108 protein-coding genes, 2 pseudogenes and 3 riboswitches (1 of these 113 running past the window's edge) are annotated in these 115,343 nt (G+C 38.7%); of the genes and pseudogenes, 87 read left to right on the top strand and 23 right to left on the bottom strand.

Annotated features, from left to right (window positions below):
• The 4 genes and pseudogenes from FC64_RS06600 to FC64_RS06615 form a co-directional block, all read left to right on the top strand.
• Positions 1-436: pseudogene (locus tag FC64_RS06600) on the top strand (hypothetical protein); the annotation flags it as partial.
• Between the two features lie 132 nt (positions 437-568).
• A complete protein-coding gene (locus FC64_RS06605; RefSeq protein WP_057907128.1) occupies positions 569-1,585 on the top strand; it encodes a hypothetical protein in 1,017 nt (338 codons plus the stop codon).
• 157 nt (positions 1,586-1,742) lie between these two features.
• Complete coding sequence (locus tag FC64_RS06610) at positions 1,743-2,729, top strand: glycosyltransferase (RefSeq protein WP_057907129.1); 987 nt, start codon at positions 1,743-1,745, stop codon at positions 2,727-2,729.
• A 99-nt stretch (positions 2,730-2,828) separates the two neighbouring features.
• Positions 2,829-3,941 carry a serine hydrolase domain-containing protein gene (locus FC64_RS06615; protein ID WP_081035662.1) on the top strand — a complete coding sequence of 371 codons (1,113 nt, stop codon included), beginning with the start codon at positions 2,829-2,831 and terminating at the stop codon, positions 3,939-3,941.
• 64 nt (positions 3,942-4,005) lie between these two features.
• Here FC64_RS06615 and FC64_RS06620 read toward each other — a convergent pair whose 3' ends face one another.
• The 3 genes from FC64_RS06620 to FC64_RS06630 are packed head-to-tail and all read right to left on the bottom strand — an operon-like array spanning position 4,006 to position 7,250.
• Positions 4,006-5,172, bottom strand: coding sequence for a hypothetical protein (locus FC64_RS06620; RefSeq protein WP_057907131.1), 1,167 nt, complete (start codon positions 5,170-5,172; stop codon positions 4,006-4,008).
• Positions 5,173-6,210 (bottom strand): sugar transferase, encoded by a 1,038-nt coding sequence (locus tag FC64_RS06625; protein ID WP_057907132.1) that lies wholly within the window; start codon positions 6,208-6,210, stop codon positions 5,173-5,175.
• Positions 6,211-6,215: 5 nt separating this feature from the next.
• Entirely contained in the window at positions 6,216-7,250 is a 1,035-nt protein-coding gene (locus FC64_RS06630) for a glycosyltransferase (RefSeq protein ID WP_057907133.1), read from the bottom strand.
• Positions 7,251-7,457: 207 nt separating this feature from the next.
• On the opposite strand from FC64_RS06630, the gene FC64_RS06635 reads away from it, so the two are divergent.
• The 5 genes from FC64_RS06635 to FC64_RS06655 all read left to right on the top strand — a co-directional run bounded on the left by FC64_RS06635 (position 7,458) and on the right by FC64_RS06655 (position 15,002).
• Positions 7,458-8,246, top strand: coding sequence for a DUF4422 domain-containing protein (locus FC64_RS06635; protein WP_057907134.1), 789 nt, complete (start codon positions 7,458-7,460; stop codon positions 8,244-8,246).
• A 24-nt stretch (positions 8,247-8,270) separates the two neighbouring features.
• A complete protein-coding gene (locus FC64_RS06640; protein ID WP_235804852.1) occupies positions 8,271-8,906 on the top strand; it encodes a sugar transferase in 636 nt (211 codons plus the stop codon).
• Between the two features lie 18 nt (positions 8,907-8,924).
• Positions 8,925-9,917: a glycosyltransferase family 2 protein gene (locus FC64_RS06645; RefSeq protein WP_057907136.1), complete on the top strand. Its 993-nt coding sequence runs from the start codon at positions 8,925-8,927 to the stop codon at positions 9,915-9,917.
• Between the two features lie 133 nt (positions 9,918-10,050).
• A complete protein-coding gene (locus FC64_RS06650) occupies positions 10,051-11,820 on the top strand; it encodes an LPXTG cell wall anchor domain-containing protein (RefSeq protein ID WP_057907137.1) in 1,770 nt (589 codons plus the stop codon).
• Between the two features lie 524 nt (positions 11,821-12,344).
• Positions 12,345-15,002, top strand: coding sequence for a YfhO family protein (locus FC64_RS06655; RefSeq protein ID WP_057907138.1), 2,658 nt, complete (start codon positions 12,345-12,347; stop codon positions 15,000-15,002).
• A gap of 35 nt (positions 15,003-15,037) precedes the next feature.
• On the opposite strand, the gene FC64_RS06660 is transcribed toward FC64_RS06655, so the two are convergent.
• The gene (locus tag FC64_RS06660; RefSeq protein ID WP_202987284.1) at positions 15,038-16,018 is read right to left on the bottom strand and encodes a stealth family protein; all 981 of its coding nucleotides are present in this window, start codon (positions 16,016-16,018) and stop codon (positions 15,038-15,040) included.
• Between the two features lie 380 nt (positions 16,019-16,398).
• Between FC64_RS06660 and FC64_RS06665 the strand changes: the two genes are divergently transcribed.
• From FC64_RS06665 to FC64_RS06690, 6 genes are all read left to right on the top strand, one after another.
• The gene (locus FC64_RS06665) at positions 16,399-17,325 is read left to right on the top strand and encodes a phosphate/phosphite/phosphonate ABC transporter substrate-binding protein (protein ID WP_057907140.1); all 927 of its coding nucleotides are present in this window, start codon (positions 16,399-16,401) and stop codon (positions 17,323-17,325) included.
• A gap of 22 nt (positions 17,326-17,347) precedes the next feature.
• Positions 17,348-18,112 carry a phosphonate ABC transporter ATP-binding protein gene (phnC, locus tag FC64_RS06670; RefSeq protein WP_057907141.1) on the top strand — a complete coding sequence of 255 codons (765 nt, stop codon included), beginning with the start codon at positions 17,348-17,350 and terminating at the stop codon, positions 18,110-18,112.
• Positions 18,105-18,893: a phosphonate ABC transporter, permease protein PhnE gene (gene phnE / locus FC64_RS06675; protein WP_057907142.1), complete on the top strand. Its 789-nt coding sequence runs from the start codon at positions 18,105-18,107 to the stop codon at positions 18,891-18,893. The genes phnC and phnE (FC64_RS06675) overlap by 8 nt, the downstream gene beginning before the upstream one ends.
• Positions 18,894-19,679 (top strand): phosphonate ABC transporter, permease protein PhnE, encoded by a 786-nt coding sequence (gene phnE / locus FC64_RS06680; RefSeq protein WP_057907143.1) that lies wholly within the window; start codon positions 18,894-18,896, stop codon positions 19,677-19,679.
• Between the two features lie 133 nt (positions 19,680-19,812).
• A complete protein-coding gene (locus FC64_RS06685) occupies positions 19,813-21,378 on the top strand; it encodes a bifunctional metallophosphatase/5'-nucleotidase (RefSeq protein WP_057907144.1) in 1,566 nt (521 codons plus the stop codon).
• Positions 21,379-21,395: 17 nt separating this feature from the next.
• Positions 21,396-23,183 carry an alpha amylase N-terminal ig-like domain-containing protein gene (locus FC64_RS06690; RefSeq protein ID WP_057907145.1) on the top strand — a complete coding sequence of 596 codons (1,788 nt, stop codon included), beginning with the start codon at positions 21,396-21,398 and terminating at the stop codon, positions 23,181-23,183.
• A gap of 58 nt (positions 23,184-23,241) precedes the next feature.
• Here FC64_RS06690 and FC64_RS06695 read toward each other — a convergent pair whose 3' ends face one another.
• A complete protein-coding gene (locus FC64_RS06695) occupies positions 23,242-24,777 on the bottom strand; it encodes a C40 family peptidase (protein WP_057907146.1) in 1,536 nt (511 codons plus the stop codon).
• 230 nt (positions 24,778-25,007) lie between these two features.
• On the opposite strand from FC64_RS06695, the gene FC64_RS06700 reads away from it, so the two are divergent.
• Positions 25,008-25,592: a uracil-DNA glycosylase family protein gene (locus FC64_RS06700; protein ID WP_057907147.1), complete on the top strand. Its 585-nt coding sequence runs from the start codon at positions 25,008-25,010 to the stop codon at positions 25,590-25,592.
• A gap of 98 nt (positions 25,593-25,690) precedes the next feature.
• Positions 25,691-26,902 carry a multidrug efflux MFS transporter gene (locus FC64_RS06705; RefSeq protein WP_057907148.1) on the top strand — a complete coding sequence of 404 codons (1,212 nt, stop codon included), beginning with the start codon at positions 25,691-25,693 and terminating at the stop codon, positions 26,900-26,902.
• Between the two features lie 28 nt (positions 26,903-26,930).
• Here the strand turns inward: FC64_RS06705 and FC64_RS06710 are convergent, their stop codons facing one another.
• The 5 genes from FC64_RS06710 to FC64_RS06730 all read right to left on the bottom strand — a co-directional run bounded on the left by FC64_RS06710 (position 26,931) and on the right by FC64_RS06730 (position 31,210).
• The gene (locus tag FC64_RS06710) at positions 26,931-27,473 is read right to left on the bottom strand and encodes a folate family ECF transporter S component (RefSeq protein WP_057907149.1); all 543 of its coding nucleotides are present in this window, start codon (positions 27,471-27,473) and stop codon (positions 26,931-26,933) included.
• Positions 27,474-27,521: 48 nt separating this feature from the next.
• Positions 27,522-27,614: riboswitch (THF riboswitch) on the bottom strand.
• 119 nt (positions 27,615-27,733) lie between these two features.
• Entirely contained in the window at positions 27,734-28,534 is an 801-nt protein-coding gene (locus tag FC64_RS06715) for a metal ABC transporter permease (protein WP_057907150.1), read from the bottom strand.
• Positions 28,534-29,196 carry a metal ABC transporter ATP-binding protein gene (locus tag FC64_RS06720; RefSeq protein WP_057907151.1) on the bottom strand — a complete coding sequence of 221 codons (663 nt, stop codon included), beginning with the start codon at positions 29,194-29,196 and terminating at the stop codon, positions 28,534-28,536. The genes FC64_RS06715 and FC64_RS06720 overlap by 1 nt, the downstream gene beginning before the upstream one ends.
• Positions 29,197-29,203: 7 nt before the next feature.
• Entirely contained in the window at positions 29,204-30,094 is an 891-nt protein-coding gene (locus tag FC64_RS06725; protein ID WP_057907152.1) for a metal ABC transporter solute-binding protein, Zn/Mn family, read from the bottom strand.
• A gap of 426 nt (positions 30,095-30,520) precedes the next feature.
• The gene (locus tag FC64_RS06730) at positions 30,521-31,210 is read right to left on the bottom strand and encodes an alpha/beta hydrolase family protein (protein WP_057907153.1); all 690 of its coding nucleotides are present in this window, start codon (positions 31,208-31,210) and stop codon (positions 30,521-30,523) included.
• 188 nt (positions 31,211-31,398) lie between these two features.
• Here FC64_RS06730 and rsmG point away from each other — a divergent pair, with 188 nt between their 5' ends.
• From rsmG to FC64_RS06835, 21 genes are all read left to right on the top strand, one after another.
• On the top strand, positions 31,399-32,124 hold the full coding sequence (gene rsmG, locus FC64_RS06735) for a 16S rRNA (guanine(527)-N(7))-methyltransferase RsmG (RefSeq protein WP_057907154.1): 726 nt from the start codon (positions 31,399-31,401) through the stop codon (positions 32,122-32,124).
• Between the two features lie 20 nt (positions 32,125-32,144).
• Positions 32,145-33,023: a nucleoid occlusion protein gene (gene noc / locus FC64_RS06740; protein WP_057907155.1), complete on the top strand. Its 879-nt coding sequence runs from the start codon at positions 32,145-32,147 to the stop codon at positions 33,021-33,023.
• Positions 33,024-33,041: 18 nt separating this feature from the next.
• A complete protein-coding gene (locus tag FC64_RS06745; RefSeq protein WP_057907156.1) occupies positions 33,042-33,809 on the top strand; it encodes a ParA family protein in 768 nt (255 codons plus the stop codon).
• Positions 33,799-34,671 carry a ParB/RepB/Spo0J family partition protein gene (locus FC64_RS06750; RefSeq protein WP_057907157.1) on the top strand — a complete coding sequence of 291 codons (873 nt, stop codon included), beginning with the start codon at positions 33,799-33,801 and terminating at the stop codon, positions 34,669-34,671. Before FC64_RS06745 ends, FC64_RS06750 begins: the two co-directional genes overlap by 11 nt.
• 30 nt (positions 34,672-34,701) lie before the next feature.
• Complete coding sequence (locus FC64_RS06755; RefSeq protein ID WP_057827013.1) at positions 34,702-34,890, top strand: DUF951 domain-containing protein; 189 nt, start codon at positions 34,702-34,704, stop codon at positions 34,888-34,890.
• A gap of 14 nt (positions 34,891-34,904) precedes the next feature.
• On the top strand, positions 34,905-36,014 hold the full coding sequence (gene ychF, locus FC64_RS06760; protein WP_057907158.1) for a redox-regulated ATPase YchF: 1,110 nt from the start codon (positions 34,905-34,907) through the stop codon (positions 36,012-36,014).
• Positions 36,015-36,051: 37 nt separating this feature from the next.
• Entirely contained in the window at positions 36,052-36,771 is a 720-nt protein-coding gene (locus FC64_RS06765; protein WP_057907159.1) for a DUF1129 family protein, read from the top strand.
• A gap of 200 nt (positions 36,772-36,971) precedes the next feature.
• The gene (locus FC64_RS06770) at positions 36,972-37,172 is read left to right on the top strand and encodes a helix-turn-helix domain-containing protein (RefSeq protein WP_057907160.1); all 201 of its coding nucleotides are present in this window, start codon (positions 36,972-36,974) and stop codon (positions 37,170-37,172) included.
• 162 nt (positions 37,173-37,334) lie between these two features.
• Positions 37,335-38,297: a ribose-phosphate diphosphokinase gene (locus FC64_RS06775; RefSeq protein WP_057907161.1), complete on the top strand. Its 963-nt coding sequence runs from the start codon at positions 37,335-37,337 to the stop codon at positions 38,295-38,297.
• A 204-nt stretch (positions 38,298-38,501) separates the two neighbouring features.
• Positions 38,502-39,098 carry a L,D-transpeptidase gene (locus tag FC64_RS06780; protein WP_420805063.1) on the top strand — a complete coding sequence of 199 codons (597 nt, stop codon included), beginning with the start codon at positions 38,502-38,504 and terminating at the stop codon, positions 39,096-39,098.
• Between the two features lie 113 nt (positions 39,099-39,211).
• Positions 39,212-40,534, top strand: coding sequence for a C1 family peptidase (locus FC64_RS06785; RefSeq protein ID WP_057907162.1), 1,323 nt, complete (start codon positions 39,212-39,214; stop codon positions 40,532-40,534).
• A 212-nt stretch (positions 40,535-40,746) separates the two neighbouring features.
• Complete coding sequence (locus FC64_RS06790) at positions 40,747-43,395, top strand: YfhO family protein (protein ID WP_057907163.1); 2,649 nt, start codon at positions 40,747-40,749, stop codon at positions 43,393-43,395.
• Between the two features lie 30 nt (positions 43,396-43,425).
• Positions 43,426-44,121 (top strand): class A sortase, encoded by a 696-nt coding sequence (locus FC64_RS06795; protein WP_057907164.1) that lies wholly within the window; start codon positions 43,426-43,428, stop codon positions 44,119-44,121.
• 241 nt (positions 44,122-44,362) lie between these two features.
• Positions 44,363-45,928 carry an LPXTG cell wall anchor domain-containing protein gene (locus FC64_RS06800; protein WP_057907165.1) on the top strand — a complete coding sequence of 522 codons (1,566 nt, stop codon included), beginning with the start codon at positions 44,363-44,365 and terminating at the stop codon, positions 45,926-45,928.
• Positions 45,929-46,022: 94 nt separating this feature from the next.
• Complete coding sequence (locus FC64_RS06805) at positions 46,023-46,349, top strand: thioredoxin family protein (protein ID WP_057907166.1); 327 nt, start codon at positions 46,023-46,025, stop codon at positions 46,347-46,349.
• A 15-nt stretch (positions 46,350-46,364) separates the two neighbouring features.
• On the top strand, positions 46,365-46,754 hold the full coding sequence (locus FC64_RS06810; protein WP_057907167.1) for a fluoride efflux transporter FluC: 390 nt from the start codon (positions 46,365-46,367) through the stop codon (positions 46,752-46,754).
• Entirely contained in the window at positions 46,754-47,113 is a 360-nt protein-coding gene (locus FC64_RS06815; protein ID WP_057907168.1) for a fluoride efflux transporter FluC, read from the top strand. Before FC64_RS06810 ends, FC64_RS06815 begins: the two co-directional genes overlap by 1 nt.
• Positions 47,114-47,172: 59 nt before the next feature.
• Positions 47,173-48,030 (top strand): DegV family protein, encoded by an 858-nt coding sequence (locus FC64_RS06820; protein WP_057907169.1) that lies wholly within the window; start codon positions 47,173-47,175, stop codon positions 48,028-48,030.
• 56 nt (positions 48,031-48,086) lie between these two features.
• Positions 48,087-48,131: riboswitch (PreQ1 riboswitch) on the top strand.
• An 11-nt stretch (positions 48,132-48,142) separates the two neighbouring features.
• Positions 48,143-48,637: a QueT transporter family protein gene (locus FC64_RS06825; protein ID WP_057907170.1), complete on the top strand. Its 495-nt coding sequence runs from the start codon at positions 48,143-48,145 to the stop codon at positions 48,635-48,637.
• Positions 48,638-48,649: 12 nt separating this feature from the next.
• Positions 48,650-48,874, top strand: coding sequence for a DUF2829 domain-containing protein (locus FC64_RS06830; protein WP_057907171.1), 225 nt, complete (start codon positions 48,650-48,652; stop codon positions 48,872-48,874).
• Complete coding sequence (locus FC64_RS06835) at positions 48,874-49,629, top strand: 3-oxoacyl-ACP reductase (protein ID WP_057907172.1); 756 nt, start codon at positions 48,874-48,876, stop codon at positions 49,627-49,629. The genes FC64_RS06830 and FC64_RS06835 overlap by 1 nt, the downstream gene beginning before the upstream one ends.
• Before the next feature lie 34 nt (positions 49,630-49,663).
• Here the strand turns inward: FC64_RS06835 and FC64_RS06840 are convergent, their stop codons facing one another.
• Positions 49,664-50,053, bottom strand: a complete 390-nt coding sequence (locus tag FC64_RS06840) for a VOC family protein (RefSeq protein ID WP_057907173.1) — start codon at positions 50,051-50,053, stop codon at positions 49,664-49,666.
• A 157-nt stretch (positions 50,054-50,210) separates the two neighbouring features.
• On the opposite strand from FC64_RS06840, the gene FC64_RS06845 reads away from it, so the two are divergent.
• Positions 50,211-51,092, top strand: coding sequence for an ROK family protein (locus FC64_RS06845; protein WP_057907174.1), 882 nt, complete (start codon positions 50,211-50,213; stop codon positions 51,090-51,092).
• 184 nt (positions 51,093-51,276) lie between these two features.
• Here the strand turns inward: FC64_RS06845 and FC64_RS06850 are convergent, their stop codons facing one another.
• Both FC64_RS06850 and FC64_RS06855 read right to left on the bottom strand, forming a co-directional pair.
• On the bottom strand, positions 51,277-53,070 hold the full coding sequence (locus FC64_RS06850) for a putative polysaccharide biosynthesis protein (protein WP_081035665.1): 1,794 nt from the start codon (positions 53,068-53,070) through the stop codon (positions 51,277-51,279).
• A 273-nt stretch (positions 53,071-53,343) separates the two neighbouring features.
• Positions 53,344-54,249, bottom strand: coding sequence for a proline-specific peptidase family protein (locus FC64_RS06855; protein WP_057907245.1), 906 nt, complete (start codon positions 54,247-54,249; stop codon positions 53,344-53,346).
• Positions 54,250-54,358: 109 nt separating this feature from the next.
• Between FC64_RS06855 and FC64_RS06860 the strand changes: the two genes are divergently transcribed.
• Complete coding sequence (locus FC64_RS06860; protein ID WP_057907175.1) at positions 54,359-55,204, top strand: DUF4097 family beta strand repeat-containing protein; 846 nt, start codon at positions 54,359-54,361, stop codon at positions 55,202-55,204.
• 34 nt (positions 55,205-55,238) lie between these two features.
• On the opposite strand, the gene FC64_RS06865 is transcribed toward FC64_RS06860, so the two are convergent.
• Complete coding sequence (locus FC64_RS06865) at positions 55,239-57,659, bottom strand: Xaa-Pro dipeptidyl-peptidase (protein WP_057907176.1); 2,421 nt, start codon at positions 57,657-57,659, stop codon at positions 55,239-55,241.
• Between the two features lie 177 nt (positions 57,660-57,836).
• On the opposite strand from FC64_RS06865, the gene FC64_RS06870 reads away from it, so the two are divergent.
• The 4 genes from FC64_RS06870 (at position 57,837) to cls (ending at position 62,873) form a co-directional block, all read left to right on the top strand.
• Complete coding sequence (locus tag FC64_RS06870) at positions 57,837-59,009, top strand: cation:proton antiporter (protein WP_057907177.1); 1,173 nt, start codon at positions 57,837-57,839, stop codon at positions 59,007-59,009.
• 119 nt (positions 59,010-59,128) lie between these two features.
• Positions 59,129-60,439: a PTS transporter subunit EIIC gene (locus FC64_RS06875; RefSeq protein ID WP_081035667.1), complete on the top strand. Its 1,311-nt coding sequence runs from the start codon at positions 59,129-59,131 to the stop codon at positions 60,437-60,439.
• 16 nt (positions 60,440-60,455) lie between these two features.
• Entirely contained in the window at positions 60,456-61,328 is an 873-nt protein-coding gene (locus tag FC64_RS06880; RefSeq protein ID WP_057907179.1) for an alpha/beta hydrolase, read from the top strand.
• A gap of 87 nt (positions 61,329-61,415) precedes the next feature.
• The gene (cls, locus tag FC64_RS06885; protein ID WP_057907180.1) at positions 61,416-62,873 is read left to right on the top strand and encodes a cardiolipin synthase; all 1,458 of its coding nucleotides are present in this window, start codon (positions 61,416-61,418) and stop codon (positions 62,871-62,873) included.
• Between the two features lie 52 nt (positions 62,874-62,925).
• Here cls and FC64_RS06890 read toward each other — a convergent pair whose 3' ends face one another.
• Positions 62,926-64,221, bottom strand: coding sequence for a nucleobase:cation symporter-2 family protein (locus FC64_RS06890; RefSeq protein WP_057907181.1), 1,296 nt, complete (start codon positions 64,219-64,221; stop codon positions 62,926-62,928).
• 2 nt (positions 64,222-64,223) lie between these two features.
• Positions 64,224-64,799: a xanthine phosphoribosyltransferase gene (locus FC64_RS06895; protein WP_057907182.1), complete on the bottom strand. Its 576-nt coding sequence runs from the start codon at positions 64,797-64,799 to the stop codon at positions 64,224-64,226.
• A 75-nt stretch (positions 64,800-64,874) separates the two neighbouring features.
• Positions 64,875-64,975, bottom strand: a riboswitch (purine riboswitch).
• A gap of 161 nt (positions 64,976-65,136) precedes the next feature.
• Here FC64_RS06895 and FC64_RS06900 point away from each other — a divergent pair.
• Positions 65,137-66,120 (top strand): GMP reductase, encoded by a 984-nt coding sequence (locus FC64_RS06900; protein ID WP_057907183.1) that lies wholly within the window; start codon positions 65,137-65,139, stop codon positions 66,118-66,120.
• Between the two features lie 135 nt (positions 66,121-66,255).
• On the opposite strand, the gene FC64_RS06905 is transcribed toward FC64_RS06900, so the two are convergent.
• Positions 66,256-66,981, bottom strand: a complete 726-nt coding sequence (locus FC64_RS06905; protein ID WP_057907184.1) for a GntR family transcriptional regulator — start codon at positions 66,979-66,981, stop codon at positions 66,256-66,258.
• A gap of 199 nt (positions 66,982-67,180) precedes the next feature.
• Between FC64_RS06905 and galE the strand changes: the two genes are divergently transcribed.
• The 7 genes from galE to FC64_RS06940 all read left to right on the top strand — a co-directional run bounded on the left by galE (position 67,181) and on the right by FC64_RS06940 (position 73,839).
• Positions 67,181-68,182: a UDP-glucose 4-epimerase GalE gene (gene galE, locus FC64_RS06910; RefSeq protein ID WP_057907185.1), complete on the top strand. Its 1,002-nt coding sequence runs from the start codon at positions 67,181-67,183 to the stop codon at positions 68,180-68,182.
• 143 nt (positions 68,183-68,325) lie between these two features.
• Positions 68,326-69,378, top strand: a complete 1,053-nt coding sequence (locus FC64_RS06915; RefSeq protein ID WP_057907186.1) for an aldose epimerase family protein — start codon at positions 68,326-68,328, stop codon at positions 69,376-69,378.
• A gap of 14 nt (positions 69,379-69,392) precedes the next feature.
• Positions 69,393-70,040 carry an HAD family hydrolase gene (locus FC64_RS06920; protein WP_057907187.1) on the top strand — a complete coding sequence of 216 codons (648 nt, stop codon included), beginning with the start codon at positions 69,393-69,395 and terminating at the stop codon, positions 70,038-70,040.
• A 98-nt stretch (positions 70,041-70,138) separates the two neighbouring features.
• Positions 70,139-71,209 (top strand): AI-2E family transporter, encoded by a 1,071-nt coding sequence (locus FC64_RS06925; RefSeq protein ID WP_057907188.1) that lies wholly within the window; start codon positions 70,139-70,141, stop codon positions 71,207-71,209.
• Positions 71,202-72,392 (top strand): MalY/PatB family protein, encoded by a 1,191-nt coding sequence (locus FC64_RS06930; protein WP_057907189.1) that lies wholly within the window; start codon positions 71,202-71,204, stop codon positions 72,390-72,392. The genes FC64_RS06925 and FC64_RS06930 overlap by 8 nt, the downstream gene beginning before the upstream one ends.
• Before the next feature lie 83 nt (positions 72,393-72,475).
• Entirely contained in the window at positions 72,476-73,162 is a 687-nt protein-coding gene (locus tag FC64_RS06935; protein ID WP_057826975.1) for a 2,3-diphosphoglycerate-dependent phosphoglycerate mutase, read from the top strand.
• 149 nt (positions 73,163-73,311) lie between these two features.
• Positions 73,312-73,839, top strand: a complete 528-nt coding sequence (locus tag FC64_RS06940) for an HdeD family acid-resistance protein (RefSeq protein ID WP_057907190.1) — start codon at positions 73,312-73,314, stop codon at positions 73,837-73,839.
• 98 nt (positions 73,840-73,937) lie between these two features.
• Here the strand turns inward: FC64_RS06940 and FC64_RS06945 are convergent, their stop codons facing one another.
• Positions 73,938-74,507 carry a TMEM175 family protein gene (locus FC64_RS06945; protein WP_057907191.1) on the bottom strand — a complete coding sequence of 190 codons (570 nt, stop codon included), beginning with the start codon at positions 74,505-74,507 and terminating at the stop codon, positions 73,938-73,940.
• A 247-nt stretch (positions 74,508-74,754) separates the two neighbouring features.
• On the opposite strand from FC64_RS06945, the gene FC64_RS06950 reads away from it, so the two are divergent.
• The 6 genes from FC64_RS06950 (at position 74,755) to FC64_RS06970 (ending at position 79,854) form a co-directional block, all read left to right on the top strand.
• Positions 74,755-75,390, top strand: a complete 636-nt coding sequence (locus FC64_RS06950) for an Lreu_0056 family protein (protein ID WP_057907192.1) — start codon at positions 74,755-74,757, stop codon at positions 75,388-75,390.
• A gap of 34 nt (positions 75,391-75,424) precedes the next feature.
• On the top strand, positions 75,425-75,592 hold the full coding sequence (locus tag FC64_RS07445) for a hypothetical protein (protein ID WP_202987285.1): 168 nt from the start codon (positions 75,425-75,427) through the stop codon (positions 75,590-75,592).
• A gap of 106 nt (positions 75,593-75,698) precedes the next feature.
• The gene (locus FC64_RS06955; RefSeq protein WP_057907193.1) at positions 75,699-77,105 is read left to right on the top strand and encodes a zinc ribbon domain-containing protein; all 1,407 of its coding nucleotides are present in this window, start codon (positions 75,699-75,701) and stop codon (positions 77,103-77,105) included.
• A 15-nt stretch (positions 77,106-77,120) separates the two neighbouring features.
• Positions 77,121-78,062, top strand: coding sequence for a zinc ribbon domain-containing protein (locus tag FC64_RS06960; RefSeq protein ID WP_057907194.1), 942 nt, complete (start codon positions 77,121-77,123; stop codon positions 78,060-78,062).
• A 199-nt stretch (positions 78,063-78,261) separates the two neighbouring features.
• Complete coding sequence (locus tag FC64_RS07560) at positions 78,262-78,771, top strand: Lreu_0056 family protein (protein ID WP_420805064.1); 510 nt, start codon at positions 78,262-78,264, stop codon at positions 78,769-78,771.
• A 144-nt stretch (positions 78,772-78,915) separates the two neighbouring features.
• The gene (locus FC64_RS06970) at positions 78,916-79,854 is read left to right on the top strand and encodes a phosphate/phosphite/phosphonate ABC transporter substrate-binding protein (protein ID WP_057907196.1); all 939 of its coding nucleotides are present in this window, start codon (positions 78,916-78,918) and stop codon (positions 79,852-79,854) included.
• A gap of 102 nt (positions 79,855-79,956) precedes the next feature.
• Here FC64_RS06970 and treC read toward each other — a convergent pair whose 3' ends face one another.
• Complete coding sequence (gene treC, locus FC64_RS06975; RefSeq protein WP_057907197.1) at positions 79,957-81,624, bottom strand: alpha,alpha-phosphotrehalase; 1,668 nt, start codon at positions 81,622-81,624, stop codon at positions 79,957-79,959.
• Between the two features lie 14 nt (positions 81,625-81,638).
• Positions 81,639-82,361 (bottom strand): trehalose operon repressor, encoded by a 723-nt coding sequence (treR, locus tag FC64_RS06980; RefSeq protein ID WP_057907198.1) that lies wholly within the window; start codon positions 82,359-82,361, stop codon positions 81,639-81,641.
• A 200-nt stretch (positions 82,362-82,561) separates the two neighbouring features.
• Between treR and FC64_RS06985 the strand changes: the two genes are divergently transcribed.
• The 6 genes from FC64_RS06985 (at position 82,562) to trpS (ending at position 90,103) form a co-directional block, all read left to right on the top strand.
• Positions 82,562-84,502, top strand: a complete 1,941-nt coding sequence (locus FC64_RS06985) for a PTS sugar transporter subunit IIABC (protein ID WP_057907199.1) — start codon at positions 82,562-82,564, stop codon at positions 84,500-84,502.
• Positions 84,503-84,719: 217 nt separating this feature from the next.
• Positions 84,720-85,673, top strand: a complete 954-nt coding sequence (gene bsh / locus FC64_RS06990; protein WP_057907200.1) for a choloylglycine hydrolase — start codon at positions 84,720-84,722, stop codon at positions 85,671-85,673.
• A 208-nt stretch (positions 85,674-85,881) separates the two neighbouring features.
• Complete coding sequence (locus FC64_RS06995) at positions 85,882-87,201, top strand: conjugated bile salt MFS transporter (protein WP_057907201.1); 1,320 nt, start codon at positions 85,882-85,884, stop codon at positions 87,199-87,201.
• 239 nt (positions 87,202-87,440) lie between these two features.
• Positions 87,441-88,109 (top strand): VIT1/CCC1 transporter family protein, encoded by a 669-nt coding sequence (locus FC64_RS07000; protein WP_057907246.1) that lies wholly within the window; start codon positions 87,441-87,443, stop codon positions 88,107-88,109.
• Positions 88,110-88,126: 17 nt separating this feature from the next.
• Entirely contained in the window at positions 88,127-88,819 is a 693-nt protein-coding gene (locus FC64_RS07005) for a VIT1/CCC1 transporter family protein (RefSeq protein ID WP_057907202.1), read from the top strand.
• A gap of 267 nt (positions 88,820-89,086) precedes the next feature.
• Positions 89,087-90,103, top strand: coding sequence for a tryptophan--tRNA ligase (trpS, locus tag FC64_RS07010; RefSeq protein WP_057907247.1), 1,017 nt, complete (start codon positions 89,087-89,089; stop codon positions 90,101-90,103).
• A gap of 35 nt (positions 90,104-90,138) precedes the next feature.
• On the opposite strand, the gene FC64_RS07015 is transcribed toward trpS, so the two are convergent.
• Positions 90,139-90,897, bottom strand: a complete 759-nt coding sequence (locus FC64_RS07015; protein ID WP_057907203.1) for a substrate-binding periplasmic protein — start codon at positions 90,895-90,897, stop codon at positions 90,139-90,141.
• Between the two features lie 79 nt (positions 90,898-90,976).
• On the opposite strand from FC64_RS07015, the gene FC64_RS07020 reads away from it, so the two are divergent.
• From FC64_RS07020 to FC64_RS07060, 9 genes and pseudogenes are all read left to right on the top strand, one after another.
• Positions 90,977-92,242 (top strand): hydroxymethylglutaryl-CoA reductase, degradative, encoded by a 1,266-nt coding sequence (locus FC64_RS07020; RefSeq protein WP_057907204.1) that lies wholly within the window; start codon positions 90,977-90,979, stop codon positions 92,240-92,242.
• On the top strand, positions 92,239-93,201 hold the full coding sequence (locus FC64_RS07025) for a hypothetical protein (RefSeq protein WP_057907205.1): 963 nt from the start codon (positions 92,239-92,241) through the stop codon (positions 93,199-93,201). The genes FC64_RS07020 and FC64_RS07025 overlap by 4 nt, the downstream gene beginning before the upstream one ends.
• Before the next feature lie 18 nt (positions 93,202-93,219).
• The gene (locus FC64_RS07030; RefSeq protein ID WP_057907206.1) at positions 93,220-93,921 is read left to right on the top strand and encodes an NAD-dependent protein deacylase; all 702 of its coding nucleotides are present in this window, start codon (positions 93,220-93,222) and stop codon (positions 93,919-93,921) included.
• A gap of 65 nt (positions 93,922-93,986) precedes the next feature.
• A pseudogene (gene metG, locus FC64_RS07035) lies at positions 93,987-96,029 on the top strand (methionine--tRNA ligase); the annotation flags it as partial.
• Positions 96,030-96,120: 91 nt separating this feature from the next.
• Positions 96,121-96,888, top strand: a complete 768-nt coding sequence (locus tag FC64_RS07040) for a TatD family hydrolase (RefSeq protein WP_057907248.1) — start codon at positions 96,121-96,123, stop codon at positions 96,886-96,888.
• A gap of 16 nt (positions 96,889-96,904) precedes the next feature.
• Complete coding sequence (rnmV, locus tag FC64_RS07045) at positions 96,905-97,480, top strand: ribonuclease M5 (protein ID WP_202987287.1); 576 nt, start codon at positions 96,905-96,907, stop codon at positions 97,478-97,480.
• Positions 97,470-98,351, top strand: a complete 882-nt coding sequence (gene rsmA / locus FC64_RS07050; RefSeq protein ID WP_057907208.1) for a 16S rRNA (adenine(1518)-N(6)/adenine(1519)-N(6))-dimethyltransferase RsmA — start codon at positions 97,470-97,472, stop codon at positions 98,349-98,351. Before rnmV ends, rsmA begins: the two co-directional genes overlap by 11 nt.
• A gap of 99 nt (positions 98,352-98,450) precedes the next feature.
• Entirely contained in the window at positions 98,451-98,702 is a 252-nt protein-coding gene (locus FC64_RS07055) for a Veg family protein (RefSeq protein WP_057907209.1), read from the top strand.
• Positions 98,703-98,801: 99 nt separating this feature from the next.
• Positions 98,802-99,650 carry an alpha/beta hydrolase gene (locus FC64_RS07060; protein WP_057907210.1) on the top strand — a complete coding sequence of 283 codons (849 nt, stop codon included), beginning with the start codon at positions 98,802-98,804 and terminating at the stop codon, positions 99,648-99,650.
• A gap of 31 nt (positions 99,651-99,681) precedes the next feature.
• On the opposite strand, the gene ispE is transcribed toward FC64_RS07060, so the two are convergent.
• Positions 99,682-100,551: a 4-(cytidine 5'-diphospho)-2-C-methyl-D-erythritol kinase gene (ispE, locus tag FC64_RS07065; protein ID WP_057907211.1), complete on the bottom strand. Its 870-nt coding sequence runs from the start codon at positions 100,549-100,551 to the stop codon at positions 99,682-99,684.
• Between the two features lie 364 nt (positions 100,552-100,915).
• Between ispE and purR the strand changes: the two genes are divergently transcribed.
• The 3 genes from purR to FC64_RS07080 all read left to right on the top strand — a co-directional run bounded on the left by purR (position 100,916) and on the right by FC64_RS07080 (position 104,330).
• Complete coding sequence (purR, locus tag FC64_RS07070) at positions 100,916-101,758, top strand: pur operon repressor (RefSeq protein WP_057907212.1); 843 nt, start codon at positions 100,916-100,918, stop codon at positions 101,756-101,758.
• 120 nt (positions 101,759-101,878) lie between these two features.
• Positions 101,879-103,285: a bifunctional UDP-N-acetylglucosamine diphosphorylase/glucosamine-1-phosphate N-acetyltransferase GlmU gene (glmU, locus tag FC64_RS07075; RefSeq protein WP_057907213.1), complete on the top strand. Its 1,407-nt coding sequence runs from the start codon at positions 101,879-101,881 to the stop codon at positions 103,283-103,285.
• Between the two features lie 70 nt (positions 103,286-103,355).
• Positions 103,356-104,330 carry a ribose-phosphate diphosphokinase gene (locus FC64_RS07080; RefSeq protein WP_057907214.1) on the top strand — a complete coding sequence of 325 codons (975 nt, stop codon included), beginning with the start codon at positions 103,356-103,358 and terminating at the stop codon, positions 104,328-104,330.
• Between the two features lie 61 nt (positions 104,331-104,391).
• Here the strand turns inward: FC64_RS07080 and FC64_RS07085 are convergent, their stop codons facing one another.
• On the bottom strand, positions 104,392-105,717 hold the full coding sequence (locus tag FC64_RS07085) for an HD domain-containing protein (RefSeq protein WP_057907250.1): 1,326 nt from the start codon (positions 105,715-105,717) through the stop codon (positions 104,392-104,394).
• Positions 105,718-105,873: 156 nt separating this feature from the next.
• Between FC64_RS07085 and FC64_RS07090 the strand changes: the two genes are divergently transcribed.
• The 11 genes from FC64_RS07090 to FC64_RS07140 form a co-directional block, all read left to right on the top strand.
• Positions 105,874-106,311 carry a YwiB family protein gene (locus FC64_RS07090; RefSeq protein WP_057907215.1) on the top strand — a complete coding sequence of 146 codons (438 nt, stop codon included), beginning with the start codon at positions 105,874-105,876 and terminating at the stop codon, positions 106,309-106,311.
• Positions 106,312-106,355: 44 nt separating this feature from the next.
• Positions 106,356-106,901 (top strand): DNA-directed RNA polymerase subunit delta, encoded by a 546-nt coding sequence (gene rpoE, locus FC64_RS07095; protein ID WP_057907216.1) that lies wholly within the window; start codon positions 106,356-106,358, stop codon positions 106,899-106,901.
• 158 nt (positions 106,902-107,059) lie between these two features.
• A complete protein-coding gene (locus tag FC64_RS07100; protein WP_057907217.1) occupies positions 107,060-108,664 on the top strand; it encodes a CTP synthase in 1,605 nt (534 codons plus the stop codon).
• A 68-nt stretch (positions 108,665-108,732) separates the two neighbouring features.
• Complete coding sequence (locus FC64_RS07105) at positions 108,733-108,951, top strand: LBP_cg2779 family protein (protein ID WP_057907218.1); 219 nt, start codon at positions 108,733-108,735, stop codon at positions 108,949-108,951.
• A gap of 96 nt (positions 108,952-109,047) precedes the next feature.
• Positions 109,048-109,875: a DNA/RNA non-specific endonuclease gene (locus tag FC64_RS07110; protein ID WP_057907219.1), complete on the top strand. Its 828-nt coding sequence runs from the start codon at positions 109,048-109,050 to the stop codon at positions 109,873-109,875.
• A gap of 124 nt (positions 109,876-109,999) precedes the next feature.
• Positions 110,000-111,274 (top strand): UDP-N-acetylglucosamine 1-carboxyvinyltransferase, encoded by a 1,275-nt coding sequence (locus FC64_RS07115; RefSeq protein WP_057907220.1) that lies wholly within the window; start codon positions 110,000-110,002, stop codon positions 111,272-111,274.
• Between the two features lie 14 nt (positions 111,275-111,288).
• A complete protein-coding gene (rho, locus tag FC64_RS07120) occupies positions 111,289-112,674 on the top strand; it encodes a transcription termination factor Rho (RefSeq protein WP_081035670.1) in 1,386 nt (461 codons plus the stop codon).
• Positions 112,675-112,789: 115 nt separating this feature from the next.
• Positions 112,790-113,041 (top strand): type B 50S ribosomal protein L31, encoded by a 252-nt coding sequence (locus tag FC64_RS07125; RefSeq protein ID WP_057826942.1) that lies wholly within the window; start codon positions 112,790-112,792, stop codon positions 113,039-113,041.
• Between the two features lie 159 nt (positions 113,042-113,200).
• A complete protein-coding gene (gene trxA / locus FC64_RS07130; protein ID WP_057907221.1) occupies positions 113,201-113,512 on the top strand; it encodes a thioredoxin in 312 nt (103 codons plus the stop codon).
• Between the two features lie 16 nt (positions 113,513-113,528).
• Complete coding sequence (gene trxB / locus FC64_RS07135) at positions 113,529-114,458, top strand: thioredoxin-disulfide reductase (protein WP_057907222.1); 930 nt, start codon at positions 113,529-113,531, stop codon at positions 114,456-114,458.
• A 194-nt stretch (positions 114,459-114,652) separates the two neighbouring features.
• Positions 114,653-115,343 carry the 5' portion of an NCS2 family permease gene (locus FC64_RS07140; RefSeq protein WP_275453068.1) on the top strand. It continues 614 nt past the right edge of the window, so 691 of the gene's 1,305 nt are visible here — the first part of the coding sequence; its start codon is at positions 114,653-114,655; its stop codon lies beyond the right edge, outside the window.

Genomic DNA, 115,343 nt, shown 5'->3' on the forward strand with positions numbered 1-115,343 from the left:
GCCAGCACAACAACCAGCTGCAAGTACAACAGCTAACAAGCCAGCACAACAACCAGTTGCAAGTACAACAGCTAACAAGCCAGCACAAACAACAGTAAGCAAACCAGTTGTAGATACAACAATGGTAAGCAAGCCGATTGAAAATAGGGCGGTAACAAGCAAGCTAGTTGTGGATACAAGAACAGTAAGCAAGCCAACAACAAAACAAACGTTGAAAAAAGCTGAATCGTCAGCTGTTAAGACAGTTGATGTAACTGGTGTAAATCAAGCTAAGAAGACAACAAACAATAGTATGCGTTCTGTTGCAAGTAAGAAGGCAAGCTTACCAGTTACAGGTGAGAGTTCAAATTCTCTGAAAGAAATTGGATTAGTAATGAGCAGTGCTGTCTTAGGACTGTTAGGTTTATTCGGCTTTGCTGATAAAAAGAAACACTAGTAAAGTTTTTGGCTAATTAAATGCTCCCTTTTAGGGAGCATTTTTTATTATAAATTTAATATGAAAGTTGTCATGGATTATATTTATGTGTAAAATTAAACTTTAGTATATTTAAGGTAATGAGGTATTTATATGAATAAAAATAATAAAGTAGATATAGTTATTCCTTGGGTTGATGGATATGATAAAAAATGGGAAAAAAAAGCTGCGCCATATATTAAAAAGGGATTAGAAAATGAAGCTTCCGAAAATAAAAATGTTGATGATCGTAGGTATCGAGACTGGGATATTTTAAAATATTCTTTTAGAAGCATTGAAAAATATTTTGGATGGGCACATAAGGTTTATTTAGTTACTGATGAACAGCAGCCTAAATGGCTAAATACGACATATTCTAAGGTAGAGATTATAGATCATAAGCAGATTATTGATCAAAAATATTTACCACTTTTTAATTCAAGTGCCATATTACTAAATCTGTATAAGATTCCCAACTTAGCTGAAAATTTTGTTTTGATGAATGATGACATGCTTTTTACAAGTCCAATCAAAAAAGATACATATTTTAAAAATGGCTTGCCAAAAGATTTTATGGTTGAAAATGCATTGACCGCATCGATTGACTTTTTTAAAAATTTATTTAATTCAATGCAATTAATTAATAGTACTTTTAATAAGAGAGAATTTATAAAGAAGAATTTTAGTAAGTATTTTTCATATCACTACGGTATTGATAATTTTAGAACCTTATTATCATTTCCATATCAATATTATACTGGCTTTCAGTCAATTCATTGCGTACAACCATATTTAAAAAGTGCGTTTGAAAAAGTTTGGGAGCTGTATCCAGAACGTCTACAACAAACGTGTACTCATAAAACTCGTGATGAGCGAGATGTAACAGAATGGCTGGTTCGTTATTACCAGCTAGCTTCAGGAGAATTTATACCAGATAAGGTTCATAAAGGGAAATACTTTAATTTAGGTGATAAGGGTGCCTTAGACGAAATTGAAGATATTTTAAAGAAAAGAAAATATTATTCAATTTGTTTAAATGACGATAATGTAACAGATTTTGAAAGTACTTTGAATAGAATCACTAAGATTTTACAAAGTGTATTTCCTCGAAAATCAAGATATGAACTTTAATATTTTTAGACTACATATGTAAACTTGTAAATTTTATCGAACTGTAGCAAAAGTCGGATAATTATATTTTATAGTTGCTATTGCTACACATAAATCATATCAACATTGCTTTATGGTAAAGTTACTATCTTGTTTATAATTACTTAAGGAGAACGTTATGGGAAAGTATTTATTAGAAGTGCATGGATGGACTAAAAATGACGGTGGATCGAAAGCAATTAATGATGTCAATTATTTTTTAAAAAAGTTAGGATTTATAAATATTCAATCTCCAAATTCGAAGGGAAAAAAAGCGCTATATTTACTGACTAAATTTCCATATGAAATAAAAAAGTTATCGGGAATTATTGTTGTTCAATTTACAGGGGGAAAATTGCAAAAAAGAATTGCAAAAGTAATAAAGAAAAATAAAAGATTAAAACTAATTTATATTATTCATGATTTGGAAGCGTTACGCTATAACTCAGATAATCATGATCCAAAATTGACGCAAGAAGAAATTGACTTAATGAAAGAGGCAGATGGGATTATTTCATTAAGTCAACCAATGACAGATTGGTTACGCAAACAAGGGGTACAGTGTAAAATTGGTAATCTTGGTATGTGGGATTATTTTACTACCAAACCTTTTGTGGACGAGAATAACTATGATTATTCAGTATGCTTTGCTGGAAATTTAAATAAGTCAGAATTTTTGAGAACATATACAGGAAATCAAAAAATAAGTTGTTATGGCACATTAAATAACGTTGAGTTGCCTCCTAATCTTATTTATAAAGGTGTATTTTCTCCAGATGACGTCTCTCAAAAAATTAAAGAAAATTTTGGTTTGATATGGGATGGAGGTAGTAGTGAAACTTGTTCTGGAAAAGCTGGTGAATATTTGAAATATAATAGTCCACATAAGACAGCGTTATATTTAAGCTCAGGCATACCCGTAATTGTATGGGAGAATGCCGCGGTAGCTGAATATGTGAAGAAATACGATTGCGGTATTTTGATAAAGAGTCTAGGTGAAATAGATATAAGGTTGAAAAGTATTGCTCAAGATCAATATTCAGAGTTAGTACATAATGCGCAACTTGTAGGAGAACAAATGCGGAGTGGTAAATTTTTAAAAGATGCTTTAGAAAATTTAATTTAATTATTATAATCTAACCATAATCCTTTTTATATTGAAATTTAAAAAAAATTAAGTATAATTATATGGGTAGTTTTTATATTAAAAAATTGAGGCAAACATGTGAAAAGTAAATTTAAGTATATTTTAATAAGTATTGTATCTATTGTGTTGATTACTGTAATGGTGGCTTTTTTAGATAAAAGCTGTATGGCCCATTATTATTTTGAAAGAATGATGGGTCATGAATATCCAAATATTAGTGGCTATCATAGAGTTACCGTTGATGAGATGAACGGTACAACTGATCGAGATAAAGAACAAAAGATAAAAAAACTGATGATGGCAAACAAAATTAATGGAATTGTATTATTTGGTGACATAGCTCAAAAGCCTAATATCGTTGAAAGTAGTCAAAATGAAGACAGTAAGATTGGCCCGAATGTTTTATATCCAATTGCCTCATTGCAAAAAGTGTATACTGGAATTGCAATTCAAAAATTAATTAATGAACATAAAGTTTGTTTATCAACAACGCTTAATAAATTTTATCCCAATATTCCATATAGTAATAAAATTACAATTGGAGATTTGCTGTCTCATCTTTCTGGAATTGATGATGGAAATCAACAGACACTAACTGTATTGAAAAATGAAAATGATACATTATCATTTATTGAAAAAAATTTAAATTCCACAGGAAAAATTGGTAAATGGAATTATTCTGATAGTGACTATGCTTTACTTGCTGGAATAATATCAAAATTGTCAGGAATGAGCTATCAAAGTTATATAAGTAAAAATATTATTATTCCATATAAGCTAAAAAATACGAAATTTTATAATCAAGTTAATAATAAAACAGATGTAATTAGCGGAAACGTGCAGAGTATGGGAAATGGATTATGTTTTGAGAATTTAAAGAAAAAAATGTCAGTTGCATTAGGAGCTGGCGGAATGTTTAGTAGCGCAATTGATTATTGGAACTTTATTAATTATTTAACAAGCAATAAAATTATTCCTTTAGGTACCATCACGTCAAGTTCGAATAAATATTATGATGGCGTTTATCTAGGAAAAGGAACTTTTCATGCGGATGGTTCGATGAATGGTTGCCAAAGTTGTTTCATTATGAGTTATGACAGCAACCAAACATTTATTTTATTTTCAAATAATATTTCGTTTAAACAGATGTTAAACATTAGAGGTAAATTAGCTGATATTTGTTTTGAATAAATAAAAGTAAGCCCTAAATCTTAGATATTGATTTTCTAAGATTTGGGGCTTATATATTTTGAAATTATTTTTTATTGAACATTCCTAGATCAGCAAATAACAACAGTGGAACGAAGTTAAACGATGCGTCTAGGTAGTGCTGATCGATTCCAGCGCTGATAAAGATGATAACGAAGGCTAATTCGATCGGTAAGTAGTTTTGATTCTTCAAGAAACGGTTATTCAACATGAAGAACAGGACGATCGAAATCAGCAACATTGGGATCCCATACATCCATAAAATTCGGAAGAACGATGCGTCAATGAAGAATCCGGCACCCCCACCAGGCTGATAGATGTATCGACCAGTGAAGCTGATTGGAAAGTGTTGGAAAAGCGTTTGTTCATGTGATAACCGGCCTGACAAAGCACTGTTGATCAGGCTCAGGATCTTATTGCTTGGGAAACAAGTAAATAAGAATCCAATCAGGTAGATCAAAAACATGTAAACCAACATTGCAATATTGACCGCTTTAATACTGATTTTCTTGAACAGTTGCTTGATCTTTGGATAAGCAACTAAGAGGATCATCAGTAACAGCGAAAGCAACAGATCGACCCGTGTTCCGGTAATCAAATAGAACCAGAAGATTACCATAATGAATGAAATATATTCTGGTAAACGCAGTTTAAACTTTTTCAAAACAGCATAGGCCAACAAGAGAGATAATCCGCGGGCAGCATAATCAGTTGGATAGGCCATTCCTAGAGCATATCGATAAACCGGCGAATACAAACTCCGCGTGGTTGAATAGTTCCAAATAACGCCGGACAATGCTAAAATCGCAGCCACGATCATAAATGTAATGTTCGTTAGCATAAAGACTTTTAAAATTTGTTCAGCTTTGACACCTTTAGCACCGATGATAAAGAAACTAAAGTAAAATACATCAACGCTCGCAGCAATGTATGACGACATATACAGGTAAAATTCCATCAAAAAGAAGATTGTCAGTTCTTGCCAATTATGTTCATCAAGAAACAGAATTTTGATGGTAACCATTAATGCGGGAATTAATTCAAGAATAAAGATGAATTCTTGCGAGAAAAACATAAACATCTGACTGTTTTTGATCATGCTTGCAACGATAAAAATCGATAGTGCAGTCAGATATAAGGTAGAAGCAATATTTGGATGAGTTTCTTTAAATTTTCTTGCTTTTGTAGCCCAATTGGTTAAAATCGAATCCATTTACATCACCTGCTTAACAATTTGATCTAATGCAGTCTTGGTGTAGAGACCTTCACGCAACCGCATTGCCATGTTGATGGCATTTTGCTTGATCGTCTTGTATTCGTCATCCGTGATTTGCGCAAGGATGTCATCAAGATCATTTAAATTGTCGATGGCTAAGCCAACATGGTTTTCTTCGATGAATTTGGCCATGGCCGCTTTCTTCCAGATAATCACAGGGATACCGGAACTTAAGTACAATGATGTCTTGTGCGGAGCATTGAATTGCAAGTAATGGCCGTATGTTCCAGAACAGGTATCAAGTTCGTCGCCGTCCCATACAAGGCCAAAGTTTTGTGTCAACTTCTTTGGCAATTCTTCAGGTGAAAGTTTGCCTTCATATTGGATGCAGGCTGGGTATTGGTCTGCCGGATTTGGTCCGTACAGTGTTAACTTAGTGTCCTTTAAGTTCAACTTGGTCAAGAATGTTGATTTTTCTAAACTGCCAGCGAAGACAACGGATTTGTTGTAATCCATATCTTGATTGATCAATTGCGGATTTTGGTAATCAAAAATTCCAAGGTTAACGATTGGAACGGTGATTCCATGTTCTTTTAACCAGTCCGTCATTGGTTGGTTATGTGCAATGATCCCGTCAGCTTGTTTCAAAAGCCGTAATTCATTGTCTGAGTAATTATCAGTATCATCGAACATCCGAATTCCCTCAATATCATGGATCACATAAACCAATTTGGCATGGGTGTACTTTTTAATGTCTTCAATTAAGTGATTCATTAAAAAGGTTGAGTACATTGGGTATTGAAAGACGATTACATCCGCGTCGTTGGCGTGCTTAAGCAACTTAGGAATGGTGACTTTACTATATTTGAGTTTTTGTAGCTTAGCTTTAAAACTGCGATCTTGTGGATGAATGATAAATGGTAAAAGGATTTCCTTAAATCCATCCTGTTTCGCAAATGTAAAAACATCATTCCGGGCTTTGCGACCACCATTCATTGTGTTGTCATCGAGGTCATTAATAATGTAGTTTTTCATTTTGATTAATTCTCCTTCAGTTCTTTAAGCGCTGTATGCATTGCCGTTTTAATGAAGTATCCTGAACGTAATTTTTCAGCAACGGCAAGGGTATTTTGTTTCATTGTCTGATAATCTTCAGCGGTCATTTGATCCAGCCGGTCATTGATTTCATTAAGACTTGCGACGGCGAATCCAACATTATTTTCAGTAATAAACTGTGCCAGTGCGGCTTCCTTCCAAATAATTACTGGAAGACCAGAGCTTAAATACAATGATGTTTTGTGCGGATTATTGTACTTAAGATAGTGACCGTAAGTTCCGTCACACGTTGTCGTGCTTGTACCATCCCAAACTAACCCGAAGTTTTGGGTTAAATAAGCCGGTAATTCGTCAGGATCAAGGCTTCCTTGATAGTTGACGTTTGGTTGGTATTGTTCAGCTGGATTTGGTCCAAAAAGAGTTAATGGGAAATCTGGATTAAATTTTGATAAAAATTCAGATTTAGCCAAATTACCTGCGAAAACAACGCTCTTGTCAAATGAATTATTCATACTCAATTGTTGCGGGTTATAGTAATCAAACAGGTTTAAGTTCACGATTTTAGCATTAACGTGCTGCTGATTTAACCAGTCAGTCATAAATTGATTATGCGAAATGATCAGGTCAGCGGCGTTTAAAATGTTCATTTCATCCCGTTGGTAACCACCATCTTGGAACATCCGGATGCTTTCAACATCGTGAATCACAATGATCAAATTAGCATGAGTATTTTTTTTAATTGCCGGAATTAACTTATTCATAATAAACGTTGAATAAATTGGATATTGAAAGACAATGTTATTAGCATCTTGAATTTTTTTAATTGCTTTTGGAATGGTAATAAAGCCATCCTTAAATTTCCGAATTTGGGCTCCAAGACTTTTATCTTCTGGATGGATCGTGATCGGAATATTAAGTTCCTTGAACCCATCTTCGGTTAAGAAACGTGTAATGTCGTTCTTAGCCTTTTGGCCCCCGTTAAGAACTGGGTCATCAATATTTACAAGATAATTATTCATTATTTGCTCCTTGATTCGAAAAAATTTTATATAGATAAGGTAATTATACGTCACAACAATGTAATGGAGCAACGCAAAATGTATTGTTATTTAAGTACATTTTAATGACAATTAATGATTAATTAATCTAAGATTAACTTTATTTTACCGGAAAAATATAATATAATACTCGGATAGTGGCTATTCTATAAGAAAGTAGGACCTTTAATGAAATCTGAAATTTATGTCGTTAGTCATAAACAGACCCGGATGCCTGAAGGAAAGATTTATTATCCGCTTCAAGTTGGAACGGCAAAGGAAACCTTTAAAGGGTATTTACGGGACAATACGGGGGATAACATTGCTGATCGTAATCAGAATTACTCAGAATTAACGGCGCAATACTGGGCTGCTCATAACCGTCAAGCAGACGTTAAAGGACTTGTTCATTACCGCCGGCTTTTCTCTGACGGTGGAAGTCACTTTTTTGCAACTGTTAATCAAAAATATAGACATGTAATGAATGAAAAACAGTTAACCAAATTGATGGACAAATATGATATGATTTTGCCAAGAAAGCGAAATTACTACATTGAAACTTCGTGGTCGCACTATGAACATATTCACCACATCAAGGATATGGAGACGACCCGGGAAGTATTGGAAGAAAAGTATCCGGATTATGTTCCGTATTTTGACAAGTGTGTTCAACGGACGTCAGCTCATATGTTTAACATGTTTATTGCTAAGTCAGCGATTTTTAATGAATACACTGATTGGTTAATGGATGTGCTTTTTGAAGTTGAAAAACGAACAGATATTACCGGATATACTTCATATGAACAGCGAATTTACGGCTTTATCAGTGAATTGCTGATGGATGTTTGGGTTGAAAAGAATGAAATTAACTATACGGAAGTTCCAGTGATGTTTATGGGTAAGCAACATTGGGTTAAGAAGATCATGTCATTTTTAATGCGGAAGATCAAAGGAAACCCTAATAAAGACGAAAAGTAGTTTTTAGTTTGTGAGGTGGCTTTTTTGTCAGTCAAAAAACAAAATAAGGCCTATTTGTTTGTAAAGAGATTACTGGATATCGTGATTTCGGTAACTGCTTTAATTTTTTTAATACCAGTGACCTTAGTAATTTTCATTATTGATCGTTTTGGCGACAATAAGGGCCCGGTATTTTACAAACAAAAACGTATTGGAAAAGACCATAAGATATTTTACATGTATAAATACCGGTCGATGATCGTTGGCGCGGAAAAGCGCCTGGAAGAAGACCCGCAACTTTATCAAAAGTACATTGAAAACGGGTATAAGCTTCCACCGGATGAAGATCCGCGAATTACTAAGTTTGGTAGCTTCTTACGAAAATCATCAATTGACGAGTTACCGCAATTCTTTAATATTTTAAAAGGCGACATGTCATTGATCGGACCCCGGCCGATTGTTGAAGCTGAGTTAAAAGAATACGGCGATCGGGTAGATAAGTTTCTTTCAGTTAAGCCTGGAGCAATGGGATACTGGCAAGCTTCCGGCAGAAGTAATATTATGTATCCGGAACGGTGTGACCTTGAGTTATACTATGTCGATCATGCATCATTATGGTTTGACATTAAGGTCTTTTTTAAGAATATTGTTGCAATTTTTAAGGCCGATGGCGCTTTTTAAAGAACATTGAGGATTAATATGGAAGAAAAGCTGAGTATAATCATTCCGGTATATAACGACGAGAAATATTTAAAACGTTGTTTGGATTCGATTATTAATTTAGATTATCAAAATTTAGAAATAATTTTAGTAGATGATGGTTCAACGGATGATTCGCTTGCTATTATGACGGATTATGCCGCCCAGGATAAGCGGGTCAAAGCAATCAGTCAGCAGAATCTAGGCGTTTCGGCTGCTCGAAATACTGGTTTGGTACAGGCGACAGGTGACTACATCATGTTTGTTGATGCGGATGACTACGTTCTTTCACCGCTTAAGATCGTGTTGAATGATGAACAAACAGCGGATCTGAACGTTTTCGGATTTGAATCTGGTAAAGAACAAAAAGTGGTGCGTGCTAAGTACTATGATGCTAATGAATCCATGCATGCTAAGACGATGATGATGGAAAATCCAACCCAATATTTGACAGCATGGGGAAAGCTTTTTAAGCATGCTTTGATCAAGAAATATAATCTGAGATTCAATACTAATCTGCGCGTTGCTGAAGATGGCAATTTTATGTTGCAATATTTGATGAAATGCGAAACGATTAAGCTTTCATTGCCGGTTGGTTACCATTATTCAAAGGATACGGAATCAGTAATGACAACCTTTGATCGGAAATCAGAGGATTACCTTGCTGCCTTAGAAGAATCTGAACGGAATTTGGAAGGGTGTCCGGCTGAAATTCAGAAAGCATTTAATATATACGTGATGATGCACTTTAACATTATCATGGTTCATGAGACATTTGCATCAGCTAATCCGGTTAAATACGGCTTGAAAATCAAGCAATTAAAACAGCTTTTAAATAAACCAATTTTTAAAGAGGCTTTGTCAGAAATTAAGACTAGTGAATGCCACGGATTACGGATGTTGCCAATTGCTTTGCTTAAAATGCACGCTTATCATTTAGCTTCTGTGCTATTTACCCTTAGAGCTAAGCAAAATGAAAGTCAAATGAAATAATCATTGAGTTGCGTATAGCAGCTCTTTTTTGTTACAACAATTTTAATTTATTAATAAATAGTTAAGATTTTAACTAGAAATAAAGCGGTCCATCCCAAAGGTATAGAATGTTTAGTTGGAGGAGGTTTGTGTTATGCAGAGTCATAATTTTATGCATAAGATTATAACAGTTTTAAGTGCATTTTTTTCATTATTTATAATTTTAGGAAATAGTACATATACTGTAAGTGCTAGTCAAGTAAGTGTTCAGGGATTAGGTGCTGCTGATGCGACGATTACCGATGTAAAAACCGGGAAAGTTGAGGCTAACACTTCACAGTTAGATAAGTTTGGGGCTTATAACGTTTCTTACAATTGGAGTATCCAAGATGGAATCACTATTAATAATGGGGATACAACTACATTTACAATTCCCAATAATGTTCAAGTAGCTCAGGATGAAACTTGCAATGTTTATGATCAAAATAAACAAATTGTTGGTACAGCGACGATCAAGGCTGGATCACATACCGGAACAATTACTTTTAATAATATATTAGGAAATAAAACTGGACGCAAAGGAACTCTTCAAGTTGGTGTTACGGGAACTTATGTAAATAATAGTGGTAATAATAATACGCCTAATAGTGGACCTGGAACGGATCAAGGAAATACAAACGGGCAAGGATCTGGCACCGGGCAAGCACCAACCATTAATAAAGTCGGGTGGTATGATAAAAATAATAGTAAATTGGCATGGTGGCAGATCGTTGCTAATATGAATAATGTAGATCTTAAAAATCCGATAATTACTGATAATATGGGAGCTGGCATGCAATTAGTTCCGGGATCGTTAACCGTTAAAGAAGGAAATTATGTAAACGGAACATTTGAAGAAGAAAAAGATATAACAAGTCAATGTAGTATCACGACAAATGGTAGTGAAATCACTGTAAAACTTCCAGCTGGTACAACTGACCAGACAATTGCTGTTGAATATCAAACCAAAATGATCAGTGATGAATCGAGTTATACTAACTCGGCTGTAATTTCGGCTGATAATGTAAGCCAAAAAATAAGCAATTCAGCTACATTACCAGGAAATATCAAAGCAACAGCAACGTATTATCAAGGGCAAATTTCAGTAAAGAAAGTCGATGCTGAAACTGGTGAAGCATTGCCTAGCGCATCGTTTACGTTATTTGGTGATCACGATCAGGCGTTAAAAACAGAAAAAACCGATGCAAACGGAGTTGCAATATTTAATAATTTAGCTAACGGGACCTACTATGTGAAAGAGACTGGGGCACCAAGTGGGTATGCAATTGATTCAAGCTATCAAAAGGTGACCCTAGATTCAAGCGTTGAGTCAACTGCAATTACAGTTAAAGACCAAAAGTTACCAGTAAGTAGTTCAAGTTCATCAACTGTTTCATCATCAAGTAGCAGTAAGTCAAGCTCAAGCGGCAAGAGTTCATCAGCTGTTTCATCATCAAGTAGCAGTAAGTCAAGCTCAAGCAGCAAGAGTTCATCAGTTGTTTCATCATCAAGCAGCAAGAGCTTAATTATTAAGAACTCATCAGTATTAAGGGCTTCAGCAAATAGTCGCAATACTGAAAGTTTAATGTCAAATTCAACTAATAAGCTAAGCAAGAATAAGGTAAATCACAGTCAAGATGCAACTATAAATAATAGTACAAACCAAAGTAGTGTAGCAGTTATTGGAAATAACAAGGACAGCAACATTCAAGGCGGTCAAACAAGTCGACACAGTGAAGGGTCAGCTGTTCAAGGTAATAAGGGTAGCAACCGCAACGGTGAAGGCTTACCACAAACTGGTGAAGCAGCCGCAACCGCAACAATCGGTTTGGGAATTGTACTAATTGCAATTTCAGGAGTAGTTGTTTTTAACAAGAAAAACTAATTTGTTGAGGTAAATAAAAAGTCTTAGAGATCGTGCTAAGACTTTTTTATTATAAAAAATTAAATGTTTTAAAATGCTCTGAGCATTAAAGGTAAATTAATTATAAGGATAAGGGTAAAGTCAAAGTTTTTTATTAAGCGTTTATAACTGTAATAACGTTCTCTTATTATGACAATTAATTTTATAAAAAACAATTCGGAAGTTTTACCGAATCATTTTTTATATCCAAAGCGGGGAAGACTCAATGGCGTTTAAGTGTGAGTTAAGTGATTGGATGTTTATTGAAATTATAGTGATTATTTTAGTAAACAGCAGCATTTAAGAATTTAATAAAAATAAAGGGGCATAATTAGTATCAATTATATTGAAATAATATATAAATAACTCAGAGTAAGGGCTTTTCAGAGGAGTGAAAGGCTAATTAAAAATTGGCAGGTATAACAGATTGTTTTATACTTAAAACGTTATGTAAATCAGGTAAGGAATAAGAATCAAAATGAAATTAGTAGAAAAGAGGTATTTCGATGAAAAAAATAAGTAAGGAAAAACGCGAAATGATTATTCGCCGAGCTTTGTACTTCGGATTACCTTTGATCATTATGGTGGTTATTTATGCAATATTGCATGTATATCCTTTTGGAAAGCTTTCATTATTAACGTATGACATGGGGGAACAATACGTTGACTTTTTTGCGTTTTATAAGGATACATTGTTGCATCATCCAAGCCAATTATTGTATTCATTTACAAATGGAATTGGTGGCGAAACATTAGGATTGTGGGCTTATTACTTATTGAGTCCATTTAACTTGATTCTATTATTCTTCCCGAAGAGCATGTTGCCGGTTGGAATAATGATAATGACGCTGATCAAATACGGTTGTGCCGGCTTAGCGCTTGGTTATTGCTTAGAAAAGATGCACTGGACAGATCAAAAATGGATTCCGGCCGCAACAGTTTGTTATGCCTTAATGGGCTGGATCCTTGCCAATGAATTTAATATCATGTGGCTTGACGTTTTAGTTCTTCTGCCGTTTATCCTATACGGAATTGAAAAGATTTTTGATGAAGATCGGTCATTTTACTATACGGTTTTTCTGGCACTAACGCTGTTTATTAACTTCTATATGGGATACATGGTCTGCATTTTTGTAGTTCTGTATTTCATTTGGACAGCCGTTCGCAAATGGCAAAACTGGAAAACGTTCGGTAAGAAAGCAGCCCGTTTTAGTATCAGTTCGCTTTTAGCGGCGGGTTCTGTTGCCTTTCTACTGTTGCCAACATATTTTGATATTACGAAGAGTAAAGGGGTTTATACCCAACAAACGATTCAATCAGTGATTGAATACCAACCATGGAAGATGCTCAGCAAGTTCATGATTGGAACGATCAATGATAACCAAATTCAAAATGGGTTTCCAAATTTATTTGTTGGTGCTTTGATTATCGGCGGTTTTATTTTGTACTTTTTAGCAAAGAAGATTCCGTGGAGAGAAAAAATCACGGCTGGGTTAGTTTGTGTCTTCATGTTCTTTGCAATGTGTTGGCAACCGCTTGATCTAGTATGGCATGCTTTCCAATATCCGGTATTTTACCCGTACCGTTTTAGTTATTTAGTAAGTACATGGATGATTTTGCTTGCTTTGCGAGGATTGGCAAAGCTTGGAAAGCCGAAAATTTATCAGCTAGTAATTACGTTTATCATTCCGGTAATTTGCTGGATCGTTATCTTTATTAACCGGAAGAAGTTCAACTTTTTAACGGTTCCAAATGCGATTGCAACTTTGATTTTCTGGATCATAATTTTTGGAATTATGACCTGGATGTTAATGGGCTGGAACAAGCAAATTAAGAAGTTTAATCTGCAGATGTTATCTTCAGGCTTAATGCTTGTTTTGATTGTGGCTGAATGCGGGATGAACGGGTATCAAACAATCAAGAATATCCCGGGCGCTAGCGAAGTTAGCTACACGAATTTTGTAGCTAACCTCGACTGTGACATTGCATGGATCAATAACCAGGATAACGGGCATACGTTTTACCGAATCGGCAAGACTTTCCAACGCAGTGAAAACGATTCGTTGAATGCGGGGTATCGCGGACTGTCAGGATTTACTTCAACGCAAAATGCAGCAGTCACAAGTTTCATGAACTCAATGGGTCAGCCGAACTACCTTGGAAAGGAAAACTACACGGAAGGAACGTTACTGACCGACTCGATCATGGGAGCTAAGTACTTCCTTGCACCAACTGACCAGTTTGGTAATTTAGCCAATAGTAATGCAGTGATACCGGCAACTTCATACCGGCCGGATATTTCGTTCTATGGTCCGGTTAAACGAATCAATGGGGTAACGATTTATCAGAATCCGTTAGCATTATCGGTCGGGTTTGCGGCAACAAAGGATGTTTTGTCATCGAAGAATAACTTCCCATCAAGTGATTTTACAGCGGATAATCAAAGTTATCTGTTGAATACGATTGCAGGAACACACCGGCAATACTTTGATAAGGTTGGCTATCATACTAAGATGACTAACTGTACATTAGATGGTGGGGCCAATGGTAATTTGATTACCACTGATCCGAATCAACCATCAACCTATGAAATTCAGCTAAAAAATGTCGGTGCTGAACCATACTATATTCAGTTAACGACTGGAATTGTTTGGAACTCGTCGATCACGATCAATGGAAATAATATGCCGGGAATGGGAAATGGCTCTCAACCAACGTTATTTAACGTTTCAGCCAACACTCCTGGACAAGACATCACGATCGATATCAATCCCAATAACGGCAAAACGATCGATTTAAACGATCTTGAGGTTTATAAATTTAACCTTTCAGCATTTGAAAAAACAATTTATTCTGTGATGAACAATCAATGGAACTTAACCAATAATGGCCGGTTGCAATTACGAGGCGACATTGATATTCCGCATAGTAAAGATGTAATGATGACTACGATTCCATTTAACAAGGGGTGGAGTGCAAAGGTTGATGGGCAAAAAGTTAAACCGCGGGAAGCCTTTGGAACGTTCTTAGCAATTCCGATGACTCCGGGACGGCACCACGTAGCCTTATCGTTCTGGCCACCGCTATTAACCCTTGGAATTATCGTAACTTTGATTACGTGGGCAATTTTAGTGCTATGCTGGCGGTATGAAAAGAAAAAATAAAAGAAGCGCTGTGATTTGAATCACAGCGTTTCTTTTTATTTTTCAAACGAAGATTTTTTATTAAATTTTTCATTTAAGATTGAGCGTAATAAATTGATATTTTGATCAAAATGATGAATATCGCGATCGTTCATACAAATCGAAAAATATTTTTCACTATTTATGGCTTTTTTTATGCCTTCGAATTGATCAATCTCAAAGTATTGATAGCGTTGTGGTGAAGATGGGAAAAAATTTCCAGTTACTAAATTATAATAACGGACGATCCATTCAGAAATATCGTGTTTTCCGCGTACACGATGTGTGATGGTTTTATGACACTCAGTTGGAAAAACATTTTCAACAACGTTTTTAAATTCAGACTTTAGATATGGCTGTACACAATGTCGATTGTAAAAGCCAGTAAAATATCGGTAAAAGCAACTTCCCAATGAACGGACAATTTGAACCCCATAATGCGGGTTGAGATATTTATTCAATAATTGTTTAAGGACTTCTCGTTTATTAAACTTACGGTTAATAAGCATTACTGTGTTCATTAAAATATATGCAAAATCCTCGTGAGGTGAAATTGGCGATTCGATTAAAAAATCGCGTGGCTGACCACTAACGAAAAAATCTTCCGGTCTGGACGGACGGGTAAATAGCATATCATCTTCAATAACCATGAAGTGTTCGCTAAGACCAGGAATTTTATAGATATTCATTAAAATCGCATTTGAATTGAATGTTGGCAAAAATTGCTTTTCGATTATTTCATGATGATCGATAACTTGAACATGTGCATTATTTATATCTAGCCAATCAGGAGTCTGATTATCCGTAACAAGAAAAATTTGATTAATCCATGGAAGATATTGGTCAATGCTCCGAAATAGGTACTTTAAAGTCCCCCAATCGCGGAACCGTTCACCATTAAAATCTTTAACTGAAAGATAGGGGGCTGCTTTTTGTTGCCATTGAGGATCTTCTCCGTTTACCCAAGGGATGACAAGATCAATTGGCCCGTTTTTCACATAAATCATCCTTTACCAAATAGTTAGTTACTCTGTACAATCCTTTTGTCCATTGTATGATACAAAATTCTAAGGCCAAAATTCAAGAGTTTTCACATTTTTTTCTTATTATGTTAAAAAGAATTTTGTATTTAAAAAAATTAATTATTGAAATAACTTTAGTACTTAAAAAATTGCTGATTTATTTTTTTGTTCGCGAATTTATAAAAAATTAATATATTGATGCAGATTAATCAGTAATTTTCTAAAAAATATAAAAGAAAAATAATCGATTTTGAATGATTTTATCAATTAAAAACGAACTATCGAAAATGGTATTGCTTTTATAATTTGTGTTCTACTATAATAAGACTGATGAATTTGAGAAAAGAGGGATTTTAATGAAGAGGATCAAGAAAGTTTTACTTTCACTTCTTGTAATTTTAGGATTAGTAACATTAACCGCCGCTTCAAGCGTTCATGCGGATAGCGATTATACTCCCAAGCATTTAACAGTGGAATTTGTTCCATCGTCAAATGCGCAAAAAATGTCTGCCCGGGTTAAACCGCTTGCCAAGTTGTTGGAACAACAATTACATATTCCAGTAACGGTTACTGTGTCAACCAACTACAATACGATCGTTGAAGCGATGGGTTCAAAGAAAGTTGATGTCGGTTTCTTACCGCCGGATGCTTACGTTCAAGCTCACAAACAATATGGGGTTAAGGTTCTTTTACAAGCTCAACGTTTTGGTTATAAAGAGCCAGATGATCAACCAACGAATCAACTTGTAAATTACTATCGTGCTCAAATCGTTGTTCGTAAAGGCAGTGGGATTAAAAATCTTAAGGATTTAAAGGGAAAGAAAATTGCAGTTCAAGACACAACTTCAAGTTCAGGATGGGTATTCCCAGTTGCTTGCATGGAAGAACATGGAATCAACATTAATAAGGATCATATCCAAACGGTTCAAGTTAAAGGTTATGACCAAGCTGTAATGTCGGTTTATAATGGCAATACAGATGCTGCCTTCATTTTCCAAGGCGCTCGGAACCTTGTAAAGAAGGACGCACCTGACGTTATGAAAAAGGTAGTTTCGATTTACACAACGCCTAAAATTCCAAATGATACGATTTCTGTTCGTGGCGATATGAGTCCCGCATTCCAGAAGAAGTTGATTAAGGCCTTCCAAAACATTGCGAAGTCAAAGAAGGGACATGCAATCATTTCAAGTGTATATCAACATGAAGGATATGTACCTGCTAAGGACAGCGACTTTAATACTGTTCGAAAATACGATAAGATCGTTCAAAAAATCAATCAATAATTGGAAAGGTTGAACATTTTTTATGGAAGAACCGTTAATTGAGATTCGAAATGTCAGCAAGGTATATGATAGTGGGACTGTTGGCCTGAAAAACATTAATTTAACAATTCAAAAAGGTGAATTTGTGGTTGTTGTTGGGTTATCCGGGGCCGGTAAGAGTACACTATTGCGAACGATTAATCGGATGCATGATGTCACAGATGGCGACATTTTGATTGAAGGGAAATCGATCATTCACTACAAGGGAAAAGAACTTCGAAAATTGCGGCGGAAAATCGGAATGATTTTCCAAAACTTTAATTTAGTAAAACGTTCATCTGTTCAACGCAATGTTTTATCTGGAAGAGTGGGTTACTATTCAACCTTCAAGTCAGTGCTGGGCTTATTTTCAAAGGAAGATAAGCAAAAAGCAGTTGATGCCTTGAAACAGGTTAAAATGGCAGATAAAATTTATTCCCGAGCTGACGAACTTTCTGGCGGTCAACAACAACGGGTCGCCATTGCACGGGCATTAATGCAGGATCCGAAAATCATGTTAGCCGACGAACCGATTGCTTCGCTTGACCCGTTAACAACAAAAGCCGTTATGGATGAGTTAAAGGAACTTAATCGGAAATTAGGAATAACAGTGATTGTTAACTTGCACTCGGTTCCGCTGGCAATGCAATATGCTGATCGAATTATTGGTTTACGGGCTGGGGAATTGGTTTACGATAAATCAATTGCAGAAGTTCAAGAAACGGACTTTGATTCAATTTATGAAGGAGCGGCAAAGGAAAATGAATGAAGTACCTAAAAGATCGTTTGCACAGCGGTTCCATCTTAAATTAGTTGTATGGTCAGTTTTATTTATTGTTCTGCTTTGCGGTTCAGCAGCATTAACCGGGGTTAACTGGGGAGAGTTTTTCAGTAATATTGGTCAATTCTTCAGTTTGATCGGTAAAATGGCGCATCCGGATTGGAAATATATTCAAATTGTTATCCAGCCGGTAATTCAAACATTGCAAATGGCAATTGTTGGAACAACGATTGGAACTTTAATTGCAGTGCCATTTTCAGTTGTCGCAGCGCGTAATTTAGTCAAAAATCCAGTGGTCCGCGGAATAATTCGCTTTATTTTAAATCTTGTTCGGACGTTACCAGATTTACTTTTAGCAGCTATTATGGTTGCAATCGTCGGAATTGGCCCGAGTGCGGGAGTCTGGACATTAGCAATTTTTTCATTCGGGATGATTTCCAAACTGTTTTACGAATCAATTGAAACAATTGACGATGGGCAACTCGAAGCTTTACGAGCAGCCGGAGCAAATTATTTTCAGATTATCGTTTTTGCCGTTTTGCCACAAGTAATTGAAAACTTTATCAGTTATTTCCTTTACACGTTTGAAATCAATGTACGAGCATCAACGGTTTTAGGATACTTAGGCGCTGGGGGGATTGGAATGCTGTTGCAGCAATCGCTAGATTCCTTTAATTATAGTCAAACGGCAATCATTATTCTTGCGACGTTAATTGTTGTTTTAATAATTGATGGGTTAAGTAATTATTTACGGGAGAAATTGGATTAAATGAGTAAAGCATCGAAAAATAAAAAGTATGGTTGGATATTCTGGGGAATCCTGATCATTGCAGTGTATGTGTGGGCAATTCTTGGAATGAATTTATCCGGGATCCAATCGTCAGCAGTTCAAGTTACAAAGTCAATTTTCAACGGAATATGTCATCCGGATTGGCATTACGTCTATAATGGCAGTGGTGAAGATTTAGTGTCGCTGATTATTCAAACTTTAGCGATTGCTTTTCTCGGAACATTTGTTTCAGCATTTTTAAGTGTCCCCTTTGCATTTTTAGCAGCCCGGTCATCAAAGCATCTTCAGGTTCGATCAAAGATTGGAAAATTTATTTTGGTATTTATCCGGACATTTCCTGAAATCGTACTTGCAATTATGTTTATTAAAGCGGTTGGCCCAGGGGCTTTTGCTGGGGTTTTAGCCGTCTCGATTCACTCGATTGGGATGCTGGGAAAACTCTTTAGCGAATCACTGGAAAACATGGATCATGGGGCCGAAGAAGCAATTTTATCTGTTGGCGGAACGAAAAGTGATGCACTTTTCTTAGCAACGTTGCCGGATATTATGCCGCAGTTCTTGTCATACACTTTGTACCGGTTTGAAATTGCAGTCCGTTCAGCTTCAATCTTAGGAATGGTTGGTGCTGGCGGAATCGGAACTCCATTGTTGTTCGCAATTCAAACTCGGACATGGAGTCGGGTCGGCATTATTCTTTTAGGAATCGTAGTGACGGTTACGGTGATTGACTGGATCTCAGGAACTTTGAGAAGAAAACTTGGTTAAAAAATAAGAGGTTGCGACTTAGTCCAGCCTCTTTATTTTGTTATTGCCGCTTTTTTTAATGTCTTTACTTTATTTTTAATGATCGAAAAGGGTAAAATTAAATTATAAGTAAAATTTGAGAAGGAGTGTCGTCATGAAAATTAAGATTGTATCAACAAGTGATGTTCACGGATATATTTATCCCACGAATTTTACAAGTCGAAATGACTATCATGGATTAGGTTACTTAAAGGCTGGCGCGGTTATTGAAAAGATTCGGCGTCAAGCGGAACAAGACGGTGATATCGTATTATACGTTGAAGATGGGGATTTTGTTGAAGGTTCGCCAATGACAGATTACGCATATCAGACTTATAATGAAAAGCACTATAACCTTGATTTGGTTAAGATGGTCAATCACCTTCAAGCAGATGTTGGAATTTTAGGAAACCATGAGTTTAATTATGGTCCAAATTATTTGAACCCAACGCTTGCAGATCGAAATTATCCAATTTTAAACGCGAACATGCAAGAAGGTCCAGATTACCATATTATCGATGCTCCTTATAAAATCATTGAAAAAAATGGAGTTAAAATCGGCGTTTTAGGATTGACAACGCAATATATTCCACATTGGGAACAACCTGACCATATTAAAGGCTGGAAATTCGAACCGGCGTTAAAGGCTGCGCAAAAGTACGTTCCCAAACTGCGAAAAAAGGCTGATATCGTTGTCGTTGCATATCACGGCGGATTTGAACGTGATTTGGCAACCGGTGAGCCTACTGAGAGTTTGACGGGCGAAAACGAAGGTTATCAATTATTAACGGAGGTTCCAGGAATCGATGCATTAGTTACTGGACACCAACACCGTCAAATTGCGGAAGTAGTTAATGGAATTCCAACGACTCAACCAGGATTCCGCGGCGAAAAAGTTGGTTGCATAACGCTTGAATTGAATGATCAGAAACAAGTCATTGGTTCAAAGGCCGAACTGATCGACACGGCCGATGCTGATGAAGAAATGTGGATGAATGCCTTGACTGCTGATTGGCGCAACGATGTTGAAGACTGGCTTGATCAAACATTGACAACGATTGACGGTGATATGAAGATTCATGATCCGATGCAAGCACGGTTACACGGGCACGCTTATCTCGATTTGGTTAATAAAGTTGAAATGGATGCTACGGGAGCTGACATTGCCGGAACTGCTTTGTTTAATGATGAGGTTACTGGATTAGGCCATGAAGTTACGATTCGCAATGTCATGAACAGTTACGTTTACCCAAATACTTTAGTTGTTGAAAAGATTACTGGAAAAGACCTTAAGGCGGCGCTGGAACGCTGTGCATCATTCTTTGAAGTTGGCAGCGACGGAAAGCTTAGCGTTTCAAAAGACTTTTCATACCCGAAGATGCAGTTATACAATTATGATTACTATTCAGGAATTGATTACACCTTTGATTTACGTCAACCGCAAGGACACCGGGTAACTGAATTAAAGTATCACGGAAAGGATGTCCAAGATACCGATGAATTAAACGTTGCAATCAACCAGTACCGAGCTGTTGGCGGTGGTGATTATCCAATGTACAGTATGGATAAAATGGTTAAGCAGGTTGAAAACGAAATGCCGCGAATGATTATTGCATACTTGCAAAAACACCCTAAAATCAAGGCAGTTCAACCAACAAATCTAAAGATTATTATGAAGTAAAAGCGAGGAATTAGTTTATGGAAAAGGCGGCAATTTATCACCGCCCGGAAAGCGAAATGGCTTACTTGGCGGGCAAAAACCAGTTTCGAATTCGACTTCGAACCAAACATGCAGATGTACACCAGGTCGAAATCATTTACGGAAGACTGGATCGCATTAAACAACAAAAGTTAGCGGCTGACCGTGAAGATATGGAAATCATCCGGCCAAACGTGGAAGCGATGCAGTGTATTTTAAAGACGGATTTGTATGACTACTGGGAAATCACAATTCCAGTTAAGGTCCGGGAACGAACCCAATATCTTTTCCATTTGATTGGCGATCATGATGGTGAACTGCTTTATGATACGGTCAATGTCCGTCCTTATATGGCTGATTTTTTGGAAAAGGCAACACCATTTAATACGCCGTATTATCAAAACATGTTTTTAATGCATTCAAATCCTGAGTGGACGAAACACACTGTATGGTATCAAATAATGCTTGATCGGTTTGCTGACGGTGACGAAAACAACGAACCGCTTGAAAAAGCGCGGTGGGATCTGGATAAATCAACGGCGACAAACTTTTATGGCGGTGATTTGCAAGGTGTGATCGATCATCTTGATTATCTTGATGAACTTGGAATCAACGGCATTAAGCTTTCACCGATCTTTGCATCATATTCTAATCAAAAAAATGATCCGGTCGATTTTTATGATTTAAGTTATATGTTTGGTTCAAAAGAGCTTTTCCGTGAATTTGTGCAAAAGGCTCATCAGCATGGAATGCGTGTAATGGTTCAATTACCGCTTGATCGAATGAGTGATATGGCACTTCAATGGCAGGATGTTCAACGTCTCGGAGCGCAATCACGATTTGCAAGTTGGTTTAAGGTGCGACAGTTTCCAGTTCAAGTTCCAGATAAAAATGAAGACCCAAATAAATATTATTTAACAGTTGATGGTAATATTCATATGCCAAAACTAAATTTACAAAGTCCAGCGGTTCAACAATATTTATTGGAAACAGCCCGGTATTGGATTGAGACTTTTGATATTGATGGTTGGGAAATTTTGAACGCTGATGAAATTGATCAAACATTTTTAAACTTGATGACTCAACAAATGCATAGTATTAAGGCTGATTTTGTTGTAATGGGACAATATCAACATTTGCCAAATGGTGATTTAGCAAAGGGATATATTGATAGTGCCAATAATGTTGACTTTTATACGATCATTCATGACTTCTTTGTTACTCATCAGTTAAGCGTTACGGAAATGATTTCGCGTATCAACGATGCATTAATGAAGAATACTGTTTATACGAATCAAACATTGATCAACGAAGTTGAAAACTTTGTAACTCCGCGGTTGATCAGTGAGTGTAATAGCGAAGAGGACTTGGCGCGGGCAATCATTGCATTTACTTTTATGCAAATTGGAATTCCATCGTTTATGTATGGTACTGAGGTTGGAGTAACTGGGGAGGACGTTCCCGCGAATCTTGCACCGATGAAATGGAAGGATGAAGAGCAATCTTCATCAATGTTACAATTTATGAAAAGTGCAATTGCCATGCGGCGGGAGTATGCAGATTTGCTAAATGAAGGTACTCTTGAATGGGGACAGTTAAGTAACAAATATCGTTATTTTACGCTCACGCGTAAATACAATGATCAAAAATTATTCTGTTTGTTTAATTTTGGATATGGTAGCGTGAAGGTCGTTATCCCGAAAAACTCAGAAATCGTTTTGAGTCAGAACTTAATGGAAGATGAAAATAAAATTGCTCAAAATGGATTTGTGATTTTAAAAGTTTAAACCCTATAAAATAGGCTGTGACTTTTGTCACAGCCTATTTTAATAATTAATTCTAATTTTATAATCGAACAGCGAATGATGGTTGGAAGTATTGTGTACTTCCAATTGAAACGCTTTGACCTGGTTCTGGAGCGGCAACGTATTTACCGTTACCAACACAGATAGCAACATGGTATGCAGACCCTTTAGAGCCCCAGAAGTATAGGTCTCCAGGTTGTGCCTGATTTACCGGAATTTGAGTTCCACAATTTTCTTGTTGTGTTGTTGTCCGCGGCAAACTTTTACCAAAGTGATTATATACATATTGAACAAACCCTGAACAATCAAAACCATTTGGTGTTGTTCCACCGTACACATAAGGAACTCCAATTAATGATTCAGCATATGAAACAACATTGCTTCCACTGCCTGTCCGTGTTGTTGAACTCTGTTGTGCTTGTGAACTTACTTGAGCAGCTTGTTGGTTATTACTGTTGTTTTGTTGTTGATTGTTGTTTTGAGCAGCTTGTTGGTTGCTAGTTGTCCGTACCTGTGGAGCAGCTTCACGCGTTTGAGGAGCTTGTTGTGAACTTGCTGAGCTTGCTTGAGCTTGTTTTGATGAAGATGAAGCAACTGCAGGATTCTTAGTTGGATTATTGACAATCAAGCTTTGACCAACTGTTAATGAGTTTCCTAAGTTCGGGTTGGCTTCACGTAATGAAGCAATCGATACACCATATTCTTGGGCGATTGCGTAAAGTGAATCCCCTGACTTAACTGTAGCAGTTGTGTGGTTAGCAGCGATTACGGCTTGCTTTGAACTGCTTTGTGAGCTAACAGATGAAGCTGGAGCTGCAGAGCTAACAGCAGATGAAGCGACTGAAGTTTGTGAGCTTGAGCTGCTTACAACTGTTTGTTGTGAAGAACTACTTGAACTTACTGAAGTTGAAGTAGAACTTGAAGTTGGAGCTTGTGAGCTTGAAACAGTTGTTGCTGAAGAACTTGTAACTGCAGGAGCAACCTTAGAAGTTGCAACTGAACTTGTTGCAGGTTGTGCTTGAGTTGCAGAGCTAACAGATGAAACAACTGGAGCTGCTTTTTGAGTTGATGAAGTAACTGAAGCCTTTGCAACTGGTGCTTGTTGTTGAACCGGTTGAGCAACTGTCTTAGCTGGGACGGGTGTTGCAGCCTTAGCCGGTTGTGCAATAGCTTGCCCATCAACATTTAATGTTTGACCAGCATAGACTAAGCTTGATGTTAAACCATTTAATTGTTTTAAGTGGTCAACGCTTGTATTGAATTTTTGAGCGATTGCCCAAAGAGAATCTCCAGATTGAACAGTGTATGTATGTGTGTTGTTCTTTGGAGTTTGTGTGTCCTTATTTGGAATTTTTAAATCTTGGCCAACATAAATCATATTGGTATTTTGATCAATGTGGTTTAATTGTTCAATTGATTTAATTGAAACTCCAAACTTTTGAGATAAATTCCATACAGTGTCGTTTTTGATGACATGGTGAACAGAGTCAGCATTAACTGCAGTTGCAGCTGAAACTAGGAATAAGCCAGCAGCACCTACCGTTCCTGCGACGAGTTTCTTTGCTGTTTTTTTCAAAAAATTTCACTCCTATAACTATAGACTTTAAAAATACACCCATATTGTATTTTAAAGTGCTTTACATAATGCGTCAAATTATCAAAAATACATATAAAAAAATTAATCCAATGAAAATGCTGATCTAATGCAATTTAGAGCAGTTAACATAATCTTCATAGTTTACAGTTCTGTTACATCTTTATTTTTTTACTATAATAAGGGTGATTAAGGATTTTAGGAGGAGAAAAATGGAAGATCAGTTTCAAAAGATTTTTGAAGAAATCAAAGCAGATCCAATGAATCAGGAATACACGAAAAAAGGGATTGATCCGTTATATTATGCCGATGCGGATGCCCGGATCTTAATTGTCGGTCAAGCTCCAGGAAGGGTTGCTCAAGATACCCAAATTGTATGGAATGATAAAAGCGGTGATCGGCTTCGTGATTGGATGGGAGTTAGTCACGATGAATTTTACCATTCGGGTAAGATCGCGGTTCTTCCAATGGATTTTTATTTCCCAGGCAAAGGGAAATCAGGTGACCTTCCACCACGGAAGGGATTTGCTGAAAAATGGCACCCGCGGTTGTTAGAAGCCATGCCGAATTTAAAATTAACATTATTAGTTGGAAGTTACGCAACTAAACATTATTTACACCTTAAAAGTTCAACAAAACTAACGAATGTTGTTCATAATTATCAAGATTATTTGCCACAATATTTCCCGTTGGTTCATCCTTCACCACGGAATCAATTATGGATGAGTCGTAATCCATGGTTTGAAAAAGAGGTCTTACCAGATTTAAAGCAACGAATTGATCAATTCTTGAGATAATTTTCTAAAAACTCACCTTAAAAGTTATTTTTTTTTGAAAAACGTGTATAATAGTAGACTATGAATTTACTTACAAATAGTTAGAATGAGGTGAGACTTTGAAAGCAAAAATTCCAGAATGGAAACAGAACTTGCAGGTTCTTTGGTTTGGAAACTTTATTGTTGGAATGGGATTCCAATTGATCATGCCGTTTATGTCCTTATATATTAAGACGTTAGGACATTTTAATCGGATGCAATTGAATCTTTGGAGCGGAATCGTTTTTTCAGCAACATTTTTAGTTTCATCGTGGATGGCACCGATTTGGGGAAAATTTGCTGATCGATATGGTCGGAAGAAAGTTATGTTGATTTCAGCTGCTGGAATGGAAATTATGATGGCTTCGATGGGATTAGTTGCCCATGTATGGCAGTTAGCTCTTTTGCGGTTACTTCAGGGATTCTTTGCAGGATACGTTGCAAATACTTCTGCATTGATTGCTTCTCAAGTTCCAAGTAAACACAGCGGGAAGGCGTTGAGTACTTTGTCAACCGGAACAACAGCGGGAATGCTTCTTGGACCATTATTTGGCGGAGCAATTGCCGGAACGTTTGGCTATCGAATAACTTTTTTCTTAACCGGATTGGCATATGCAACGGTATTTACGTTGACTTTATTTTTAGTTCACGAACGGAACTTTGTACCCGTTTCAAAAGAAAAGGCGCTTCCGGCTCGTAAATTATTCAAGTCACTTGAATATCCCCAAGTAATTATTGGAATGTTTATAACGACTTTGATTATTCAAGCTGGAAATAACTCGATTTCACCAGTCATTAGTTTGTATGTTCAACAATTATTGCATGGCGGACATAGTGTTGACATGGTCAGCGGGATCATTGCGGCTTTACCAGGGATTGCAACTTTATTTGCAGCCCCGTTGTTCGGAACATGGGGCGATAAAATCGGAACGCAGAAAATTTTACGTGGCGGTTTGGTCTTTGCAATGTTAGTCTACATTCCGCAAGCCTTTGTAACGAATGTCTGGCAATTAGGAATTTTACGGTTCTTAGTTGGAATTTCGGATGCAGCATTGCTCCCACAAGTTCAGACATTATTAGCGAAGTATTCGCCAAATGAATACTCAGGTCGGGTATTCAGCTATAATCAATCAGCTCAGTTTATGGGAAACATTTTTGGTCCACTGATTGGTTCAACGGTTTCAGGGGCATTTGGTTACGGCGGGGTGTTCTTATCAACGGCCCTATTGGTTTTGATTAATATTGGATGGGTTCATCACAGTACAAAAGAAATTGATGCAAAGAAAGTATAAAAAATGGTTGGCAACTGCCAACCATTTTTTATTTTGCGATTTTAGTTTTTGATACAGCTTTTAAGATTAAAAGATCAACTACTGCTTGAATAGGCCATGAGATAATTTCCTTTGGAAGTCGAACAGCCAATAAAGCAGTTAGTGTCATATGATGCGGTGAGGTCATGCTCAAAATATAAACCCAAAGCGTTGTAAAGATAACGTTTGAAATTAAGATTTGAATAAATTCGTATAAAAAAATTCGTTGCCAGGTGATTTTTTGGTGATAGAGAAATACACCGGCGATAATTCCGCTGATAAATGCCGAAAAGGTAAATCCGGGGAAGAAGACGCCGCCGGAACTGAATACGGTATTTGAAATGATATCAACTAAGACGAGAATCACTCCTCCAAGCCATGGTCCAGTAAGGTAACCAATTAATGCTGTTCCAATAAAACCAATCCCGATTTTAAAAACGGCGGGATCACCAATTGCAATTTTGTTAAGAACAATTTGAATTGCAATTAACAGTGCTGATAATGTAATGTTCCGAACATTGAGTTTCGGACTCTTCCAAGATAATTTTTTCATCAAAAAAGCCTCCCAAGGATGAGGGGGAGACATACACCAGACATGAATTTTGGTGAATGCGGATATAAATCGCCCGTTAAGGTTCTGCCAACGTTCACATTCCGTTCCATTGGCCATTTACAAAATATATCCTACCCCTGTTGTGATTTATTCTAGCACTTTGACAAATTGAATTCCATATAAATTTTTAATATAAAAAAATAATGTTCACTCATTAGTGAACACTATTACTGATTTGATGTTTGATTAATCGAATTATATTAATTGTGATGATCATCAATTTTCTGCTTTAAAATGGCACTGCCATAAATCAACGCTTCAATTACCGTGATAAAGAAACTAACGGGCCAGTTAGTTAAATAGCTTAAATATAACCCAAGCCAAATTCCGGTAATTGCAAAGATAAAAGTCAGGCCGATCATTTTCCATAATGAATGCGCATAGTACTTGGAGGCGGATGCTGGAATCGTAAGCAGAACGAAGATCAGCAATGCTCCAATAATCTGCGCCGTAATGCTGACAGTTAGCGCAAGCATTAAGAGAAAGAGAATCGAGATTAACTTGTTATACCGTTGGTTATATTCAGAACCTTGAGCGTCAAAAGAATTGAAAGCTAATTTCCGGAAAGTAAAGAAAATCAGAATCAATAAGAAGATACTCAAACAAACGAGATCACGCAGATTAGCAGCATCAATACCGACGATGCTTCCAAATAAGATGCTGGTTGCGTAGTTGGCTTGCTTGTTGGAAAGTGATAGGAAAAGAACTCCCAGGCCTAAGAAAATTCCTGAAAAAACGCTGATTGATGATTCGCGTCGACTAACTTTTTCACCGGAAAAGCCGATGAATAATGCACTGCAACAGGTAAAAAGTAACATTCCGGCCAGTGGTGAAATCCCCGCAAACACACCAAAACTTGCACCGGAAAAGCCGATTTCAGAAAGCGTGTGGGCAAAGAATGACGTTTGCCGGGCAATTACGAAAACGCCCATCACAGCACAAATTAATGCGATAAATATTCCAGCAATGAATGCATATTGCATAAAAGCATAATTAAACATTAATTTTCTCCTTTCTTCATTTTAGTCATTGTTGCAGTTTGATTTTCAAGGTGCAACTCGTTATCAGCATATGCGTTAATCAGTTCTGGATCGTGCGTGATAAAAATCACGGTAAGATCATGACTTTGCATGATCGACTTTAAAAGCTGCAAAAGAAAATGCTTGGCTGATTGATCCAAGTTCGCCGTAGCTTCATCCAAAATTAAAAGCTGCGGGTCAGCGCATAATGCTTGGGCAAGGTAGGCACGTTGTTTTTCACCGCCGGAAGCTTTTCCAAGCGGTCGCGCTTGGATGCGGGTTAATTTTGTTTCATCCAAAATTTCTCGTAAGCGTTGCTTCATGGCTTTTGAGTTCCAAGGCAAAATGCGATGCTTAAATCCTAATGCCACAAAGTCATGAATATTGAGCGGATATTCATCGTCAATATTGCGCAATTGCGGGACGTACTGAACTTTATCGTGCGGAATCGCAAATTGAGCATGAATCGTTGAGTTGCGGTTCAGATCCTGAATCAAATGTTTGATCAAGGTAGATTTGCCAACGCCGTTTTCGCCCGTAATGCATGTTAATTCATTTCGCGGAATCACAAAGTTCAGGTTCCGGAAAAGCGTTCGGTCAGGGACTTTAATATCTAAATTTTCAACTTCTAAGATTGGTTGCATATGATGACTACCTCTTTGCTTGAACGATTTTAGCGAGTTGATCTAATTCATTGCTGAACCATTCGATGTAGTTATCGTCCTTTGGCATTGTTTCGGTAACTTCTAAGACCGGAATGTTTTCTTTACGGCAAAGGTCAGCAATATTATTAACAATTTTGCTATCATCCTGTTTATTTAAAACAAAAAATGCAATTTTGTGTTCTTTAATACTGTTTTGCAAGTCACGAATATCAGTATATGACGGATCTGATCCTTCTTCGATTGCAAGGGAAAAATGGTTGTTAGTAACCTTGAAGCCCATTTTTTGGAGAGCGTAATTAAAGACCGGCTCGCTGACTGCGACGTTTGCATTATGCTTTTCGTTTTTGATTTGATCCATTTTTTGATTAAGAACGTTTAATTTCTTTTTATAAGCAGCCGCGTTCTTTTTGAAGACTGCGACGTCTTGAGGCAAAAGCCGACCGTATTGGATAGCTAATGCGTCAACATACTTTTCAATGTTATCGGGATTGTACCACAGGTGTTCGTTATCACCATCTTTGGCACCAACGACTTTTCCGATCGAAAGAATTTTCCTAGCTTGCAGTTTATTGACCCATGTATCGTATCCAACTCCGTTTTCGATTACAAGATTTGCCTTAGCAACTTTTTTTGCAGTTGCGGTTGTTGGAGTAAAATCATGGGGATCAACGTTTGGACTATTAATGATTGACGTTACGGTTCCGTGATCGCCGAGAACTTCCTGGGCGATGTTGCCGTAAAAATCGGTCGTTGCAACCACGTTGATTTTATCAGCTGATGTTTTTTTAGCAGATGATTGCTTTCCACAAGCACTTAAAGAAAACGTGAGTAAAATTGCGTTAACAGCTAATAAAAATAGTTTTGAAAATTTCTTCATTCAGTAGCTCCTTTAATGAAATTAGTAATGATTACTTTTTAGATAATAAGGGGGCAACCTAGGCGTGTCAACAGTAAAAAGTCTGTTAGATTGGGATTACGATTTAGAAATTTAATTGAATTGCTTGTTTATCAGAAAGTGAAAAACGAGGATTACGATTTAAATTTTTTTATTGAATTTTTTGTGAAGTGAAAAAAGAGTAAAAATAGCCCTCATAGGATACAGGAAGATATAAAAAAACTCTGCATTATACATCACCGTATAGTGCAGAGAAAAAAGGAGTAAGTGATGATGAATAGAACTTATACTAATGTGAGTCGAATCTAGGGGGAGATGGAAGCTCACAAAGTTCTTTCATCAATGTCTATATAGTAACGTGGCTTTGATCGAGTGTCAATCCTTTTTATAAAAAAGTCATTTTTTTATTTATAAATATTTTCGAAGCTGGCTTTCAATAGTTGTCAGCATATATGGCGTATAAAATGCACTGGTTCCGCTGGTCGTGTTTTTCAAAATAAAATCTTGAGCTTCATTTTGAAGATGATAAGTATGTATAAATCGGTCCCGGGATGATTCATCAAATGAGTCGCATTCTCCGTTATAGACAAACAATGCTGGTCGTTTATGAGCTGGAATCATAGCGGTCAATTTATCATATTTCGATGCGCCAAATAAGAATCCAGCCCGCAAACGGAGCGGAAGAACACGCGGGTCTTCAGCATTCCATTTTGGATCATTGACAGTCAAAGCAGTAATTCCACTCAGATTAGCACCGTGATTTTCGCCCCAGATGAAAACGCGGTTTGTATCAATTGAAAATTGGGCAGCGTGTAGAAGCAAAAAACGGATCGCGGATTTAATTTCACTAACTTGCTGATGCAGATCACCAGTTAGTTGGTCAGCTGACAGCATTGCAATCGTGAATCCGTGACTGCTTAGGTGGGAAAGCGGAATAATGTGAAGCTGTTCTTGACTGTCCCCAATGAAAATGATCAACGGATTAAATTTGGCAGTTGGGGGAACAAGAACGTGGACAAAATGATGCGGTAAATATTCATGATTTAAACTTAAATGCGGGAGTTGTTCAGTGGTTGGTTCGTAAAAAAATTCAGTCATTTAAATTCCTCATTTGATAAATTTCTACCATTTAAGTATAACGTAAAACAAAATGAATAAAAATTCTCAAAGAAAACAGTCAGTTTCGGAATTCACCTTGCTTTTAATGAGTAAATAAATTAAACTTATCAGTAGTGTGAAACATTGAAAAATTAAGTGTTTCACGAAGAACAGAGAAAGGAAATCCGATGACACCAGAAGAATTTAAACGGGAACTTGCACTTCGTGGAATTGTGCTTTCCGATAAGCAAATGGAACAATTTGAAGATTACTACAAGCTTCTTGTTGAAACTAATAAAGTTGTAAATTTAACAGCAATTACCGAAAAAAAAGAAGTTTATTTGAAACACTTCTATGATTCATTGATTTTAGGAATTGAAGTTCCATCTCTTCAAACAGAAGCGGTTTCGCTTTGTGATGTTGGTGCCGGTGCTGGATTTCCGTCAATTCCAATGAAGATTGCTTTTCCGCAATTAAAAGTGACGATCGTTGATTCATTAAATAAACGAATTAAGTTTCTCCAAGAGTTAACCACCCGGTTGGAACTTGATAATGTTGAGTTATGTCATGCCCGGGCAGAAGAATTCGCTGGCAAGAAGAGTAAGCATCGTGAAGACTATGATTTTGTGACCGCCCGAGCGGTTGCTCGCATGTCCGTTTTAACAGAATTGTGTCTACCACTGGTCAAAGTTGGAGGCCAATTTATTGCGCTTAAAGCCCAAAAAGCTGATCAAGAATTAGCAGCTGCTCAAAACGCGATTCAGGTTCTTGGCGGTCGACTTAAGCAAGATATTGCAACCAAATTACCAGTTACACATGATGAACGTCACTTATTAATCGTTGAAAAGGTTAAGTCAACGCCAAAGCAATATCCGCGCAAGGCGGGTACTCCTGCACGGAATCCGATTGTTTAAACAATCAAAGGAGGAAAATTATGGCATTTTTATTTTGGGGTAAGGATAAAAAGAAAGAAAAGAATGCTGAAACCGCAACTCCGGATATTGAACCGCAGCCGCGTCCAGAAGACCAGGTTGAAGAAATTGCGATTAATCAAATCATTCCGAACCGCTTTCAACCGCGGCAAATTTTTGCTCAGGAAAAGATTGATGAATTAGCGGACACGATCAAAGATCACGGCCTATTACAGCCGATTATTTTGCGTGAATATGAACCCGGAAAATATGAAATCATTGCTGGTGAACGGCGTTTTCGCGCAATTCAAACGTTAAAATGGGAAAAAGTTCCGGCAATTGTTCGAACAATGTCAGATACCGAAGCGGCTTCAATGGCAGTGATTGAAAACTTGCAACGCGAAGAGTTAACCTCGATCGAAGAGGCCGAAGCGTACCAACGGTTACTTGATTTGAACCATTTAACGCAGGCGCAGTTAGCTGAAGAACTCGGGAAAAGCCAATCGTTTATTGCCAATAAATTGCGGTTATTGAAACTAAGCCGGCCAGTTCAGCAAGCAATCTTAAACCGTAAAATTTCAGAACGGCATGGGCGGGCGTTGGTTCGATTAGATAACGAACAGCAGGCCAAGGTCTTAAAAGACATTGTGAACAATCATCTTTCAGTTAAGGAAACTGAAAAGAAAGTCAACCGAATCGTTGTTCCTCGAATGAAACCGAAAAAACGGCCTCAAATTAAAGGGATTTCTAAGGATGTCCGGCTGGCAGTCAATACGATCAAACAGTCGATCAAGATGGTTCGCGAAACGGGAATCGCCGTTCAAGTTGAAGAAGAGACCACTGATGACGTTCAAAAAATTGTAATCGAAATTCCATTAAAAAATAAAAATGAACAAAAATAGTGAAGGAGAGTGGATTAGATGGGACGCGTAATTGCACTTGCCAATCAAAAAGGCGGGGTTGGTAAAACTACAACGAGTATTAACCTTGGTGCTTGTTTAGCAAAATTAGGCCAGAAAGTATTACTGATCGATGCTGATGCTCAAGGAAACGCAACGAGCGGACTTGGAATTCGGAAAGCGGATATTAAAGCTGATGTTTATGATGTTCTGGTAAATGAAGTTCCAATGACGGACGTGATCATTCACACAAGTCGGAAGAACCTTGATATCGTTCCGGCAACGATTCAATTATCAGGTGCTGAAATTGAATTAACATCCCAGATGGCACGGGAAAAACGGTTAGCTGATGCGGTCGTGCCGATTCGGGACAGCTATGATTACATTTTGATTGATTGCCCACCTTCACTCGGAATGCTAACGATCAACGCGTTTACGGCGTGTGATACAATTTTAATTCCGGTTCAAAGCGAATACTATGCTTTGGAAGGATTGAGTCAGTTATTAAATACGATTCAACTTGTGCAAAAGCACTTCAATCCAAATTTGAAGATCGAAGGGGTTTTATTGACGATGCTGGATGCCCGGACCAACCTTGGAAATGAAGTCGTTGAAGAAGTTAAACGTTTCTTTAAAGACAAGGTCTACCGAACAATTATTCCGCGCAATGTCCGGCTTTCAGAAGCTCCAAGTCATGGAATGTCAATCATTGACTATGACCCGTCATCACGGGGAGCAAAAGAATACATGGCGTTAGCAAAGGAGGTCTTAGCAGCTCATGACAAGTAAAAATAAAAAAGGACTTGGCCGCGGAATCAATGCTTTATTTGCAGATTTTGACGAAGAAAAAGAAGCAGATGAGAAGGTTGAAGAACTTCAACTTGATGAGATTCGTCCGAATCCTTATCAACCACGGAAAAACTTTGATGAAGACAATTTAAAAGATTTATCAGATTCAATTCGAAAAAATGGGGTTTTCCAACCGATCATTGTGCGGAAGTCCAGTGTGATGGGGTACGAGATCATTGCCGGTGAACGCCGTTTTCGGGCTTCAAAACTGGCTGGAAAAGATTCAATTCCGGCAATTGTCCGCGCGATTGACGATGAACAAATGATGGAAGTTGCAGTCCTTGAAAACCTGCAACGGGAAGATTTAAATCCGCTTGAAGAGGCCGAAGCTTACAGCACATTAATGAAGAACTTGAAAATTACCCAGTCAGAGTTGTCTGAACGGTTAGGCAAGTCACGCCCGTATATTGCAAATTACTTGCGTCTTTTGGATCTACCGCGCGAAGTTAAATCGTTTGTTCAAGATGGTAAGTTGTCAATGGGACAGGCCCGGACATTATTGGCCTTGAAGGACAAGGATAAGTTGGTTGACCTTGCAAAGAAGACGATTAAGGAAAATTACACGGTTCGCCAGTTAGAACAAATCGTCACTGATATGAATGGTAAAAAGAAAGTCAAAAAAGACCGGAAAAAGAAACTTTCACCATACCTTCTTCAAAGTCAAGACCGGCTTCAAGAAAAGTTTGGGACAAAGGTTGCAATCAAAGCCAACGAAAAGACCGGCAAAGGTAAAATTGAGATCACCTATTTGTCAACGGAAGATTTCAATCGAATCTTGGATGTTTTAAACATTGAGTTGTAATCATGAATTGATTTATGAGGCGAGCTTTTAATGAAAGATTATGATTTAAACGACATTGTTGAAATGAAAAAGGCTCATCCGTGCGGAACAAACCGCTGGAAAATCATTCGGATGGGAATGGATATCAAGATCGAATGTACGGGGTGCGGACATATCGTAATGCTTCCTCGGCGCGAATTTGAGCGTAAAATGAAGAAAATTTTAGAAAAAGCTAATTAGAAAGAGTGAATGAAATGGCATTAACAGCTGGAATTGTCGGCTTGCCAAATGTTGGAAAGTCAACGTTATTTAACGCAATTACAAAAGCAGGAGCAGAAATGGCAAATTACCCGTTTGCAACAATTGACCCGAACGTAGGAATGGTTGAAGTCCCTGATAAAAGGTTAGCCCGGATTGATGAGATCATTCCTGCTAAGAAAATCGTCCATACAACCTTTGAATTTACAGATATTGCGGGAATCGTTAAGGGAGCCAGCAAGGGTGAAGGATTAGGAAACAAATTCCTTGAAAACATTCGTCAATGCGATGCAATCGTTCACGTTGTGCGGGCTTTTGATGATGACAATATTACTCACGTTTCAGGAAAAGTTGATCCAATCGATGATATTAACACGATCAACCTTGAATTGGTATTAGCTGACCTTGAATCGATCAATAAACGTTATACACGGGTTGAAAAGGTTGCTAAAACTGGTCGTGATAAGGATGCCCAAGCTGAATTTGCTGTTTTACAAAAGATTAAGCCTGTTCTTGAAGATGGCAAGCCAGTTCGTTCGATTGAATTTAATGATGATGAAAAGAAAATCGTTAAGGGCTTATTCTTATTAACTTCCAAGCCGGTTCTTTACGTTGCGAACATTGGTGAAGAAGACATGGCTGATCCAGACGGAAATAAGTACATGCCTGAAATCAAGAAATTCTTAGCTGAAAATGATCCTGGTTCAGAAGTTATTGGGGTCGCTGCCGGAACGGAAGAAGAAATTGCCGAAATGGATGACGATGAAAAAAAAGAATTTCTTGAAATGGAAGGTGTTGAAGAACCTGGTTTGAACCGGTTGATTCGGGCCTCATACAAATTGTTAGGCCTTGAAACCTTCTTTACGGCTGGTGGAAAAGAAACCCGGGCTTGGACATTCAGACACGGAATGAAAGCGCCGCAAGTTGCCGGAATCATTCACTCAGACTTTGAACGGGGCTTTATTCGCGCCGAAACTGTTTCATTTGATGACCTTGATAAGTATGGCAGCATGCAAGCCGTTAAAGAGGCTGGGAAAATGCGGCTTGAAGGAAAAGACTATGTGGTTCAAGATGGCGATATCATTGAATTCCGATTCAATGTCTAAAATAAGATTTTAAAAGTCAATTAAAGGAGGAACCGTTGTGGCAGACGAAGATATTCGGCAAAAAAATCAAAAAGCAGCTCAACATCAGGCAGAAACCCGTGAAAAAGAACGCCAAGAAAAAATGATCGAGATCAACAAGCAATTTGCGGATCTAACTAAACGGAATGCAGAGTACATGATCAAGTTAAACCGGGCGTTGAACGCTCAAGGGTATGATCCTGAAAAGAAAGCAACTGCTTTAAATGAAGTTTATAAAGAATTAAAGGTTAAACAAAAACAAGGCTATACAGCTGCGAAGTTATATGGTCCAGCTGTTAAAAAAGCGGATGATATTATCAACGGACCAAAGCGGGAGTTAGAAAACAAACCGCCGAAGTTTTGGGAATCAGCTTTAGATAACGGATTATTAATGTTCGTTATGTTCTGTGCAATGTACGGGATTTTAGGCTTGTTCTCAAAACATCAAACCGCAGATGCTGGCTGGTTGACGATTGTTTCGACTTCTGTAATTGCCGGCTTAGGATTAGCAGGATTCTACAAGGTAATGAATAACCGCCAAGCAAAGCACCGGATCTTACGAGCAATTGGTGTTTTCTTAGGCTTATTGATCGTATGGTTCGCTGCCTTTGCATTGATTGCCAAGATTCCACCGCAGATTAATCCGGCGTTTACACCGCTTGCTGATATTTTGTTTGCACTTATTGGTTTTGGTGTGCGCTATCTGTTAAAGAAGAAATTAAATATTCGTTCATTCTAGGATTCAAAGAGGTTACGATTGATGTCGTAACCTCTTTTTGAATATTATCATCAAAATTGGTACAGAAATTTTTTGCGCTAACACACCTTGATTAGATTTTTTTAATTAATCGAGGTGTGTTAGAATTAAAACTAAAGGGGAAGATAGTTTTATTAAGGAGTTCAAGATTAAATTTTAATGAAAGAATGGAGGAGTATTTTATGGAACTTGGAAAGAACTTAGAAGAAGAACGCGAAAGTTATCACTTTACCCAGAAAGAGGTTGCCGACATTTTGCACGTTTCACGGCAAACCGTTTCAAACTGGGAACGTGATGTCAGCTACCCGGATTTGGAAAGTTTGGTGTATTTAAGTGATTTATATCATATTTCAGTTGACCAACTGTTAAATCATGCAATGTAAGAACTTGATAAAACTGATTAAGGAGGTTGCACGCATGGGCAATCTCCTATTTTTAACCGCATTGTCATGGTTTCGTCATCTAAGCGTTCTTGACAAACGTCTGAAATACCATAGAATTAAGAAAGGATATAATGATTGTTGAATGCTGGAGGAAAGACATAAATGAATCAAGATAATGCCGGAATTAAACTTTTTGCCTTAAATTCGAATCTTGAATTGGCTCAAAAAATTGCCGATGATCTTGGAGTTGAGTTAAGCGATACAACTGTTCATCATTTCAGCGATGGTGAAATTCAAATCAATATCGATACAAGTGTTCGCGGATGCGATGTTTTTGTTATTCAATCAATTTCAGATCCAGTTAATGAAAACTTTATGGAATTAATGGTAATGATCGATGCATTACGGCGGGCAAGTGCCGGAACGATTAACTGTGTAATCCCGTATTACGGCTATGCCCGGGCTGATCGGAAAACACGGCCACGGGAACCGATTACAGCAAAGTTAATTGCTAACTTCTTGACGATGGCCGGTGCAGATCGGGTGGTTACCCTTGATTTACATGCTGGACAATTACAAGGATTTTTCAATATTCCGGTTGATCATCTTTTGGCAATTTATAGTCAAGCTGACTACTTCAAAAAGAACGGGCTTGATAAGGATGTAGTAGTTGTTGCTCCAGATCATAGCAGTGTGAAGTTAGCCCGGAACTTAGCAGAATGTTTGAAAGCGCCAATTGCGATTGTTGATAAACGGGATTCGAAGCGGGTTGACAAAAATACGGATGTGATCGGCGACGTCAAAGGTCATCAATGCATTATCTTTGATGATATGATTGATACAGGAGCTAAAATGGCGGACGCTGCTGCTGTCTTAAAGCAAGCCGGTGCAACGGATGTATACGGCTGTGCGACCCATGCAATTTTCTCTGGCAATGCGGTTAGTGAATTGAAAAATGCAGCTCTTAAAGAAGTTGTTGTGACTGATACGATTCAAGTGCCTGAAGAAAAGAAATTTGAACAATTAAAAATCTTATCAGTTGCGCCGATTTTTGCGAAGGCAATTTCATTGATTTACCACAATCAATCAGTTGATTCATTATTTAACAAAAACGATAATATTTAAAAAATGGGTTGAACGGAAAAAGCGAAAGTTTTACATTGCTGTTCAACCCTTTGTGTCTATTGGAGATAAAAAGAAAGCATGGAAAAACGAAGCGAATCGATCAAACGCCGGCGACAGGAGAAACTGGCAAACATTAAATTTCGAAAAATTGATATTTTAATTTTAATAATGGCGCTTCTGGGAATCTTGGGCTACCATCACTGTATGCATGTTGCTGAGCATCATCAAATCGTGATTGAACACCAGGCCAAAGCGCAGGCTGCTAAAATGGCGAAAGAAAAAACCGCAGCCGTAAAAAAGCGGGCTGCTAAATCAGTAATGCGAACGCCGATCAATTGGAAAGAATCTTCAGAAACGGTTCCATATCCCAATCTGAATAATATTAAAGATTTTTGGGTTAAGGTTGCATTATTAAAGAACCGAACGTATTTGATGTCGGGCAATAAAGTAATTTACACGATGTATTGTAGCGGTGGTCTTTTCCATAAAGATTCGAATACTGGAAAAATGGTCAGTGATACACCAACGGGAACATATCAAATTCAGCCGGAAAGGGGTCAAAGTTTCTTCAATAGTTCGTTAAATGAAGGAGCAAATTACTGGGTTTCATGGAAGGATAACGGAGTTTATCTTTTCCATACGGTTCCAACGAAAAAAGATGGAAGTTACAATGTTCCAGAAGCTGAAAAACTTGGAAAACAACCGGCTTCGCACGGATGTATTCGGCTATCAATTCCAGATGCTAAATGGATGATGCAAAATTTAAAGGTTGGAACAAAGGTTGTTGTTCAAAATGATTAGAAAAGTTGAGACGGAGGAGCTCAACTTTTTTTATTTTGACGAGTTGATATTTTGAATGCTTGTGTTAAAATACAATTAAATTAAAATTAGTTTTTGATGAAAGAAGGATCGCAATGACAACGGAACAGGACATTACATACCAAGATCTGCAAAAGTTTAATCAAGATTATGAACACACGCCCGCATCAGCGGTACTCGGCCGCGCGGTTCAAGAAAATGGCGTAATTGCAACTAGCCGCAACTACGCAGCTAAACGCGATTTGAATCGGGTATTTTCAATTGAAGTTGAAACTGGAGAAGTAACTGCTCAAAAAAAGAGTGGGCGCTGCTGGTTATTCGCAACGTTGAATACCATGCGCCATGAATTTGAAAAAGAATACCATGTCAAGGATTTTCAATTCTCACAAAACTATAATTCATTTTTTGATCGGTTGGAAAAGGCCAATCACTATCTTGAAGAAGTGATTCGGTTGGCTGATCGCCCAAATGATGACCGGGAACTCCTCGATGTTTTGAATTGGAATGATAATGATGGCGGTCAATGGGCGAACGCAGCGGCTTTGATCAATAAATACGGAGTTGTTCCGCAAAGTGTTATGCCGGAAACTTTTGCAAGTGATCAAACAAGTGATTTAAACTCATCATTGAATTTGAAACTCAGTAAGGATGCAATGCACCTTCGTGAAATGAAGGCGGCTGGAAAATTGGATGAAGAATTACGGGCATATAAGAAAGAATCACTGAGCGATATTTACCGGATGCTTGTTTATGCTTTTGGTCAACCGCCAGTTAAATTTGATTTTGAATATCGTGATCAAGATAAAAAATATCACATTGATCAGGATTTGACCCCTAAGAGTTTCTTTGAAAAATACTGTAAACGGAATTTTGATAACTATGTTTGCTTATTGGATGCGCCGGATCATGAAATGGATCAAAAGTTTGGTTTACCTAGTCAAGACTACATTTACGATGGCAAGCACATTGAATTCTTGAATGTGGGCACACAAGAACTAAAGGATGCAGTCATCGAATCATTGAAAAATGGAGAGACGGTCTGGTTTGGCTGTGACGTTTTACAAGATCTTGATCGCCAAAAAGGATACCTTTCATCTGAGTTCTTCAAACAGGGTGAATTATTTAATATTGACCTTGAATTAAGCAAGAAAGAACGGCTGATGTCACGAAACGGTGAGGTATCACATGCAATGACGTTTACAGGGGTTGACGTTGTAGATGGCAAACCAACCAAGTGGAAAGTTGAAAATTCGTGGGGGAGTAAGATCGGTGACCAAGGATACTTTGTAATGTCAGATGAATGGTTCGACAAATACGTTTATGAAGTCATTATTAACCAAAAATACATTTCAGAGCATGCTAAACAGATCAACCAGCAAGCAAAGATTGATTTGCCGGCATGGGATTCATTGAGATAGTTTGAAAAGGAAGGTTGCGGCAATTTGCCGTAACCTTCCTTTTTTAAACTGTAAGAGTAAGAATTTTTCGTTAAACAAATATTATTTTTTTAAGATTCCTAACGAGGAATAATAGAAAATCTTTAATCTATGGTACAATCATTAAATGAGTGATAGAGTTAAAAAATAAAGAATTTTATCAAATAAATAACTATTATGGGGTGAGTTTAAACGTGAGAAAAAGAGAAAAGAAATCCTCGCGTAAAATTTCAGATTCAAGCCAAAATACTCGCTTGTTGCAATTGCTTTCATTTGCATTGCCAATTTTAATTTTATTGGGGTATTTTGCTTATCGGAAAATGTTCCCGTTTGGAAATTCGTCAATTTTGACGGTTGATTTGGGACAGCAGTATGTTGATTTTTATTCGTTTTATCGGAATACATTACTGCATCACTTCAGTCAATTTTTCTATTCATTCCAAAATGCGATTGGGGGCAGCATGTGGGGAACGTGGGCATACTATCTGTTTAGTCCGTTTAACTTAGTATTGCTTTTTACGCCTGGAAAATGGATCACATTTGGAATTCTATTGATTACCGTTTTGAAAGTTGGATGCAGTGGATGGGCATTCAGCAAGCTGCTTCTTAAGGAAAAGTGGCAAAAAGGATTTCTAATTCCAGCATTTTCAATTGCATATGCCTTAAATGGTTTTGTGGTTGCAAATATTTTAAACATTATGTGGTTGGATGCATTGGTTTTCTTGCCAATAATGATCATTGGAATTGAAAATCTGATTGAACGGAAGAGTATGTGGGTCTATCCGGTATTTTTAGCAATTATTCTAATTACAAACTATTATATGGGTTATATGATCTGCATCTTTGCCGTTTTATACTTTGCATGGACATATGTCCGTAACAGTGAAAAGCTTCAAGAAAAATGGAAGACGATTGGCAGCTTTATTGGTCGGTCGCTTCTCGGTGCTGGAATGGCAGCCGTTGTCTTATTACCAACGTTCTTTAACATCATGCAGACAAAGGCACAATACAATACGAAGTCGTTCCAATGGAAATTTGATTACTCACCATGGAAGATCTTACCAAAGTTCTTGGTTGGTGGATTTAACTTTGACCAAATGCCAAAGGGAACGCCGAATATCTTTGTCGGGACTTTGGTTTTAATTGGATTTATCTGCTACTTCACATGCAAGGAAATCAAACTGAAAGAAAAAATCGCAACAATCGTTGTGAGTGCATTCTTTGTTGTTTCGCTTTGCTATCAACCCCTTGATTTGTTCTGGCATGCAATGCAATTCCCAGTATGGTACCCATACCGGTTTTCATACATTGTCTGCTTCTGGATGATTTTGATTGCGGCGCGCGGATTATTGAAGGTTACCCGGCTGTCCCGATTGCAGTTGATGCTCAGTGTTATTGTTCTAGGGGGAATCGTTGAATACAGCTTCTACAACATTAAGAAGTTTGGCTTCTTAAAAAGCACTAACATCGTGATCAGCAGTGTGATCATCGTTGGCTTCTTAGTATTGTTCTCAGTTCCAATGAAGAAATGGGTTAAGCTTGCATTGTTGACATTAACAACTGTTGAAATGGGGGCAAACGTTGCTTTGAGTTTGAATCCAATCGACTACGTCAAACAAAGTGATTTTGCCGGCTTTATTTCAAACTTAAATACTGCGCTTGATGGAATTCGGCCAGGAAAGAACGAATTTTATCGGATTGGTAAAACATTTGAACGTTCAAAGGATGATCCAATGCAATGCGATTTCTACGGAACCGATGAATTTAATTCAATGATGGATCCGAAGACTTCAAACTTTATGAATGAAATTGGGGATTCATCTGGCGATAACTACACGGGTTATAGTAACGGAACATTGTTCTCAGATTCATTCCTTGGAATTAAGTACATGTTGAATCAGACATCTGATACAAGCATCTTATCACCATATTCAACGCGGCTTGATTTAGGAAATGATAATCTGGTTAACGGAACGAATACGATCAACATTTACAAGAACCCGTATGTCTTGCCGATAGGGTTTGCTGCAAGTCCGGATATTTTGAATGTTAAGTTGCAATCTGCCCAACCAATTCAAAATCAAAATATGATCGCGGCTGGATTAGCAGGTAACAAGAAATTGAAACTCTTTAAGTCATATAAAAACTTAAGCGTTGTTTACAGCAACTTGAAAGACGAAGGAAATAATACGTATACCAAGGTTGAAGGTAATCAGGATGCAATGATTCAAATGCCGTTTACACCAAAGACCAATGATCCGTACTACTTAACGATTGGACCAGCATTTGCTAATAACGGTAACTTGAACTGTTCATTCACGATTGGTGATCAACAGTTGATTCAAACCGGCGATTTTAACTCACCAATGATTCTGAACATTACAGCTGGTGACCAAAAGAATCAAAAGCAAACCTTGACGATGACGTTGACCAATAATAGTTTACAACTTGATAGCTTTGGTTTATATCATCTTGATATGAGTAAGTACAAGTCATTGATGAATGATTTGAATGAACACCCGTTGAAGCTTGATCACTTTAGTAATACGAAGATCAGCGGGATAATCGATGTTCCAAAACATGAATTGATCATGACAACTATCCCAGCTCAAACTGGTTGGCACGTTAAAGTTGATGGCAAGACGGTCAAACCGAAGAAGGCGCTTGATGAATTCTTAGCGGTTCCTGTTAGTGCAGGAAAGCACCGAGTAACATTCACGTACCGGACACCATATTTATTCCTTGGGGCAATCGTATCCGTTGTAAGCATTGGGATTTTGATTGTTTTGAAGAGGAAAGAAAATTCAACGGTTCGGCAATCAGAATCTGAGACCACAAAATAGTAAGTGTAAAAATGGAAGGGGTAATTCAAGATGGCAGAATCAAGAAGTAAAAAACATGGGAAAGTAAGAAAAATCCTTGTAAGTATTTTAGTTGTTTTATTAGTATTATGCGGTTTAGCATTGATTTTTAATGAGCAAATCAAATCATTTGTTGTTAATCATATTTCAACGACTGCATTGAACAAGCCGATTAGTAGTTCAAAACCAAAGAAGGGGCAATTCGACTATGATGCTGTTCGCCCAGTTGACACGAAAGATGTTGCTAAGGCCGCAACATCAAATACAGCGGGCTCAATTGGAAAAATCGCAATTCCAGATGTCGGCATTCATTTGCCGGTGTTCTATGGCTTAGCTCAAAATAATTTGATGCGTGGTGCTGGAACGATGAAACAAAATGAAACGATGGGTGAAGAAGGAAACTATTGCCTTGCTGGTCACCACATGGAAGATAACAATATTTTGTTTGGACCATTAGCAAATATTGGTGTGGGCGCCAAGGTATATTTGACAGATGGAAAGAACGTTTATACTTACAAAGTTACATTGAAGAAGATCGTTAATGAAGATCAGGTTCAATGGTTAAATGATGTCCCAGGACAAAAATTATTAACATTGGTAACCTGCTCATCAGGAACCCCTGGAGTTAAGACCCGGATTATTGTTCGCGGTGAATTACAACAAGTTCAAAAGGCTGATAAGAATACGTTGAAAGTATTTGATAAATAAAAATAAACGAAAAGCTATGGTTTCAGCCATAGCTTTTTGTTTGCATCTTTTTAACGTCCAAGTTAGATTTGTGATGTTGATAATTAGAAAAGATCTTAAAGTTTAAAAAAAATATAAATAAGTATTATTAAAAATTAAACTTACGATATTAGAGGATGATTTTTGATAAAATGATAAGTACAGGTTATTAAATTCTTGATATTGATTAATTATATTAATACACGTTGTAAGGAGGATTAATTTGAAAAAACAAAATTATTTTTTATGTTCGTTAACTTTAGTTGGAATGCTTGTGGTGGGCAATTTTACATCGGCCGTAAATGCGACCACAGCTCAAAATATTCAAACAGTCAATAGTTCGTTACAAAAATCTTTAAGTCAAAGTTCAGTAAATGATAATTCATCAAATTCAAGTAATACAAATACAAATCTCACACCGCAGGAACAATTGAAAGTTGCTCAGCAAAAACTTGCGGATGCTCAGCAAAACTTGCAATCAGCCCAAACAAATTATGATAATGCAACTCAAAAAGCACGTAATTTGAGTCAACAATGGCAAGACTTGGATAATCAATTGGCCCAATTGCAAGATCAATATTATCAATTATCTGATAAAGATACCGAAGATGCTAAAAACATGTATCAACAAATTGTTAATTTACAGATGCAGATTTCGAATACTTATAAACAATATGTAGCTGCAGTTAACGATCAACAAACGGCTAAAGCGGCTCTTGATAGTGCAAAAAATGCAGTTACAAGCGCTCAACAAGCAGTTAATGAAGCCCAAGCAGCGTTGGAAAGTTCATCAAGTAAAACAAATAGTCAATTGAGTTCATCAGCAAGTAGTAAGAAGAACTCAAGTATTGAAAGTTTATCAAGTAAAACAAGTAGTCAATTGAGTTCATCAGTAAGTAGTAAGAAGAACTCAAGTATTGAAAGTTCATCAAGTAAAACAAGTAGTCAATTGAGTACATCAACAAGTAGTAAGAAAAACTCAAGTATTGAAAGTTCATCAAGTAAAACAAGCAGTCAATTGAGTTCATCGTCAAGCAGTAAGAAGAACTCAAGTATTGAAAGTTCATCAAGTAAAACAAGCAGCCAATTGAGTACATCAACAAGTAGTAAGAAGAACTCAAGTGTTGAAAGTTCATCAAGTAAAACAAGTAGTCAATTGAGTTCATCAGCAAGTAGTAAGAAGAACTCAAATGTTGAAAGTTCATCAAGTAAAACAAGCAGCCAATTGAGTACATCAACAAGTAGTAAGAAGAACTCAAGTATTGAAAGTTCATCAAGTAAAACAAGCAGTCACTTAAGTTCATCAACAAGTAGTAAGAAGAACTCAAATGTTGAAAGTTCATCAAGTAAAACAAGCAGTCACTTAAGTTCATCAGCAAGTAGTAAGAAAAACTCAAATGTTGAAAGTTCATCAAGTAAAACAAGCAGTCAATTAAGTTCATCATCAAGCAGTAAGAAGGACTCAAGTGTTGAAAGTAACTCAAGCATTGAGTCAAATAATTCAAAAAAGACGATTGCCCCAGATAAAAATATTATTGATCCAGGAAACAAAAATGTAGAATCTTCAATGAACTTGGCTAAAAGTGAAGATCCGACAGCTAAGAATTCAAACAAATCAGCATTTCGAGGACAAATAGATGCAAAGCAATCAGATGTTTCAAAAGAGAATGCTGATAACTGTAAGTTGCCGGCAACCGGTGAACAACGTGGAATTTTAACAGCAGTTGGAGCCATAATCTTAGCTGGCTTGGGAGCAATGATTCCTTTTAGAAAAAAGAGTGATAAATAATATACGATAAAAGGTCGGGATTTCCCGGCTTTTTATCTTTTTGAAAGAAGAGTAGAATAAGAGGATATGTTATAAGATTCAAGGAAGTGGAAAAATGGCAGTTACGATTACTGATCAAAACTTTGCTGACGAAACAGCGAGTGGATTAGTTTTGCTTGATTTTTGGGGCGATTGGTGTCAACCATGTAAGATGTTTGATCCGGTTCTTAGACAACTTGAAGGCCAATTTGGCAATCAAATCAAGTTTGCAAAGGTTGATGTTGGGCAATACCGAGAACTTGCAGAACAATTTGGAATTCAAAATATTCCGACTCAAATCTTATTTGTTGACGGCCAGGCCAAAGAGAAAATTACGGGATACCGTCCATTCAAACCATTTGAAGATTATCTTCGTCAAAAAATTGATCAATATCTAAACTAAAAGGAAGAATTTAAAATGAGTGATAAGGTAAAAAACTATTTGAGTGTTGCTTGCTTTGCCTTTTTCGGCGGAATCAGCAGATATTATTTAGGAAAAGTTTGGCAAAGCAGCGGAACGATCGTGGCAAATTTGGCAGGGTGTTTTTTGCTAGCCTTTTTGACGTATTATGTGATTAAGCGCGACTTGCTTGCTGGATGGTTGAATGTTGGCTTAGGGACCGGCTTTATTGGGACATTTACAACTTTTTCTTCATTTACAGTTGATTTCATGAAACTGGTAAACGCCCATCATTTGATTCATGCGATGGTTTATTTAAGTATTAGTATTCTAGGCGGCTTTTTATGTGTAACTCTAGGCTATGTTTTAGCAAGTCGGCTTGTTAAGAAGGAAAAGGGTGAATTTTAATGATTTGGATGTTAGGTTTAGCCGCGAGCATCGGGGCATGTGTTCGGTATTTTTTAACTAATTTGATCAAAAAATACGTTAAGGGCTTATTTCCATTAGCAACGTTCTTTTTAAATATTTCGGGAGCCCTTGTTTTAGGATTCGTTGTTGGAATCAAGCTCAAGACATTATCATATGCAATTCTTGGAACCGGTTTTTTAGGCGGTTACACAACCTTTTCAACGTTTAATACGGAATTGTTTGCATTGTTGGATGACCGTAACTATAAGATGGCATTGTTATACGGAATATTAAGTTATGTGGTTGGAATCAGCTTTGCATTTTTAGGGCTTATGCTTGGTCAGCATTTGATTGGTTAATATGGTAAGATAGTTAGTGATGTTTAGAATTGAAGGATTAATGAATTGGATGGTAAAAAATGAAAACTGCGATTCTGACAGACAGCGCGGCGATTATTGCTCCTCAAATCAAGCATAAATTAGCAATTAAAACGTTGTCGTTACCGTTATTGTTAAACGGCAAGCGATATTATGAAAAGTATGACTATGATCGACAACAGGTTAAGGCAACGCTTCATGAAAAAAATTCGTTTTTAATGTGCGGTCAAGTGTCAGTGACAGCGATTGATGAATTTTTGAATGAACTGATTGATAAGGGGTATACAGATGTTATCTGGGTTCACCTAGATAATGATATTAGCGGATTAGGAAATAACCTGCGGTCATACCAACAACGCCATGATCAAATCAATATTCATCTGGTTGATTCATATTCAATGGGAGTTGCAGAAGGTAATTTAGCGGTATTAGCAGCAAAACTGGTTGCTCAAGGAAAAGACTGGAATGCAATTGAACCGATTTTGAAAGAGGTTCGAAATAGTTATCGGACTGTGATGATTTTAAAGAATCTGCGGCATATTTCAACAACCGGATACGTTCGGAATGGCGTTTTTCCAATTCAGAAAACGATTTTTCGACCGCAGACGTTAATGTCCTTTAATGCTCAGGGACAACTTGAAGTTCAAAATGCTTATATGCAGCATAGCAAACTTTCACGGAAGATTCGGCGAATGATCATGCCGGCATACCAAGAAATGGCTGGCCAACTTCAAATCACAATTACTGCCATTCGAACCCGACATAATGATCAAGTGATTTCCCGTTTGATTAAAGCGATTAACCGGACGTTTCCGGCTGCTCAAATTAAATTATCTGAAATGAATCTTTCGATGATTGCTCATATTGGAACAGATGGAATCGTCATCAGTTGGGGATAAACTTTTAAATCAGGAATGGTGAATTTGTCATCACTTCTGATTTTTTTTATACTAAAATATGAGTGGTTCGCGAAAATCCCACTTAAAAAAACTAGAAAGAGGTTTGATACCTGTGAATAATCAAAAAAAACGTTCTTTAGTCAATTTAACGAAAGTCGGAATCGTTGCGGCTTTATACGCTGCATTGACTTTGGTTTTGTCGCCAATCAGTTACGGTGCAATGCAAATTCGGCTATCTGAAATTTTTAATAACCTTGCCGTTTTCAATAAGCGTTATATTTGGGCATTAACGATTGGATGTGCAATTGCCAACCTTAATTCCCCGTTAGGAATTGTTGATATTATCTTTGGCTCGCTGGGAACCTTTGTAATGACAAGTTTGAGTTACTTTTTAAGCCGGCGAGTCAAATCAACAGCAAGGAAACTGGCGATTGCGGTGGTTGTATGTACGTTGATGACGTGGACGGTTGCGCTTGAACTTCATTTTGTAAATCACCTTCCATTTTGGCCAACCTACTTGGCCGTAGCAATCGGTGAATTCATTTCAATGATAATTGGTGCAGTAATTTTTGGAATTTTAAGTAAACGAATTGATTTAACAAAGTAATGGAGGATTAAAATGACATTTGAAGAAGTCTTACCAGAATTAAAAAAAGGTAAAAAGGCCGTTCGAACAGGATGGGGCGGTTCGGAAGAATACATTTTCGTAGTTAGCAATGATACTTTAAACGGTGAATCAATTAATCCATATTTGATGATTCGGACAAAGGAAAAGCCGGCATTATCGCAATTTATGCCGACTTCATGTGATGTTTTAGCTGAAGATTGGAAGTTGGTCGACTAATGAATTTATATCCGGAATTTGAAGGGAAAATTGTTGTTATTACGGGTGTTTCATCTGGAATCGGCTTTGAACAGGCTAAAGCTTTTTTGGATGCCGGAGCGAAAGTTTTCGGTGCCGATATTCAAAATGGCGGTCAGGTATATGAATTAAATGATCACGGGAACTTTAACTTTACGAAATGTGATGTGAGTGATCCGCAAGAAATTGAAGCCTGGCTGAATCCAATTATTGAAAACAACCAAATTGACATTTTGATCAATACGGCCGGAATTCTTGACGATTATGCACCGACCTTGGAAACGACGGAAGATCAGTGGAACAAAGTTTTTGATACGAATTTGAAAAGTATTTTCAGAATTACAAACTTGATTTTGCCGCAAATGCTTGAAAATGGTCATGGAACAATCGTCAACATGGCATCAATTGCCGGAATGGTTGCAGGTGGCGGCGGGGCAGCATATACGGCTGCGAAGTTTGGAATTATCGGTTATACAAAGCAATTAGATTATGATTATGCTGCTAAAGGCATTCGAGCAAATTGTATCGCTCCCGGAGCAATCGAAACTCCAATGAATGCAAAGGACTTTGAAGAAGATGACGGTAAGATGGCCAAATGGGTTGCTGACCAAACACCTGCAAAACGGTGGGCTCAGCCAGAAGAAGTGGCTGCATTGACGATGTTCTTAGCAAGTCCGCGAGCTGACTATATTCATGGAACAGCAGTCCCAATCGATGGCGGCTGGTTAGAAAAATAAAGTGGTTGGCCTGGAATTCCCAGGGGCAACCACTTTATTTTTTATACGAGGCAATTTCAATTAAGTTATTATCTGGATCAGTAATGTAAATTGAAGTCATTTCACCTTCAGATCCCACCTTTTTTTCAGGACCTTCGATGATATTTACAAAATAACTTTTAAGATGATTCTCAACATCGCTAATATTGTCACCAACAACGATACATAAATCTGCGGAACCGACCGTTGGATGATCAGCTTTTAAATTGGTTGGTCGGTTTGCCTTTTGCAACCGAATCAACTGATGACCGCACCGTAATGTAGTGACATTTTCATTAGTCTGGTCCTCAATGACGGGCATGTCGAAAACTTCGTGATAAAACCGCGTTGCTTGCGGAATATTACTGACAGTCAAAACAATATGATCAAGACGTCGAACACGCATATGAATGCTCCTTCCTAAAACAATATTTGAACACATAGTATTATACACAATGTAGGTTCATTCGTTAAAAAGTTGACTAATAATTATGAAAGCGTTTATTTTAAAGCGCTTTTGTTTTATAATCATAAACGTGAATATATAAATAAGGAGAAAACACATGACAAAAAGATATGGTGCAATTGAAGCCGGCGGAACAAAGTTTGTTTGTGCTGTCAGCGATGAAAATTTAAACGTTTTAAAACGAATTAAGATTCCAACAACGATTCCTGCTGAAACGATGAATGAAGTTTTCAAGTTCTTTGAAGAAAACCCATGCGATGCGATTGGAATTGGTTCATTTGGCCCAATTGATGTTAATCGCAATTCAGATACATATGGTTATATTACAACAACACCGAAGGAAGGCTGGGCAAACTACGATTTTCTTGGCGAAATGAAGAAACGTTTCGATGTTCCATATGCATGGACAACGGACGTTAACGTTGCTGCATATGGTGAATTGAAACGCGGGGCTGCTAAGGGCTTAGATAGTTGCGTCTACTTAACTGTCGGAACCGGCGTTGGTGGCGGCGGTGTCGTTAATGGCAAATTGCTTGAAGGTTTCGGTCACCCTGAAATGGGGCACATGATTATGCGGCGTCACCCGGATGACAAATACGAAGGCCATTGCCCATATCACAAGGACTGCCTTGAAGGATTAACAGCTGGTCCAGCAGTTGAAGCTCGGCACCATGGGGTGAAGGCATATGAAATTCCAAAGGATGATCATGACTGGGAAATTGAAGCATATTATCTTGCTCAAGCCTGCATGGACTTAACGGTAGTTCTTTCACCCGAAATGATTATCTTTGGTGGCGGAGTTTCAAAGCAAGAACAACTTTTCCCAATGATGCGTGAATCATTCAAGAAACAAATGAACGGCTATTTGAAGACGCCTGATTTAAATAAGTACATCGTTCACTGTGCATTAGGTGACGATGCCGGAATCACTGGATGCTTACTTTTAGCACAAGAAGAAGCTGAAAAGGCAAATAAATAGTTTTAAGCCAAGTGTGACAAAATGGTAAAAACGAGCGTGATAGAAGCAGAAACACGAACGAATCGCGGACGAAGCAAAGATTCGAAAGTTTTCGAACTTCCATTATGCTCGTTTGTTTTGGAATCCGATCATGATGATATAGCAAAGAGGTTATGACCATAGGTCACAACCTCTTTTTCCTTATCTAAAAGTGTTTTCCTTTTGGTTTATTCCACCAACTAGAAACTTTCTTTTTAGCAGATTTTGTTTGTTTCCGCGGCGGAATTGGTTTTTCTAATGAAGATTTTGGTTCGTGGCTTGAATCTGTCAGAATTGACTGATCAACCAGTTGGTCGTCATTTTGAATTTCATAATCAGTTGCTGTTTCGAGAAGAATGGCTTCATCTTCGGCAGGTGAGGTATTTTCCTCAGCGGTCCCAAAGATTACTCCTAACAATCCAGTCTTCTTCAAAATTGCAAGGTATGCAAGCCCGAAACCACCGGCAAGCACTGCACAGTAAATGAATGCGGTGACCTTTGATTCTGGAACGAAGAAAATCTTGATTAACTTGTTGATGACAAATGTGATTGCCAATAAGACAACGTTGATTTTAAGAATTTTACCAGCGTAGCGTAACTGGCCTTTTTGAATATAATTGCGCCGCAACATTAAGTAAACATCTAAGGTAACCAGGCCAAAGGCAATTGAAGTTGCCAATGTCGGACCGAAGGCGCCGAAGAAGTAAATTGCAGGTGTCTGCAAGGCCAACTTTAAAATTACCCCGACACCGAATTTCTTAATCGCATAGCGTTGATAGCCCATTGATTGAACTGCAGTGAAGAAGTTCATGAAAAGGGCCAGAATAATACTGTTGATCAATGCAAACGACATTAATTGAGCACCAATTTTTTGAAAATCAAAGAAGATGCCATTGACTTCCCAGGCTAAAATCGAAAGCAAAATTGATGCTGGAATCAAACATGCTAAGTTTAATTCAATGTTTTGCGAAAGAACGGTCCCGGTTTCTTTGCGACTTTGCTTTTGCGCTAAAAGTGGCAAAGATGTTTCGGAAATAGCCGTTGTTAATGAAATCACGACCGCGGTGATTTTATTTGGGTTGGCCGAAAAATAAGTAAAGAGATCCCGCGCCGTTTTTAGCGGCATATCCATCATTCCGACGGCAATTGTTTTGAAAGTCATCTGATCGACAAATTGGAAAATCGTGATTGCCGATCCAATAACAACGAACGGAATGGCATCGTGAATAATCGCCTTGAAAATTGAAGGAATGTGATTATTGTCTGCTGGCAGACTTTGCTCGTACATTTCCTTGTATTCATTGCGTTTTTTAAATCCGTGATACGTTAAGTACAGTAAACTGAAGACTGCTCCGACAAAGGCAGCAAATGTACTATAGTTAACAGCCTTTAGAAAACTTCCATGGAAAACTTCCATGATCGCAAACGTCGTTGCAATGATAAAGATGACCCGCATAAGTTGTTCCCACAATTGAGAAATTCCATACGGTTGCATGTCCTGATTTCCTTGGAAGAATCCCCGAATCAAACTCATTGGCGGTAAAATCACCAACGCGGGAACGCAGCACCGAATCGTAACCGTTGTCGCTTGAATAGAAACAACCGGGCTGGTTGCCGCAATCCAAGGAGCGGCGACCCAGAAAATGATTCCAGAAATCAAACCCATCCCAATCATTACGATCATTCCATACTTGAAGACCCGTAAACTGTTGCGAAACTTATTTTCGCTATTGTATTCTGCAATTTGTCGGGCAATCGAAGATGGAAATCCTGATTGACTTAAAACCAGAAAAAGGGCGTATGGAGTATACGCTGAATTAAAGATTGCTTGAGCAGCATTTCGCTGTTCGAGGCTTCCCATCATCATTAACCAGGGAATTAAATAGATGATTCCGAGGACCCGTGAAAGGATACTCCCCATCATCATCCAAAAACTTCCAGATAATAATTTTTTCTTCATATTATAATTCTCTCCAATACTAATTAAACATAACAAGTTTACCACTTTTGAATTGAATTTTAAAAGGTGATTATAAGATGAGAAGGTGTGATAAAATATCAAAAACGAGCATGATAGAAGTAGAGAAGTGAACGAATCGCGTCAGCAAAGATTCACAGATTTTCGAACTTCACTAGCTTCGTGTTATAACTTATTTGTTTTGGAATCCGATTACGCTGATATAGCAAAGAGACTGCGACTTATGTCACAGCCTCTTAAAACTAATTTAGCATCCTAATCATTAAAAGTTCCGTTTTCAACGTCACTTAAGAAACGTTTTAAGTGAGCAAAGTAAACGGGAGCGTTATCGATCATGTGGTGGTGACCACCGTAAGGAGTGGTTTCTAACCGGGCGTGTGGGATATCACGAGCCATCCGTTTAGCGGACTTCAATGGCATTGTTTCGTGTTCACCGAATGTCAATAAGGTTGGCATTGTGATGTCCTTCATCCGGTCGCGAATATCCCATTCCTTTAATTTCCCAGTAACAACGAATTCATTGTTTCCTTGGAATGCGTTGTATACCGGAGTAGCCATTGTTGGAATCAAGTGGCGGATTGCCATTGGTTGCTTGCGGTCAACGTATTCCCGGTTCAAAACGTCCACGTAGCCTTGGTAGCGAGCGTTATCAAGGTCATTTTTGGCTTCGCATTCCTTCATGTAAGCAACGGCTTCAGGAGTTAATGTCTTTTCCCGAAGAGCGTTGATGTGTTCGAGGTATTCGTCAATGTTATCGACCATTGATGAAATGATCAAGCCCTTTAAGTGTTGGCCATATTTAAGGGCGTACATCATTGCTAAAGCACCGCCCCATGATTGGCCAATTAAGTAGAAGTTATCATAGTTGAGCTTTTGCCGGAGTTCTTCTAATTCTTCAAGGTAGTAATTATATGTAAGGTATTTTTCGGCGATCTTTGGATCTGAATAATCTGGTTGGTCAGAATAAAATGAACCAAGTTGATCATACATTGTAACTTCAACGCCGAGATCAGCAAGTTCTTCTCCAAAATTTTCCCAATATTCGTGGTTACCGCCAGGGCCGCCGTGGAGGCAAAGCAATTTGATGTCGCCTTGGCCTTCGGTGTGAGTCCAAATGTGATAGCCGTTATCAAGTGTAATAATGTGAGTTCCTTGACGCATGTTTTTCACCTAATTTCCTCTAAATTAGTTTAATTGTAGCACTAATTTTAGAAAATGCTCAAACTTATAGTATATTAGAAGAGGAATGATCAATGAGAGGGTGATATTTGTGTTTGATAAAAAACAATTTGCACATGTCTTTGATGTGAAAGACTTTAACCGATTAGAAATTAATCTGACCGGAGCTGATTTGGTTATCCGGCAAGCAGAGAATGCGGGTATCATTTACTATGGTGAACAAAAAGACGATGATCGATTTGAAATAAAGCAGGAAGGACATACGTTACGGATAACTGAAAAGAGCAACTTGCATATTTTGAAAAAGACATTGGCTTTCAAACTTTCAGTTGGTAAAGGTCGGTTAGAAGTTACAATCCCACAGACTGATTTTTTTAAGTTAAGTGCCGAAGTTTCAAAAGGTGACGTAGCAATTGATAACGTTAAAACGTCAACGATTAGTCTGATTGTTGGAAGTGGAGATTTAACAGTTGCCGATTCAACAATCGATAATTTGCATGTAAAAGCTCAAAGCGGAAACTTAGTAATGAAGAAAACGTTGCTCGGAAATACTAAAATTGAAAACCGGACTGGTGATATTTTGCTGGATGAATTCCAAAGTAGTGATTCGATGACGGCAACGTTTGCTGAAGGCCGGTTAAAGATGCGGGATGTTACCTTTAATGATGCTAAAATCACACTTGGTCAAGGGGATGTGCGGGTTCGTGGCTTTAAGGTCACCGGTGACTTTAACTTATCAACCAATATTGGTGATTTGTCACTGCGGCAAATTCAAACTCCAACGATTACGATTGCGGCAATCCATGGAAATGATCTTAAGAATCCAGCGAGTGTTGAAGGATTACCACAACATGAGTGCGGGCATGCTGGAGCCTCATTCTTAACAAGTGCAGGCCACTTAGATGTGAATAAAGAAATTGAAATTACGGAAGATTAAAACGCCCTGCGGTAATTTACCGCAAGGCGTTTTATTAATTTAATTCTTCATAATCAACACTTAATTCACAATTTTCAAGTTGGAGCGAGTAGGTAATGTCTTCATTACCGCGGACGGTCATTTCCATATCAGTTGAGTAAATGACTAATCCAAGTTGATGACCTTTCAGCAGGTGATAGAACATTGGTTGAATGTCCAGCTCAAATTGATAGAACATCTTCGGAACAAGTTCATCTGTTTTCCATGGATGTTTACGGTTTTGGAGGTTGATGTGTCCTTTCGTGATCATTTTCCACGGAGTCGGTTTTCCAAGCTTAAACTCTTTCAAATCATCAAAACGCCATTGATAACCGGCATCTAAAGCTTTTAAGTCAAGGGTTGCAGGGACTTCGCCGAGTCTTTTGGCGTTTCCGAAATCAACTAGCATGAAGCTTAACATGCCTTTATTAACGCTTGATGCAACGTCTAGTGTAACGTGCGGACAGCCTTGAAGGTAGATGTCGTGTTGCAGCTTTTCAGTCTTGAAAATCAACCGGTTATTATTGAGCACGTTTTTTTTATCACTTAAAAGATCGATTCGCCACTGGTTCCAGTTCTTTTTGTATTTTTCAAAGGTAGCTTGTTCAAGCTGATCGTTAAATGATTCAACTGCTGGTGCAGCTGCATGGTCAACGAGCTGTTCATTTTTAAATCCAAATTGATGTTTTTGGGGCTTTGCAGTATGCCAACCATTAAATGAATGCCAGGTACTTTCGCAACTGTTATCCTGAACGCATACATCTGGTAGAAGTTCATTGGCATGATTTTCAACCCCGTACAATTTATTGGTAAGCCAAAGGTTCATCATATCAGTAAAGTCAATTGATTGAAAATTGTTGATGTAAATGTGTTGTCCTTGGTGAAGGAAAAGTTTTTTGACGATTGGTAGTTTGTCGAGTTCACGATACAGGTTATATACGTTTCGCGGCTTAACGTTCCAATCATTTAATCCGTGAACCATTACGACGTCGCACTTAATGTTTTCAACGTCTTTAAGGTAGTTACGGGCGTCCCAAAATGAATTGTAGTCACCGGTTGCGCGGTCTTGGCCGGCAGTGATTTCAGCAAGATCACGGTTGAACTGGTCTTTGCATTTCAGGTAATCACCGGCTTGCTTTTGCCGACTGAAGCATTCTTCAGCAAGAATATCAGCATCTTCGCCTGGAAAGCCGCCAGGGGCAATCACTAATCCACCATCGCGGTAGTAGTCGTACCAGCTTGAAATCGCAGCTTCTGAAATGATGGTCTTCAAACCGTCGACGCCGGTTGTAGCCGCCGCTGTTGCCAAGGTTCCAAGGTATGATTTTCCGGTCATGGCGATGGAACCGTTACACCACCAGGTCTTGATTTCGATGTTGTCAGTTTTATTGGTAAATGCACGCCGGTTGCCTGCTAGCCATTCAATGATTGCGATGGTTGATTCCGTTTCTTCCTTTGAACCGCAAGTCCGTTCACCGTCAGAATCCATTGTCCCGATTCCAGCTGCATAAACGGCAGCGTACCCACGTGCAAGAAAGTAATCGTTTAAGGTAACGGCTTTAGCGTGCCCGAACGTTTCCTCAGCTGTTTGCGTTTCACCTCGAACTTGGCGAGCAGGCGGAAGATCAACAGCGGGTTCATGAAATTCAATGTCTTCGTATGAGTTATTGTTTGGTTGCTTATGTTTAAGCGGCACGTCAACGTTGTGCATTAATTGATCAGCTGTATGATCATTTGTCCCTTGATTATATGGACTGGCAGTATAAAGAGCCGGAACTTTTAAACCATCGTTGGTTTCGGCAGGCCGAATGATTTCGGCTTTAAGCAGGTCGCGTTTGCCGTCGTGATCAGTATCCAGAGATGATTCAACATAAACAACTTCCCGAATTAATTTGGAAGTATCAAATACGGGTTGTGTCTTTCCGTTGAAAATCAATGGCTTTTGCTCAATCGGCAAATTCCAGAACGGTTTAAAGTAGCCGTTGGCAGCTAACAAGTCAAGGTAGGTTCGGCCACCTTTTCCATGGGTACAAAGTAAGTCATACCATGCGTCGATCAAGTCGGCGGCATTGTTTAATTGATTGTGGTGGAAAAGGTGAAGTTCGTCCATTTTTTCAAATAGATGATTAATTTCAAAATCATCATTAACTTCAAAGCCCAATAACTGCATCGCAACGGTATAGAAGACTTCGAGCGTTAATTGATGATTATCAAGATAATCCTTTAAGTCTTGGTTAGAGGTTGCAAGTAACGCATGGAGCTTTTGCTCAAATGAACTTGTACTTTGAGCCTCAATAAATGCACACTGCAGAAAATGAAGATAAAGGGCATTTAATGATAATGAATACAGATTATCATCTAAAAAATTAATTTTTTGAAGTTCGTTAATTTTTTGTTGGTGGTTAACCTTAAGGTGTGCGAACTGATTAATTTTCATTGAAAATTCCTCCCATCAAAGTTTAATTTAAGTATATCAAGATTCGAGATTACATGACAAAAAAAGAAGAGCATGGTAAAATAGTAATTGAAATATTTGTTCGGAGTGGAGTTTGTCAACCGTAGGCAAACTCTTTTTTTATAGACATTCGATGCGAATCGAGAAAGGAATTTGATCGTGGAATTTTTAGGGACACTATGTTTGGTATTGATCACAACTTCATTGGCAGGTCACTTTAGCCGGCGGATCGGAGTTCCAGCAGTCATTGGGCAGCTGCTGGTTGGAATTTTAATTGGCCCGGCTGTTTTGGGATGGGTGCACAACAATGCGTTTATGCACACCTTTTCTGAAATCGGGGTTATCATTTTGATGTTTATTGCTGGCCTTGAAAGCGACTTGGGAATGCTGAAAAAGTATTTTAAACCGGCATTGGCGGTTGCATTCAGCGGCGTTGTTTTTCCCGTAGTGCTGATTTACTTTTTTGGAAAGTTGTTTCATTTTTCATTTGAGCAGGCAATTTTTTTGGGAGTTACCTTTTCAGCAACCTCGGTTAGTATTTCGGTAGAGGTTTTAAAAGAGCTAAAACGGTTGAAATCCAAGGAAGGAACAACAATTTTGGGAGCAGCTGTAATTGATGATATTATCTCAGTGATCATTTTAAGTGTGCTTGTAAGTATGTTCAGTAATGTTGCCAAAGCTCAGGGCGGCCATCATTCAAGTAACCTTTGGATGAGTTTCCTATTGGATGTGCTTTACTTTGTTGTGATTTTCTTCTTGTTTGAATGGATCGCGCCGAAGATGATGCGTTTGGGTGAACATTTAAAAGTTGTTTCGTCAGTTACGCTAATGTCGATCGTTTTGTGCTTAGGCATGGCCTGGCTTGCTGAACAGGTCGGCTTAAGCGATGTTGTGGGGGCATTCTTTGCAGGAGTCGCAATTGCCCAGACTCCATATAAAAAGGAAGTCGACTCCAATATTGAACCGATTGGCTATGCGGTCTTCATTCCGGTGTTTTTTGTCAGCATTGGGTTGAATATGACGTTTAAAGGTTTTTTTGATGACCTGATTTTTATCGTTTCGTTAACGATCTTAGCATTGATTACCAAGTGGCTTGGTTGCGGTTTGGGGGCAAAGGTTTTGGGAATGAATTACGATTCAATGAACATTATTGGATCAGGAATGGTTTCTCGTGGCGAAATGGCCCTGATTATTGCTCAAATCGGGTATGAAGCTCATTTATTGAGTTCAGAATATTACTCGGGCGTGATTTTTGTAATCATTCTGACGACCCTTGCAGCGCCGTTTATGCTTAAGGCAGCCATCAAGCGTCAAATGCGCAATGAAAAGTAAAAATGAATATTGAATGAACAACCCTTGAATTTACTGAAGATTCAATGTATTTAGTAGGTTCAAGGGCTTTTTCATTGTATAATGACCATCAGAGATACTAAAGAAATCAGGTAAGTGAAATGAAGTTATCGGAGAAGGGATACAGGTTAATTGTCAAATTGTATCAGCTCCCATTTATTTTAGTAATGCGACGAACGATGTTGATGCTCTTTCCGTTTGCGGTTTTGGGCAGTATTGCATCGGTTTTTAATGTTTCAATTTTGTCGCGAACAGGCTTTATTGGAAATATTTTCTATATTACCCAGTGGTTACCGCATGTTGCTCGAATTCGTTCAATGTTTGCAGCCTTCAGTATGATGACAGTCAAAATCTTAGCGGTTCTTGCGGCTTATCAGGCAGGAGCACATACGGCGCGACTATATCACAAAAATACTGAAATGACCGGGATGACTGGGATGTTGGCCTTCTTAATTATTGCTTTGCGTCCGGTTCAGCGACAATATGGGCCGAAAACCTTTCTTCAGTTTAATGTTAATAACAATCTGATGGGAATTCAGGGAATTTTAATTGGAATTTTGATTGGATTTATTACGGGGCAGATTTTTCGAATTTTTAATCGTAAACCGATTTCAATTCGTTCAGATGCATTTTCACGAGCTTACCGGACAATTATTCCGGTTATGATCACATTGGGAATAGCGATCATTGTTAATCAGCTGATCATTCAAATTTACAAGTACCAAATTCCAGCAGGAATCTCAAATTATTATCAAGCATTATCGTCAAAAAAGCACGGGTTAGTAATGACCATAATTTTAGGAGCGTGGTCAAGCTTCTTAGCATGGTTGGAATTAAGCGGCCCATATAATCAAACTAGTTTTAATGATGATCCGGCGGCGGTTGCAGATTTGACCTATGCTTTGAAACATCATAGTCCATGGAACGTTCCATATAAGTACACTCAAACAACGTTGTATCACAGCTTTGGAACGTTTGGTGGGGTCGGATCGACTTTAGCGCTGGTAATAGCAATTATTATTGTTGCTCGAACAAGTCGGTATCACCAGGTTGCACGGTGGGCAATATTTCCAACGTTATTTAACGCTAATCAACCAATTTTACTAGGAATTCCGGTTCTATTTAATCCAATTTTTTTGATTCCTTTTGTGGCAACGCCAGTGGTAAATATGTTGATTGCAGCATTTGCGATTCATTTTCAAATTATGCCACCAGTAACTTACCCGTCGCCGCTTGATACGCCGGGAGCTTTGTCGGCATTTATCGGGACAGGCGGGAACTTTATGGCTTTATTAGTCGGGATTTTGATTATGACATTAGATGTGTTAATTTACATTCCATTTGTCAAACTTTCCGAACAGGTGCGAAACGAAATGCAGGTTAAGAAACAGCAACAGTTAAGAATACGATAATAAGGAAGTGTAGCAAATGAGTGTACATAAGAAACGAAGTGGAATTTTCTTACTAGTTGCGGGAATTATTATGTTAGCAATGACGATTCCGTCATATTTTTGGGCTCGTAATAACATTGATGAACTCGCGCATTGGCAAAATTCTAAGCTTTCGCCGGTGATTATGATTCCTGGAAGCTCAGCTACAGTTAATCGCTTTGACGATATGGTTAAGTTGCTTAATCAAACGGACCATCAGAATCACAGTTTATTAAAGGTTAAAGTATTCAATGATGGTAAAATCAAATATTATGGCAAGATTCGCTCTGGCGATAATGAACCAATTATTGTAGTTGGTTTCCAAAATAATCATGACGGATATAGTAATATTTTGAAACAAGCAAAAATGTTTAACGAAGCATTTAAAGCGTTGCAGGAGAAATATTATTTTAACAATTATAAAGCAATTGGACATTCAAATGGCGGGTTAGTTTACACGGCTTTTTTAGAAAAATACTATAAAAATTATGACGTTCGTATGACAAGTTTGATGACGATTGGCTCGCCGTTTAATTTTGATGAAACGAATTTAAAATATAAAACACAGATGCTGTCTGACTTTATTAAGGCACGGAAGAATATTCCTAAAAGTTTGACGGTTTATTCGGTTGCGGGAACTGAAAACTATGATTCAGATGGATTAGTCCCATTGAACAGTGTGGAAGCAGAAAAGTATGTTTATCAGGGCCAAGTTAAACATTACACTGAAATTACAGTAACTGGCGTAAACGCCGAGCATTCCGATTTACCGCAAAATCGGCAAATTGTAGATCTAATTCAAAAATACATTTTGACTGCGGATGATCCAAATGTAAACGGCGGTGGCCCGAGACACCAGCCAGAAAAATAACAAAATTAAGTGCCTCTTTGGTTTATCGAATGATTTGCTTTTGGTAAAATGAAAGTAAATGATTTTTGAGAAAGGAGCGGCACTTTTTTGCATACTTTGGGGATTATAATTGGAGTTATTTGGATCATTAACTTATTGGCTGCGATTATCACGGTTTTTCATGAAAAGCGTGATATTTCGACAACGTGGGCATGGTTGCTGGTACTTCTTCTTATTCCGATTTTTGGATTTCTACTTTATTTATTTGTAGGGCGTAAAATTTCACATGATAAAATTTTCACAATTCAAAAAGAACAGGAAAAAGTTATTAATTCCCTTACGCGACGTCAAAAAGAAATGTGGCAAAAACGGGATTTAGATAAAAATAGCACTCAGCAAGAGCGGGAACTGGAACATCTATTTCTTGAATCTGAAGGCGCATTTTTAACAACCAATAATCAAACGCAGTTATTTGATGATGGGAAAATGTTCTTTGATTCGCTGTTAAAAGATATCCAGCATGCCCAGCATAGTATTCACATTGAGTTTTATACTTTTTATGCTGACCAGATCGGTCATAAAGTATTACATGCATTAGAAGATGCAGCTGAACGCGGCGTGGAAGTCCGGGTCCTCTATGATATGTGGGGCTCGGTGGGAACGAATTATAAATTTTTCAAGCGTTTGGAAGAACTTGGTGGCGAAGCGCAGGGATTTATCTCAAGTTCTGAAAAACAATTGATTACAACGCCACGATTAAACTATCATGACCATCGTAAATTAGTCATTATTGATGGGAAAGTAGGATATATTGGCGGTTTTAATATCGGTGACCAATATCTCGGCCGAATTGAAAAATATGGTTATTGGCGAGATACCCATATGCGTGTCTATGGGATGGTCACGATTCAGATGCAGGCGCGTTTTATGATGGATTGGAATACAACCTGTCGGCGAACGACGAAAAGACGGTTTGAATTTGAAAAGAAATATTTTCCAGTATTTGAGGGAAATGGGAATACTAAAATGCAGATTGTTTCATCTGGCCCAGACAGTGAACGCCATTCAATTCGCCGGGGATATCAAAAGATTATTTCAACCGCTCAGCAATATCTTTATATTCAAACGCCGTATTTGATTCCAGATGATTCAGTGATTGAATCATTGATTATTGCAGCATTGTCAGGAGTTGATGTGCGAATCATGATTCCAAGTAAACCGGATCACCCATTTGTTTACCGGGCAACGGAATACTATGCGAAGTACTTGGTAAATAATGGGGTGAAGGTTTACCGATATGATAATGGTTTTTTACATGCCAAGACGATGATTACTGATGATACGATTGCTTCGGTAGGATCAGCCAACCTTGATTTTCGTAGTTTTGAGCTGAACTTTGAATGTAATGCGTTTTGCTATGATACGGCTTTGACTCGTCAATTGAGGACGATTTACGAAAAAGACTTGAAACATTGCACGGAATTAACACCAGAATATTTTGAAAAACAATCATGGTGGCGAAAATTTAAGCAGTATTTTTCACGACTGTTATCGCCAATCTTATAATTATAAAAAATGGAATCGGATTTTTCCGATTCCATTTTTTGATTAAAGATTATTATTTATGATTTTTAAATTGAGGACGTTTCAAAATTAAATTCAATACCACAGCACATACACTGGCAATAACGATTCCATTACCAAGAAAAAGTTGAAGGGATTGTGGCAATGCTTGGAAAATAGTAGGATAAACCGCTACTCCAAGGCCAGCACCAACCGAGATGGCAACGATTAAAGTGTTACGTTCATCGGTAAAGTCAACTTTTAAAAGCATGCGAATTCCTTGGACGCTGATCATTGAAAACATCACGAGCATGGCACCGCCTAAAACAGGAGTGGGGATAATGGTTGCTAAAGCACCAACTTTCGGAAGAAGCCCCATCAACATCAGTAAACATGCTGCCCAGTAGATTGGACGTTTAGTCCGGATGCCAGAAAGTTCAAGTAACCCGACATTTTGTGAGAAGGTAGTGTATGGGAATGTATTGAAAATTCCTCCAAGAATAACGGCGAATCCTTCAGCTCGATATCCTCTTTTCAAGTCTTCTTTTTGAATGTCACGGTCAAGTAAATTTCCTAATGCAAAAAAGACACCGGTTGATTCAACCATTGAAACTAAGGCAATGATGATCATTGTCAAAGATGGGGAAAGAGCAAACCGTGGCATTCCAAAGTAAAATGGTTGAGGAATGTGGAACCACGCAGCTTGGACAACTGGTTTAAGTGAAACCATTCCCATAAATGAAGCAACAATTGTTCCGCCAATCAATCCAATCAAAACGGCAATTGATCGAATGAACCCCTTGCCCCAAAACTGAATTGCCAGAATGATCAAAATTGTAATACCACCAACTGCAATATTTGGTAGTGATCCAAAAGATTTGCTGGTGACGGTTCCACCGCCGAGATTTTGAACGGCGATAGGAATTAAAGTTAAGCCAATAACCGTGATTAAACTACCGGTTACAACTGGTGGAAAAAGTTTGCGGATTTTTGCAAATTGTCCTGCAATCAGAAAAACAAAAATTCCAGCAATAATAATCGATCCATACATTGTTCCAATTGAGTATTCGCGACCAATCATCTTTAATGGCTCAACGGCTTGAATGGCACATCCTAAAATAACTGGTAAACCGATTCCGAAATACCGGTTACGTGCAAGTTGTAGAAAAGTAGCTAGACCGCACATGAAAATGTCGATGGAGACCAAATAGGTCATCTGAGCGCTGGAAAAGTGCAGGGCAGTTCCAATCAATAATGGAACAGCAACTGCCCCAGAATACATTGCTAATAAATGTTGGATTCCTAATACAAATGCTTTTCGGTGATTAACTTCAGGTGATATTTGGTTCATAACTAATCCTCCATAAAGGTTACTTGATGATTGGCAAGGGATTTGATTCTGACTAATGATTCGAGATGGTATCCAGCCTCTCGTAATTGTTGTCCACCTTTTTGGAAAGCTTTTTCAATTACAATTCCAATCCCAGCAAGACTACAATCAGCTTGCTGACATATTTTGATTAGGCCGTTAACGGCTTCGCCGTTGGCTAGAAAATCATCAATGATTAAAACATTGTCGTTAGAATCAACAAAATTACAGTCAACAAGAATGTGATTTGTAACCTTTTTAGTGTATGAAAAAACCTCTGCATGGTAATTATGGTTATCTTGAAGTACACTTTGGAACTTACGAGCAAAGACAACGGGAACATTGAGTGCTAAACCAGTCATTAGAGCTGGTGCGATTCCAGAAGCTTCGATTGTTAAGATTTTAGTGATTTTCTGAGTTGAAAAAAGACGTTTAAATTGTTCCCCGATTCGCTTCATTAGGAAGGGATCAATTTGATGGTTAAGAAATGAGTTAACTTTTAAGATATCGTCGCTAAGGACTTTACCATCTTGAAGGATACGTTGTTTGAGTTCTTCCATAAATAAAAAAATCCTTTCATTTTGCTTGATAACGCTGGTGGTTAATCAAATTAAAAATGAACGGATTAAGGCTGATTCCGAGCATTTTAAGCTTATAGTCCGATGTTTTACGGGATCGGGTAGAAACTTGCTAACCATATCATAGCGATTATATAAGCAAAAAAATTACTTAATATTAGTTATATTACGAACAATTATTATTATGAACGATTATTTTTAATTGTCAATCATTAATGAACAATTTGACTGATAAGTATTCATTTTGTTCTTGAAAACTCATAGTAACTTCTCTATAATATCATCTGGACGTTTTAAGAAATTAAAAGGGAGAAAAGAAATGGAAACCTTTGATTATGAAGATGTACAATTAATTCCGAACAAATGTGTTTTGAAAAGTCGGAAAGAGGCAGATACCCGAATTAAATTCGGCCCGCGGGTGTTTAAGTTACCGGTCGTTCCGGCGAATATGGCAAGTGTGATCGATGAAGACCTAGCTTTATGGCTAGCCCAAAACGGGTATTTTTATGTGATGCACCGGTTTGAACCGCAAACGCGGGCAGCTTTTGTGCAACGGATACACCAGCAAGGTCAATTCGCATCGATTTCAATTGGAATCAAGGATCATGAATACCAATTAGTTGATCAATTAAAGGAAATGCATGAAGTTCCAGAATATATCACGATCGATGTTGCGCATGGGCATTCGGATTACGTAATGAAAATGATCGACTATATTAAGAAAAAATTACCGGAAAGTTTTGTGATTGTTGGTAACATTGCAACCCCGCAAGCCGTAATTGATTTGGAAAGTGCCGGTGCCGATGCCACAAAGGTGGGAATTGGCCCTGGAAAAGCATGCATTACTAAATTAAAAACCGGATTTGGAACTGGTGGCTGGCAATTAGCTGCGATTCAAGCATGCAGTGCGGTAGCCCATTGTCCAATCGTTGCAGATGGCGGTGTTCGGTATAATGGCGATATTGCCAAGTCGATTCGGTTTGGGGCTTCAATGGTAATGATTGGATCAATGTTTGCAGGACACCAGGAATCACCTGGCGAAATGATGACAATTGATGGACAAAAGTATAAGAAATACTGGGGCTCGGCATCGGCTGTTCAGAAAAACGATGTGCATAATATTGAAGGTAAACAGTTGCTTGTTCCGTATCGTGGTAAAATTAGCGATACATTACAAGCAATGCAGGAAGATTTGCAATCATCAATTTCTTATGCTGGCGGGCGTAAGCTAGAAGACTTACGTAAGGTTGATTATGTAATTGTAAAAAATTCAATTATTAATGGTGATCAATTAGGAGATTAAAATAGGATGTGTTTTAGGAACACATCCTATTTTATATTATATTTAAAACAAACAGACTACATGAAAACATTAATTATAGGACATAGGTTCAGCGGACCTTCATTTATCACGTTTGTTTTTAATGTTTTTGCTTTTTTATTGAATACTTACAAACGAATTGAACTTCATATATTCATAATGCAGCCGCATACTTGAAAACTCAAACGGTGTTCCATTATCGAGAAAGAAGATGCCTTCCATTACCCCGACTGGTTGGGTAGGGTCAAGTTTTAGCAGTTCTTGATCATGCTGATTTGATGGTTCAGCAAAAACGGACATGAATGATTTTGAAACTGACTGTTTCAATTCACGATGAACATAGTCAAAAATCGACTTTTCAAGAATACTGCTGCTTAGCTTTGGAAGCAGTTTAATCGGAATAAAGCCGGTTTCGATCATAAATGGCTGATCGTCAAAGAATCGCAATCGCTTGATCTGATAGACAAAATCTTCGCTTTCGAGGAAAAGATCGCGTTGGAGTTCAGCAGTGGGACGTATAACGTCGAAACTTAAAACTTTGACGCTTGGCTTTTCACCGTTTAATTGGAAGTTGTCTGAAATTCCAAGGTTCTTGCCGGAACCATAATTAAAAACAGATTCGTTTTTTAAATAAAGTGGATTAATAAATGTTCCCGAACCGCGTTTTTTAAAGATAATTCCATCACTGGCCATGCGGCTGAGCGCGCGTTTAATTGAGCTGCGGCTTACATCGTATTTCTCAGCAAGACTGCGTTCATCTGGTAATTTCATGTCTGGAAATTCGTTGTTAAAGATTTTCTTTTTTAAATCAGTGATAATTTGCTGGTAAATCAATTCAGCCATGGTTAAACTCCTCTTAGTATAGTGCTATTACCAGTTAAGCACATGGCTGCAAAGATGACAAGTGAAATCTGAAAAGACAAATTAATGCATGAAAAATGTAAAAAGTGTATAATCCTTTTTAGGAAAATTTATTTCAATGATGAAATGAGTTTTTAATTACATAAGAATGTTAGGAAAGAACTCTATATAGGAGGATATTATGGCATCAGTATTAGTTGTAGGTGGAGCCGGATATATCGGTTCACATATGGTCGACCGTTTAATTGAAAACGGCGAAGATACAGTTGTCGTTGATAACTTATGCACGGGTCACCGTGCAGCTGTGAGCGACAAAGCAAAATTCTATGAAGGCGATATCGCAGATAAAGACTTTATGCGGAAAGTATTCAAGGAAAATCCTGATATCGATACGGTAATTCACTTTGCTGCATACTCATTGGTTGGTGAATCAATGCACAAACCTTTGAAGTACTTTGATAACAACATTACAGGCTTGATCAAGTTGCTTGAAGTAATGAAAGAAGTTGGTGTAAAGAACTTAGTCTTCTCATCATCAGCTGCAACATATGGCATTCCAGATCACATGCCAATCAAGGAATCAGACCCACAAAACCCAATCAACCCTTACGGTGAAAGTAAGTTAATGATGGAAAAAATCATGAAGTGGGCCGACGAAGCATATGGAATCAAGTGGGTTGCATTACGTTACTTCAACGTTGCAGGTGCAAAGCCGGATGGCTCAATTGGTGAAGACCACGGCCCAGAGACACATTTAGTTCCAATTATTTTGCAAGTAGCTCAAGGCAAGCGCGATAAGTTACAAATTTATGGTGACGACTACAACACCCCAGATGGAACAAACATTCGGGATTATGTTCATCCATATGATTTGGCTGACGCTCACATCTTAGCAATGAACTACTTGCGTGACGGTAATCCGTCAGATGCATTCAACTTGGGTTCATCAACTGGATTCTCAAACTTAGAAATGTTGAAGGCTGCACGGGAAGTTACAGGAAAAGAAATTCCTGCAGAAATTGCTGGCCGGCGTGGTGGCGATCCGGACTCATTGGTTGCCGCTTCAGATAAGGCCCGCAAGATCTTAGGCTGGGAACCGAAATATGACGATGTTCACAGTCTAATTGAAACGGCATGGGCATGGCACTCAAAACATCCAAATGGCTTTGATGACAAAGATTAATTAAGACGACTTTGAACGTGAAATGGTTTGAACGCCATTTCACGTTTTTTTGTTTAAAATAATAGATGGCACCGCTTTACTCTTAATGAGGATATGAGATAATGGAAGCGTAGAACGATACTACTTAATACAGGAGATAAAAAATGGACATTTTACAACATACATTTGGACGTTATCAGAATGAAAAGGTTACGGAAATTACGTTAGTTAATGACAATGGGGTTGAAGTATCATGCCTAACAATGGGGGCAATTTGGCATCGGTTTGCAGTTCCAGAAAATGATGGTACGAAGAAAAATCTTTTGCTGAGTTTTGATGGCATTGACGATTACTATTCAAATAACCAGAACATCTGTAAGTCAATCGGCCGGGTTGCTGGTCGTATCAAAGGTGCTTCATATGATTTAGATGGCAAGCATTATCAATTACCGGCAAATGAAAATGGCAATACCCTACATGGTGGTCCTAACGGTTTTTCAACGTTAAACTGGAACTATTCAACTTCGATTTCGAAGAATGGAATCAGCGTTATTTTTCAACGAAAGATTGATGAAACCATGGACGGCTTTCCAGGCAATATTTTAGCAACAATTATTTATACATTAAATAACAATAATCGGGTCACAATTGCATACAGTGCAATGAATGGCAAAGAAGACACGCTTTTTAATCCAACATGTCACGCATACTTTAATTTAAGCGATCGGCACGATCTGACGACGCATGAAATGCAGATTAACAGTACAGGAATTCTTGATGTAAATGACCAGTTGATTCCAACCGGTGAAGTTTTGCCCATTGCGAATACGCCATATGATTTCCGCGATTTTAGTAATGTTGCCTTGGCAGTCGGCAAAGTTCATGGCCTTGATACGGCCTATGTTGTAAACGGTCCCGGTCAAGGTACGAAACCAGTTGCTATTTTACGTGACCGGGAAAGCGGCCGGCAAATTACGGTCAACTCTGATCGGAACGGCTTAGTGGTATACACTCCTGAGGAAATTGATGATCAAAACATATCATTCAGTCGCGATCATGGTGAACCGGCAAATAAAAACGAGGGAATTGCTCTTGAATGTCAAATGTTACCTGATGCAATTCATCAAGATAATTTTGGCGATATTGTTTTGCCACGGTATAGTAAACAGACATACCGGTTCTCATTTACCTATGACCGGATTAAAAATGAAGATTAATGGAGTAAATTAAAATGCAAAATTTTTTATTTGATTTTGATGGAACGATTGCCGATTCAGGAGATGCGGCTGCCCTTGCGACTCAGGCATGTTTTAAAGATTTTGATCTTGAAGTTCCCTCAGCTGAAACGGTACGGTATTACATGGGCGTTCCAATTGAAACCTTCATTCCAGAATTGGTTGAAAAACAAGGAAAGCATTATTCAGCTAAGCAATTCGAAACAATGTATGATAGCTTCCGGCGTCACTATAGTGAAATCGAACAGCAAACAACGACTTTGTTCCCACAAATGAAGGACACGCTGACCGCATTAAAAGATGCTGGCAAGCAACTCTTCATCATTTCGAGCAAGTCTTCGACCTCTTTAAAACGCAATTCGAAGGCGCTTGGAATTGCTGATTTGTTCGATGACCTGATTGGTTCTGACCAAGTTGATCATTATAAGCCAGCTCCAGATGGAATTTTGATGATAGTCGAAAAATATCACTTAGATAAAAATGTTTCAGTAATGATCGGCGATGCGAAGTATGACCTTCAAATGGGTAGGGCGGCCGGAGTAAAAACATGTGGCTGCTTGTGGGATACGTTTGACGCACAGTTATTAAAAGCCGAAAACCCAGACTTTCTTTTAGAAAAGCCAGTCGAATTATTGAATATTTAAGTTAAAGGTGTAATGAGCCAGAGGTAAAGCGTGGTTTCATTACACCTTTAATGTATAATTAAATTATTGTGAATTAACAGATAGAAAGGGAAGAGTTAATGAGTTTATGGCAACGCTTTTTGAATAATACGCGGTTACGGCGGTTTGTGATCCTGTTGTTTTTGATTGGAATTTTATTTGCATTCCACAAGATGATCAGTATTATTTTGCTGACGTTTATTTTTTCATTTTTGATCATCCGGTTGATCAACTGGATTCAAAAACGGGTCAAGATTCCGTCGCCAATGATCGTAGTTGGAGTATACCTGCTGCTGATTCTGTTATTCGTAGCGGCGGTTACGACCTATGTTCCAAAATTGATCGTTCAGTCGGAAAACATGATCCATTCGATTTTACATTTTTACAAACATTTGCCAGAAGGGGCCGGTGAGATCGCAACGTATGTTTCAGCTTACATTAAGCACAGCGACTTTAGCCAGCAGCTGAAAGGCGGAATGACGGTTATTTTTGGTTATATCAGTAAGGCCGGCTCAATGGGCTTTACGTTCGTAATGTCATTGCTACTGAGTTTCTTCTTTACGGTCGAAAAGGATACAACATTTAAATTTTCGCGCAGCTTCTTAGAAGGACCGTACTCATGGATTTTCAAAGATATTTATCACTTTGCGAAGATCTTTACTAACACATTTGGAGTTGTTTTAGAAGCGCAATTTTTAATCGCGATTGTTAACACGATTTTGACGTGCATTGGGCTGGCAATCATCGGAGTTCCGCAAATTGCCAGTTTAGCTGTAATGATTTTTGTGTTAAGCTTGATACCAGTTGCGGGAGTTATCATTTCGACGATTCCCATGTCGTTTGTTGCGTATACGGATGGCGGGTTCCGGGATGTAGTTTACGTATTGATCATGTTACTGGTTATTCATGCGATCGAAGCCTACATTTTGAATCCGAAGTTCATGTCAAGCCGCACCGAACTGCCGATTTTTTATACCTTTGTTGTGTTATTTGTTTCAGAACGGCTTTTTGGAACATGGGGCTTGATCGTCGGAATTCCGATTTTCACTTTCTTATTGAATGTGTTGGAAATCGAACCGCATCCGGGCCGGCATCAGAAATTGCATCGAAAAGTGCAACAACGGCGTAAGAAAGGTGAGAGCAATGAATAAGGAAGATTTTGTAAAACAATATGCGGTTGAACGCCAAAATACGAATTCGGTAAAATGGGATGGAATGCAAGCTAAATTTGGTGAAAGTGATCTGTTACCGATGTGGGTTGCAGATATGGAATTTAAAGCACCGGAAGCAGTCCGTAAAGCATTGCATGCTCGAATTGATGAGGGTGCATTCGGCTATTCGTTTACGCCAGATTCATACTATGATGCTTACTTTACATGGCAAAAAGAACGGTACGGAATTGAACTGCATAAGGAGTGGGTCCGTTTGAATCCTAATGTGGTGCAATCATTAAGTAACCTAGTTCAGTTACTAACGAAGCCAGGGGATGCAGTGATGGTTTTGCAACCCGTTTATTTCCCGTTTATGGATGTGATTGAAAAGAATGATCGCAAATTAGTTGTTTCAAATTTGATCGATAATCACGGCCGTTACGAACTCGATCTGGATGACATGCGGCAAAAAATGATTGATAACCAAGTCCAGCTGATGATCTTCTGCAACCCGCATAATCCGGTCGGGCGCGTATGGTCAGCCCAAGAACTTGAAGATGTATTGGAACTTTGCCGTCAGGAACAAGTGCTAGTGATCTCTGATGAAATTCACCATGATTTAATGATTGACGGTAGTCAATTTACATCAATGTTGAACATTAAAGACGGTTTTTACCGCGATAATTTGGTCGTCGTTGATTCACCTTCGAAGACTTTTAATTTGGCATCATTGTGGAACAGCCATGTGATCATTCCAAATCCGCAAATTATGATGCGCTATGACACATATCAGGAACGGATGAAGAATCCGGGCGGTTGTTTGTTAGGCCAAGTTGCTGGTGAGGCAGCATACCGGCAGGGCACCGAATGGCTTGAAGGATTGCTTGAAACAATTGCGGATAACTATCACTATGTTCGCAATGAATTGAAGAAAGAACTTCCAGAAGCTGTGATTTCACCGCTTGAAGGAACATATCTTGCATGGATTGATCTTTCCCACCTTGTCGCAGCTGAAGACTTGCAAACCGTAATTCAAGATAAGGCAAAATTGGCCGTTGATTTTGGCGACTGGTTCGGTGAAGCGGGCAAGGGCCACATTCGCTTTAACTTAGCGACGACGCCGGCAAATGTCCGCCAGGCAATGAAGCGGTTAATTCAAGCCGTTCAAGCATATCAGGAATAATTTGTTAAAGAGACTATTAATTTTTAATAATTCAGTGTAAAATACTCAATGTAATATCTTAATTCAAGAAAGAGGTTACGAATATGTCAAAATTAGTATTCATCCGTCACGGACAAAGTGAATGGAACTTAAAGAACCTTTTCACTGGTTGGACAGACGTTAACTTAAGTGAAAATGGTGTTGCAGAAGCTAAGGAAGCTGGTCGCAAACTTAAAGATGCCGGCATCCAATTAGACCAAGCATACACATCAGTTTTAAAGCGTGCTATCATGACATTGCACTATGCTTTGGAAGAATCAGATCAATTATGGATTCCAGAAGTTAAGTCATGGCGCTTAAACGAACGTCACTATGGTGACTTGCAAGGCCAAAACAAGGCAGAAGCTGCTGAAAAATTTGGTGAAGAACAAGTTCACATCTGGCGTCGTTCATATGACGTTTTACCTCCAATGTTAAGTGAAGATGATCCTCGCTCAGCTGCTCAAGATCGTCGTTACGCAAACTTGGATCCAAACGTTATCCCTGGCGGTGAAAACTTGAAAGTTACACTTGAACGTGTAATGCCATTCTGGGAAGACCATATTGCTCCAGACTTGTTAGCTGGCAAGAACGTCATCGTTGCTGCCCATGGTAACTCATTACGGGCTTTGACAAAATATCTTGAAGGTATTTCAGATGATGACATTATTAACTTGGAAATCCCAACCGGTCAACCAATCGTTTACGATTTAGACGAAAACTTGAAAGTTGTTGACAAGAAACAACTTTAATTTGAAGTTGATTAAAATGAAAGATGCGCTTCGGCGTGTCTTTTTTGTTTGGGGTAATAAATTTATTTGCCGACTAATAGCTTTGATTAGAACGTTAGGGAACAAGCGTGCTAGAATAAACATATAAGATTTTGAGAGGGAAATGAAGGATGATTAATTCAAAACGAAAATTTGATTGGTTCAGTTTGGTAATCGGAATTTTATGGATAATTCTAGGAGCTGCGGCTATTAATTCGCCAAGCACTGCCATCAGTGTGATTGCCGTTTTTGTTGGAATTGGAGCATTGGCAAAGGGAATTTACACGTTATGGCTTCGACGGGTGATCCAGATGCTGACGGGCAGCAACAGTAAGATGATGTTGTTGATTGTTTCGTCCTTGGTTGATATTATTTTAGGAATCATTTTCCTGTTCCGAATTCATTTTGGTTTTGGGATTATTGCTTACTTGTTTGCATTCTGGTTTATCTTCGATTCGATTTTGCAATTGGTGATTGACCACTTCTTTAAGGCAATGAACCGGTCGTACTTTGATATTTTGATCGTGTTAAACATTATCACGTTGATTTTAGGCGTGGTGTTGCTGTTTAATCCGATGTTATCGATTTATACCTTGATTGGCGTAGTTGCATTCTATTTGTTCTTGATTGGAATTACAAAGATTATTCAGGCGTTTTAAGAAAAAGGGTGACAAAACGTTAAAAACGAGTTTCCAGCAGCTCGTTTATTTTGGAACCCGATAAAGAAGCTGTGGCTTTTCAGTCACAGCTTCTTTTTTTACTTTAATGCTTTATCAGGGATCACCCAAATCACAACTGCTAACAGACTGATGGCAATTGTTGAAATGGGGACCATGTAACCACAGCAAATCGCTAAAATGTTGATCAGCAAGTTAAGGTGAAGTTTAAAATGATAAACCTTAAATCGAGGTAAAGTATTAAGCGCAGGATTAAAGTGAATCAAAGTTTTCATTAGTAAATAATATGATAAGTCAATACAAAGCATAATAGCCGCGTAAAACATTTCTGGATCACGTTGATTAATATTACGGGCAAGCCATGAAGAAGCAAACGGCAGAAAGGTAATGAAAAGCAGAAAGATACTATTTGCCCATGAAACTTGAGGGGTAATTTTAAGACTTTTCAATCCTGAAAAAAGCCGTCCATGATTAACCCAATACATTGAAATTAAAAGGAAACTATAAATATATGTTAAAAAGTGGTTATTGGCGCGGAAAATGTCACTGAAAAGATGACCCGCAGGTGCGTGAATATCGAGAACCATCAGTGTGATCACGATGGCAATTACTGCGTTAGTATAATCTTCAAGCCGTTCAACCTTGTTCATAATTCTACCTCCAATTTGCCTTTAATTATAATTCTATTTACTACAAATAAGGATGAAAAAGGCCGTCAAACATCATGACTAAATTAAAAAATGATGAGAATTAAAAAATTAAACATTTTTTTGAAAGCAACATTTAATCTAAAAATGTTGATGCAAAATAACGAATAAAATAAAACAAGTATTGATTTTTGAAAGCAAACCGCGTATCTTTTCTCAATGAAAATTGAAAAGAAAGAGATGTTGTTTTATGAAGAAATCAATTAAAGCGACCATTTTTGGATCAGCAGCAGTATTAATGTCAATTTCGCTTGCCGCATGCGGTAGTTCAAATACAAGCGAGTCAACGAAAAAGACAATAGCATCAAAAACAGAAAGGATTCAGTCAAAGAAGTCATCAGTCAGTTTAGCAATCAGTGCTGCTGAATCATCAGCAGTTTCAAGTAGTACGAGCTCTGAAGCTTCATCAATAAGCAGCGCTAGTTCTTCAAGTAAAGTGTCAGCTCAGAATTTGACACCACAACAACTTGGAATCTTAGTTGTTCTTAATCAAAATCCACAATTATTGCAGGCTTTGGATGCAGGGCCTAATGAATCAACAGGCTTGTGGTTTGCGTCAAGCGATGATAATGATACTAACGTGGAATTAGCTGGATTTGACGCAATTACAACACATGGAGATGGTACGGCTAATTTATACTATAAGTTAAATGGTAATAATGTGATTATTAAGAAAATGGATCCCAATTCAGGTAACTGTGTTGCCAATGAGAAACTAATGACAATTACAGTTCCGGTATCACAAATTATGCAGAACTATTCAACTCCGCAACAACAAAATCAAGTTAATAATGATGCAAATCAATTGAAGCAGGGAAATAATTAGTTAAAACATATAAAGGCTCAAAACAAATCAAAACATGGGGACATCAAATAATGGTCAAACGATGAACGTGGGAATCAGTGGAACTCAAATTTTTACGATTACAAATAATGGCAACGGGACGTCAACGCTTCAACTTGGAACTGTTACAATGAAAGTTCGTAATTCAGATCACTGGATTTTAGAGAATAATCAACAACAATAATTCGCAAAATGTGAATTAAATATGAATTTTTTTTGATTTAATTTGTAATGAATAGTACACTTTTAGATGGATATATTTAGAAAAATTATTTTAGGAGGTTCTTTTTATGGCAAAGAAGTTTTGTCCCAAATGCGGGACTGAACGCCATGGCAATGAAAAATTTTGTCGAAAATGCGGGTATCAATTTACCAATGCAACATCAACAGACAAACAAGGTGCTACTCAACCACAACGACGTAGTCAACCGGTATCCAAGCCACGTAAACCGCTGTCAAAAAAACAAAAGGCAGGAATAATTGGAATCGGAGCGGTTATTGTCATTTTAATTGCATTTTTTGTATGGGGTAATAATTATTATTCAGAAAATAATCAAATCAATCGGATTGCTCAGGACTTAGCAAGTACCAAAAAAGATGCAACGGGGATTGTGACAACGTCTGACCCTAATTTAAAAATTACCTCGGATTCGGTCAAGCCACTTCAAGAATACTTTGCAAATAATAAAGACGACTTGAATACATTGGTTACAAACGTTGCAAACGGTTCAAACTTGCATGGAATCACGCTTGTTCAAGATGGTCATTATTGGTTATTCTTTCCTAAGTATAAATTGAATGTTCCGGCAGCGTATGCAAAGGTTGAGACTAATCATGCTGGGTCAACGGTTTACGTTGATGGTAAAAATGTTGGAAAAGCAACCGGAAGTGATGGTGAATATACGAAAAATGTTGGTCCGTATTTTCCAGGGACCCACACGTTCCAAGTTAAAGCCAACGTTAACGGCCGGAATCTTCAAACCAACCAAGATGCGGATGACATTTGGGGTCAAAGCAATGATGAACAGATGATGATTACAACGGCTACCTTCAAAGTTAAGAGCATTGCCGGTGCGACGGTTCTTCTTGATGGTAAAAATGCCGGTAAACTTAACGGTGACGGTGAATTAGAATTTAAGGACTATCCAATTACCAAGGGCCTTGAATTGCAAGTTCAAGCTAATGTCAACGGCAAGACGGTTACATCCAAAAAGATGAACGTCTATGATCAAATTGAAGACGATACGAAGACGTTGTCGCCGAAATTTGCTGGATTGATTTCCGAATCTGATGCGCAATCATTGTTATCAGCGGCATTTGATCAAAGTACGGCAACCTCTGATCAAGGGGCAGATTTGTATCAAAATCAAGAAAGTAACAGCGACTTTAAACAGGTTAAACAGATGTTTGACGGTTTTAATAAAAATGATAACAATGAATCATATACCACGGATGTCACTGTCAAGAGCATCACACCGGATGGAGACGGTAAGAGTGACGTTGTATATGATGTCAAGTATTTATTTAACCGAAGCGATAATAGTCAGCTTGCTCAAGTGATGGAATATTCAGGCTGTGTTCTTGAAAAGAATCCAAATTACGAAAAAAACAATGAAGGTCAACCATACATGATCGATACGATTGGTAAAGGTAAGATGATTCAAAATAACACCATTTCAGGTGACGATAATAATTAATGAGGGTGAAAGAAAATGAAGAAATGTCCAAAGTGTGGCGCACAAATGTCGAGTGATACGAATTTTTGTACTGAATGTGGTGCAGATTTACGCAACGCTCTGGCAAGTAACGAATCAGTTCAAGCAACTGAAACATTTGAAACAAATGGAAAGGTTGAAAACCAACAACAAGCAAATCAAAATACGCAACAAACTGCTCAATCACAAACAACTCAGCAAATGCAACAGGCACAACAGCCTGCCCAAGCACAACCGGTTCGACGTTCGATCGATACCGAACAAGCTAAGCAAACAGCTGCCAGTTACTGGCAATGGTTGCTTGGTTCATGGGCTCACCCAACCAATACTGAAGCCCCAACTTCAAAGTGGTTTGGGGTAGTTTCAATTGCAATTGAAATTTTCTTGTTCTGCGCATCATTCTTTACAATGGTTCAAAAGGCAGTCGCATACCTTAATCAACAAGCAAACAACGTGTCAAATGGGCTTGCAGCGCTTTTAGGGCAACAACAAAATAATAGTAATTTCATCCACTTTAATTCATTTGGGACATCATTTGAAATCTTTATTGTATTGTTGCTTTTAGACGCTGCGGTTTTAGGCGCTGTTTATGGAATCAACTGTTGGGTATTTAGAGAAAAAGAAAGTTTCTTTGATTTCGTCAATCGGTTTGCTCACTATACAAATGTTATTTTGATCACAAACCTTTTGTTCTTCTTATTCAGTTTGATGTCAGCTTACACGATGATGGCTCTTGTATTGATCTTATCGATCTTCCTTTATGTTTTAGGAATGACAATGGTAATTGTCACCCGACAAGGAAGTCAACGTCTTGACCGCCTTTACGGTGCCATCTTTGTTGCCATCATCATCTTAATTGCACTCGGCATTCTTGTCGCAATTTGCGGGACTGCCGTTGAAATTGCATTTAAGTCATTGACTGGCGGATTAGGGAATTAGGATATAAATTGGAAATAAATGAAAAAACTTCGGCGAAGGCTGGAGTTTTTTTGGAATAGGAGAAATAATTCATGAAAAAACGATTTTAAGCTTAGGGATTATCTGTCTAAGAGTTTTAACTTTAGCCGGTTGCGGTAATCAGAATAAGGTTCCGCAAAAGACAGCCGCATTCAAGACAGAACAAAAAGTAAAGAAGGATATCGCTAATGAAAGCAGGGCTGAATCAAATACCCAAACAAGTGATACAGATTCAGTTGAAAGCAGTGTTGCAACCGCCTCGTCAACAGCAACTGCGAATAAACAAACAGCAAATGATCCGCAGGTTACACCGCAACAATTAGGAACAATGGTTGGATTTTTGCAAAGTCCTGATTGGTTCAAGGAATATTTAAAAGATGGAACTATGTATTACGGAACAAATAATCCTAAAACGGTAGTTGGTGGCAATCAGGTTAATGGCTATGACTTTATTACTGCTAACGGTGATTCTGAAAGTTATATTTATTATAAAAAGAATGGCAATATGGTAACAATAAAATGGGTTGCAAATCCAGCTGATTCGGAAATGAAATCACAAACAATTTCATATCATAATTTGCTTCAAGATTATTATCAAAATCAAGATCAGAAAGTCGAAGTTAACAATGATGCCAATCAGTTAAAGAGTTGGTCATCGATAAATCAAGCTGTGTGCCAAAGTCAAAATTAAGCATTATAATCCTCATGTTTGGTGAGGATTTTTTTATTGGTTGACGTAGTTTTGGTATGTCGAAAAAACGAACGTTAATTTAACGCTTGTCATATATATTTTGTGTTATACTTCATTACAGGAATGAGGAAGGAGTAATTATTAATGAAGGTTATTAAAAAGATAATTATGTCATTTATGGCAATTGTTTTAGCGTTATTGATTAGTGGCAACGTTCATGCATCAAATACGAATTCAAAGGAATATACGCCAAAGAAATTGGTAATTGCGTTTGATCCATCATCAAATGCAGAAACAATGGAATCAAAAGCACAACCTTTCGGAAAGCTGCTTTCAAAACAATTAGGGATTCCAGTTAAAGTTGTCGTTGCAACGAATGATAATACGATGATCGAAGGAATGGCTTCTGGGAAAGTCGACTGTGCTTTCTTACCGCCTGAAGGTTATGTTTTAGCGCATCAAAAGTATGGAGTTAAGGTGCTTTTGCAGTCGACCCGTTACGCTTACAAGGAACCAGATGATCAGATGACTCATCATTTGGTTAAGGACTTTCATGCTCAGATTTTAGTCCGGAAGGGCAGCGGTATTAAGTCGTTAAAGGATTTACGTGGTAAGAAGATTGCGGTTCAGTCTTCAACCTCAACGGCTGGTTGGATTTGGCCAGTAGTTGCTCTTTATAAACATGGAATCAATATTTATAAAGATAATATTCAAACCGTTCAAGTTAAGGGGCATGATCAGGGGGTAATGGCTGTTTATAACGGTAGCGCGGATGCCTGCTTTGTTTTCCAAGGTGCACGGAACATTGTAAAGAAGGACGCTCCAGATGTCATGCAAAAAGTTGTTCCCCTTTATACAACGCCGGCAATTCCTGACGATACCGTTTCGGTTCGCGGTAATATGAGTCCAGCATTCCAAAAGAAATTGATTAACGCGTTCCAAACGGTTGCTAAGTCAAAGCAAGGTCACAAGATTATTCAGGAAGTTTATCAACAACAAGGCTATGTGAAAGCCAATAATAGCGACTTTAATAAGGTTCGTGAATATGCCAAGATTATGCAAAAAATTGATCAAAGTAAATAGATTTAATTCGAAGAAGGCCGTTAATGGTACGATCTTTTTGATTAATTATTTATATTTGAATAAAAACAGTGTTGCAACGCAGCACTGTTTTTTTGAATTCAATTATTTAATTTTAAATGCAATTGATTGATATGGTTGTAATTGAATTGCATCTTTAAGTCGCATTTTTCGTGGCTGACCATAATTATCGATCAAAACTGCAACTTCTTTATTTTGTAGGTCAGCTGGAATGTCAACCCATGGTTCATAGCCATAGAAGTTATTCAAAACCAACAATTGTTCATCATTATTGTCAAGATAACGCCGGTAAGCGAAGACTTGCGGATGATCTTCCAGCTCGGCCTTGAAGTGACCGTCGGAAATTAACTCTTCCGTCTTTCGAAGTTTGATCAGCTGCTGATAATAATTAAAGATTTCACCGTGATCAAGTTCGGCTTGAACATTGATTCGGTCCTGATCAGTTGGTTTCAGCCATGGTTTTCCAGTTGTGAAACCGGCGTTTTGACTGTTATCCCAGTGCATGGGGACCCGCGAATTATCGCGTGCTTTGGTTTTAACGATTTCAAACGCGTCGTGGGCATTCATGCCGTTGTCCATCATTTTTTGGTAGGCGTTTAAGGCTTCGACGTCAACATAATTATGAATCGAGTAATAATGCGGATCGGTCATGCCAAGTTCTTCGCCCATGTAAATGTATGGTGTTCCCCGTAATAAGTGAATGGAAGTTGCCAGCATTTCAGCTGATTTTTCACGGTAATTGACCGGATCGCCGAACCGGTTCAGGGCCCATGGTTGATCGTGATTATTCCAGAACAGGGCTTGCCAACCATTTCCACGGTCAATTCCTGTTTGCCACTCATTTAAAATATGCTTGAGTTTCATAAAATCAAACGGGGTCTTACTCCATTTTTCGCCGTTTTTGTAATCGACCTTTAAGTGATGAAAAGCAAAGACCATTGAAAGTTCATGATCATCGGGTTTCGTGTATTCAATTGATTTTTTAATTGTTGTGGAAGACATTTCGCCGACGGTGATGGCATCAGGATCTTGACCGAAACTTTCACGATTGAGCTGCTTGATGTAGTCCTTAACGATTGGAGTATCAGTATAGAAGGCTTTTTCATGATCGATATTGCCATCAGAATCGACTAAAACTTCATCTTTTCCAGTAACATTCAGCACGTCAAAGCGGAAGCCTTTAACTCCTTTGGCGCGCCAGAAATTGACGATGTCAATAGCTTCTTGGCGGACATCCGGATTATGCCAGTCAAGATCGGCTTGAGATGGGTCGAAAAGGTGAAGATAGTATAATCCTGTATCACCGAATTTTGCCCAAGCGGGACCGCCAAATTTTGATTTCCAATTAGTGGGTAAATCGCCATTTGACTTGGCAGGCCGAATATAGAAATATTTCATGTACTTTTTATCGCCGGCTAGGGCCTTCTGGAACCATTCGTGGTCAGTTGAACAGTGATTGAAAACCATATCCAGCATCACATCGACATTGATTTCTTTTAACTTGGCAATCAATTCTTCAAAGTCAGCCATTGTTCCAAAACATGGGTCGATTTTACGGTAGTTTGCAATATCATAGCCGTTATCACGTTGCGGTGAAACGAAGAATGGATTAAACCAAATCATATCAATGTTTAATTTCGCGATGTAAGGAATCTTTTCGATAATTCCTCTTAAATCACCGATGCCATCGCCGTTACTATCATAAAAAGATTTTGGATAAATTTGATAAATAATTTTTTTCCCTAAATTCATGGAGTAATTCCCTTCTATTTTAATTTAATTTTCTGTCGCCGGGCAAAGTCGCTAAATTTAAATTTATCAGGCCGATGGTAAGATTCAGTCAATTGGAAAAGAGTCGTGTCATTTAAAAATGATAAGCTGCGAACAACAACCACAAGTTGGTCGCCGGTCAATTTCAGTTGAGCAGAAACTTCGTCATCTACCTTTTCAACGGTAATTTCTTTTGAAGCGTATGAAATATCTAATCCAAGTTCACCTTCAATATAATCATATAATGAATTTTCAGCAACTTTTGGTGGAATTTCGTCAATTGGCGGAGTCAGCAAAAAGTCACGGTCGATTACAACCGGTTCATGGTCGATCGTTCTGAGCCGTTCAACGTAAATGGATGGTTGATCGGCATCAACGCCCCGATTCACAAAATATCGCGGAATCGAATTGCAATGTTCATTTTTAAGAACCGTCGTGACCGCATGCATTCCGAGTTTCTGGTTTAGTTCTTGAAAGCTCGTGATTCCAGATACCGGAAAGGTAAATTTTTGGTAATCAAGTACGATCGATCCTTTGCCTTTGATTTTTTGAATCAGTCCCAAGTCGTTTAACTGGGAAAGGGCACCGCGAATCGTTTCACGTGAAGTTCCGTACAGATTAGTAAGCTGATGTTCACTTGGTAAGTAATCTCCTGGACAATATAATCCATGATGGATTTTTTCAGCAAGATCTTGTGCAATCATATCTTGTTTACTCATGAATGCCCTTCTTTCATTAACTTTAATTCAAATTCTATTTAAACATATAATGTATAGTCAAGCAAATTATCGTTATCAATTAACTAATTCTTTATGCTTTTGTAAGCGGTTAAAAAGACGTTGACAACTTGTCTATACAAGATATAAAATAATGACGGAATATAAAAGAAAGCACTTTCAATTATTGAGGAGGAGCTGCAATGGCAAAGAAAACAGATATTGAGATTCTTGCCCCGGCAACGGGGAAGGTCTTACCATTATGCGAAACAAAGGATGAAGTTTTTTCAGCAGGGACAATGGGCCGAGGATTTGGTCTTGAACCATCAGCTGAAGGCAAAATTGAAGTAGTTGCTCCAGTTAGTGGAACAGTTACGATGTTGGCGAAGACAAAACATGCGATTGGAATTCAAACTCCTGATGGGCTTGAAATTTTGCTTCATATGGGAATCGATACGGTCAACCTGAAAGGAATGCCCTTTACGGTTCATTGCGAACAAGGTTCAACGGTTAGAGCAGGTCAACCGATTGCAACGATGAACTTAAAAGAAATTGAAGTCCACAAATTGGCTAAAACAATTATGGTAATTGTAACGAATTCAGCGGATAAACTTGAAAGCCTTTCGTTAGCCGAAGGTGCGATTCAAGCTGGCGAACCCGCCGCGGATGCTCATTTGAAACAGATTGGTAAGAAGAAAAAAGGCAAACGGGATTATGATGCATTAGCAACGACGATTATTAAGCTCGTCGGCGGCAAGGATAATGTTAATAACCTAATTCATTGTATTACTCGGTTGCGTTTTTACTTAAAAGACGAAAGCAAAGCGGATACTGAAGCATTGAAGAATACCGATGGGGTGATCGATGTGATGAAGGCTTCAGGCCAGTATCAAGTTGTAATCGGAAATGAAGTTACTAACGTTTTTGATGCGGTAATGAAACAGTTAGGACCGTTGAATGAAGATGCAACTGCTGCTCAATCGACAAAAAATGACGGGAAGAACCCGATCAGCCGGGCCTTTGGTAATTTGATCGGTTTTATTACTGGTTCAATGAGTCCAGTAATCGGCGTTATCGCTGCATCTGGGATCATTAAAGGGATCTTGGCGTTATTGACTTTGCCTCAATTGGGGTCGATCTTAAGCGTGAAGAGTACGATGTACATGACGGTCAGTGCGATGGCAGACTCAGCCTTCTTCTTCCTGCCAATTTTAGTTGGTTATTCAGCTGCTAAACGACTCGGCAGTGATCCAATCGTTGCCGCTGTTATCGGAGGCGTTTTGACTTATCCGCAAATTATTACTTGGGGGAAAGCCTTCAAGACCATGTTTACCGTTGGCGGATTCCACTTCCAATTCTTGAATTACACGTATTCGATCTTCCCGATGATCGTTGCTGCATGGTTGGCAAAGAAGATCGGTGATTGGTTGAAAGACCATTTACCAAGCTACCTTCAAATGATCTTTAATCCGTTGATCACGATTTTGGTAGTTTCAACGATTACCTTAGTAATCACCGGTCCAATTATTCAAGGGGCTGCGAACGGAATTGCCGATTTCGTTAACTGGTTGGTTCAAGCATCAGGCTGGATCGGTGGCTTGATTATCGGTGGTTTCTATCAATTACTGGTTATTTTCGGATTGCACTGGGGCGTTGTGCCGTTGGTTGCCCAACAAATTGCCCAAACGCATCAAAGTGCTTTGAACGCAATTATTTCAGTGACAATGGTTTCACAAGGGGCGGCAGTACTAGCTGTTGCAATCAAATCCAAAAAAGACAATATGAAAGAACTTGGATTTGCAGCCGCCATTTCAGCTTTTTGTGGAGTTACTGAACCGGCAATTTACGGGATTAATTTGCGTTATAAGAAAGTTTTTGTTTCAGGATTGATTGGATCGGCGGTTGGCGGTTTGATCATTGGATTTATGCATGGAACAATGTATGGTTTTACAGGCTCATTAATTGGATTTTCATCATTTTTCAATCCAGTGCATCCAACTCAATTAACGAGTTTCTATGCTTTTCTTCTTTCAAGTATTGTAGCGATTGTTGTTTCGTTCCTTATAACGTGGTTCTGGGGATATAACGATAAAATGACAATGGGAAAAAAGGTTGCGAAAAAACAGCGTCCAGGAACTAAGTAATAAGAATTTTGATCTAATTTTTGCAACCGAAAAATTATTTTAAGAAGTCTTTGATTCAATATTTATTAGTGCCATGGGGTATAATAAAGACGTAGTTAATTTTTATTATAAGTTAACAACTAAGAATCGCGTTAAAAGTAATTTATTTAATAAAAAATAACATTGCAATTAATATAAGTTTAACGTGATACATTTTGGGTTGAAAGGATGCTTTACTATGTGTACAGGTATTAAATTTACAGATACGAATCAAAATATGTATTTCGGTCGTAATTTAGATTATGGGATTAATTTTGGAGAAAAACCGATTGTTGCTCCAATCGGATATGAAATGAATTACCGTCATTTGCCAAAACAAACTTTTTCAAAACCAATCGTAGGAATGGGATTAGACGTAAATAACTATCCGCTTCTTTTTGAAGGGAATACAAAAAGTTTATGTATGGCAGGGTTAATGTTTCCTAATAATGCATATTATAATCCTGAGGTTGTCGATGGTAAGTACAATATCACATCGTTTGAATTTATTCCATGGGTTTTAGAAAATTTTGATACTGTTAAAGAAGTTAGAGATGTAATTGCGGAAAAAGTTAATATTGTAGCTGATGCATTTAGTGAGCAACTTCAACCATCTCCACTCCATTGGTTGATTTCAGATAAAAACGACTCAATTGTTGTTGAACAAACCAAGGATGGAATGCATGTTTACGATAACGATGTTGATGTTTTGACTAACAATCCAGAATTTCCATGGCATATGCAAAACTTAAATAATTATGTTAACTTGACTCCTAATGATCATCATGAATCAACGTGGGATCAGCATCAAATTACTCCTCAAGGGGTTGGAACAGGTTCATTGGGTCTTCCGGGAGATGGAACACCGCAATCACGGTTTGTAAAAGTGGCATATTTAAATGCTAATTATCCGCAACCAACAAATGAATTAGAAGGAATGTCACGTTTATTTAATATTTTAAAGAGTGTTGCCATCCCTTATGGAAGTGTTGTAAATAATGAGGGACAAAAGGAATATACAATGTATAGTTGTTGTTATTCACAAGCAAGTGAAACTTACTATTACAATTGGTTTAATGATGTAAATATTCATCAGGTTAAACTAAATGACGAATTAACGCACGGCGATAAAATTAAGACTTTTGACAAATAAAAAATACTGAATTTTTTCAATAAGTGGCATGTTATGCAGATGGTGTGTGTCATAATCTGAAATAGCATAAATAAAAAAGGCTGATTGCTAATACTTTAGCAGAAAATCAGCCTTTTTTATTGGTCTTAATTTTTGGAAATTCAAACTAAATGTGCAATAATACTTAGTGGAGATAGTTTTAAATATTTTTATAAAGGGGATAGGTATTATGAGTGCAACAGTTGAAAATAAACCTGTAAGTAAAGGTTATAAATATTTTATGGTCTTTCTTTGCATGTTTACGCAAGCTATTCCTTATGGTATTGCTCAAAATATTCAGCCATTATTTGTTCATCCATTAGTTAATACGTTTCATTTTGGACTTGCATCATATACTTTGATTTTTACATTTGGAGCAGTTGCAGCTTCAATTACTTCACCATTTATTGGCAAAGGATTAGCTAAAATTAATTTCAAAGTAATGTATATCGTAGGGATTGCAATTTCAGCGTTAGCTTATGTTCTTTTTGGATTGAGTTCAAAGTTGCCGGAATTTTATGGGGCGGCAATTTTATGTATGATTGGTTCAACCTTCTTTTCAGGACAAGGTGTTCCATGGGTAATCAATCATTGGTTCCCAGGGAAAGGCCGTGGCACAGCTTTAGGAATTGCATTCTGCGGTGGATCAATTGGTAATATTTTCTTGCAACCATTTACACAAAACTTATTAGCAAAGTACATGGTTGGAAGTACTAAAACAGGTCACCTGAAGAGTATGGCACCGTTCTTTATTTTTGCTGCGGTTTTGTTTGTAGTTGGTTTGATTATCACTTTATTTATTCGGACTCCTAAAGATAATGAAATTGTAGCTACAAAAGCAGAATTGGAAGAAAGTAAAAAGGCAATTGCCAAGGCAAGAGCAGCTAACTTTGAAGGCTGGACATCAAAAGAAGTTATGAAGATGCCTTGGTTCTGGATTTTTAGTATTGGTTTCTTAATTATTGGGATTGGATTAGCTTCATTAAACGAAGACTATGCAGCATTTTTAGATACAAAATTAAGTTTTGGAACAGTCGGGATTATTGGAATGATGTACGGTGTTGGTTGTTTAATTGGTAATGTTACCGGAGGAATTTTGTTTGATAAACTAGGAACTGCCAAAGCAATGACATATGCCGGGATAATGTATGTATTATCCATTTTAATGATGATTTTTGTCAGTTTTCAACCATTTGGATCTCATGCAAGCGAAGTTGCAGGGATTGCGTATGCGATTTTCTGTGGTTTAGCCGTATTTAGTTATATGTCCGGTCCGGCTTTTATGGCCAAAGATTTATTTGGATCGAAAGATGAAGGAGTTATGTTAGGATTAGTTGGATTGGCATATGCAATTGGCTTTGCAATTGGTGCACCTTTATTTGGAATAATCAAAGACATGGCCAGCTTTACAGTTGCATGGTATGCGATGATTGGTTGTGTAATTGTTGGCTTTATCCTTCTAGTGTTAGCGGTTATTAAGATTAAGGCCATGCAAAAGTCAAAAGAATAATCATGATTTTAAAAGAATATTAATGGAAAGTTCCGTGACGAAAAGTAATGTTTAAGTCACGGAATTTTTTTATTAAAAACAATATTGATGCTCACTAAAAGAAATTTAACTTTTTTTAAATTAATAACATCTCTATAATGGAAGAAGGACGACTTAGTTGAAATTTAAATATACATTGTGTAAAATATAAATAATTTTTAAATTTTGAGAGAAGGATTAATGTGGAATCAAAAAACAAAATGTCATTAGCTCAACGGATTAATATTTTGCGGGCAGCAGTTATGGGAGCAAATGACGGGATTTTATCAGTTGCCGGAATCGTTATCGGAGTTGCCGGAGCCGCGACAAGCAACTTTGCGATTTTTATTTCCGGGATTGCCGGAATGTTAGCCGGAACGGTTTCGATGGCGATGGGCGAATACGTTTCGGTCAGTGCTGAAAAAGATTCGCAAAAACAAGCAATTGCAACTGAAAAGCAAGCATTAAAAGACGACTATGATGGTGAATATGATTTTGTAAGACAAAAATATTTCAAGAAGGGCATTAAACCGGAACTGGTTGAAAAGGCCGTTCATGAAATGATGGAGCGCGATCCATTGCGAACAATGGTTCGTGAACGTTATGGATTTGATGTCGATGAATTTACGAGTCCATATGCTGCCGCAATTGCATCAATGATTTCATTTCCGTTAGGATCAATTTTACCATTGTGTTCGATTTCATTTTTCCCGCATTCGATCAAGATCGTGGCAACGTTTATTGCAGTGATTATTGCATTGGCAATTACCGGTTGGGCAGCTGCTTGGCTGAACCACGCTAACAAATTTCACGGAACGGTGCGGAATGTGATCTCAGGGATCATTACGATGTTAGTAACATATGGCATTGGCCACTTATTCGCTCACTAGAAAGGAGGATTTAAACGATGGCAAAGAAGAAAAAAGATGAACAACGCTCAGCAATGGGCGAACGTTTGAATGTTTTACGGGCCGGTGTTTTGGGATCAAACGACGGAATTTTAACGGTTGTTGGTGTTCTTTTTAGTGTGGCAGTTGCTACCTCTAACCGGTTTACAATTTTTATTGCCGGATTATCTGATTTACTTGCATGTGCGTTTTCAATGGCCTCGGGTGAATATGCATCAGTAAGTACTCAACGTGATATGGAAAAAGTAACCGTTAAAGAGGAGCAAATGCTTCTCCAAAAAGATCGTGAAGGTGAATTAGCTGCTGTTCGAAAGTTTTATATGGAAAAGGGAGTTTCTGAAGAAACGGCTGAGGATATTGCTGAAGATTTATTGAATAAAAAACCTCTCGAAACAGTTGTTGATGTTAAGCATGGATTAGTTTTGAATCATTATATGAATCCGTGGAATGCTGCTTTTTCATCATTATTTTCAGCTGCTTTAGGAGGAATTTTTCCGTTAGTCGCAATGACGTTTAGTCCGGTTAAATTAATGTGGCCGATTACGATTTTAGCTGTATGTGTGTCGGTGGCGCTGACGGGATATTTAAGTGCAAAATTAGGTAATGGAACGGTAAAAGTTGCCATTCGGCGGAATTTAATTGTTGGTATTATCACGATGATTATTCACTATACTTTGGGATTAATGATTTAGACGCTTTACAGGTGTTATAATAACGTTTAAAATTAAGGTAACAATTTCAATGACCGGAATTAAGTAGTAAATTCACTAACAGAGAGGTTTCTGAGTGCTGAGAGAAACTAGAATTTTCGAAGTGGGACTGACCAGAAATTCCAATTGAATATGGGGAATAAGCGGCAGGCAAACTGCAAATTAGGTGGTACCACGGTAACAATCGTCCTATTCAGAAATGATGGGGGCGATTTTTTTGATGGTCAGGGAAAAGAAAGGAACTTTATCATGGCAGAAAAACCAGTAATTTTAACCGGTGATCGTCCAACCGGCAAACTTCACATTGGACACTATGTTGGTTCATTAAAGAACCGGGTCGAAATGCAAAATACAGGGCAATATACCCCATTCATCATGATTGCCGATCAGCAAGCTTTAACCGACAATGCACGCGATCCAGAAAAAATCCGTAAATCATTGATTGAAGTTGCGTTGGATTACCTTGCAGTTGGTTTGGATCCAGCAAAATCAACAATTTTTGTTCAATCTCAAATTCCGGCACTTTCGGAATTGAATTTGTACTACTTAAACTTAGTAACGGTTTCGCGGTTGGAACGGAATCCAACCGTCAAGGCTGAAATTCAACAAAAGAATTTTGAACGGTCGATTCCAGCTGGATTTTTTACATATCCGGTCAGCCAAGCAGCTGATATCACGGCATTTAAGGCTAGTCTTGTTCCGGTAGGTGATGATCAAGAACCAATGCTCGAACAGACGAGGGAAATTGTCCGGAGTTTTAACTCGATTTACGGCGATGTTTTGGTTGAACCAAAAGGCGTTTTCCCACCAAAGGGTTCAGGACGAATTCCGGGATTAGACGGAAATGCCAAGATGAGTAAGTCGCTAGGTAATGCAATCTACCTCTCAGACGATGCAGATACATTGCGGAAAAAGGTCATGTCAATGTACACGGATCCAAATCACATTCATGTTGAAGATCCGGGTCAAATCGAAGGCAACATGGTTTTTACCTATCTTGATATTTTTGATGATGATAAGGAAAAAGTCGCTGAATTAAAGGCTCAATATCAACACGGCGGATTAGGCGATGTGAAGATTAAACGCTACTTGAATGAAGTGCTTGAAAATGTATTAGGACCGATCCGGCAACGGCGCGAAGAATTTGCCAAGGATATTCCAGCAGTTTATGACATGCTGAAGAAAGGCAGTGAACATGCAAACGAGGTTGCCAATCAAACCCTTGAAGAAGTGCGGCATGCAATCGGTGTTGACTATTTTGGATAATAAAAATGGCATTCAGAAAATTCTGAATGTCATTTTTACTTAAACGCATAATTGTATTGATAATATTTAGCTGACAACTTCGTTAATGTCCCACTCATTCGCAAGCTATTGATGGCTTGTGAGACCTGCTTGGCAAGCTGAGCATCATTTGTAATGGCAAACAGTTGTTGGGATAAAATTTGCGGATCGGTAACTTTTTTAAACGGTGGCAGTTTTAAACTTGAATTGTTGATTTGGGCTGCTTTTTCTCGTTCGGGATGCTTATCAAGGTAAAGGTTGTATTGATATTGATTCAATAAGATTGCCTTAACTTGATTTTGATCAAGGGCATTAACTAGCTGATCAACCGTTGCAAATTTTTGCGGCTTAAGTTGAAGTTGTGTCAACATCGATTTTTGTCCGCTTTCATTTAGAATTCCAATCTTTTTATTTTGAAGGCTGGTTAATGAGCAGGATTTGGTGCTCAGCATCACGTTTTTAATATACAGGTAAGGGGGCGTTTGATAAACGTTTTTCAATCCGGCGGTTGAAAAGCCCATTGCCAGATCAAGCTGGTGGTCAGCAACGGCTTCTTTCAGCTGAGATTGCTGCCGGTACTGGCGGATTACAACTTTTCGATGAAGCTTTTGCCCAATTTGAAGCGCAAGCCGCCGGTCAAATGCACTTGAGTTGTGATTGGTGGTTTCAGTTTGGATTCCGACTTTTAAAATCGGGGCGGCTTCGATTTGTGAAAAGAGTCCGTTGATTCCAATCAAAGTCAACAACGAAACCAACAGGCGTGTAATTTTTTTCAAAATAATGCCCTCCGCGAAAACTTTTTCAAGATATTATATAATTAGTTTAACAAAGAATTAAGAACAGGGAGTAAAAAGAATGCAGGGTTTCAATAAATATTATCAAAAACCATGGCAAAAACGGTTGGCGATTTTGAAAGAAAACGGGTTTCTAGATGAAAAGGAAATCGCTCAGCTTGAAAATCAGACCGTTGACCCAATCCTTGGCGATACGATGATCGAAAATTTTGTAACGCAGTACCAGCTTCCAGAAGGCTTGGCAATGAATTATGTGATCAATGGCAAAGAATACGTTGTTCCGATGGTTACGGAAGAGCCGTCAGTTGTTGCGGCGGCCAGCAATGGCGCCCGCCTGGTTAAGTTGGGTGGCGGATTTCAAGCCAAGTCATTATCTCGCCTAATGATTGGTCAAATTGCGATTGAGAACGTAACGGCGATGGATCAGCTCGTTGAAACGATTAATCAACGACAGGATGAATTATTGGTAATTGCGAATCATGCCCATCCATCGATCGTGAAACGTGGGGGTGGTGCCCGGTGGATCCGAACCCGGATTTTGGCCGATGATATGTTGTCGCTTGATATGGCGGTTGATGTTCAAGAAGCAATGGGCGCGAACATGTTGAATACGATGCTTGAAGCGGTTGCGGATGAAATTCGGTCAACTTTGCATCAAGACATTTTGATGAGTATCTTGTCAAACTATGCAACGGAGTGTTTAGTTTCGGCTCATGTTGAGATTCCGGTTATGGTTTTAGCAAAGGAAAAGGTCGATGGGGCAACGGTGGCTGCTAAAATTGCTCAGGCAAGTCGTTTTGCACACCTTGACCCGTATCGCGCAGCAACTAATAATAAGGGAATTATGAACGGAGTTGATTCGGTTGTGGTTGCCAGTGGAAATGATTGGCGTGCTATCGAAGCGGGAGCCCATGCCTATGCAGCACGTGATGGTCAGTATCGGGGATTAAGTCAATGGCATGTTGATGATGATAAACTGATTGGTGACCTGACAATGCCAATGCCGGTTGGTTCGGTTGGCGGTTCAATTAAAATTGTGCCGTTAGTGAAGATCAATCACCATTTAATGAAAATCGAAAGTGCCGTTCAGTTAGCGCAAATCATTGTTGCTGTCGGTTTAGGCCAAAACTTAGCGGCCTTATATGCATTAGTAACTGATGGCATTCAACGCGGTCACATGCGGTTGCAATTGAAGAGTTTAGCGGCATCAGTCGGCGCAACTAAGGATGAAATTCCAATGCTCGTTAATGCCCTTGAAAAACAGCATGCCCGGGATTCACACACCGCAAAAGTTTTACTAAAAAAGATACGTGAGGGAAAAGAATGACAGAACCACAATTAAATGAAAAAGTTCAACAATTGATAAAAAAAGCAGAAGAGCTTCAACCAAATGGCATTGAGATTCAATACCATGACGAAAAATCGGGCTTTGTACGTCACGACCAGGCTCAGCACTTTTTGCGTAACGGAAAATTAGTGATCGATGTTTTAGACCAAACAGATGTGAACTACATTGTTTCGCATGAACTGTTGCACTTTATGCTGATGTTTGAAAAATTACCGCAGATCGCATTTAATTTGGAAAGCGGACAGCAAAAGCTGGATACGAAATATACTGCAACGGGAATGGAATTGTATGATATTTTAATGCATTTCTTTGTTTATAATCGTCAGCGGGAGCTTGGACTGATTGATGCACGTGTTGAAGATTTATATTTTAAGGGAATCTTAGCAGTTTTGAAACCGGAACCGCAAGATCATCAAGATGATTGGATGCTCTTACGAACGGTTAACCTACTTGATACGTTGATTTTCTTTAAAGATCAGCAAGATAATATTTTACCGAAACTGCGGGAATTGTACCCGAAGGCAACTGCGCAAGCAGAAAAATTGTATGCAATTGTGACGGCTAAACCGCTTGATTCCGCCTTCAACGTTCGGCGGGCAATTGTAAAGTTATACAAAGAATTTGATAATGCTTTGCGGAGTTATGGTTTGTATGAAATGAATTTAAACACATATGTTTCATTAACTCCCATATTAAGCGAGCGTCAGTTGCGATTGGAAGTGCGGCAATTATTTGAAATTTTCCATACTGATATGAAAGAAAATTTACATTTTCGAACTGCCTATATTGGACGAATGAAAAGTGATCAGCAAAATGTTTTTGTAATCCCTGAACCGAAAGGCAGTGAACAACAACGATCAGTTGAATTTCGACATATTTATGAAACGTCAGTTGGAAAATATTTGGATTCGATTGATGTTCCGTACTTAAAACGTTAATTAAAATGAGGCGGTTAAATGACAAAGTTGAATGATCTGATTCAAAATGCCCATCGAATTGTGTTTATGACAGGAGCAGGAGTATCAACGGCTTCGGGGATTCCTGATTATCGTTCGAAAAATGGTCTGTATTCTCATGGCCAAACACCAGAATATTTGTTGAGTCATGATTGTTTGGTAAATGAACCCAAAGTGTATTACGATTTTGTAACACATAATTTATTTTATCCTCATGCCCAACCAAACATTATTCATCAAAAAATGGCTGCATTGACTCGCAAAAGACGAGCAGCAATTATTACGCAAAATGTTGATGGCTTACACGCCCAAGCTAAGCCGGCACCGGATTCGTTAATTGAATTTCACGGTAATTTATACAGTATTGTTTGTCAAAAGTGCGGTCAAAATGTTGATTGGCATGAATATTTAAAAAACATGCATCATCAAAACTGCGGTGGTATTTTGCGCAGTCAAATTGTTCTTTATGGTGAGAAAATTGACCAGCAAAAACTTGAGCGTTCGATTCAAGTAATTCAAGCAGCGGATTTGATTATTGTTGTTGGAACTTCGTTTGTTGTTTATCCGTTTGCAGGTTTATTGCAGTATCGCCGTCCTGACGCTCAACTTGCGGCAGTCAACAAAGAAACGATTCAAGTTCCGCCGCAAACAACGATGATTGTCAACGATGCTGTGGAAGAATTCGCTCAAGTTAAGGCTTGACTATGATATACTAAAGATAATGATTTTTTGAATGAGAGGATTAAAAATTCGCATTCAAAGCGGAAAGGAAGTTGAAAATGGCTGATAAACCAACATTTTACGTAACAACACCGATTTATTATCCGTCTGGCCGGTTACATATTGGAAATGCGTATACCACAATTGCTTGTGATGTCTTGGCACGTTACAAACGACTTCAAGGATATGATGTGTTTTTCCTAACTGGAACGGATGAACACGGCTTGAAGATTGAACAAAAAGCTAAAAAAATGGGCATCACGCCGCAAGAATACGTTGACCAAATGGCTGCGGATATCAAACAGTTATGGAACAAACTTGAGATCACTAATGACAAGTTTATTCGAACAACGGATGACTATCATGAAGCAGCCGTTCAACAAATTTTTGAAAAGTTGTTGAAGCAAGGCGACATTTATAAGGGAACATATAAGGGCTGGTATTCAGTTTCGGACGAAGAATACTTTACTGAATCACAGTTGAAGGAAGTTTTCCGGGATAAAAATGGCAACATGACTGGCGGAATCGCCCCATCAGGTCATGAAGTTCAATTAGTTGAAGAAGAATGCTATTTCTTTAAAATGAGCAAATACGCTGATCGGTTAGTTCAATACTATGATGAACATCCTGAATTTATTGAACCGGCTTCACGGAAACAGGAAATGCTGAATAACTTCATTAAACCAGGGTTGGAAGACTTGGCTTTGACTCGGACCAGTTTTGATTGGGGAGTTAAGGTCCCATCAGATCCGAAGCATGTTGTTTATGTTTGGATCGATGCGCTGTGCAACTATATTACGGCTTTAGGTTATGGTTCGAAGGACGACAGTCTGTTTAAGAAGTTCTGGCCGGCTGACATTCAAATGGTCGGAAAAGAAATTGTCCGTTTCCACACAATTTACTGGCCAATTATTTTAATGGCGTTAGACTTGCCATTACCAAAACACATCGTTGGTCATGGTTGGTTAGTTATGAAAGACGGTAAGATGTCGAAGTCAAAAGGCAACGTTATTTATCCTGAAACGATCGTTGATCGCTATGGCTTGGATGCGTTACGTTACTATTTAATGAAGGCTGTTCCGTTCGGCAATGATGGTCGTTTTACTCCGGAAGACTTTGTTGAAAAGATGAACTTTGATTTGGCAAACGACCTCGGAAACTTGCTTAACCGGACGATTGCAATGATCAACAAGTATCGGGATGGTCAGATTCCAGCCCTTGAAAACGGCGTAACTCCGTTTGATAAGGATCTTGAAGAAACGGCTGCAATGGCAATTCAAGAATACTGTGACGACTTAGACAAGACGTACTTTGCTAAGGCTCTTGAAAGCTTATGGAAACTTGTTTCACGGACAAACAAGTATATTGATGAAACAGAACCATGGAAACTTGCAAAGGATGAATCAGTCGAAGCAACTGCTCAATTAGACAGCGTCTTGGCTCACTTAGCAGCCAGTTTGCGGGTAATTGCAATTCTTTTGCAACCGGTAATGACCCATGCACCGCAACAAATTTTCGAACAGTTAGGATTAGTAACTGATAAGATGGAAATCAAGAATCTTTCATACTTTGATTTGCCAGCCGGAGCAACGGTTGTGAAGAAGGGAACACCAATTTTTCCGCGACTTGATAAAGACGAAGAAATTGAATACATGCAATCAATGATGACTGCTAATGAAAAGGCAAAGGGTCGAAAGAACATGGCGGTTAATAGGGAAGATGCATTTGATCCTTCAAAAACAACGTTAAACTTAACGAAGAAGGAAATTCGGTTTGATAAGTTTGAAAAAGTCGAATTAAAGGTTTGCGAAATCAAGGCGGTTGAAAAGGTTAAAAATGCCGACAAGTTATTGAAATTCCGGTTAGATGCGGGTGATGAAGGTGACCGGCAAATTATTTCAGGAATTGCAAGTTGGTATCCTGAACCGCAAAAATTGATCGGCAAAAAAGTAATTGCAGTGACGAATTTAAAACCGCGTGAAATGCGGGGGGAACTCAGCCAAGGAATGTTGCTTTCAGCTGAATTTGGCGATCAGGTTCAACTTTTGACTGTTTCAGAAAATATTCCAAACGGTTCAATTGTTGGCTAAAATCTAAAATCGGGAGAGAAGACTGGCAAGTTGAGTTGAAACTGAAAAATGTCCAGTCTTTTTTCATAAAAGTGAAAGGAGCAGCAAAATGATTTCAATTTTCGATTCGCATACCCATATCAATTCTCAAGAATTTAATGATGATATTCCAGACGTCATTGATCGGGCAAAAGCGTTGAACGTTGATTCAATGCTTGTATTGGGCTATGACGGTGAAAGTGCTGATAAAATGGTGAAATTGATCAACCGGTACCCGAATATTTACGGGGCGGTTGGGATTCACCCGGAAGATGCAGCCAAATACGCTGATTTTGAAGAACAACTACGGGTTTACATGATCGAACCGAAAGTTAAGGCTGTTGGTGAAATCGGCTTAGACTATCATTGCGATGTTGATCATGATTTGCAAAAAGAAATCTTTAAGAAGCAGATCAAACTCGCTCATGAATTTCATTTACCAATCAGCGTTCATAACCGGGATGCATTTGAAGACACCTATGACGTGATCAAGGAAACCGATGGGACAAAGTATGGCGGCATTATGCATAGCTTTAACGGTGATGTGCAATGGGCCCAACAGTTTCTCGAATTAGGGATGGATCTATCATTTAGCGGAGTAGTAACATACGATAACGCGAAGGAAGTTCAAGAAGCTGCCAAATATGTTCCGGCTGACCGGATGTTGGTTGAAACGGATGCTCCGTATTTGACGCCGATGCCGTATCGTAACCAGCGCAATGAACCGGGAATGACCCGGTATACGGTTGAATTCTTAGCGAAACTGCGAAACGAAAACGTTGACCAGTTGGCTGCTCAAACAAGTCAGAATGCGAAGAAAGTATTGAAAATCAATGAGTAAAATGATGGAAGATAAAATGAAAATTCAAGAAGTGATCGTTGTTGAAGGCAAAGACGATACCAAACGAATTAAAATGGCGGTGAATGCCGATACGATCGAGACTCGCGGATCAGCAATCAGTGATGAAACCCTTGACCAAATTGCGGAATTGCAAGCAAAACGGGGAGTGATCGTATTTACTGATCCGGATTTCTCTGGTGAAAAAATCCGGAAGACAATTCAAGAAGCAGTCCCAGGAGTCAAACATGCCTTTTTGAAACGGAAAGATGCCGTTCCAGATCATCAAGGAAGTTTGGGCGTTGAACATGCAAGCCCTGAAGTGATCCGCGAAGCATTGAAAAATCTTTACACGGAGGTTCCAGATGCCCCAGCAATGATTTCACGTGAAACGTTGGCTGCCAAGGGCTTGATCAATGGCCCGGCAGCCAAAAAGCGCCGGGAGTTGCTGGGCGAAATTTTAAATATCGGTTATACTAACGGCAAACAACTGTATAAGCGGTTACGGTTATTTGAAATTACACCGGGCGATTTTGAAGATGCCATGCAAAAAGTTGAACGGCAAATGGAAAACGGTGATCAGCATGAAGAATAATGAAATTGAAATTGCTAATCCGACCCGAACACGGGCGATTATGGAAACATATGGGCTAAACTTTAAGAAGAGTTTAGGTCAAAATTTCTTAACGGACATTAACGTGTTGCATAACATTGTGGATGCGGCCGAAGTCAGCGAAGATGATGATGTGATCGAAGTTGGACCGGGGATTGGAGCTTTAACGGAGCAACTTGCTAAGCGGGCACATCAAGTCATGGCTTTTGAAATTGATGAAAGGTTGATTCCAGTGTTAAGGGAAACGTTATCTCTTTACGATAACATTGCCATTGTACAACAGGATATTTTAAAGGTGGACCTCGAACAGCAAATTAAAGCGCACTTTGATGGCAAGCATCATTTAAAGTTAGTTGCTAATTTGCCGTACTACATCACCACGCCGATCATCATGCATTTGTTGGAAAGTGGAATCCACTTTGATGCAATTGTGGTGATGATGCAAAAGGAAGTCGCTCAACGGTTAACGGCGGAACCTGGGACGAAAGATTACGGTTCTCTTTCGATTGCGGTTCAGTACTATACTAATGCGAAGATCGCCTTTATTGTTCCAAAGACGGTTTTTGTTCCGCAACCAAAAATCGATTCGGCAGTTGTTCGGCTGACACCGCAAAAACCGATTAAGCAACCTCAAGACGAACAAGCATTTATGCAGCTAGTGAAGGGAAGTTTTGCGCATCGGCGGAAAAGCTTGTGGAATAACCTGTTAGGAATTTATGGGAAAGATCCAGCAACTAAAGAACGATTGGAAAAGGTTCTTGCACAGGTTGGAATTGAAAAGTCGATTCGGGCTGAGCGGCTGACAATTAGTCAATTTATAGATTTATCTAATGGATTAATAGAAAATAATTAGAAATTAGAGTAATTTATTGCTTTTTGTTAAAGATTTGTGCTAAAATTGAGATTTTCTTTCGTGTGTGGTATAGTGTACGCTGACGGGAGGATGAAGCACATGCCAAGCACTTTAGCAAAAATTAAGTCGATGTTGGATAGTCATATTGGAAAGAAACTGACCGTTACGTCTCATGTTGGGCGCAAAAAGATTTTAACCTGTAAAGGTAAACTGAGTGAAACATTTCCAGCTGTTTTTGTAGTTGAACTCGACAAGGATGAAAGTGCGGTTGAGCGTGTTTCATACAGCTACACGGATGTTTTAACGCAAAATATCAAACTTGAATTTGAAAATGAAGAGGCCGAAGAATAGTTTAAATAACAATCGAAAGTGTCTATTTCATACGAATACTGCTTTCCGCGGTATAGTATGAGGTAGATACTTTTTATTTACAAGAATGAAGGAATTAAGTTGAAGAAAATCGGAAAACGAATCGGTCAGATTTTGATTGGAATCATTGTAATTGCGTTGGTTGTTCAAATGATTTTATTGGTTCCCAGTCCGCAAAAAACATTGCGGCAAGGCCAATTGCGAAACGACATTCATTATCAGAATGTACCAACGCTGCTGATCAATGGATTTGGCGGCAGTAATTACACGTATAATAAAATGATCAATTATTACCAAAAGGAAAATATTGCGCAAAAAACAATGACGATCCATGTAACACCGACTGGTTCAGTTCATGTTTCCGGGTCAGTGAAAGGGAAAAAGAATACGCTGATTCAACTTTTATTTGACTGGAACCTTACCCAAACATATAATTCGCAAACGAATTGGACGATCAAGGTTATTAAGATCTTGCATAATAAATATGGGGTTAATGAATTGAACGTGGTTGGTCATTCATGGGGCGGAACCGAATTTTTGCATGCCCTTGGACAATCGAAATGGATCCAACAAAATGTGAAGTTCAATAAGGTTATTTTGATGGGAACGCCGGTTAACGAGGGAGTTACGAATAAGGTAACGTATCCGCAAGCACTGCGGGAACATTTAACAGACGCAGAGTATCGAAAATTGAAACGGGAATACCAGGATTTAACGCCGTGTTCATCGATCAAACTTTATAACGTGATGGCTGATTACCGTGATAATACTGATACTTCAGTTCCGAATGTCCAATCTGAATTCTTAGCGACGATCTTAAATCCAAAGTGGTCATCGTGCAAGACCGTAATGTTTTATGGCATCAAACACTCTGCTTTACATCAGGATCCAAAAGTTTTAATGAAAGTGGCAAGGATGCTGTATGACTAACAAAAAAGGTTGTGTCGAAGACACAACCTTTTTAATTACAATTTTTCAAATTGAACGGACGCACAAGGTAAACTTCCTTACAAAAGCCCCGTAAACTGTTGTAAATGTGCTGGGCCCGCGACTGTTTGGTCGAGATTCCAAAAACAGTTGGCCCCGTTCCGCTCATTTGAGCTGCTTCAGCACCAAATTTGACCATTTTTTCTTTGATTCGGATGATCTCGGGATATTTTTGAATCGTAATCGGTTCAAGGGAATTTCCCATACTTGCAGTTAATTGTTTCCAGTCTTGCTGCTGAATTGCCTCAACGACACTTTCAACGTTCAGGTGCTGAATTTCACTGAAATCAATTTGTTTTAAAATGGTCGGAGTTGAAACACTGGCTTTGGGTTTGGCAACAACGAACCATAAGGAAGTCAAATCGTTTAACGGGGTGATTTTTTCGCCCTTGCCTTCAACAAGGGCGGGACAGCTGTATACGCAAAACGGAACATCAGAATCAATTTCAAGTCCGATGCGAGCAAGGTCCATTAACGATTGATTAAGGTTCCAAAGCTTATTAAGACCGCGTAACACAGCGGCGGCATCAGCCGATCCGCCACCCATTCCAGCTGAAACAGGAATGTGTTTGTCGATGGTGATCATTACTCCTTGATCGATCTGAAACTGTTCTTGAAGCTTTTTTGCTGCTTGAAATGCTAAATTTCGTTGATCTTGCGGGAGAAAACCGGTATTTGTCTGAACTTGGATCCCGTTCGAATCATCACGCGTTTCAATGTGAACATAATCCGCTAAATCGATTGCCGTCATGACCATGCGCCATTCAGGATCACCGTCAAGATGCCGGAAAAGGGCATCAAGACTAAGATTTAACTTAGCAGGTGCCTTTTCTAAAGTTTCCATGGGCTCTCCTCATTTCACCTAATAATTAATTTTTATTATATATGTTTTTCGAAAAGTTTTAAACCATAATTCATGATTTGAGAATTGTATTTTGATAATTTAATGATTAAAATAATCTTATCATAAGAATCACATCATAATAGGGTTGAATGAGAGTTTTTCCTGATTTTATCCGTAAGTAAGCGTTGACTAAATTTGAATATAATGGTAAAATAGCGTCATTCGTATTAAAAACCGAATATTTCTTCTTATACGAATAATAAAATAATATAGGGGTTAATTATTAAGATAAGGGCAAAATTACGTTAATAATTAATAGAATAAAACGTTAAATTAGGAAAATTTAAGAATGGAGGCTTTAAAAATGAAAGTACGTAGAAGTGATCGTTTGATTGATATGACAAGTTATTTCCTTAACAACCCGCATAAACTTGTATCATTAACATATTTTGCAAAGCGGTATGAATCAGCTAAGTCATCAATCAGTGAAGACTTAGCCATCATTAAGCGAACATTTAATGTACGTGGAATTGGAATCTTAGAAACGATCCCGGGAGCTGCTGGTGGTGCTCGTTTTATTCCATCAATTGGTGAAGAAGAAGCTGAACGCTTTATTTGGGAAATGGCAGCTGAACTTTCACAAGAAAACCGGTTATTGCCTGGAGGATATGTATACCTTTCAGATTTATTAGGTAAACCGGAAGTTTTGCGGCATGTTGGCCGGTTGATTGCGCGCCAATATATGGGCCGTCAAGTAGATGCCATCATGACGGTTGCCACAAAGGGTGTGCCGATTGCGCAAAGTGTTGCATATTATACAAATGCTCCATTTGTAATTGTTCGGCGTGACTCAAAGATTACTGAAGGTTCAACCGTTTCAGTTAACTATGTTTCAGGATCAAGTCAACGAATTGAAAAGATGGAATTATCAAAACGGAGTTTACGGCGCGGCTCACATGTTTTAGTTGTTGACGATTTTATGAAAGGCGGTGGTACGATCAACGGAATGAAGTCAATGATTGAAGAATTTGACTCTGAATTAGTTGGGGTAACGGTCTTTGCTGAAGGAGTCGTTGATGAAGGCAGCCGGTTGATCGAAGACTATACTTCGTTATTGAAAGTTGATAATGTCAATACATTGAATAAGACGATCCACGTAAGTGCCGGAAATTACCTTGCAAAGGTATTTGGCAAACGGACAGAGTAGGGTCAAAAGGAAGCTGGAAGGCTTCCTTTTTTCGAATGCAACAATAATTGAAGTTCATATTTTTTTAAGTTAGAATTTAAACATGAGTAAATAACTTTAATAGAGAATGAGGATAAATCAATGACAGCAAAATTTGCAATTATCTTAGCAGCGGGTCAAGGAACTCGCATGAAATCAAAGCTATATAAGGTTCTTCACCCGGTATGCGGCAAGGCCATGGTCGACCACGTGCTTTCACAAGTTGAAAAGGATAACGTTGACCAAATCGTAACGATTGTTGGTCATGGAGCAGAAAAGGTTCAAGAAACCCTTGGTGACCGGACGAAATATGCTCTTCAAGAAGAACAATTAGGAACTGGCCATGCCGTTTTGCAAGCGGAAAAGATGCTTGGCTCAAAGGATGGGATGACTTTAGTAACATGTGGCGATACCCCATTGTTTATGGCAGAAACGTTTGCTAAGCTATTTGAATATCATGAAAAGAACGGCGACGTGGCAACGGTTTTGACAGCGAAAGCCGATGATCCATTTGGTTACGGCCGTGTAATTCGTAATGCAGTTGGTGAAGTTGAAAAAATCGTTGAACAAAAAGATGCAACACCTGAAGAAGCCAAGGTTGATGAGATCAATACGGGCGTTTATGTTTTTGATAATCAAGCATTATTTAAAGCTCTTCACCAAGTCAACAATGACAATGCTCAAGGCGAATACTACTTACCAGATGTAATTGGAATCTTCCAAAATGCAGGCAAGAAGGTCGGTGCCTTTGAAATGGATGACTTTGAAGAATCAATGGGAGTTAATGATCGCATTGCCCTTGCAAAGGCGACGAAGGTAATGCAACGCCGAATCAACGAAAAACACATGCGTAACGGAGTAACAATTATTGATCCGGATAACACGTACATTGATGCTGGTGTTCAAATTGGGGCTGATACGGTTATTGAGCCTGGCGTTCAACTTAAAGGAAAGACAATTATCGGCGAAGACTGTGTGATCGGTGCCCATTCACAGATTCGGGACTGCAAGATCGAAGATGGCGTTACGGTTACTGCTTCATACCTTGAAGAATCAGTAATGCACAAGAATTCAAACATTGGACCATATAGTCATTTACGGCCATTAGCAGACATCGGTGAAAATGTTCATATCGGAAACTTTGTTGAAGTCAAGAAGGCTGAAATCGGCAAGAACACTAAGGTTGGTCACTTAACTTATGTTGGCGATGCAACTTTAGGTAAGAATATCAACGTTGGTTGCGGAACGATCTTTATCAACTACGACGGCATGAACAAGCACCACACCAATGTTGGCGACTATTCATTTATCGGAAGTGGCGCCAACTTAGTTGCTCCGCTTGAAATTGAAGACCACGCTTACGTTGCTGCCGGATCAACAATTACAAATGATGTTCCAGCTCATGCAATGGGAATTGGTCGGGGACGCCAAGTAAACAAGGAAGGATATTATGATCGTTACCCAGTTGCAGAAGCTGCAAAAAAGGCCGAAAAAGCTGATAAAGACTAAGAATTAGCTTGATTTTAAGCTGGTTAACGCATACTATATATTAGTAGAATAATCATTATTGGAGGCAATCATGGCTGAACAAAGTTATAATTCAAAGGTTAAAATTTTTGCTTTGAATTCAAACAAACCATTGGCAAAGAAAATTGCTGATGCCGTAGGAGTTCCTTTAGGTAAGACTTCAGTTGACCGTTTTAGCGATGGCGAAATTCGGATCAATATTGAAGAAAGTATTCGGGGGGATGAAATTTTCATCATCCAATCAACGTCTGCACCGGTCAATGACAATTTGATGGAATTGTTAATTATGATCGATGCCTTAAGACGGGCGAGTGCATCAACGATTAACGTTGTGATGCCATATTATGGATATGCACGGCAAGATCGGAAAGCTCGTTCACGCGAACCAATTACTGCAAAGCTGGTCGCAGATATGCTTGAAAAAGCTGGTGCAGATCGTGTAATCGTGCTTGATTTACACGCTGCTCAAATTCAAGGATTCTTTGATATTCCAGTAGATCACTTAATGGGTGCTCCATTATTGGCTGACTACTTCTTGAAGAACGGCCTTGAAAAGGATGCAGTTGTTGTTTCGCCTGATCATGGGGGTGTAACTCGGGCACGGAAGTTAGCTGAATTCTTAAAGGCTCCGATCGCAATTATTGATAAGCGGCGTCCCAAAGCCAACGTTGCCGAAATTATGAATATTATTGGTTCAGTTGATGGCAAGCGGTGCATCATTATTGATGATATGATCGATACTGCCGGGACGATCACGTTGGCATCACAAGCATTGATGGATGCAGGTGCAAAGGAAGTTTACGCATGTGCAACGCACCCTGTACTATCAGGTCCAGCAATTGAACGTCTTGATAAGTCTCCAATTAAGAAGATTATCGTAACGGATTCAATTCAACTTCCAGAAGAAAAGCAGATCGATAAGTTGACTCAAGTTTCAGTTGGTCCGCTTATCGGTGATGCAATCAAACGGATTCACGAAAACAAGCCGGTTAGTCCGTTGTTTAAGAATCGATTCCGTTCGGAATAAATTGTTAAAAATAAGCAAAGAGGCTATGGTTTTTACCATAGCCTCTTTAAATTGGTGAAATTTATTTTGGAAAAATTAGCCGATCATTATGCAAATATTTTTCAAATTGCTGATAAACAGGGGTAAAAATTTCAAGTTGATTGCCTTTAGCAAGCATTTCCCGCGGGAAGAAGAACCGTTCATCACCGGTGATTTTACCGCTGATGGCTTTGACCAGGGTGCTGACCGTTGAAAGTTCGATTAGGCTTCCGTCCGTTTGCATCAGTTCAATTTGGGTCTGTGGCTTCTTGGAACTTGGATTGTACGAATCGTATGGTAAATCAAAACTATCGTTGGTGGCTGCATAATAATACGGATCAAAACCGGCTTCAGCAATCAAATTGCGTAAGGTTGGCAACAATGAACGTGTATCGTCATTGACTTTGGCTGATTTAAGCGGTTTGCGGTTTAAGAACCGCCGGGCAAGGTCTTTGAGAATGTGATCGTCGCATTCGCTCCAAATACTGAAACAGGTATTCAAAACGCCATCATCAAGTTTTAAGTACTGTTTAAGCGAAAACTGATTATCAAAAAACGGTTTTAACGTTTCGTATGCAAAATCATGCGGCAATTGATCCATTTCATACAGGTCCTTAGCGCGTTTCAATAATGAACTTAAAATGACTTCCATTGACCGGGAAACGGGATGGAAATAAACTTGCTGGTACATTTGAAAACGGCTGACAATGTAGTCTTCAACTGCATGCATTCCACTAAAGTTAAAGGCGATCCCGCCTTGGTACGGCCGCATGACTCGCAAGATCCGGGTAAGATCAAAATTGCCGTATTTTGTCCCAGTAAAATACGAGTCGCGTAAAAGGTAATCCATCCGGTCCGCATCGATCTGGCTTGAAATCATCTGGACAACTTGCTGGTTCGGATAGGTCTTCGCAATCACACTGGCGACCTGTGCAGGAAAGTCATCGCTGACTTGGCGCAGAACATGATTGACTTCGGTTTCCGGCGAAGTGATGATCTGCTGTGTCATTTGTTCATGGTTAGTATGAAAAATATGTTCAAAAGTATGCGAGTATGCTCCATGACCAACGTCATGTAAAAGGGCGGCACATAAAGCAACGAGCCGTTCATGATCATCCCATAAACCATCATTGGAATTTTGGGTCGGATAATTGCGTTGGAAAAGGTCACAGATTTTTCGGGTGATTTCATACACCCCAACGGAATGTGAAAACCGTGAGTGTTCAGCTCCGTGGAAAGTATAACTAGTTGTGCCAAGTTGCTTGATCCGACGTAACCGTTGAAATTCCTTGGTATTGATCAGGTCAAGGATCACTTGGTGCTGAATGTAAATGTAATTATGGATCGGATCACGCAGAACCTTCTCCATTGGTAAAACTTGCGGATGCAAAACTGTGATTGGAGCCACTTCCTTTCGGTTAATGATTATCTTTATTATACCGCAACCGGTAAATTAATCGGTGGTAAAGTGAATTGCAGCTCGATATAATAGAACTAAGGATTTTTAGTAAGGAAGTGATCACAAATGACATCCCAAAATGAAATTCCGGTCAAAATTCACGTTGAGACTGTTCATCGCCAAGATGGACAAAAGGAAGAATATGCAGAAGACTTTGATGGTCGGCTAATTGAGATCGGGGAGACGGTTTATTTGCGTTATGAAGAAGAACTCCCAGAAAATGAACACGCAACGGTGACCTTTAAGATTGCAGGCGATGAGGAGGTCCAACTGACTCGGAAGCTGGAACATCAGAAGCTGCATTTGACCTTTAAACCAGGAAAACGAATTCCATCCCGATATCAAACTCCATATGGTAATATTCCAGTTGCAACCTTTGCCGGCCGAATGGAAACGGTGCTTGAGGATGATCCACGGGCCGGAAAGTTAGAGATCGATTACCGCCTTTATAATGGAGATTCTTTACTTGGCGATTATAAAATCAGATTGCAATTTACCGCGTAGTATTGTATGATGAAGAGTAAACTGCTGAAAGGACGTGTACCAAATTGGGGCTTGAAAAATTCGAAGGTATGAATAAAGATGAATTGTCAATGATCGAAGTTTCACGGGAAATTTTGCATGAAAAAGGCGAACCGATGGCGTTTGCTGATTTAACAAACGAGGTTCAAAATTTCCTTGAAAAGAGCGATGAAGAAATTCGTGAACGGTTGCCACAATTCTATACTGACTTAAATATTGATGGCAGTTTTATCTCATTGGGAGATAATATGTGGGCATTGCGCTCATGGTATCCATTTGAATCAATCGATGAAGCACTTGTCCATTCTGATGAAGCAGATGATGATCAACCACGCAAGAAGCGGAAAAAGGTTAATGCTTTCTTAGACTCAAACGATGATGACGATGTGATCGATTATGACAATGATGATCCTGAAGATGATGATTTTGCTGATGATGATGATCACCAACAAGATTTGAAGGATTACCAAAATGATTTGGATGATGTGGACGATGGCGATGACCCGCAAGATGATTTGCCAGATGGAATCGAAGGTCAACTTAACGAATTTTCAGATGACGATGATGAATAAAGGCTTGACGCTCGAATAACGATTAGGTAAAATCTTACTTGGGCGCTCGTAAAGAGCCTTTTGAACGGAGAAAGCTCCCTACCTTATATTTTTAAGGTAGGGGGCTTGTTGTTTTTTGTAATCCCCGGAAATCAATTAATTTGGAGGAATATTTCACAATGACCAAGTATATTTTTGTTACTGGTGGGGTTGTTTCCTCACTTGGAAAAGGTATTGTTGCAGCATCTTTAGGCCGTTTGCTTAAAAATCGTGGATTAAAGGTTACAATTCAAAAGTTTGATCCATACATCAACGTGGACCCTGGAACAATGAGTCCATACCAACACGGTGAAGTTTTCGTTACTGATGATGGAACAGAAACTGACTTGGACCTTGGCCATTATGAACGGTTCATTGATATCAACCTTAACAAATATTCAAACGTTACGACCGGGAAGGTATATTCAGAAGTTTTGAAAAAAGAACGGCGCGGTGACTATTTAGGAAAGACCGTTCAAGTTATTCCGCACATTACAGACATGATCAAGGAAAAAATCTTACGTGCCGGAACAGTTACTGATTCAGACGTTGTAATTACTGAAATTGGCGGAACTGTTGGGGATATTGAATCGCTTCCGTTTCTTGAAGCTTTACGGCAAATGAAGGCGGAAGTTGGAGCTGATAACGTGCTTTACATTCACACGACGCTTCTTCCGTACTTGAAGGCTGCGGGTGAAATGAAGACCAAGCCAACCCAACACAGTGTAAAGGAATTACGGAGTGTTGGGATTCAACCAAATATTTTGGTTGTTCGTTCTGAAAAGCCAATTTCACAAGAAATTCGGAATAAGATTGCAAGTTTCTGTGACGTTGATCCAGAATCTGTAATTGAATCTCTTGACGTTGATACGCTTTACCAAATTCCATTGAACTTACAAGCTCAGCACATGGATGATATTGTTTGCCGAAAATTGAAACTTGAAACCCCAGAAGCTGATATGACTGAATGGAAAGAATTAGTTGATCGGGTTCGAAACCTTAAGGGACATGTCAAGATTGCATTGGTTGGAAAGTATACTCAACTTCCAGATGCATACATCTCAGTTAATGAAGCTCTTCGGCACGCTGGTTACAAGGTAAACGCCAAGGTTGACATCGATTACTTTGATGCTGAAAACCTTGATAAGGATAACGTTGCTGAAAAACTTGGCAGCTATGACGGAATTATTGTTCCTGGCGGTTACGGTTCACGTGGAATCGAAGGAATGATCCAAGCAATTCGATATGCCCGTGAAGAAGATGTACCATTCTTAGGAGTCTGCCTTGGAATGCAAATGGCAAGTATCGAATTTGCCCGCGACGTTCTTGGAATTGAAGATGCAACGACCGGTGAAGTTAACCCTGATGCACCTCACAAGATAATTGATTTGATGGAAGCGCAAGCTGACGTTGAAGACATGGGAAATACTCAACGGTTAGGAGCATATCCATGTAAGCTTCGTCCAGGGACTGTTGCAGCTGCCGCTTATGACAACCAAGATGTAATTCAAGAACGTCACCGTCACCGTTACGAATTCAACAATGAATATCGGAATGCATTTGAAGCTCACGGCCTGGTCTTCTCAGGAACATCACCAGATAATCGCTTAGTTGAAGTTATCGAAGTTCCAGAAAATAAGTTCTTCGTTGCATCACAATACCACCCAGAATTCTTATCACGGCCACAACGTCCAGAAGGATTATATGCCGCATTCGTTAAAGCTGCTTTTGAAAATCAAAAGTAATTTTAGAAGGCGAATTGAATTAAATGTGTTATCCTTATAGTAGCAATAGATACGGAGGCGAACTAGGGATGAAAGAAAAGAAATTAGAACACCTTGCTGAAGAAATTGTAAAGTATCAAGAAAAGTATCATTTAACAGATGCTGAATTGGCACTGACAAGTCATTTTTCAGTAGAACGAATTCATGCAATCAAGGCGGGACAAGTTGAAGTTCGTCCTGAAGAATATGGAGAATTACAGGAATTGTTGGCTGATGAGGAACCAGTTACAAGTGATGATAAACAATAGAAACTGTAATTGAGAGCGAAGAGGCTGCGACAATCATGTCCAGTCTCTTTTATTGTATTTAACTAAGTTGATGGGTTTTAAAGAAAGGAAAGTAAAATGGCAAAGAGAAAACGCAAAAAGCAAAAGGTCACCCCGTCACAGGTCATTATTACGGTCTTAGCCGCAATTTTGATTGTGCTTGCTGGGGGGAGAGTTTCTGGCAAGTTGGGACGGCTTGATCTTGGAATGACGCAAAATGTCCGGGCGGGTCAAAATACTCCCAATCAAAAATTGGCATCAAGTGTATTAACAGATAGTGTTAAACAACAACTTGGAGGTTCGATTACCTATAATGGTCATGGGGCGTTCATTATCAACAATAATCAAAATGATTTGAATGCTCAAATTGCAAGTGCCCCGTACGCAACGGATGAAGTTGATAACTTAGGCCGGCCGCACATTGGCAATGCGTGGTTGAATAAGACTTGCCGGCAGTACAAAAATCGGGAGCAAACCGGGAACGGCCGCACTGATTGGAAACCAGCTGGATTCCATCAATTAAGCGGATTACCGGGAGAATATAAGCATGCTTATGACCGCGGACACTTGTTAGGGTATGCATTGGTTGGCGGGATTCGCGGTTTTAACGCTTCTGAATCAAATCCGGCAAACGTTGCGACCCAAACTGCATGGGCAAATGAAGCTCGGTCAGCTAATTCAACGGGACAAAACTATTATGAAGGCTTAGTCCGGAAAGCTCTTGATCAAAATAAGCAAGTTCGTTATCGGGTAACTGATATTTATGACGGCAATAATTTAGTTTCGGCGGGAGCGCATATTGAAGCCAAATCGTCTGATGGATCGTTGGAATTTAACGTTTTTGTCCCGAATGTTCAAAACAATATTCGAATCAATTACGCAACGGGTTACGCAACACAAAATTAGTAATATTCTTTAAAAACGATTGAAACCCAATTAAGGATTTTGTATCATTAGAGTTGACACGTCGGCTCGACGATGGTTCGGATTATTAATAAATAAATTTAAAAAATTAGTGAGGATTCTTACGATGAAAAAAATGATCGTCAAAGGAGAACAGCGTTTGCACGGCGAAGTAACGATCGGCGGTGCAAAAAACAGTACAGTCGCTTTGATTCCGGCCGCAATTTTAGCTGATACTCCGATTAAATTTGACTCAGTTCCTGAGATTTTAGATGTCCATAATTTAATGTTGATTCTTGAAGCGATGAATGTAAAATCGCATTTTTCGCATGGACAATTAGAAATTGATCCTACTAACATCGAGAACCGCCCGTTACCTGGAGATGCGATTCGCAGTTTACGGGCATCATACTATTTCATGGGCGCAATGCTTGGCCGGTTTGGCAAGGCGGTTGTTGGATTCCCTGGCGGGGACAACATTGGCCCACGTCCGATTGACCAGCATATTAAAGGATTTAAGGCGCTAGGTGCACATGTCGAAGAGGAAGATAATGCGGTTCGAATTACGACTGGTCCTGAGGGGTTGCATGGAGCGCGGATCTTCTTTGACATGGTGTCCGTTGGGGCGACGATCAATGTTTTGCTTGCCGCCGTTAAGGCTAAGGGAACAACGATCATGGAAAATGTTGCAAAGGAACCAGAAATCGTTGACTTAGCAACTTTCTTGAACAATATGGGAGCCCATATTCGAGGGGCTGGAACGGATGAGATTCGAATTGAAGGGGTTGAGAGTTTAAAGTCGACGAATACCCATACGATTATTCCGGACCGAATCGAAGCCGGAACTTACCTTGCATTTGCAGCAGCAAATGGTGACGGTGTTTTGGTAAAGAATGTAATCACAGAACATTTAGATCCGTTTATTGCTAAATTGCGTGAAATGGGCGTTACGATGGAAATTAACGAAGACAGTATTTACATCCCAGGGAATGATCGGTTGAGTCCGGTAACGGTTAAGACATCACCGTTCCCGGGATTTGCGACTGATTTACAGCAACCAATTACGCCACTGTTAATGTGTGCCCAAGGAACATCCAAGATTATTGAAACGATTTATCCGAAACGAATCAAACACATTCCCGAAATGCGGCGAATGGGTGCTGACATTTCATGCGAAGATGGGGTATTTACAATTCATCATGCAAAGAATCTTAAAGGGGCCAACGTTGATGCTGGTGAAATTCGAGCTGGCGTTGCGCTTCTTGGACTTGGATTGATGGCTAAAGGAACAACGGTTATTAATAATGCAGATAATATTTTGCGTGGTTATGATCGAATCGTTGAAAAGATGCGAGGGTTATCAGTTGATATTGAGTTATTGACGGTGGCTGATAATCTTTAGAAAGTAGTAACAGGATGGAAAAGAAAACATCGAAGAAGAGCGAACCCGAAAAAAAACGGGTTGAAAAGGGAAAGACATCTTTAAAGGCAAAGGAAACTAACAAGAATAAAGAAGCCAAACAACAGGTTTCACACGAAAACATCACCCTTGAAGATCTTGAAAAGAAGACGTTGCGGGAAATTTACGAATATGCACGTCGGTATAAAATTCCATATTACAGTCAGATGAATAAAAAAGAGCTTGCGATGGCGGTTGTCCGGGCGCAAGCTGAAAAACAAGGATACTTCTTTATGAATGGGGTCCTTGAGATTATTTCCCATGATTCATATGGATTCTTGCGGCCAATCAACTATGGTCCATCGCAAGAAGATATTTACGTTTCGGCAAGTCAGATCAGTTTATTTGGGTTGCGGAACGGTGATCGGGTCGCTGGGCTAGCCCGTCCACCACGGCATGGGGAGCAAAACTACGGTATGATGCGGATTGACTCGGTCAATGGCAAGGCTCCGCAAGAAGCTAAAAACCGTCCGCACTTTCCAGCACTGACTCCAATTTATCCGGAAAAACAGATTAAATTAGAAACAACTTCGAATAACATTTCGACGCGGACGATCGATTTGTTTGCTCCAATCGGATTTGGTCAACGGGGATTGATTGTAGCACCGCCCAATGCTGGGAAAACTAGTATATTAAAGGCAATCGCAGGTGGAATTTCGGCTAACTATCCGGATGCTAAGCTGATGCTTCTATTAATTGATGAACGTCCGGAAGAAGTTACGGATCTAGAGCGAACGGTTGATGGTGAAGTGATTTATTCAACGTTTGATCAACGACCGGAAAACCATGTTCGCGTTGCCGAACTTGTTTTGGAACGAGCAATGCGGCTTGTCGAAGATAAACAGGACGTTGTAATTTTGCTTGATTCACTTACCCGGCTGGCCCGGGCATATAACCTGGTTGAAACTCCAAGCGGGCGGACGTTGTCTGGCGGGGTCGATCCAGCGGCATTGTACAAACCGAAGAAATTTTTCGGAGCGGCCCGCAACGTTGAAGAAGGTGGCAGTTTAACGATTCTTGCAACGGCTTTGGTTGATACTGGCAGTCGAATGGACGACGTGATCTATGAAGAATTTAAGGGAACTGGTAACCAGGAACTTCAATTAAGTCGGACCTTAGCTGAACGCCGAATTTATCCGGCAATTGATTTGGACAAATCAGTTACTCGACGTGAAGATCTGTTGCTGAGTGATGATATTCGTAACGCAATTTGGAGGTTGCGGCGGAAGCTGATGACAAATGACTTGACGCAAGATACAACGGAGGTTTTGAATATGTTGCGTAAGACAAAGAATAATGATGAATTTATTCAACAAATCAGCAAAATAAAGTTGGTTAAATAATTCAAAGAGTTATTGCATGAAAATTTTATTCATGATAACATGGTGTATGTTGCATGTTATATGCATAAATAACTCTGGCTCAGCAAATGGACCAGGGCAAAGGAGCGAAATTTAAATGAAACAAGGAATTCATCCAGATTACCACAAAGTTGTATTTATGGATTCATCAACAGGATATAAGTTCTTATCTGGTTCAACAGCAACATCAGATGAAACTGTTGAATGGGAAGATGGTAACACATACCCATTGATCCGTGTTGAAATCTCAAGTGACTCACACCCATTCTACACAGGTAAGCAAAAGTTTACTCAAGCAGACGGGGTTGTCGATCGTTTCAACAAGAAATACGGCTTTACAAACAAATAATTGTAATGAGAAGTTGGCGAAGCCAGCTTCTTTTTTTTCTAGGTTTTCGTCTCCAAGTGAGCTAAAATTGAGGTAGGCAGCTTAGTTGAAATAAAATTTGATATTTGATATTTTATACTTATAAAAAGTAAGTGGGTTGATATAGAAAGGAAGATTAGAATGATTAAAGAGTTAACTGATCAAAATTTTGAAACTGAAACAGCTAAAGGGCTTACATTTACAGATTTTTGGGCAACATGGTGCGGTCCTTGCCGGATGCAAAGTCCGGTCGTTGATCAATTGGCTGACGAAATGGGTGACCAAGTTCAATTTGGAAAGATGGATATTGATCAGAATCCAGAAACGGCTCAAAAATTAGGCATTATGTCAATTCCAACAATGGTAATTAAAAAAGATGGTAAAATTGTAGATACAGTTGTTGGGTATCACGATAAAACTCAACTTGAACAAATTATCAATCAATATCTTTAATTAATGAGGTGTCACAATGGCAGATAAATACGACGTAATTGTGATCGGTGCAGGTCCCGGCGGAATGACGGCTGCACTTTATGCATCACGGGCAAACCTGAAAGTTGCGATGCTTGATCGCGGGGTGTATGGCGGTCAAATGAACAACACGGCCGAAGTTGAAAACTATACGGGCTTTAAATCAATTTTAGGACCGGATTTGGCTGAACAAATGTATCAAAGTGCAATCCAGTTTGGAGCAGACTTCGTATACGGAAACGTTGAAAAGGTAACGGTTGACGAAGACGGAATCAAGCACGTGAAAACTGACAGCGGCGAACTTGAAGCCCCGGCAATCGTGATTGCAACTGGTTCACAATACCGGAAATTGGGAATTCCAGGTGAAGATGAATATAGCGGTAAAGGTGTTTCATACTGTGCGGTATGTGATGGTGCTTTTTATCGTGGAAAAGACGTTACAACGGTCGGCGGCGGTGATTCAGCGGTTGAAGAAAGCGAGTATTTGGCTAAGTTAGTTAATAATGTCAACATCGTTCACCGGCGTGATCAATTGCGTGCTCAAAAAATTCTTCAAGATCGTGCATTTTCGAATGACAAGATCAACTTTACGTGGAATACGATTGTTACGGAAATTGTGGGTGATGGTAAGAAAGTTACGGGCGTAAAAACTCACAACAAGGAAACGAATGAAGACCGGTTGGTTCCAACCGATGGAGTATTTATCTATATTGGAAACGTTCCAATGACGGAACCATTCAAAGCACTTGGAATCACTGATGAGCAAGGCTGGGTCATTACGGATGATGAAATGAAAACCAGCGTACCAGGCGTGTTTGCGGTTGGGGATGTGCGGGATAAGAAGTTGCGCCAAATCACAACTGCCGTTGGTGATGGTGGAATTGCCGGCCAAGGCGTTTTCAGTTACATTGAAAGTTTAAAAGATTAATTTGATCACATTAAAGTAGGGAACGAACAGATTAATGTTCGGTTCCTGCTTTTTTGTTTTTAAAGAATTGTCGAAAAACAACCTTCGTATTTATTTGGCTGTTTACAAAAGAAAGTTTGTGATATATATTTATTAATGTTGTTTGATTTAAACAATCAAAATAATGTTCGTATTTTACCGAAGGAGTGTTACTTTTGAAAGGCATTGAAAATTATTTCGAGTTTGATAAGCTGCATACGAATTTTAAACGGGAATTTGTTGCAGGCGTTACCACTTTTGTATCAATGGCTTACATTTTGTTTGTGAATCCGAGTGTTCTAGGTGCATCTGGAATGGATAAGGGAGCAGTCTTTACGGCAACGGCTGTTTCGGCCGCGTTTGCATGTTTAGTGATGGGTTTATATGCGAAGTATCCGTTTGCTTCCGCTCCAAGTTTAGGCGTCAATGCATTCTTTACCTATTCAGTATGTATCGGAATGCGTATTCCGTGGCAAACGGCTTTAGCCGGCGTTTTTGTGGCATCAATCATTTTCTTGCTGGTAACAGTTTTAAAACTTCGGGAAACAATCATTAATTCAATTCCTGAAGACTTGAAATATGCAATTTCTGCCGGAATTGGCTTGTTTATTGCATTTGTTGGATTGCAAGACGGTAAAATCATCATTGCCGACAAGTCGACACTGGTTGGTTTAGGTAGTATTCACGGAGTAGTTTGGGTAACATTGTTCGGCCTTCTTGCAACGATTTTGTTACTGATTTTAAATGTTCCTGGTGCAATCTTTATTGGGATGGTTTTAGGGGCAATTTTTGGGATCGTAATGGGATATATTCCAATGCCGCATCACTTTATTTCGGCAATTCCAAGTTTGAAACCAACATTTGGCG

Source organism: Ligilactobacillus araffinosus DSM 20653 (assembly GCF_001435375.1).
In the GTDB taxonomy this organism is placed as follows: domain Bacteria; phylum Bacillota; class Bacilli; order Lactobacillales; family Lactobacillaceae; genus Ligilactobacillus; species Ligilactobacillus araffinosus.

Bases quoted from the DNA above. Each gene is read 5' to 3' on its own strand.
- FC64_RS06605 (WP_057907128.1), top strand. From the start codon at position 569: ATGAATAAAAATAATAAAGTAGATATAGTTATTCCTTGGGTTGATGGA.
- FC64_RS06610 (WP_057907129.1), top strand. From the start codon at position 1,743: ATGGGAAAGTATTTATTAGAAGTGCATGGATGGACTAAAAATGACGGT.
- FC64_RS06620 (WP_057907131.1), bottom strand. From the start codon at position 5,172: ATGGATTCGATTTTAACCAATTGGGCTACAAAAGCAAGAAAATTTAAA.
- FC64_RS06625 (WP_057907132.1), bottom strand. From the start codon at position 6,210: ATGAAAAACTACATTATTAATGACCTCGATGACAACACAATGAATGGT.
- FC64_RS06630 (WP_057907133.1), bottom strand. From the start codon at position 7,250: ATGAATAATTATCTTGTAAATATTGATGACCCAGTTCTTAACGGGGGC.
- FC64_RS06635 (WP_057907134.1), top strand. From the start codon at position 7,458: ATGAAATCTGAAATTTATGTCGTTAGTCATAAACAGACCCGGATGCCT.
- FC64_RS06645 (WP_057907136.1), top strand. From the start codon at position 8,925: ATGGAAGAAAAGCTGAGTATAATCATTCCGGTATATAACGACGAGAAA.
- FC64_RS06650 (WP_057907137.1), top strand. From the start codon at position 10,051: ATGCAGAGTCATAATTTTATGCATAAGATTATAACAGTTTTAAGTGCA.
- FC64_RS06655 (WP_057907138.1), top strand. From the start codon at position 12,345: ATGAAAAAAATAAGTAAGGAAAAACGCGAAATGATTATTCGCCGAGCT.
- FC64_RS06665 (WP_057907140.1), top strand. From the start codon at position 16,399: ATGAAGAGGATCAAGAAAGTTTTACTTTCACTTCTTGTAATTTTAGGA.
- phnC (WP_057907141.1), top strand. From the start codon at position 17,348: ATGGAAGAACCGTTAATTGAGATTCGAAATGTCAGCAAGGTATATGAT.
- phnE (WP_057907142.1), top strand. From the start codon at position 18,105: ATGAATGAAGTACCTAAAAGATCGTTTGCACAGCGGTTCCATCTTAAA.
- phnE (WP_057907143.1), top strand. From the start codon at position 18,894: ATGAGTAAAGCATCGAAAAATAAAAAGTATGGTTGGATATTCTGGGGA.
- FC64_RS06685 (WP_057907144.1), top strand. From the start codon at position 19,813: ATGAAAATTAAGATTGTATCAACAAGTGATGTTCACGGATATATTTAT.
- FC64_RS06690 (WP_057907145.1), top strand. From the start codon at position 21,396: ATGGAAAAGGCGGCAATTTATCACCGCCCGGAAAGCGAAATGGCTTAC.
- FC64_RS06700 (WP_057907147.1), top strand. From the start codon at position 25,008: ATGGAAGATCAGTTTCAAAAGATTTTTGAAGAAATCAAAGCAGATCCA.
- FC64_RS06710 (WP_057907149.1), bottom strand. From the start codon at position 27,473: ATGAAAAAATTATCTTGGAAGAGTCCGAAACTCAATGTTCGGAACATT.
- FC64_RS06715 (WP_057907150.1), bottom strand. From the start codon at position 28,534: ATGTTTAATTATGCTTTTATGCAATATGCATTCATTGCTGGAATATTT.
- FC64_RS06720 (WP_057907151.1), bottom strand. From the start codon at position 29,196: ATGCAACCAATCTTAGAAGTTGAAAATTTAGATATTAAAGTCCCTGAC.
- FC64_RS06725 (WP_057907152.1), bottom strand. From the start codon at position 30,094: ATGAAGAAATTTTCAAAACTATTTTTATTAGCTGTTAACGCAATTTTA.
- FC64_RS06730 (WP_057907153.1), bottom strand. From the start codon at position 31,210: ATGACTGAATTTTTTTACGAACCAACCACTGAACAACTCCCGCATTTA.
- rsmG (WP_057907154.1), top strand. From the start codon at position 31,399: ATGACACCAGAAGAATTTAAACGGGAACTTGCACTTCGTGGAATTGTG.
- noc (WP_057907155.1), top strand. From the start codon at position 32,145: ATGGCATTTTTATTTTGGGGTAAGGATAAAAAGAAAGAAAAGAATGCT.
- FC64_RS06745 (WP_057907156.1), top strand. From the start codon at position 33,042: ATGGGACGCGTAATTGCACTTGCCAATCAAAAAGGCGGGGTTGGTAAA.
- FC64_RS06750 (WP_057907157.1), top strand. From the start codon at position 33,799: ATGACAAGTAAAAATAAAAAAGGACTTGGCCGCGGAATCAATGCTTTA.
- FC64_RS06755 (WP_057827013.1), top strand. From the start codon at position 34,702: ATGAAAGATTATGATTTAAACGACATTGTTGAAATGAAAAAGGCTCAT.
- ychF (WP_057907158.1), top strand. From the start codon at position 34,905: ATGGCATTAACAGCTGGAATTGTCGGCTTGCCAAATGTTGGAAAGTCA.
- FC64_RS06770 (WP_057907160.1), top strand. From the start codon at position 36,972: ATGGAACTTGGAAAGAACTTAGAAGAAGAACGCGAAAGTTATCACTTT.
- FC64_RS06775 (WP_057907161.1), top strand. From the start codon at position 37,335: ATGAATCAAGATAATGCCGGAATTAAACTTTTTGCCTTAAATTCGAAT.
- FC64_RS06780 (WP_420805063.1), top strand. From the start codon at position 38,502: ATGCATGTTGCTGAGCATCATCAAATCGTGATTGAACACCAGGCCAAA.
- FC64_RS06785 (WP_057907162.1), top strand. From the start codon at position 39,212: ATGACAACGGAACAGGACATTACATACCAAGATCTGCAAAAGTTTAAT.
- FC64_RS06795 (WP_057907164.1), top strand. From the start codon at position 43,426: ATGGCAGAATCAAGAAGTAAAAAACATGGGAAAGTAAGAAAAATCCTT.
- FC64_RS06805 (WP_057907166.1), top strand. From the start codon at position 46,023: ATGGCAGTTACGATTACTGATCAAAACTTTGCTGACGAAACAGCGAGT.
- FC64_RS06810 (WP_057907167.1), top strand. From the start codon at position 46,365: ATGAGTGATAAGGTAAAAAACTATTTGAGTGTTGCTTGCTTTGCCTTT.
- FC64_RS06815 (WP_057907168.1), top strand. From the start codon at position 46,754: ATGATTTGGATGTTAGGTTTAGCCGCGAGCATCGGGGCATGTGTTCGG.
- FC64_RS06820 (WP_057907169.1), top strand. From the start codon at position 47,173: ATGAAAACTGCGATTCTGACAGACAGCGCGGCGATTATTGCTCCTCAA.
- FC64_RS06830 (WP_057907171.1), top strand. From the start codon at position 48,650: ATGACATTTGAAGAAGTCTTACCAGAATTAAAAAAAGGTAAAAAGGCC.
- FC64_RS06835 (WP_057907172.1), top strand. From the start codon at position 48,874: ATGAATTTATATCCGGAATTTGAAGGGAAAATTGTTGTTATTACGGGT.
- FC64_RS06840 (WP_057907173.1), bottom strand. From the start codon at position 50,053: ATGCGTGTTCGACGTCTTGATCATATTGTTTTGACTGTCAGTAATATT.
- FC64_RS06845 (WP_057907174.1), top strand. From the start codon at position 50,211: ATGACAAAAAGATATGGTGCAATTGAAGCCGGCGGAACAAAGTTTGTT.
- FC64_RS06850 (WP_081035665.1), bottom strand. From the start codon at position 53,070: ATGAAGAAAAAATTATTATCTGGAAGTTTTTGGATGATGATGGGGAGT.
- FC64_RS06855 (WP_057907245.1), bottom strand. From the start codon at position 54,249: ATGCGTCAAGGAACTCACATTATTACACTTGATAACGGCTATCACATT.
- FC64_RS06865 (WP_057907176.1), bottom strand. From the start codon at position 57,659: ATGAAAATTAATCAGTTCGCACACCTTAAGGTTAACCACCAACAAAAA.
- FC64_RS06875 (WP_081035667.1), top strand. From the start codon at position 59,129: ATGAAGTTATCGGAGAAGGGATACAGGTTAATTGTCAAATTGTATCAG.
- FC64_RS06880 (WP_057907179.1), top strand. From the start codon at position 60,456: ATGAGTGTACATAAGAAACGAAGTGGAATTTTCTTACTAGTTGCGGGA.
- FC64_RS06890 (WP_057907181.1), bottom strand. From the start codon at position 64,221: ATGAACCAAATATCACCTGAAGTTAATCACCGAAAAGCATTTGTATTA.
- FC64_RS06895 (WP_057907182.1), bottom strand. From the start codon at position 64,799: ATGGAAGAACTCAAACAACGTATCCTTCAAGATGGTAAAGTCCTTAGC.
- FC64_RS06900 (WP_057907183.1), top strand. From the start codon at position 65,137: ATGGAAACCTTTGATTATGAAGATGTACAATTAATTCCGAACAAATGT.
- FC64_RS06905 (WP_057907184.1), bottom strand. From the start codon at position 66,981: ATGGCTGAATTGATTTACCAGCAAATTATCACTGATTTAAAAAAGAAA.
- galE (WP_057907185.1), top strand. From the start codon at position 67,181: ATGGCATCAGTATTAGTTGTAGGTGGAGCCGGATATATCGGTTCACAT.
- FC64_RS06915 (WP_057907186.1), top strand. From the start codon at position 68,326: ATGGACATTTTACAACATACATTTGGACGTTATCAGAATGAAAAGGTT.
- FC64_RS06920 (WP_057907187.1), top strand. From the start codon at position 69,393: ATGCAAAATTTTTTATTTGATTTTGATGGAACGATTGCCGATTCAGGA.
- FC64_RS06925 (WP_057907188.1), top strand. From the start codon at position 70,139: ATGAGTTTATGGCAACGCTTTTTGAATAATACGCGGTTACGGCGGTTT.
- FC64_RS06930 (WP_057907189.1), top strand. From the start codon at position 71,202: ATGAATAAGGAAGATTTTGTAAAACAATATGCGGTTGAACGCCAAAAT.
- FC64_RS06935 (WP_057826975.1), top strand. From the start codon at position 72,476: ATGTCAAAATTAGTATTCATCCGTCACGGACAAAGTGAATGGAACTTA.
- FC64_RS06940 (WP_057907190.1), top strand. From the start codon at position 73,312: ATGATTAATTCAAAACGAAAATTTGATTGGTTCAGTTTGGTAATCGGA.
- FC64_RS06945 (WP_057907191.1), bottom strand. From the start codon at position 74,507: ATGAACAAGGTTGAACGGCTTGAAGATTATACTAACGCAGTAATTGCC.
- FC64_RS06950 (WP_057907192.1), top strand. From the start codon at position 74,755: ATGAAGAAATCAATTAAAGCGACCATTTTTGGATCAGCAGCAGTATTA.
- FC64_RS07445 (WP_202987285.1), top strand. From the start codon at position 75,425: ATGGGGACATCAAATAATGGTCAAACGATGAACGTGGGAATCAGTGGA.
- FC64_RS06955 (WP_057907193.1), top strand. From the start codon at position 75,699: ATGGCAAAGAAGTTTTGTCCCAAATGCGGGACTGAACGCCATGGCAAT.
- FC64_RS06960 (WP_057907194.1), top strand. From the start codon at position 77,121: ATGAAGAAATGTCCAAAGTGTGGCGCACAAATGTCGAGTGATACGAAT.
- FC64_RS06970 (WP_057907196.1), top strand. From the start codon at position 78,916: ATGAAGGTTATTAAAAAGATAATTATGTCATTTATGGCAATTGTTTTA.
- treC (WP_057907197.1), bottom strand. From the start codon at position 81,624: ATGAATTTAGGGAAAAAAATTATTTATCAAATTTATCCAAAATCTTTT.
- treR (WP_057907198.1), bottom strand. From the start codon at position 82,361: ATGAGTAAACAAGATATGATTGCACAAGATCTTGCTGAAAAAATCCAT.
- FC64_RS06985 (WP_057907199.1), top strand. From the start codon at position 82,562: ATGGCAAAGAAAACAGATATTGAGATTCTTGCCCCGGCAACGGGGAAG.
- bsh (WP_057907200.1), top strand. From the start codon at position 84,720: ATGTGTACAGGTATTAAATTTACAGATACGAATCAAAATATGTATTTC.
- FC64_RS06995 (WP_057907201.1), top strand. From the start codon at position 85,882: ATGAGTGCAACAGTTGAAAATAAACCTGTAAGTAAAGGTTATAAATAT.
- FC64_RS07000 (WP_057907246.1), top strand. From the start codon at position 87,441: ATGTCATTAGCTCAACGGATTAATATTTTGCGGGCAGCAGTTATGGGA.
- FC64_RS07005 (WP_057907202.1), top strand. From the start codon at position 88,127: ATGGCAAAGAAGAAAAAAGATGAACAACGCTCAGCAATGGGCGAACGT.
- trpS (WP_057907247.1), top strand. From the start codon at position 89,087: ATGGCAGAAAAACCAGTAATTTTAACCGGTGATCGTCCAACCGGCAAA.
- FC64_RS07020 (WP_057907204.1), top strand. From the start codon at position 90,977: ATGCAGGGTTTCAATAAATATTATCAAAAACCATGGCAAAAACGGTTG.
- FC64_RS07025 (WP_057907205.1), top strand. From the start codon at position 92,239: ATGACAGAACCACAATTAAATGAAAAAGTTCAACAATTGATAAAAAAA.
- FC64_RS07030 (WP_057907206.1), top strand. From the start codon at position 93,220: ATGACAAAGTTGAATGATCTGATTCAAAATGCCCATCGAATTGTGTTT.
- rnmV (WP_202987287.1), top strand. From the start codon at position 96,905: ATGAAAATTCAAGAAGTGATCGTTGTTGAAGGCAAAGACGATACCAAA.
- rsmA (WP_057907208.1), top strand. From the start codon at position 97,470: ATGAAGAATAATGAAATTGAAATTGCTAATCCGACCCGAACACGGGCG.
- FC64_RS07055 (WP_057907209.1), top strand. From the start codon at position 98,451: ATGCCAAGCACTTTAGCAAAAATTAAGTCGATGTTGGATAGTCATATT.
- ispE (WP_057907211.1), bottom strand. From the start codon at position 100,551: ATGGAAACTTTAGAAAAGGCACCTGCTAAGTTAAATCTTAGTCTTGAT.
- purR (WP_057907212.1), top strand. From the start codon at position 100,916: ATGAAAGTACGTAGAAGTGATCGTTTGATTGATATGACAAGTTATTTC.
- glmU (WP_057907213.1), top strand. From the start codon at position 101,879: ATGACAGCAAAATTTGCAATTATCTTAGCAGCGGGTCAAGGAACTCGC.
- FC64_RS07080 (WP_057907214.1), top strand. From the start codon at position 103,356: ATGGCTGAACAAAGTTATAATTCAAAGGTTAAAATTTTTGCTTTGAAT.
- FC64_RS07085 (WP_057907250.1), bottom strand. From the start codon at position 105,717: ATGGAGAAGGTTCTGCGTGATCCGATCCATAATTACATTTACATTCAG.
- FC64_RS07090 (WP_057907215.1), top strand. From the start codon at position 105,874: ATGACATCCCAAAATGAAATTCCGGTCAAAATTCACGTTGAGACTGTT.
- FC64_RS07100 (WP_057907217.1), top strand. From the start codon at position 107,060: ATGACCAAGTATATTTTTGTTACTGGTGGGGTTGTTTCCTCACTTGGA.
- FC64_RS07105 (WP_057907218.1), top strand. From the start codon at position 108,733: ATGAAAGAAAAGAAATTAGAACACCTTGCTGAAGAAATTGTAAAGTAT.
- FC64_RS07110 (WP_057907219.1), top strand. From the start codon at position 109,048: ATGGCAAAGAGAAAACGCAAAAAGCAAAAGGTCACCCCGTCACAGGTC.
- FC64_RS07115 (WP_057907220.1), top strand. From the start codon at position 110,000: ATGAAAAAAATGATCGTCAAAGGAGAACAGCGTTTGCACGGCGAAGTA.
- rho (WP_081035670.1), top strand. From the start codon at position 111,289: ATGGAAAAGAAAACATCGAAGAAGAGCGAACCCGAAAAAAAACGGGTT.
- FC64_RS07125 (WP_057826942.1), top strand. From the start codon at position 112,790: ATGAAACAAGGAATTCATCCAGATTACCACAAAGTTGTATTTATGGAT.
- trxA (WP_057907221.1), top strand. From the start codon at position 113,201: ATGATTAAAGAGTTAACTGATCAAAATTTTGAAACTGAAACAGCTAAA.
- trxB (WP_057907222.1), top strand. From the start codon at position 113,529: ATGGCAGATAAATACGACGTAATTGTGATCGGTGCAGGTCCCGGCGGA.